A 115,343-nucleotide genomic window follows, 5' to 3' on the forward strand; every position below is an offset into this window, starting at 1 on the left:
TTGGGGCCAGTTCTGCTCTTTGAGAGCGGCACAACGCCGTCGCAGCAGTTCGTAGTCAGCAGGTGTGTAAGTTGCCATACCTAAAAAAGAAAGCATCTTTATGAACCTACTCACATCTCAATATTTACTATTCTGCGAATAAAACGTTACTATAAATATATGTCGAAAGAGTACAAATAATGATGTTTGAGCAAGTCATTGCTTTATTTAAAACTTCCTTCAAGTCATCCTCTCTTAATTTAAGTTTTTTTACTCCTATCGCTAGAATGAACTCTAATATTGCTTCTCCATCTTCAGTGTCATATTTGTCAATGATGCTTAATAAAAATTCTTTCATTTGTAAACTTAACTCTCTGTCAAGATCATAAGAGAAATATTCCGTCTTGCCACTTCTGAGTAGTGAAGCTTGAATTATTCCATCGTTGAACCTATGAAAATTTCGTGGGCTTAGCATATTTCTCACATAATTTGTCTGTTTGAGTGATGGGTGTGCATCTATTTGCTTGTTTTCAAGATTCGTAATGATAGTAGAAATTGTAAAATAAACTTCAGATTGGGATACTGTTTGATTTTCGTATGTAAAATTCCAAAAAGCAAAATTTTTCCTGAGCGTAAGGTCGTCTCCATTCGGCATTTTTAAGAATACATCATTACTAAAGCCTTTACGCCTTTTATTGTCTCGAATAATATCTAATCTCTTATCTACGTACGAATAAAACTCGCTACTTTCATCATCTATCGAACCAATTAATTTCTCGAAAAATAGCTTTTCAACTTCCCAAGATGTGTCAACTTGTTGAATAGAACAATATATAGTATCAACGGCAACAAAAGGCCTTTCGTCACTTTTATCTTTGCCCTTTTTTAAATCATTAATAAGATCAACAGAAAACCTTTCACTGACGGGTCTATAGATGCCTATAAAATAAACCAAATTTAAATTTTCTCGACTTCGCATAAGGCGACTTATTTGAAGTAATTTTTTGCCAGTGGTTATGCAAGATGCTACGATAACTATAGTGCCACTATTTTCAGTAATTTTATCAATAAAATTTCTGTCCAATTTTACCATTTCAGGTTGAATATTATCGGGTATTTTAGAAATAATATATTGAGCAAGATTTTCAGAACCAACATCGGGTAGATGTAAGAGATATTTAGTATTTGCTGGAATGTGCTTATCAATGGTTCTGTTAAGAGATTCATTAAACTTTGTGAAACAATGTATGTTATCTAATAGATAAACCATGTCAAAGTAAATTTCATAGTTTTCATCTGGAATATTGTCTTTATAATAAACCTTAATTACACCTTCATCCGAAGAATTACTTCTATAATTGCCTACAAAAGAACTAATATTTTTTGGCACATGTTCGGGCTTAGCTGTCAACAAATGTTTTTCAATTCTAGGTTGAATTGTGAGAAATACGTCACCTCTAATATGAATAGGTCTAGAATGATCCTTACAAAGCTTGCAAGTATCTGGACTACTGTAAGTTTTGAACTCATCCTCTCCAAGAGAGAATTGTTCGTCCTTGGTTAGATTACATATAATATTTGAATTGTGAATACGATACCTTTCCTCAGAGCCTAAGAAAAAGATTAACTGAATTTGCTCCTTCTGAGCTCGTTTTTCATCTAAGATTCTATCGATAATGTTACCTGAAGTGGAAGAGGAGACTAAGATTAACGAATCAGGCGGAAAACTATCTTTGCTGTTTTCGAAAACCTCATAAGATTCAAAGCTATGAATAACAGGACAGTCAAATTGTAAGCCGAAACGTCTTTTTAATTCAAAAACAGCGTATGGAAGAACATTTATTGATGACGTATCACAATAAATAATGTTCCTATCAGTAGTAGATCTTAGTAATTGAATCGCTAAAAAAAATATCTCTGCCTGATTTATAAGAACATTACCCGTTCTTATAAATTTCGAACAATGCTTCTTAGAAGGAAATACGAAATGATGATCAGGAGTTGATTCAACAAGGCCTCCATTATTTTTAAAAATATGTGTTGATCCGCTCCTTAGTAAATGTTTAATAAAAATCAATTCGTTATTAGGTCTATTGCCATATTTCAAACTAAAGTCACCGTTATGGTCGAATTGGTAAACCATTAAACATCTATCGAAGTAGTCAGCCGATTTACCTGGAACTCTAGCAAACGTTATTTCTCGTTTAGTTCTAAAGTACTCAAGAGACCTTTCTTCTAGATAACTAGGAATAATAACTACAAGCTTATCCGTGATACTATTTTCTTGGAAGAAAAGGTTCAATTCTTGGGCAAGTGCATTTTGAGATAGTACTTCAACTTGATGGATAAAAAGAACTGTTATTTTTAGTTTATTATCTGAAGAAACTACGTCTTCATACTTATATATAAAGTAGTCTCTCATCATTATTTGTAATCTAATGGGTAGAAAATAGAAAGTAATGTCCCCTCAACTGGAGAATATTTTGTAAAATTTGTAGTACTGTTTGTTTGCCAATCATTAAGCTGAATATCAGACGCATTGCTATGATGATAATATCTATTCGTCTTCATGTCACGAAAGAGATCTGTTCTACCTGTTTTGATACGAATAAAACCCTTACCATCGAGAGTTTGCAATACGCGATCAAGGCCTATGCCTTTGATTTCGCCTCGAAGTCCTTCAGCAGAAGTATTATGCCTATACAGACACTCCTTGATTATTTCGACCTCTTGATTAATATTCAGATTGTAATCACTTCTATTAGTGTAACGTTTTATCAATCCTGGACCGCTATCTAGTATTGAAATTTCAATAAGATATAAATTCCCTTGTTCGTTTACACTGAAATCTGATTTAAAGTACTGAACAAGTCCGGCAAAATCATGAAATTGTTCAATAAATTTTGTAATTGATTTCTGATGAAACTTTAACTGAATTGCCCGAATATTGGGATATAGATTATAGCCTAATTCGTTTGTTTTGGCGTGTTCATTTGTATTGCCAAATAACTCATGAATTATTGCTATAAATGAATCTAAATTATTTTTTAGGCTATTTCTAAATACAGATAAGTTTTGAGAGCTAATTTTTTGAAACGCGCTAAACAGATTGAAACCTAAAGTTCCTTCATCTACAAATTCCCTATTAGTACGGTAAAAATTCTTAGAAAGGCCTCTATTTGATTTATCATGATCAAAGCAGTAGATTGGTACGGAGTTGCCCTTCAAATCAAAAAAATCCATTTTTCTAAAGTACGACTTACTTGGATCTTTTAATATATATTTTATATTTTCACCACTATCATTAACAATTTCCTTTTCCCATGCCAAAACTATTGAAGGATAAACAAATTCATTATCATTTAAATATTGAATGGACTCACTAGTACTGCTTACTGGAAGGTATAATTTACCTGAGTTTTCTTTTCTGATCCACGTTGCAAGGAATTGTAAATAAGAAAATAATAAGCCAAAGTCTAATTTCTCAATTTTTTTTGGAAGTTGAATGTCAACAACTTTATCATCTAAAGATTGTAACTCCAAATAAAGATTCCGAATTTTAGAGATCGAGATATTACTTGCTATCTTTATCATTTTTGCCACTATTCATACTTTTGTTCAGAGAAAATTATTAATACATCATTTGCATTAAAAAAGTATTTTATTGACTTTCAGTTGTCACGTTGATATACACAGCGTTTAAAACTCTGATGGTCACCAGCACCTCTACTGCGAATAAAGCACATATAAGTTTTTAGAAAACCGAGGCATATATAGTTGAATACAAGTTACAAATTATATTCTGCTTCTGCAATCTTGCTTTGCAGAAGCAGAATATAATGAAAAATAACTACCCTACTCCACCACAACCCGCCCTGCGCCGTTGTAGCTGCGGAGTTCGGGGTTGTACATGGCGTCGGCGGCGGGGCCTACGATGAAGCGGCCCTTGGAGACGGCGCGGACCATGTAGTATACGGTTTTGGTTTCTGAGCCACCCACCGAGAGGTAGTAGTTGACCCGGTCGTCGCGGATGTCGAAGTAATCGACGGGCGAGGCGTTTGATTAGGCAGGTTGTAGGCCTCTGTCCGGCATAGTGAAATGCTGAATGAGCGCGCGGTTTACCTTCTTTTCGGCATGCCACAGCTCGTAGTTTTTCTGGAGATTTACCCAAAATTGGGCGGTATTGCCGAATGCCTCTGACAGTTTTACCGCCAGTTCAGGACTGATACCGGCCCGCTCGTTCACGACGGCGGATAGGTTCGCGCGGGCAATGCCGATGCCCTTTGCTACTTCGGTGACCGTTAAGCCGCGCTCTTTAATATAATCTTCCCGCAGGATTTCGCCGGGGTGTACAGGTGCCAGGTTGCGTTTCATAAGTTGTGTATGTTAATGATAATCAACGTAGTCTACATCATAGACATCACCGTTGTCAAATCGAAAAATTACCCGATAGTTTGGGGTGATGGTAACTGCCCAGAAGTCGGCTAAATCACCCGTCAGTTTATGAATGCCTGAACCCATCTGCTGAATATCGCTAATTGATGTTACGGCATCCAGTTGGTCAAGAATCCGGTTGATCTTTCGCAGGTATTGAGCGGGCAACTTAGCACCATTACCCTCCTCGTAATACTGCTGCAAGCCTTTATGACGGAACGTTACAAGCATGTCGGTGCGTATCGTGTAATACTACACATTACAGCTGAGAAAGGCAAGATTTGTGGTATGAAGTTCCTTGGCGTGTTATTAAGTCATGGCTCCGCGCTGTAGGCCCTTCGACCGCAGCGGCGGACCGTTCCGCTCAAGGTGACGGTCGAACTCAAGGTCGTTATCAATGTACCTGATTTTCGTGTCACCCTGAGCAGAACGGTCCGCCGCTGCGGTCGAAGGGCCTACAGCGCGAAGCTACATGTAATCAAGAATTCTACTCCACCACGACCTTCCCTGCGCCGTTGTAGCTGCGGAGTTCGGGGTTGTACATGGCGTCGGCGGCGGCGGGGCCTACGATGAAGCGACCTTTGGAGACGGCGCGGACCATGTAGTAGACGGTTTTGGTTTCTGAGCCGCCCACCGAGAGGTAGTAATTGACCCGGTCGTCGCGGATGTCGAAGTAATCGACGGGCGAGGCGTTTTTGATCCAGTCGAGGGTGCGCTGTTCGGCCGTGCCGTTCTGGGCGGTGGCGCCGCTGAGGCGTGGGTTCTCTACCTCGAAACCGGCGGGGAGCAGGTCGGTCAACACCACGTTCTTCACCGGTAAGCCCGATTGGCTGCTCAGGGTCAGCTTCACCACAATCAGGTCGTTTTGCTTAAAGCGCGTCTGCATGGCACCGTCGCGGCTCAGGTACGTCCGGCGTACAATCAGGCCACGGTCTTCGTCAGGGACAAGGCCGCTGGTCGGTACGCCTTCGCTTTGGCCGAAATAATACAGGCTTCCGCTGCCTTTGGCGGTCAGTGTCAACGGTTGGCCGGTGGGTAATCGGCGAAGGGTCACGTCGGTACCGGTAAACGTACCCAGGGCTTTGCCAGCGCCGGTCAGCGTGGCGGTGGCGGTGCTGCCTGCGTTCTGTTTGGCCAGCTTGCCGAGGGCCAGAAACGCGAAGGCGGCTTCCTGTGTGTTCAGGTAATCGGCCTGCTGCACCGCGCCAGCCAGTTGTCGGGCCAGCGTCGGAATCTGCAAATTATCGGGATCCGTGTCGACCAGGTTGCTCAGCACCAGCGCCACGTTGCGGATCGGCGAGGCGTAACTATCGCCGGTCTCGCGGCCCATTGTTCCGTCGGCAAACTGCTTCGGCAGGAGGGAGGCGCTGCTTGCCTGATCGCCAAGGCGGGCGTAGGTCGTCGCCAGCAGGTACCGTCCGTCGGTGGTGAGCAACGTACCTGCCGATTCTTTGTAGACGCTCATGGCGGCGCGGTTCGGTTTGTCGGCCAGCGCCAGCACGTACAGACCGTAGAGGTTCGTCCGGCTCGCTACGGTGCGGTCGGTGCGCGACCCGTCTTCGTTCATCACCGATACCGTTTCGGTGCGGTTGTTCCCTGTCAGCGTCGTCAGGCGGTCAATGAGTTTGCTCTTCACCGTGGCGTTGGCTTCAAAACCTGCTTTCTCGGCTTCGACCATAAAATGCAGCGCGTAGGCCGTGGCCCAGGGGTCTTCCACGTTGTAGCCTGGCCAGAGCGTCACGCCGCCGTTGAACAATTGCCGGTTTTCGATCTGCTGCAACGCCTGCTGAATGTTCGTCGCCGGGTTATAGTCCGACTCGCCATTGCGGACGAAATAAACCGTGCCCTGCCGGACCGTTTTGGTCAGGTCGGCGAAGTAGAGCTGCGGGAAGGCTTTCGAGATGGTCTGTTCCGTGCAGCCGTGCGGATACCCCAGCAGGTAGCTCAGCGTTTTGGCGTACTGCATCACCGGCGACCGGCTGATAGTGAGGCTGCTGCGCGTGGTGCCCGGCAGGAAATTGCCCGCCAGCGTCAGGGCCTGGGTACGTCCACCCGCCACCACGCCCGCTACCGTGGTTTTCTGCAACGGCGCGGCGGGACGAACGGTGATGTCGGTTTTCTCGACGTAGGTTTTGCCCATCGCAGTCACCGTCACCGTAATATCCCCCGGCCCCACGCCGCCCGTAGCCCGGATGCGGAAGGTCGTGCGGCTTTCGCGCCCCGGCTGCACGGTCAGCGACTGCGACACGCTACGGCCTGAGTCGGCCACCACCTGAAGCGGTCCGCTAACGGTGACTTTCGCCACCACCCCGGCGGCTTTGCTGGTGGTGTTGCTCAGGTTAACGGGCATGTTCAGTTCATCGCCGGGCGACAGGAAGCGCGGAATGCCGGGGCTGATCACGATCGGATCCGACACGGTTATGCCCTGCTCGCCCGACCCGAAGGCGTTGTCTTTGTAGGCCACCGCCATCACACGCAACGTACCTGAGAACTGCGGAATGTCGATGGTGTATTCGGCCTCGCCCGAGCCGTTGGCTTTCAGCACGCCGCTCCAGAGTGCCACCAGTTGTACGCGCTTGTTGCTCAGCGGATTCACGCGCCTTTCCAGATCGTAGCCGTCACCGCCACTGCTCGACCGGCTGCGGAGCGACAGTTCGGGATACAGCAAGGCGTAGCCATCGGACGGAATCACTTCCAGCGCCCGTTTCTGGAAAAAATAGCCGTGCGGATCGGGCGTTTTGAAGTTTTTCAATTGCAAAATCCCCTCGTCGACCACCGCCACCGTCACCGATGCATTGGCCTTCGTCTTCACGCGGATGGTCTGTTTCGTCTTGGAAAACGATTTCGCCACGGCCTCGATCGCTACCGGCAGTTTCGTGTCGGGGTCGGTCACGGCTACCGAGGCAAAGCCGTGGGCCACGGTCAGGGGCAGGTCGGTACCGTCCATGGCGCGGATGAGCGTGGCCGTGACATAGGCGTTGGGCAGGTGCGCTTCATCGACGGAGAATGTCCATTCGGCGGCTTTGTTTTCGGTCGTCAGCCAACTGTGGGTCAGTACGCCGCTTCGTTCAACGGTAACCAGGATTTTTCCCTCGAACGGTGCTTTGAACAGGACTTTTACTTTGTCGCCGGTTTCGTAGGTCGGCTTGTCGAATTCCATCAGCACCTCGCCTTCGGTGCTCACTTCAAAGGACGAAGCCGACGTGCTGCCGTACCCATAGGCGTAGAAATCAGCCGCCGTATACCCAACCGCCCGACCCGTCGGACCGTCCGGACGACGTACCCGCACTTCGTATTCGCCCGATACCGTGGGAACGTACCTGAATGGCGTGGGTTTAGCGCCGAGGGCCAGCGTGTTGGTGTACACGATCTTCTCGCGGCGTTTGCTGCTGTATTTGACCTGCCCGTCGGCCTGTTTTTCGGTCACGGTCTGGTAATCGAACCGTACTACGTCGACCTGCGCCTTCGCCGACTGCGGTTGACCGGCTGCGTTCAGGCCCACGACCTCAACGGCCAGCGGCGTGTTGGTGGTCAGGTACGTATCGGCCAGCCGGATGCCGTAGAACACGTCCTGCGTTTGCACGTCGAGGCGGCGGAGGCGGTTCACGGGCCGGCCATTTTCGTCGAATACGGTCACGAATAGCTTGGCTTCAAGCAGGCCGATATCGCGGTAATCGGCGGGGATGGGGAAGCTTTCGGTGGCTTGTCCGGCGGCGTTGGTTCGGCCCTGCCGCAACGTTTTCTCGAACGACGTGGGTACGCCCGTTGCCTCGGCAGGAATGCTGAACGTGTAGGCCCCGTAGCCTTTGGGCGAGAAGACACGGCGTTTTAGTTGTAGTTCAACCTCGTAAGCGCGGTCAGACGCGGGTGGCCCGAACAGGTTCTGCGCCGTAGCCGACAGCACGATCGTCTGCCCCGCCTTGTAGCTCTCCTGCGCCGTTTTTACGTCGACCTTAATGCGGTCGGGAATAAACTCTTCGATGCTGATGGCCTGCGAGGTCAGCAGCGTATTGCTGGCGTTCAGTACCTCCACGGTGTAGCTGCCCGTCACAGCGGCGGGGTCTACGGGTACGTCGACTGGCGCGGCTCCCTGCTCGTCGGTCACCTTGCGGAACACACGGTATTCGCTGCCGTTGGGCATCAGCACGCGCACCGTCAGCGGCACCTCGGCCACGGTTGTTTTGCTGCCCGCTTCGCTGCGGATAACGGTGTTCAGGTGGATGGTCTCGCCGGGGCGGTAAATGTTGCGGTCGCCATACACGAAGGCGTTCAGGCCCGTGGCGTTCGTGCGTTTGCCGTCCACCTCGAAGCGCGACGTTTCTACCTGCGTGTCGGCGAGGTGCAGGAAATTGAAGTCGTCGCCCGTGCGGGCCGTGAGCATGGCGATGGTGAAACCCGGCGCTTTTTCCTGAATCTTCTCAAAACGGACAAAGCCTTTTCCATCTGTCTTCAGCGTATAGACCGACTGGTTATTGCTGCTGATCAGCGAAATATCTACCCCATCGAGTGGCTCGGCGGTCTGGATCGAATTGGCCCAAACCAGCAGATCCGTATCCGTTTGCCGGGCAATCAGGCCAATATCCGAGATCGACACCAGCTGCGTCGCCGACACATACGCCTCGTCTTTCGACTGCACCGACACCAGGTATGCCCCGCGCAGGGGGCGCTCGCGGTCACCGCCGCCCTGCTCAGGAATGGCCAGGTTCAAGGCCGACACACCGCGCACTTTCGGCAAATCGCTCGTCTGCACCGTCTTGTCGACCAGCAGGCTGGTCAGATCGCCTTCCTCGTCGTTGCCGTAGGAATACGTACCTGACGGCCCCCAGGTGGCCTCTTCGCCGGTGCCTTGCTGCACGTAGTCTTCGTAGCGGTTATTTTTCAGGTAGTGGAGCAGGTTGTTTTCGTAGAGCCGCGCAATTTTCACCTGCACCTTGTCCACGTTCGTAATGCTCAGCCCCACATTCCGCGACCCTTTCGACGACAGATAGAGCGCGTTTCGGGTGGCGAACTGCAGACCGGCGGGCATTTTTCCGAAGAACACATCGCGCGAAACAGGCTCGCCGAGTTTGGTGTTCAGCACGCCGCGCATCTGGTCGGTGAAGGTGATGACATAGGTGTCGGTCTCGTTGAAATCACCTTTGATCAGCAGGCCATTGTCGGTTAGCTCGGCGGTGGTTTTAACGGCGGGCTGAATGGTGTAGTATAGCCCCAGATTCTGATTGGGCTGCAGCGTCTGCGTCGTCACTACGCGCACCGTGCCCTGCTGGTTGGTGAACCCCGATTGCACGTCCACCACCTCCAGCTTCGAGCGCGTCGGCAAGGTGGTTGTCTGGGTAATTGGTTCGTTGCTCGTATAGGCCGTGTTGGGTACTTTCACGCCTTTATCCACGGTGAAGGTCAGCGGCTGTTCATTGTCGGCATTGGGCGCATCGGTCAGCGTCACCACCAGACCACCACCCGAGAGCGCATCCCCCGGCGCCTGAATCGGCCCCGCCGTCACGGTTGCCTCTTCCGCCTTGATGCCCAGCCGCGGAGCCACCTCGGCAGCCGACACGGGATAGTTGAATCGAAGCCGCGTTTTCGCTACCGGCTGTCCCGACGTACCTGTGCCATTGCTGGCGGCGCGTGTCCACCAGGTTTCGGTGCCGACGAGTTGCAGGTAGGGCGTATGGAATTCGATCTCCTCGCCCGATACGCTCAGGCCTTTATCGGATGCGTTCCGAAGCAGTTCCTTCGACAATTCGGCGCGGTAATTCGTGGCGGGGTCGAAGGCCGTGGCGGGCGAAAACACCAATTCGCTCGGCGACGTCCATTTAAACTGCCCTTTCACGGCAGGCTTAAACGTGATATACGGCGTTGATTCCCAAACGTCGGCTTGTGCGCCGTCCCCATCCGGCCCGACGTTTTTGTTGAAGGAGAAAACCAGGTTTTGCGACTGCTGAATCTCGTCGTCAAAGTTCCGGCCAACGACCGAAACGGTATTCGATAAACGGGCGCAGTGCGACAGCGTCAGCACGACGGTCAGGAGTGCCAGCCACAGGCGGGCGGGGGCAGAGAAGAACATGAATGGCAAGGGTTTACGCCGCTAATAAACGCAGAATTCCAGTGCCTTTCGTACAGTTGAAGGGGAATGTATGTTGTACGGTAAATTGGTTGGACTCCGTTGTCGCTTGCCTGTGGCGAGTGACCTTTATCGATAGGGCCTCCGGCCCGCTGGTTGAATGATACTGTATGTTACCTGTCAGTTAGTTCACTAGCCGCCAACGGGCCGGAGCGGTGCGCCGTTGCGACCCTACGGATAATCGTCACTCGCCACAGGCAAGCGACAACGATCTGACACCAGCTCTCAATGATACGCCAGTACGCGTTCGGAGGCGTTCAGCAGGTTGTCGGCGATGCAGTCACCGGCGGTGGGTTCGGTGGGGGCGTGGGTGACGTGCACCGTTTTCACGCCCACGCGGCGACCGGCAATCATGTCGCGCAGGGCATCACCGATCATCCACGACTTGGTTACGTCGATGTTATATTTGGCAATGGCTTTTTCGAGCAACAGCGACTCCGGTTTGCGGGTGAGCGAACGAGTGGTATAGTCGGGATGATGCGGGCTATAATAAATATCATCGATCAGGTTGCCGCACTGTTCCTGGAGGTAGCTGTGGCAGCGCATCACATCATCGCGGGTGTAGAGCCCTTTGGCAATGCCCGCCTGGTTGGTGATCACGATCAACATATACCCTGCTTCTTTAAGCCGACGGAGACCTTCCACAACGCCGTCCGGGATAATAAAATCTTCGATCCGATACACGTAGTCGGTTCTGTCTACATTCAGTACGCCGTCGCGGTCGAGGAAGATGCACTTGTTCATGGTTGAGCAGGGCGTGTTTAGAATTGAGGGCAATATAGGTAAATAATTAAACTATTTTGCTAATGAATTGTAATTAATCAAGCAAAAACCTGGCCGAAGTTATCAAGTAGGGAAATTTATTCACTATCCGTCTTTCCAGTTATACATAACAGATAACGTACTCTATGGTCCGTTTAACACTTTTCAGTCTCCTTGTTCTTTCCATTTACCAGCAGGCGGTTGCCCAGACAACCGGTTTTTTATCGTACACCCAGGTAATTACGGGTAGCAACCAAACGTATCCGATGCAGGCCATTCCCGGCGGAACGTACCTGATGGGCAGTCCGGCAACCGAAAAAGGCCATAAACCAGACGAGGGACCCCAGCATAAGGTCACCGTCGAGCCGTTCTGGATGGGGAAATATGAGATCACCTGGGACATTTATGACCTATTTACCACCAAGAACATCGAGAAGGAAATGGCCACCCGTTATCCCGAAGGAGCTGATCTGAGCAAAACCGATGCCACCACCCGGCCCAGCCCGTCGTATGTCGATATGTCGTTTGGCATGGGGCGGTCGGGGTATCCGGCGATTAACATGACGCACTACGCGGCGGTCAAATTCTGTGCCTGGCTGTATGATAAAACGGGTATTTTCTACCGGCTGCCCACCGAGGCCGAATGGGAATATGCCTGCCGCGCCGGTACGACTACGCCCTTCTCCTTTGGCGCTGACCCGAAGTTGCTGGGTACGTATGCCGTATACAAAGACAACAGCGGCGGTGGTTACAAGAAGATCGGCACCAAAAAACCGAACGCCTTTGGCCTGTACGATATGCACGGCAACGTGATGGAATGGACGCAGGATCAGTACGTGGCCGATTACTATGCCCAGGTAGCCAAAGGAACGGTGCAGGAGCCGTATGCGCCCCGAAAGACACTGTATCCGAACAGTGTCCGGGGCGGTTCGTGGGACGATGACGCCACGGTGGCCCGTTCGGCTGCCCGCACGCCATCCGACCCGGCCTGGAAGGTCATTGACCCGCAAAGCCCCAAATCTGACTGGTGGATGACCTCGGCCTCCTTCTGCGGGTTCCGCATTGTGCGGCCGCAGAAAACGCCCCCCATCGAAGAAATCAGGGCGTATTACGACATTAAGCCGATCAAAGATTATTGAGCACAACCAGCGCCCCAGAGCGGGCGCTATTTTTATTTTCCGAAATACTATATAAAATTTATCGATCTGAAAGAGTGTTATGCAGTACGACCCCATTCGCACGTAAACAGGATTTGACGTATGATCTCAAAAAAAGCGAAATACGCCATCAAGGCGTTGAAGGCCCTTACCGAATTGTATGGGGAAGGCCCGGTTCTGATCTCCCAGCTAGCAGCGCGCGAATCGATCCCGCAGAAATTTCTGGAAGCCATTTTACTTGAACTGCGTAACCAGGGGATGCTGCAGAGCCAGAAAGGGAAGGGCGGTGGTTATTCGCTCCGGGTCGATCCCGAACGCATCACACTGGCGCAGGTGATCCGCATCATCGATGGCCCGATCGCGCCTACGCCCTGCGTGTCGCTCAACTTCTACGTCCGCTGCGATGATTGCGAAGACGAAGAAACCTGCACGATTCGCCCCATCATGCTTCAGGTACGTGACGCCAACCTGGCCGTTTACGAAACAACGACCATGCAGATGCTGGTAGACAGAGCCCAGCCAGCTCACCTTATCGACGTCATAAAATAACATTGCCCGGATCATGATTGGGAGCATGCCAAGCTAAAAGGGCTTACTAACTAAGCCCTTTTAAAATGCTAAATTCGCAAAAACGAATAAGCAATGGCAGCCATAATCACCGACTTGAGCCAGTTAGACCCTGATAGAACGTATTCGTATGCCGACTACCTGACATGGCAGTTTCAGGAACGGATTGAACTAATAAAAGGGCGTATCCTCAAAATGTCTCCTGCACCTAGTGTGCGGCATCAACGGCTGGTAGGTGCTCTCCATCTTCAACTGGCAACCCATTTCGGGAAGAAGCCATGTCAAGTGTTTTTCGCTCCATTCGATGTTCGGCTTTATAATCGGAAGAAGTCGATTAAAGCGAGCAAAGATATTTTCACCGTTGTTCAGCCTGACCTGTGTGTCATCTGCGACGATGCCAAACTTGATGAGCAAGGCTGCAATGGTTCGCCCGATTTAGTCGTGGAAGTTCTTTCGCCGGGTAACACCAAGCGCGAAATGAACGAAAAATTTGATCTTTACCGCGAAGCAGGCGTTCTGGAATACTGGCTTGTTGAGCCTGCCGATGAAATGGTACTTATTTACGTGCTGGAAGGGGATCAATACATTGGCCTGAAGCCCATGACCGATTCCCTCACCTCTCGCCTCTTCCCCGAACTGGCAATAGATTTGACGGAGTTGTTTAGCTGAAACACGAAAATAGTATTACGCAGCCTTCTGGAAGGGCACCACTACCTGAACATCATCCCAAGTTAGCAGCATATTGAGTCCGCCGGGTTGGGGTTCAAAGCTGATAAAAAATTGCTCGGCCGTTGGGCTGTATGGCCGGGTGCTTGCCGTAAAACGCAGTATATCGGCGGCTTCTTTGTAGCTCACACCCCACTGCCCCGTCCGGCGGTTGATAATCACGGTCCAGTCGGTTGGGGTGGGAATCGTGTATAGCGAATAACGCCCTTTAGCCAGCCGGTTGCCATTGAGGCGAACATCCTGCGATAGCTCAATGATGGTGGCGGCGTTGGCACCCGTGCGCCAGACCTTATCGTATTTCACCACGCCTCCGAAGATGGTACGGTCTTTCTTGCTGGGTTGGCAGTAGAGCACCTTCACCGTGATGCCGTTCTGCGTAGCCTGCGCTACGGCCTTCGGGCTTCGCTTCGCCGATGCACGGAGATAGATAACAACGCCAATGATGAAAAGGAGCAGGCCACCGATGATGAGCCAGGTAGAGGAGTCGATTGTTGAAAGAAATTCCATTGTCAGGTTGGTTGTCAATAGGTGGTCACCTGAAGCCGTAGGCCGATGACCGTAAAACAGGCGAAAGTTACTGGATTAAGCCGGAATCCGCTTGCACAAAAAAATGGTATGCATGCATACTACTTATCGAACTTATCGCCAACTTTGTGCGTAATTAGTATGCACGCATAACAATTCCTGACCAATGATTGCGACCGACAATAAAGCTTCGATTAAAGGCGGCGAGTTTTTGATTAAAGATACGGACGCCTCGCAGGTGTTCATCCCTGAAGAGTTCACCGAAGAGCAGCAAATGATTGCGGCTACCTGCCGTGAATTTCTGGCCAAAGAAATCTGGCCTCGTCTAGACGAGATCGACGCCGCCAAGTCGCCCGATCTGATGTCGTCACTGATGGACAAAGCGGGTGAACTGGGCTTGCTGGGTACGTCGGTTCCAGAAGAGTACGGCGGCTTTGGCATGAATTTCAATACGTCGATGCTGGTGGCCGAGGCTACCGGTGCCGGGCACTCATTTTCGGTGGCCCTGTCGGCGCATACGGGTATCGGTACGTTGCCGATCGTGTACTACGGCAACGACGATCAGAAAGCGAAATACCTGCCGAAACTGGCCACGGGCGAGTGGAAAGCCGCCTACTGCCTCACTGAGCCTGATTCTGGTTCAGATGCCAACTCGGGTAAAACCAAAGCAAAACTGACGGAAGACGGTAAGTTCTATACCATCACCGGTCAGAAGATGTGGATCACCAACGGTGGTTTCGCAGACCTATACATCGTCTTCGCCAAAATCGACGATGGCAGCGGCCAACCGGACAAAAATTTATCGGCTTTCATCGTTGAGCGTTCGTACGAAGGCATTACGATGAATGAGCCCGAGCATAAGCTGGGCATTAAAGGGTCAGACACGCGTCAGGTGTTCTTCACCGATGTGAAGGTGCCCGTTGAGAACCTGCTGTCGGAGCGGGGGAACGGTTTCAAAATCGCCGTGAACATCCTGAACATTGGTCGTATCAAACTGGGTATTGCCGTCGTAGGTGGTGCCAAACAGGCGATCAATGACGCGGTACGTTACTCGAATGAGCGCAAGCAGTTTGGTATCAACATCTCCCGGTTTGGCGCGATCAAGCACAAGCTCGGCGAAATGGCGATCAAAGTATATGCCTCTGAATCAGCCAGCTATCGGGCCGGTCAGAACATCGACGATGCCATCGAAGACCTGAAAGCAGGCGGCATGGACGATGCGACGGCCAAGCTGAAAGCGCTGGAGCAGTTCGCCATCGAATGTGCGATCATGAAAGTGCACGGCTCGGAGGCCCTCGACTACGTGGTTGACGAAGGCGTTCAGGTGTACGGTGGCATGGGCTATTCGGCCGACGCCCCCATGGAACGCGCCTACCGCGACGCCCGGATCAACCGGATCTTTGAAGGCACCAACGAGATCAACCGAATGCTGGTGGTCGATATGTTGCTGAAACGGGCCATGAAAGGTGAACTCGACCTGATGACCCCCGCTATGGCCATTGCCAAAGAGATCATGTCGATTCCTGATTTCAGTAGCGACGAAGACGAATCGATGTTTGCTGCCGAGAAGAAGGTGTTGAAAAACCTGAAAAAATCGGTGCTGATGATCGCCGGCGCGGCTGTTCAGAAGTTCATGGGTAAGCTCTCGCATGAGCAGGAGATCCTGATGAACCTGGCCGACATGGCGATTGAAGTGTACGTGGCCGAATCGGTGCTGTTGCGCGTTGAAAAGTCGATCGGCCTGAAAGGCGAGGCGGCACTGACGTTGCAGAAAGACATTGCGATGGCGTACCTGCACGAAGCCGTTGAGAAGATCAGCGCAGCGGGTCGGTCAGCCATCACTAGCTTTGCCGAGGGTGATGAACTCCGCGTGATGCTGATGGGCCTGAAACGCTTTACCAAAATTGAGCCGATCAATCTGAAAGACGCTCGCCGCCGCGTGGCCGACGCCATGATCGCCGAGAACAAATACATTTTCTAAGTGGCTGCACGTCGCTAATTACGCTTTTTTACAACAACTGAAGAATCAAAAAGCCGTTCCTGGTTCAGGAACGGCTTTTTTGTGCGACTTGCTGGCACGAGCACATATGCGCGCCAGCAAGTCGTTCTCTACCTCGCGAGGCCATCCTGACGGGCACGGTCACGGACACGTTTGGCGCGTTTGGCACTATCGGGGTGATCGGAGATGAATTCGGGGCCACCGCTTGAGCCTAGTTTAGCCAGTTTCTCGAACGAAGTGGCCAGCGCCAATACACTGTAGCCATTCTTCTTCAGGAACTGGTAGCTATAATCATCGGCTTCTGTTTCCTGTTGCCGACTGAATTTTGCACCGAGTAGATAATCGGCTGCGGCGCCAAACTGAGACCGGGCTACCTGGCCAACGGTGCCTGACCGTGATGCCAATCCAGTACGAACGGCCGACCGGCGCAGGGCGGCTTTCATACCATCGCGCGAGTCTTTATTGACAACGTGTCCCATCTCGTGGCCCATAACAGCCAGCACTTCCTGGTCGGTCATGATGTCCATCAGGCCTTTGAACACCCGAACGCTGCCATCGGCGGTAGCGAAGGCGTTGACGTCTTTAGTTAAATACACTTTGTAGTTGACCGGAATGCCGCTGATCGTATGATGACGGGCCACGATCCTGTTCAGGCGTGCTGTGTAGGGGTCTTTGGGGCCAGCCACCGGGTTCTGCGCGTCCATCTGCTGCACAGCCTGTTTCGATGCCTCAACGACCTGTGCGTCTGAGAGCGTTACAGAGCCGACAAGTTCAAGAAGAGCTTGTGGAAGACCACCCGTGTCCTGGGCTTGAGTTAGCGCCGAAGTCGATAAAAACAACCCCGATAATATGATTGCAAAACGATTCATGGTTGAGTCTATTTAGTGAATAGAGCCGCGATGTATTACGCAGACATATACCTATTGACAAACCATAGACCTTATGGTTTAGACAAAGAATCTTAACGAATGGATAAAAAGCAGTCTTTAGTTTACTGTTTACTATTTACAGTCTTCTGTTGCTCTGCTATACCAATGTCAGGTATGTTAGGCGGAGCAACAGAAGACTGTAAACAGTAAACAGTAAACTAAAGACGCCTTGGTCTGATCCAGTACGTTGCGCCACCCACCGCCACAAGGGCCAGCCCGATCAGACTTTCGCGGGGACGGTCGGTCAGGATGAAGCCCAGCACAAACAGGCTGAACGCGATGTAGGCCCATTGCAGCCACGGCCGCAGTGGGCTCGGAAAATCAGTGGGCTGGCGTGGGGTACGTAATAGACTGGCCACGGCCAACGTACCCATCAGTTGCAGTACAAACGAGGTGCAGAGCAAGACCTGTTCCAACGTACCTGAGAACAGCAGCAGTAGCGTGATGACCACCTGCAGCCAGATGGCCCGCACTGGAATTTGTTGCGCCGATTGCTTCCCGAAAAACTGCCAGAGCGGAAAATCCTGCGCCATGCGCTGCGTTACCCGTCCGCCTATCCAGACATACGAACTCATGGTAGCGATCAGCTGAAAGGCAATGCCTGCACTGATCCACCGTCCGCCCGACGTACCCAGCACATTCGCCAGCGAAATAACGGCTACGTCGACCTGACCCTGTAATTGGTTAACACGGGCAAATTGGAGCAACACCAGCTGTAAGCTGACATAAATAATCGCTACGCCTAACGTACCCAGCAACAGCGCACGCGGCAGGTTTCGGCGGGGGTCCCGAATTTCGGCCACGATGTACGCCGCCGCATTCCAGCCGGTGTAGGCGTAGGTAACGTAGAGCAGCGACACGGCGAAGGGCGACGTAAATACCTCGGTCTGGTAACTGGCATCCCACCGCAGTGCATTACCGGGAATGGCTGAAAGACCACACCAATAGCCAGAATAGCCGCGATAAACGCCATCTTTACCAGTGTAGTCGCGTTTTGAAATAAACTGCTATGGCGCAGACTAAATGAATGTAACAGCCCCATCAACAGCACCAGCACGACCGTAAATGCCCGCATGTTGGGAACGGTAAACGGAGCGAGGTACGACTCCATGGCTTTTCCGGCAATGGCAACTGGCGCCGCAAATCCGCCAACGAGCGACACCCAGGCCGACAGGTAGCCCAGGAAAGGATGCAACCCTTTGGTGATGAACACATAATCGCCCCCGTTTTCGTGGGCGTAGTGCGTACCCAGTTCAGCGAACGTAAAGGCACCAATCAGGGCCAGCAGGCCGCCGAGAACCCACAGCAGCACAATCGACCAGGTGTTTTGCACCACGGCCAGCTGAAAGCCCAGGCTGGTGAACACACCCGTACCCACCATATTCGAGATAACTAACGCACAGGCTGTTCGCCAGGAAATCTTCATCAGGATAAGGGACGGCGGTCCGACGTGTTGGCCTTACAAGAATACTAGTCTTTTGTTGTTATTGGTCGTCATCAGGTGGTCAGCACGCAGAACGGTCATAGAGTAGCCTCGCCTGATTAGTTTCTGATTCATCAGGCAAGGCTACTCTATGACCGTTCTGCGTGCTGTTCCTGCTTACAGTCCCGACTTTAAGGCACTCAGCACGGCCTGATAGGCTTTCTTTTTCGTACCGGCCGGATTGAAAAGAAGGGGGTAATCGGCTCCATTTCTGTACCGCCAGCTCTGGTCGTCCAACAGGCCCCAGATGGTTACGCCATAACGCTGCGCCTTGGGCACATTCCGCATGTACGACGTGATGACATAACTGTACATCTCTGCCTGCGTGGTTTCCAGGGCATCGGTAAGTGTTAAACTGGTTGCACTCGTCGTATTAACGCCTATATCCAGTTCAGAAACGTGAACCAGCAAGCCCGTAGCCGCCAGCTTCCTGAAATGCGTATCGATCTGATCTTTATTGGTGTTGATGCTGATATGCATCTGCGTACCAATGCCATCCACTTTGGCCCCCTTCCCTCTGATTTCTGCCACGTAAGCGATCAGGGAATCCAACTTGGCCGTCGACGATTCGAGGTTGTACTCGTTGATAAACAACTTAGCGGTTGGATCAGCCTGAGCCGCGTAGGTGAATGCTTTGACGCCAAAATCACGACCCAGGTACGCACTCCACACAAAGATGTCGTTGGCGGTAGCATTGGCCGTGTTCGTGTTGTTTCGGATAGCCCCGGCCGGCCCATCGGCGAACATTTCGTTGATGACATCCCAGCCCCGCACTTTCCCTTTGAAATGCCCGGCAATCTGTTGAATGTTGTTTTTAAGCAGGCTATCCACTTTTGCGTAATTGTTGGTGGGGCCGCCCGCCGTGACTAATTCGTTGACGCTTACATCATCGATGTAGTACGTATTGCTCGCACGGCCCATATCGAACACAATGCGGGTTTGCGCTTCATTGGCCGTGATCGGCCAGGTTACCTGCTGCCAGGCGGTGCCGATGGGCTGATCGGCCTGGTACAAGGCAGACGGCTGGGTAGAGAGCCGTATAGAACCGTTTGCGGCGGCGGCTTTCACCCAATAACTAACCTGATATTGTTTGCCTACCGTCAGCGGAATAGGGGCGGTAGTCACCTGCACGCGCCACTGCTCTGTTGCGTAAGCAGTAGGGTTCACCACTTTCATGGATCGGGTGCCGGTGCGCACCTCCGCCGTGCCTGAACCTACCGTTATGCTGGCCGTACCGGCCGGATTGCCCGAATTCAGCGTGGTGTAATTGGTAAAGCTGGTTGCATCGCCACTCTCGAAGCCGGGGTTCGGAGCCAGGTTGACGCTACTGGGAGTGGCCGCACTTAAAACGCTTCTATAATAGGTACCCTGTGCCTGTGAGTGCCAGGCTAACACGTGGCCGTGCACCTGAATGTTGGCCGCCTGTGCAGCAGCCACCATGGCATCGGCAGTGGTGAAGTTAAACCCGCCAGCGCTATTCACCAGGGAGCTGTTCTTCATCTCGTTTTCAAACGTGATGCCGTTAAACTCGTTCCTGATGACAGTAGACGAGGTGGCGTTGGTAATAAAAGCCCCATTACTACCCGCCACCGCGATAGGAAAGGTAGCCGCCGCTTTTAGCGTTACGGCTTCCGGCACAGGCGTGGGTGTGGTCCCCCCATCATCGGTCCCTTTTTTACAGGCCGCTGTAGTGGCTATCAGCACGACAAGGCCCCAAATACTTTTTTTCATAACGAAAGGTTTTAGTTTTACTAGTAGCAGTTTAACCGATTGAAAGCAGACTACTTTGATTTTTTATACGAATTAGCCGAATAATGTAATAAGTAGTTTAAAATGGTCACTTTGCTGTACTGGCGCTATCCGGGCGCGTTGGTAAGCGTGGCGATCCGTTACTGATCTCGAGGGGGCGGCCAGAAAAGATACCCGCATCTTCAGGCTGGTTGTTTTAACTTAAGTGCGTTTAATCGGCCTGTCAAAAACAGGGTTCCAACCATTTGTAACCGAACTGCATGTATCGCCACACCATCGGGCAACGTACCTACACCTTTGCTGACCTGAAAACGCTGCTGGCGCGGGCGTCGCCGCGGCGGTCGGGCGATGAACTGGCTGGCCTGGTAGCGGCATCGGCCGAAGAGCGGGTGGCGGCACAAATGACCCTGGCCGATCTGCCGCTGGCCCAATTCCTCAACGAAGCCGTGATTCCTTATGAACAGGATGAAGTAACCCGCCTGATTATCGACACCCACGATACCGACGCCTTTGTGCCGGTTAGTCACCTCACCGTCGGCGGGTTGCGCGATCACCTGCTGGCAGCGCAACCCGCCCAGCTGACGAGCCTGCACCGTGGCCTGACGCCCGAGATGGTAGCGGCCGTGTCGAAACTGATGCGGAACCAGGATCTGATCAGCGTAGCGCGAAACTGCCCTATCGTGACCCGGTTCCGAAATACGCTCGGCGGCCCCGGCCGCTTTCATACACGCCTGCAACCCAACCACCCCACCGACGATCTGCGCGGCATTACGGCCAGCCTCATCGACGGCCTCTGCTACGGATCGGGCGACGCGGTGATTGGCGTAAATCCGGCTACCGACAACGTACCTGCCACGATCAACTTGCTCCGTATGCTCGATCAGGTGCGTGAACGGCTGGCCATTCCTACCCAAACCTGCGTGCTGAGCCACCTGACCACCACCATCCGGGCCATTGAGCAGGGTGCTCCGGTCGATCTGGCGTTTCAGAGCATTGGCGGTACTGAAGCCGTAAACCGGTCGTTTGGCGTCGATCTGGCTCTGTTGCGCGAAGGCCATGAAGCCACGCTGGCATTGAGCCGGGGCACCGTGGGGCAAAACGTGATGTATTTTGAAACGGGGCAGGGTAGTGCCCTATCGGCCAATGCGCATCAGGGCATGGACCAGCAAACCTGCGAAGTGCGGGCCTACGCTGTAGCGCGGGCGTTTGATCCGCTGCTGGTCAACTCGGTAGTTGGGTTCATCGGTCCCGAATACCTCTATGATGGCAAACAGATCATTCGGGCGGGGCTGGAAGATCATTTCTGCGGCAAACTGCTTGGCCTGCCCATGGGCGTCGACGTTTGCTACACGAACCACGCCGAAGCCGACCAGGACGATATGGATACGCTCCTGACCCTGCTTGGCGTGGCTGGCGTCACCTTCGTCATGGGCCTTCCTGGTGCCGACGATGTGATGCTGCATTACCAGAGCACCAGCTTCCACGATGCGCAGTATGTTCGGCAGGTGCTGGGTGTGAAACCCGCCCCGGAATTTGAGGCGTGGCTCGAAAAAATGGGCTTGATCAACAAAAAAGGCCAGTTACTCCCCGTCCGTTCAGGAAATCCATTGCTGGATATGGCAGGGGTAGGGTAATTTCTTATGCTTCGCGAACCGGTCTAGTCGAAAGGACCGCACGCGAAGCAATACATTTCAGCGAAAAGCAATCCATAACACAACCACTAACCCATATGCAAACCGACCCCTGGGATTTTTTGCAAACCTATACCGCCGCCCGTATTGCGCGGGGTCGGGCCGGGCACAGCCTGCCAACCCGTGCGCTGCTCGCTTTTCAACTCGACCATGCCCGCGCGCGCGATGCGGTATATTCGACACTGGAAACAGGGCGGCTTCTGGCCGACATCGATCGCATTCAGCCCCGGCCGTTGTTGCTCCAAAGCCAGGCTACTGATCGACAAACGTACCTGCAACGCCCCGACCAGGGTCGCCGCCTCGACGCTGATTCGTGGCTTCGGCTAAAGACCCTGAACACACGACCCGCTGACCTGTCTATTGTGGTGGCCGATGGGCTGTCGGCCACGGCGATCAACACGCACGTGGTGCCTTTGCTGGCGCAACTGGTACCCGCGTTGGTGGCGCAGGGCTGGTCGCTGACACCCATTTGCCTGGTGCAGCAGGGCCGCGTAGCCATTGCCGATGAAGTGGCCCAGGCTCTGAAGGCAAGCGTCACCCTGATACTGATCGGTGAGCGCCCCGGCTTAACCTCCCCCGACAGTATGGGCGCGTACCTCACCTACGCGCCCCGACCCGGCCTGACAGATGAATCCCGCAACTGTGTCTCCAACATCCGCCCGGAAGGTATGCCTTACGAGTTTGCGACGCAAAAGCTACTGTACCTGCTCACCGAGATGAAAACCCGCAAACTCTCCGGCGTTCAGCTGAAAGATGAGATGGGTGGCCTTATCGAGAATTAAACACAGAAGAGAAGACATAACAGGGCTTTCTCATAAGATATAGCCAGTAAAATAGCTTCGCGCTACGTGCCCTTCGACCGCAGCGCGAAGCTATTTTACCGGCTATATCTTAACTGAGGGCAGGTCCGCTGCTACGGTGTGATGCAACGCGGTCGATGGTGCTACCACCCGACAGAGGCAAACCCATGAAGCTCGGGAAACAATACACCCGAAACGTACCGTTGTCGTTGATGGTCCAGCGTTCGCGGGTAGCGATACGAAACAGCCACGACGATACTTCAGATTGGCCCGCCCGGAAACCCCGGTCGCGGAGATATAGCTTAACGTTCAAGGTGGTGGTGCTTCCTTCGGCCAGCATCAATAGCGTAGCAGCCATGCGTACAGACTGCCGGTTCAGTGGTTTCAGTTTCATGATTCTCAGTGGTTTAGGTTGTTACAGTTTCACGCGGACCAGATACCGGATTGTGTTCTGATCCTGATTGTAGACAATGAATTCGTTCTTTAACAGGCTCTTACCGCGCTGGGCATACACGGAGTCGAGGGTCGGGTCGCGCTTAGCCAACACATCGCCCGTCAGGGTATAATGCCAGCCCGCATGTTCGCTCACCACAAACTGCTTGCCAACATGCACTTCGTAGATGGCCAAATACGCCTCGCGTTGCCGACCACCGGCCCAGACTGAGCCGCTTAGTGAGGTGTAGTTGAGCGATTTGCTGAACTGATCGGCGAAGTAGATGCCGTAGCCAAACATTTTTCCGGTGATCACCGCGTTGGTCGGACGAAGCACCAACCCACTTTTCAAAATAGAGAGCCAGTTCTCCGAGCGACTCCCGTGCCAGAGCAGTTGCGTCTTCGGGGTTTTAGCCGCCGCCACGTGTTTCGCGAAAGCAGCCTGTGTATGAGTCTGTTGCACGGCAAATGCGGCATCGAACTTGGCGGCATCATCGCCCATCATCCGCTTGATCAGCGTCAGTACCCGGTTGTCTGTAACGGGGTCTATGGTCAGACCCAGCGAGTCGAGCAGCGAAGGTGGGGCTTGCTCGGGACTGTTGGCATCAGGCGTTGGCTGGTTCAGCTCAACCTGACTCCGCATGACATCGAGTGTGTCCTGTTCAGCGGCGAGCCGGTCGCGGAGGGTCTGTAAGTCGCCGGATGTCTGTGGAGTTTGTGGGACAAGATGCTGGCTTACCTTCCCCATTTTTCGTGGAATTGTCTTGAACAGACTGAGTAACCTGTCATTATACCGGCTCACATCCAGACCCGTGTCGATCAGCGTAGCCAGTTCATTGAGCAATTGCTGTGCCGTGTCAACCTGCTGTTTGGTCACCTGCTGCGCCGATACCACGTAGTTCTGGAAGATCGATTGATTGGCGTACTCCATCAGTTTGGCCATCAGGGCGCGTACCTGGGCGTTCTCAATGGTGTCGGTGCTGGTCGTAGCGGGTTTGTCGGCGTACAAATGCGTCTGATCAACGTAGCCTTTCGCTACTTTCTCGCGAAATTTTTTGTCCCACTGATCCATTGGGTACGTTGCTGTACTGACCGAACCACCCACCCGGCCGTAGCTGACGGTGAACGTACCTGAGGCGGTTTCGTGCATTTCGTAATACTTGTTGTTGTTGGCCGCCGTCACCATGATCAGCTTTACCGTACGCAAAGCCGGTGCTGTTGAATCGGTTGTTGATAAGGGCGCGGGTGCGGCTGTCGACGTAGTCGTCAAAACAGGGGCCGTAACGGTTTGAAGCGCCGCCGCCGGATTGGCCGCGCGAGTGATATGTTGGATGAATTGGGAGAGCATAAAGAAGGGGTTTTACCCCACCCGGACGCGGGACCGCCCCGGCCCCTCCGCGATGGCGGACCACCCTTAAACAAGGGGAGGGGCTAGGGCGGTCCCGCGTCCGGGTGGGGTCTTTTCTAAATCATGGCCCGCCAGAACAGGGTCAGGCGTTCGCGCTGGGTGTAGCTGCCCGCGCTGGCGTTTTCACTTTCCGAGATACTGCCATACTGGCTCAGGCTATACATACGGGCCTGGGCAGGTAACGACGCATACTTGACCAGCGCCTGAAACCACGTAGCCCGGTCCTGATAGGGAGCCAGCAACGTGCGCCCACGACTCAATAGCCGGTGTTGCTTGGGCGACCAAACCGGCCGACGCAGGTAGATCAGTCCGTTGCCCGACAACAGATCGGGCAGGGCTTCAGGTGGTGCGTCGGGCAGGAGTTCGGTAAGCAGAAAAAGTCCTAATTCAATATTTAAAAGGCGATTAGCCGATTGGCCCGCCAGGTTGTACTGATGCTTCAGGCGCGTAGCCAGGGGTTCCTGCCAGCTGAAACGCGTACCCGGGGTGGGCAGCGAAGGCAGTGGGTTGGAAGCCAGAGTGGAAGCCGTCATGTTCATGTTCGTTGTTGTTGTTCGAGCAAGGAGCCTTACGCCAGTAATTGGCGAAGGGTAAAGACGCGGTTGCGGAAAAAACCAACCGACTTCTGGTGGAAGTGGCTGCGGTCGTTACTAATGTCGAAGGCCTGCATCTGGTCAGTCAGGCGGCTGTATCGGTCAAGCAGGTCGTTCCAGAGCGTGCTTTGCTGAAAGGGGCGCAGCATGGCGCGGCCCCGGTTCAGGCATCGGCGCTGTTTGGCGGTCCAGTTGGCGCCGTAAGCAACGGTGTTGTCGTTGAGCAGGGCTGGTAGATGGTCGGGAGAGGCCGTGGGCATGAGTTGACTCAGGAGCACGAGCCCCAGTTCAACATCAAACAGCTGACGGGCCGACAGCTGGCCGGATCGGCTGGCCCGTAGTCTGGGTGCGGCAACTGGCGAGCTGGCCAGGGCGGCGGGGTAAATTGCGTTCGGTTGCGGACGTTGCGTAAGGTTCATGGTTATCGTTTCTGTATGTCCGATACAAATATTTACCTGGCAAGACGTAATCTTTTTACGTTGATCTTTTTTTTTAGAATTATTTTTCTGGAGCTTTACCCCACCCGAACGCGGGACCGCCCCGGCCCCTCTCCTTGACCAAGGAGCCGCCGCTCCAGCGTAGCCTTGCTGCTTAGCGAAGCTGCTGTAGTGCTGCTCCCCCTCTCCTTGGTTTAAGGAGAGGGGGCCGGGGGGTGAGGTAAACCCCCAAATCCATATATGCCCATCACCCGCTCTGCTTTTCAACGCTACCGCCTGATCGACGAGGTCATTAGCCGGTATCCGCGCCAGTATTCCAAAGAACGCCTGTTCGAGTTATGTCAGGAGACCTGCGGTATCCGGTCAATCTCGTCGCTGGAAAAAGACATTCAGCGCCTGCGCGAAGACCATGACGCGCCCATCGCCTACGATAAGCGGGCGAACGGCTATTACTACACCAACCCGCAATTCAGGCTGCTAAAGCTGATGCTCACGCCCGACGATATGGAGGCGCTCGACTACGCCCGCGAGGTGCTGGCCGCCACCCAGGGTGCTTCCGTAGCCGATGAGCTGACCAGCGCGTTGCAGAAAGTGCGGCAGAGCCTCGATATCATCCGCGAGGTGAAGCCCGGCGACGGCCCCGAAGGTATTGGCAGGCGGGTTGTTTATGTGGAGGAAAAGATTCTGGGTGGAAACCGGCAGTACGTACCTGTGCTGATTCGGGCGGTGAACCAGAACCGGCAGATCATGTTCCGATACACCAAACACGAACCTACCGAGCCCGGAACCGTTCCTGTACTGCGCACACTGCACCCCATTCTACTCCGCGAAGTGTGGGATAGCTGGTACGTCATTGGCTATGATGAACGTACCCGGAAAGAGCGCACCTTCGCCCTCGACCGCATGAGTGACCTTTCCATTCTCGATGAGCCCTGCTACGTACCTGAGGAAATCCTGACCAACGTCAGCGAACTGTTCGAACATATCTACGGCATCACGGACAGCAGCGGACCCGTCGAAGAGATTCGGCTATCCTTCAGTCCGTTGTTTGGGCGGTATGTGAAAGCGAAACCCATTCACCAAACCCAGGAAGTCATTTCTGATACCGACACCGAATGCGTGGTAAAACTCAGGCTGGCCCCCAACCGCGACCTGCTCATGCACCTGCGCTCCTACGGCGAACACCTGCGCGTACTGGCCCCCACCAGTCTTGCCGACGCCATGGTGTCGTCACTGAAAGCCACGCTGGCCCAATACTGATGTGAGCGTAGTACCCCTAAATCCCCTGAAGGGGACTTTGCTTCGCTAACCCACCATTCGTTAATAAGCAGTGCAAAGTCCCCTTCAGGGGATTTAGGGGTAAATCTGAAGAAAGCAACTATCTCAACCCAATTCGTACCTTGCCTGTCTGACTTTCCAAACACCCTTTCAATGACGATTCAATTTATGGGGGCCGCCCGCACCGTGACGGGCAGTAAACACCTCATCACTACCGCCGACGGCTTCAAAATCCTTCTCGATTGCGGTCTCTTCCAGGGCATCAACACCGACGAACTCAATCAGGAGTTTCACTTCAACCCCGCCGACGTCGACGTACTGATTCTGTCGCACGCGCATATCGATCATACGGGACTGGTGCCACGCCTGGTTCGTCAAGGGTTCAAAGGGCCAATCCTCTGCACCCCTGCTACGCTCGATCTGTGCCAGATCATGCTCATGGATAGCGCCCGGATTCAGGTGAAAGACCTCGAGCGGGTGAACAAACGCCGCCGTAACCGGAACGAAGCGGAATTGGAGGTGCTGTATGAAGAAGACGATGTGAAGCAGGCCCTCAGCCAGATGCAGGCCGTCGAATACGGCAAACGAACGTACCTGAACCCGACCGCCAGTTTCCTTTACACCGACACCGGCCACCTGCTGGGCAGCGCAGCCATTAGCCTGACCCTGAGCGAAATGGGTGCCGATGGAAAGAAGGTCGATAAAAAACTGTTTTTCAGCGGTGATATCGGTCGCCCCGACGACAAGATCCTGCGTACGTTCGAGACCTTCCCCCAGGCCGATTATATCCTCTGCGAGTCGACCTACGGCGATAAAGTGCACGAAAATGAGCCTGACATGAAAGCGCACTTACTGCGCATCGTGGAGGAAACCTGCGTACAGAAAAAAGGTAAACTCCTGATCCCCGCCTTCGCCGTTGACCGCACCCAGGAGTTGATCTATGCCCTCGACCAACTGGCCAGCGAAGGCAAACTGCCCACTCTGCCCGTTTATATTGACTCACCGATGTCGGTGAGCGCTACCACCGTGATGCGCCACCACGAAGAGGATTTCAACCCGGAGATTCTGGCTTATATCAAAAAAGACGGCGATGCCTTCGACTTCCCAAACCTTCACTACATCTCCGACGTGGAGCAGTCGAAAGCCATCAATGACCGACCGGGGCCGTGCATCATCATCGCGCCGTCGGGCATGGCCGAAGCAGGACGGATCAAGCACCACATCAAGAACAACATCGAAGACCCCAGCACCACGATCCTGTTTGTGGGCTACGCGTCGCCCAACAGCCTGGGTGGGGTATTAAAGCGGGGCGATAAGCAGGTAAACATCTTCGGCGAACGCTACGACGTCAACGCTACGATCGAGATCATGGATTCGCTCTCGGCCCACGGCGATTCGGTGGAAATGCTCCAGTTTTTAAGTTGCCAGAACCCCGCTGCGGTAAAAACGCTGTTCCTCGTTCACGGCGACTACGACACGCAGCAAGTCTGGCGCGAAAAGCTCCTCGCCGCTGGTTTCCCCAACGTCGCCATCCCCGACATGTACGAGAAAGTGGAGTTGTAGCTGCGGGAGGGTTTAGATGCAAATTTGTTAACGCACAGCGGGCAGGCCATCGTGCCTGCCCGCTCTTGGACACACAGTAGCCGCCTATTACGCCATTCTGCCTTCAGTGCGAAAAAGGCCTGCGAGCCCCAGCCCCACTCTTTTTTTTGCAATAACGCTTGCAAAACGCACAGGTCGCCCCTTATCTTTGCAGTCCCAACAAGGGAAAGCGAACCTGTACCGGTTCAACCGCCGAAGTGGTGAAATTGGTAGACACGCACGTTTCAGGGGCGTGTGTCTTTACGGACATGCGAGTTCGAGTCTCGCCTTCGGCACCAGCCTGCAAATCATTGATTTGCAGGCTTTTTTATTTTGTTGACACCACCAGTTCAGTCACGACGGGGATGTTTGCCGTGTTCTTACCGCTTACGAATAGCTTTTGCCCATTCGAGAAGAGGTTACCGTAGGCGGGTAAACCAGTGAACGTAATAGGATTTGCCGCCCAAACATCATTGGCTATATCGTAGACGTAGACCGACTGGCCCTGTAGCAGATAGAGGTAATCACCCAAAACTGCTGAGAAAGCATTGCCATAATTACTGGATACCTCGACGGGAATGTCTTTCAGGGCTGTCCAGGCATTGGCTGACGTTGAGAAATAGGCCATCTTCTGCTTGGCCCCCTGGCCGCCCAGCACGTAGATTTTGTCTTTATAAACAGCCATTTCGCTGCTGGTGGTGGCATACAGGTAATTGGGCACCGTGAACCACCGATCCTGACCGATGGAATAATATTTAAACAGGGTGCTGGGTGTACGGCCACCCACGAAATACAGGTTACCACTGTAATAAACCACGCCCGCTTCACCAGCATTATCTCTTGCCGTAGTCGGGTACGTTATGGTTGCCCATGTATTCGTCGAAGCGGTGTACTTGGTGGCATCGTTGGCAATGTAGAAGATGTTGGTGCCATCGCTGACCAGATGGCTGCTGTACCCACACCCACATACGTTGGCCGATTTAGCCAACGCCGACGAGAACGCATTGGCCGTTAGATCATACCGGACAAAAAACTGGGCCTTTGCCGTGTTCGACCAGTTGCCGAAGTAAATGGCGTTTCCTACCAGAACCGATTGGATTGGGTAAGCGCCTGCGTCGTAGGTAGTTATAGGCACATTTAAGGCGTTGGCTGTTAACGTGACATCATTTACCGTTTTCAATGATGTATCCGTTTTTTTACAACTCGCAGCAAATACGAAGAACAGGCAGACCAGAACAGGTTTCATAATTGAGTCGATCGATAAGCGGTGTGTCTTAATCCATTGAGGATCAAATTTCCAGCTTTCGCTCAAGCAGAAGTAGCGTATAACTACTGAAAAGAGGCCGTGAAATCACGTAAACAGCTATTGGTCAAGCGGTTTGTTGTATTTCCAGGCTTGTTCTGGCACCACTGTCGGCGTGTTTACGTGGTGTTTTGTCTAGTATGCTGCTTCGCTAGTTAAACGTAGCTGTTCGTAGGTATTCAGCTACCAGCAAGCCACAGTATGTGCCGATGGCATTGCCCAGTGCTCCGGCCAGAATACCAGGCAGATGCAGATCGGGTCGATTCAGACTTTTGCTAAGTGCCAGACACGACGCCGACCCGCCAATATTCGCCTGGGAAGCAATGCCCAGTACATCCCAGTCCTGCTTGAGTAACCCCCCGAGGCCGAACTGAAACAGGGCATGAACTGGCACCGAAATGCTGACGAACGTGAGCATCGTTAAGGCCAATCGACCATCTTTAGCCAGTACGGCCAGATCGCAAAAAGCACCGATAACAGCTAGAAACAGGTAAATACAAAAAATACCGACCACACGAACGCCGCGCAGCTGCTGCACCTGGGGTAGTTGCGCCAGGATGAGCGCAAGGGTTGTCAGGACCAGAATTTTAGGCATGGCGGGAACGTACCCAGCTACGAGTTGGGAGGCATACAAGGCAAGCACGCCTAACCCAATGAGAATGGCCAGATCCTGCGGATTGATGGTTTCAACATCGCTGATCTGGTCGTTGGCTTCCTGTTCGTAGCGGAGCGTTTCGTCGGCAGTCAATGTAGTCGCCAGTCGGCGGGGAAAATAGCGGTTTAGTAGCGGCGGAAGCAGGAGGCAAACGCCCATCCAGAGCGCCGTAACGATATTGTCGGTAGCAATGGTGGCCGCATAGACGTTTCCCGCTTTGTTCACGCCGTAGTGCAGCGCGATGGCGTTAAGGTTACTGCTTCCGCCTGTATGGGTACCCGTAAACATGCCACCCACTGCATAAAAGAGTGGTCCAAACCCCTTTGGGCCACCAACTACGTGCATAGCCACGATAACACCGGCCATCGTGCCTGCCGCGCCAATCAGGAAGTTAATGACCATCGGTGCCCCCGCCCGCTTAAGTCCTTTTAAGTTGACGGTCAGCAAAAGATAAAAAATGGAAATGGGTGCCAGGTACGTGAAAATGCCGTCGTAAAGGGGTGGTGGATCGGTTGAGGCGGGAATTAACCCCAGGTTAGCCGTGATGGCCGTGATGATGATCACGATCAGCGATGTGCCCAGTGCCTTGAAATAAGGCCGTTTCGCGAGCTGCTCGGCCATGATAATGTTGAGCATCAATACGGCCAGAATAGCCAGTGGATCCTGTAGAACGGGCATACAGCAAAGCAGGTTAGCAGGCAATATGCGCTTTATTCGGAATACAACGGTATGCCCGGCCCATAAAATAGGTACGCTGGCGCAGGTGATAGGGTCAACTGGCCAAATTTTCTATTACGCCCGGTAATAGAAGCCGTATAAAATGGCGTACTTAGACGAGGATTCATCAACGAGCCCGGTGGCTCTTATTCACTCTATGTTCCGTACAACTTTACTGGCATTAAGTACAGTCCTGCTGCTAGGCATGTCGGTGCAGGCGCAGACCGTACCGACGCCGAAAGAGCATTTCGGCTTTACTATCGGCGACGACTACCAGCTCGCTACCTACACCCAAACTGAGGCGTATTTTAAGAAACTGGCCACTTCGCCCCGCACTAAACTGACCAGCATTGGTAAGACGGAGGAAGGACGCGATCAGTTTATGATGATCGTTACCTCGCCTGAAAACCACAAAAAATTAGCCCGTTTCCAGGAAATTTCGACCAAAATGGCGCGGGCCGAAGGCCTGACTGAGGAACAGGCGCGGGCTATGGCCGAAGAAGGCAAGGCGGTGGTCTGGATCGATGGCGGCCTGCACGCCACCGAAACCGTGGGCACGCACCAACTGATCGAAACGGCCTACCAGCTCGTGAGTCGCACCGACCCCGAAACGATGCGGATCCTCGATAACGTGGTCATTCTGCTGACTCATGCTAACCCCGACGGGCAGGAGATCGTCTCGAACTGGTACATGCGGAATCCGGTCCCCGAAAAACGGTCGCTGGATAACCTGCCCCGCCTGTATGAGAAATACGCGGGCCACGATAACAACCGCGATTTCTACATCATGAACCTGAAAGAGTCGCAGAACATCGGCCGCCAATTGTTCGTCGACTGGATTCCGCAGATCATGTATAACCACCACCAGCGCGGCCCGGCCGGGTCGGTGCTGGCTGGCCCGCCCTACCGCGACCCATTCAACTACGTGTTCGACCCGCTGATGGTAACGGGTATCGACGCGCTGGGGGCAGCCATGTACAACCGCCTGAATGCCGAGAACAAACCTGGTTTTACCCGGCTGGGCGGCTCGGTGTTCTCGACCTGGTACAATGGCGGCCTGCGCACTACGACGCACTTCCACAACATGATTGGTTTATTGACGGAAATCATTGGTGGACCAACGCCCGAGAACGTACCCCTGATTCCGTCGCGGTTGATTCCAAACGGGAACACGCCCAACCCGGTGACGCCGCAGCGGTGGCGATTCCGCCAGTCGATCGATTACTCGGTATCGCTCAACTACGCCGTGCTCGATTATGCCGCCCGTCAGCGCGACCAGTTGCTCTACAACATCTACAAGATGGGCAAAAACTCGATTGACCGGGGCAGCGACAATTACTGGACCCTCTCGCCAAAGCGGGTGGAGACCATCAATGAAATGTATCAGGCGGATCTGAAAAAGAATCCGCCCGCCAGCGCTACAACGGCCAGAGCTACAGCGCCTGGCAGCACCACCACGGGCCCCACCAGCGCCACGGCCCCCGGCAGCACTACCGCTTTGTCAGATGCAGGATCGGCTCTGCGTGGCGAAGGTATACCGGTGAAATACTTTACCGCCGTACTGAAAGACTCGCTCTTGCGCGATCCGCGCGGCTACATTATCCCATCGAGCCAAACCGACTGGCCCACGGCGGTGAAGTTTGTGAATGCGCTTATCAAAACGGGCATTCAGGTGCAGCAGGCTACGACCGACTTCAGCGTAGCGGGCAGGACGTACCCGGCGGGGTCATACATCGTGAAGCTCGATCAGGCGTTCCGGCCCCATATTCTGGATATGTTCGAGCCGCAGGATCATCCCAACGATTTCCAATATCCCGGTGGCCCGCCCGTTCGCCCCTATGATGCCGCTGGCTGGACGCTCGCCTACCAGATGAACGTGAAATTCGACCGCCTGCTCACTGCTTTCGACGGGCCGTTTAAGAAATTGCCTTACGGCGAATTGCAATCGCCCACGGCGAAAGTCAATGGGTCGGGTGCCGGGTACGTGCTGAACAGCCAGGTTAACAACGCTTTTCTGGCCGTCAATGATCTGATAAAAGCCGGTGTCGAGGTCTACCGGATGCCCGCAGGAAATGGCACGAGCGCGGCCGGTTCGTTCTACGTACCGGCGTCGGCCAAAGCAAAATCGATCCTCGACGCGTCGGGTATGACGGTGACCAGCATGGCTAAGCGGCCCACGGCCATAAAGAAAGTAACTCCCCTGCGCATTGGCCTGTGGGATACCTATGGCGGGTCGATGCCGTCGGGCTGGGTACGTTGGCTGATGGAGCAATACCACTACCCGATGCAGCTCGTTTACGCGCAGGACATCGACGCGGGCAATCTGAAGAGTAAATACGACGTAATTGTCTTTGTCACCCGCGCTATTCCAGCCGTAGGAAGTGGCAATGCGCCAGCGCGTGGCGAAGGGGAAACAGGCGGTTTTCGTGAGCCGAAAGTCGAAGAAACACCCGCCGAATACCGTCCGTCGATGGGGCGCATCACGGCCGACAAGTCAATTCCTCAGCTAAAAGCGTTTATGGAAGCAGGCGGGCAGGTGGTCACGATCGGCACCAGCACAAACCTGGCCTATCACCTCGGTTTGCCGGTGCGTAACGCGCTGGTCGAGATGGGGCCGAACGGACAGGAACGGCCGTTGAACAACGAGAAATACTTCATTCCCGGTAGTATTTTGCGCGTTTCCCTCGACTCAACCCAGCAGGCTACCTGGGGCATGCCCACGCAGGCGGACGTCTACTTCGATTCGAGCCCGGTCTTTAAACTGGCACCGGAAGCCATTGCCAACGGGACCGTTAAACCGCTGATGTGGTTCCCGAACGATAAACCACTCCGCAGCGGCTGGGCCTGGGGACAAGCGTACCTCCGCGATGGCGTAACGGCCTTCATGGCCCCTGTCGGAGCGGGTAAACTCTACGCGTTTGGCCCCGAGATCACGTTCCGGGCGCAGGCACAGGGAACGTTTAAACTCCTTTTCAATCAACTGTATGGACTGGCTGATTAGGTGATCGGTTGCTTAACAAAAATTGCTGACGCTGAGCCTGTTGGAGGGCCACGCATCAGCAATTTTTGTTAAAGGGTATTTACTTCCACAACCCTAGAACAACTTCTCCTGCGGTGGTTTGGCACCGGCTAATCGGATGTAGACAGTGGTTTGCCCCCGGTGGTGTGTCTGGTGCTCGAAGGCTTTAGCCAGCGCCATGCCCCGGCTCATGTCGAAGCGGCCGAATAGTTTTACCTGCTCGTTCATTTGGGCGGGGGTCAGTTTCTTGATGCCGGCGATCACGAAATCATAGCCTGCCAGCACGAGTTTAGTGATGTTGGCTTTCGACTTATCGGTCGTTGTTTTTTCCAACTCGCCCACGCCCGCCGGTAGTTTCTCACCAGTTGCGGCCGAGGCAAAGCCGTAGCTGCCATCGGTCAGGTGCAGCATCTGCTCGGCAAAGGAGCGCATTTCCGGCGTAGGTTTCAGCGCATAGCCCGACTCAGGCATGGCATCCAGGTATTCCCTGGTATAGGCTTTCGCCCGTTCCCATTCTTTCACTGTTTCATCGATAGAGGCTTGGGCCTGTGCAATCTGGCTGATCCCTAATACAAGGCACAGCGCTGCTAGTAGTGTACGTAGTTTCATCATTCAGCTTGGTTAAATGCTGTTACAAAGCTGGTAAGAATAGGCGTGTCTACAATAAATTGGTTTAGAAAACAGCCATAAATGACCTGCCGCCTGGAATTGGTAGCAGGTCATTATCCGGCAGAGCGGCCGCGTTGTCGGCATTAAGGCTTGTAGAACAGGAACTAATAGTTGTTCAGCTACTTCAGGGTTGGCAGATGATGGGTTCGCTCGGTTGCTGCCAGCCGGAGAAAAGCTAGCCTCTTTCCATTGATAACAGTTTACTGATCATGACAACTCAAGCGTTGAAAAAAGTGCTTATAGCTGGCGCCAGTATTGCGGGGCCTACGCTGGCTTTCTGGCTGGTCAAGTATGGGTTCGAGGTTACCATCATTGAACGATCCGACTCGCTGCGACTTGGTGGCCAAAATGTCGACGTCAACGGGCCGGCCGAGCAAATTGTCCGAAAGATGGGCATCGAATCCGCCATACGGGCTGCCAACACAAGCGAGGTCGGGCTGCAGTTCATTGGGCAGCACGGGCAGGTAGTTGCCGCCTTTCCCAAAGAAGGGGCCATCAGTGGCACCCGGGAGCTGGAGATTCTGCGGGGAGACCTGGTCAGCATTCTTTACGATTGTACGAAGCAGAATGTGGCCTACCGGTTTGGTGATTCGATCGTGGGGTTGGAGCAACATCCCGACACCGTCACCGTGACCTTTTCGAGCGGTAAAAAAGAAGCCTTCCAGCTGGTTATCTGTGCGGATGGCGTTCGATCAGGCACCCGGCGGCTGGTGTTTGGCAATGAGCCCACATTCAGGTATCTGGGTTTGTACACAGCGTACCTAACCATTCCCCGGCAGGATACCGATACGAACTGGTGGCGCTGGTACACGGCTACTGACCGCCGTGTACTTATGCTTCGTCCCGACAATCAGGGAACCATACGGGCGTCAGTTGCTTTCCTGGAACCCGATGAGGCGTATGAAAAGCTGTCGCCCGCTGCCCAGAAAGACGTGCTGAAAACCAAGCTGGCCGGTGCCGGTTGGGAGGCCGACCGGCTCATCGACGCTATTGATCGCACGGAGGATGTTTACTTCGACAAAATTGGCCAGATCATCGCCCCCAGATGGTCGGCTGGACGGGTCGCCATGATCGGTGATGCCGCCTACTGTCCCACGCCGTTGACCGGTAAGGGCGTCACCCTGGCGATGGTTGGCGCGTATATACTGGCTGGCGAATTAGCGAGCCACGAACGCCATCAGGACGCGTTTGCCGCCTACGAAAAACGCATGCGCCCCTACGTAGACGAGGTTCAGAAGTTGCCCCCCGGAGTGCCCTGGATCGTGTATCCGGCAACGAAGTGGGGGGTATCGGCCTTGAATACGATGGCGGGTATGTTCGCCAGTAAACCGATCCAGAAAGTAGTCAGTCTGTTCAGCGCAACGAAATCCGAAGAGGCTAAAGAAGACGGTTTCACGCTCCCCGAATACGAGTAATGGGTTCCTTCCTGGTCTACCCAAACGCGTTGTGGTAATTCATCAGGATTCCGTAAAGCCTGCAAAATCGTCGATATGACCGACTAGCTATAGAAAGAAAGCAGGACGTTGGCGGGCCATCGAAATTCGGAGCTAGCCATCAGTAGGTTGCGCTGCGGCGGTGGTTATGAGGTTGTTCCTGCCATCTGTCTTGCCACATGCCCTTACTCGTTACCCTCCTGGGAATCATCGCACTGGTGTTGCTGATCTCGTATGTTCGGCTGCATGCTTTTCTGGCTTTCTTACTGGTTTCGCTGGGGGTGGGGCTGGTGTTGGGCCTGTCGCCGGTAAGGCTTGTCGAGTCGATCCAAAAAGGAATCGGGGGTACGCTGGGCTCTATTTTAGGTATCATTGCGCTGGGGGCGATGCTGGGGAAACTAGTGGCGCAAAGTGGCGCGGCACAGCGGATCGCGACAAGCATGATTGGGCTCGCCGGGACAGGCAATATCCGGTGGGCGTTTATGCTGACAGGTTTCGTGGTGGGTCTGCCTCTATTTTATTCGGTCGGTTTTTTGCTGCTGGCTCCGCTGGTGATCACGGTGGCGCAGCGGTACCGGCTACCGGCGGTGTATGTGGGCATTCCCATGCTGGCGTCGCTGTCGGTTACACAGGGGTACTTGCCGCCGCACCCGGCCCCACTGGCGATCCTGAAACAGTTCAACGCCGATATGGGCCTGACGCTGTTCTACGGCATACTGGTTGCCATACCGGCTATTCTGGTGTCGGGTATTTTGTTTGGTTCAACGCTGAAGCGCTACACCACACTGCCAAACCAGGCCCTGCTTGCGCCGGAGTTAACCGATGAGTCAATGCCCTCGACGCTGGTGAGTTTCCTGACGGTGCTGCTCCCTATTTTCCTGATCAGTCTGGGTACGTTACTCAACCCGTTTCTGCCCGATGGATCATTTATCAAACAGGCGCTGCTCTTCCTGGGCGAACCCACCGTGAGTATGCTGGTTGCCGTGCTGGTGGCTATGTATACGCTTGGCATTCAGCGCGGTAAGTCGCTGGCTGCGGTCACCGGCTTGCTGGCTGATTCGGTGAAGGAAGTGGCCATGCTCTTTCTGATCTTTGGTGGTGCCGGCGCCCTGAAGCAGGTATTGACCGACGCGGGCGTGAGCCAGTCTATTGCCGATCTGATGCAGGGGTCGTCGTTACATCCGTACATCATTGGTTGGGGCATTGCCGCCATTATCCGGGTCTGTGTAGGCTCGTCTACCGTGTCGGGCATTACCACGGCGGGCATGATGCTGCCGCTGTTGAAATCATCAGGCGTGGAGCCCAACCTGATGGTGCTGAGTATCGGGGCAGGCAGTATGATGTTTTCGCACGTCAACGATACGGGTTTCTGGCTGTTCCGGGAATATTTTCACCTGTCGATGGCCGACACGCTCAAAACCTGGTCGGTCATGGAAACACTGGTATCGGTCTGCGGCCTGGCCGGGGTCATGGCGCTAAGCCTGTTCGTGCGGTGAATAGCACGCGCACTACCTACTATCCACCTATCAAACGTTTATCCGTGATTAACATCGGCCAGGCTGGTTGGTGTATTCACCTTTTTGATCTCGGGCTGGCGGTACAGTCGGTAGAGGCCCCACAACGTACCCAGACTTAGCAGGGTTACAATCACCAGGTTGTCGTGCTGCCTGATTTGTATGTAGAGCTGTTCGGCGGCATGGGCAACGCTGTTGCCAGCCAGCGCCACCACTACCGCCCAGATGATAGCGCTGATGGCGTTGAAGGCTAAAAAGCGGGGTCGTGAGTAGCCTGCCAGACCCAGCGACGCCGGAATAACGCCCCGTAAGCCGTACATGGCCCTATAGCCTAGTACCAACCCCGATCCATAGCGGTGCAACAGGGTTTGTACGCGGAGAAAGCGCTGCTGCCATTTCGGCCGTTCAGCAATGAAGGACGAACCGTATCGGTGCCCGATATAAAAGCAGAATTGAGCGATGGTAAACGACGAGAGGGCTGCTACGGCAATAACGATGGGCAGCGAAAAATAGCCCCGGTGGGCCAGATAGGCGGCTACGATCAGGAATGCTTCGCTCTCAAGCATCACGCCTAGAAAAAGGATCGGGTAGCCGTAGGTCAGCATTAATTCCTGAAAAGACATAGCCGGACGAGTTAGACATAACGTGTATGTCTGAACAGGCTGCACGGTTCACTGTTCAATTACCTACTAAATGGGATTTTGGGGTCATACTATAAAGTTGATAATTAGTACTTTGGGGCTTTGATTGCTTCGCGCTTGTGGCCCTTCGACTAGGCGTCCCCGACTAGGCCGGTTCGCCGCCGCGATCCCCGACAGGCTCAGGGCCTACAGCGCGAAGCAATCAAACCCCATCACCCGCCTCAGAACCAGTCGTTATGCATCTCCAGCGTAACGTGATTGGTCGATTGCAAACGTTGGGCGAGCGATAGCGTTTTGACCAGTTCGTACTCGTAGAAATAGCGGGCGGCCATGAGCTTCCCCTGGTAAAAGGCCAGGTCGTCGCCCTGAGCTGTGGGCAGCGCCGATTGCGCGACGGTGGCCTGCCGGAGCCACTGCCAGGCTACGGTGACAATGCCGAAAAATTCGAGGTAGAGCGTGGCGTCGGCCAGAAAGATAGTTGGGTCGGCGGCGAGGCCGAGCAGGTACGTGGTCACCTGCGTAAGGCGGCTGATCGCTTCGCCTAACTGGCTGGCCAGGTACGTTAGTTCCGGGTGCGTTGTGGCGTCGGCAATAGCTTGCTGCATATCGGCGATGAGTAACTGAACACCTTTCCCGCCGTGTAGGGTCACTTTTCGACCCAGCAGATCCAGCCCGTGGATGCCCGTGGTGCCCTCGTGAATGGGGTGGATGCGGGCTTCGCGGTAGAATTGCTCCACCGGAAAATCGGTCGTGTAACCCGCCCCGCCCAGAATCTGTACGGCCGCGCTGGTCGTCAGGCAACCCATTTCCGACGGGTACGATTTGGCAATGGGCGTCAGTAGATCGAGCAACAGGGCCGCGTTTTGGGCTTCTTCGCCGTCGCCCGCATGGGCCAGATCGGCGTAATAACTGCACTGCAACAGTAAACCCAGCGACCCCTCCAGCACGGCTTTTTGAAACAGCAGCATCCGGCGAACATCAGCGTGGTGAATGATGGGCACCTGGGGTCGAGCTGGATCTTTTTCGGCGATTGGCCGCCCCTGTGGCCGTTCGCGGGCGTATTCCAGCGAGGCATAATAGGCGGCGGTGCCGATGGATACGGCGTTCAGGCCTACGCCCACGCGGGCCTCGTTCATCATCTGGAACATATAACGCAGACCCTGGTGCGGTTCGCCCACGAGGTACCCAATGGCACCCTCGCCCGAGCCAACCATCAGGTGAGCAATGGGGGCGCCCTTGTAGCCCATCTTGTGGTAGACCCCCGCCGTTTGTACGTCGTTATCGACCAACGTACCTGATTCGGGACGTTTCTGAGGCACGGCAAATAACGAAATACCTTTTGCCCCGGCGGGGCCACCTTTGATCTTGGCCAGCATGAGGTGCACCACGTTTTCGCAGGCGTCATGGTCGCCCGCCGAAATGTATATTTTCTGGCCTCGAATCCGGTATTCGGCAAGGGGAGCCTGCCCCGCCTGGCCGGGGTCGGTGAGTTCGGCGGAGGTGGTGATATCAGACAGTGATGAACCGGCGTCGGGTTCGGTCAGGGCCATGGTGCCCTGCCAGCGACCGGCGTACATCATGGGCGTGAACCGGTCGACGAGTTCTTTCGAGCCAAACGACCGGAGTAAATTGGCTGCCCCGGTGGTCAGGAAGGGGAACACGCTCGACGAGTAGTTGGCCGCACCGAAGATGAATGTCGCCGCGTTCATGATCGTCGCCGGCAGCTGCTGACCGCCTTCATCGTAGGTAAAGGGCGCGTTGATCCAGCCATCGTCGCCGAAGCGTTTGATGATCGCCGCCATCTGCGGATGCACCCGAATCTTCCCGTCCACGAGTTGCGGCTCTTCGCGATCCATCACCGTCAGCAATGGTCGAAGCACCGTTTCGCCTATTTGCCCGGCGGCTTCCAGCACCATATCGAACGAGGTGCGATCGTGATCGGCGAAGGGGGGCAGTTGGGTCAGTTTCTCAGCCTGCATGACTTCATACAGGTGAAAACGCAGGTTGCGGGGAGAGAAGAACATGTTTACTGTTTGCTGTTTACCGTCTTCTGTTGCGCTGCTCAAGTAACAATACGGTTTGCTCGCTACGCAACAGAAGACGGTAAACAGCAAACAGTAAACTCTATAAATCCAGCTTTGCAATCCTGGCCAGGTGACGGCCTCCTTCGAAAGGGGTTTCGAGGAAAATATCGACGATGCGGAGGGCGAGGTCTTCGGAGATCTGACGGGCGCCCATCGAGAGCACGTTCGCGTCGTTATGCTGGCGGGTCAGGCGGGCGGTTTCTTCGCTCCAGCACAGGCCGCAACGGATGCCTTTGAGGCGGTTGGCGGTCATGGCCTCGCCGTTGCCCGAGCCACCAAAAACGATAGCACGTTCAGCTTCGCCGTCCAATACAGCCTGGGCCGCAGGGCGAATAAAATCAGGATAATCGACGGGGTCGGGCGAGAACGTGCCTTTGTCGATGACGGTGTGGCCAGCCTTCGTCAGGTGGTCTTTTACCAATTCTTTGTACGTGAAACCGGCGTGGTCGGTACCGAGCGCAATAATCATAACAAACTGCTTTTTACAGCCTGCAAGGTAGGGGAAAACCGTTTGCAGTTTGCTGTTTACTGTCTTCTGTTGCGCTGCTATATCGTAGTACTTGCTGATTAGCGAAGCAACAGAAGACAGTAAACAGCAGACTGCAAACGGTTTAAAGTGTTGGATCGGCCGGGGTGCTGGTGTTGTTGTCGCGTTCGGTGCGGGGGTAGGGGAAGTAATTCCGGTTGCGTTCGGCACCGGTTACGCCCGCAGCGGGACGGCCAAAACGGCGGCTATCTTCGAGGCGGAAACCCTGGAACGCCAGTTCGACAAGCCTATTCTTATAAATATCCAGCAGAATATCCGTTGCGGTATTCGCACCTGAATAAGCGGGCAACGCAGCGCCCAGCCCGAACACATCGGCCGTGGCCACTTTGGTACGTACCCGGTTCAACTGCGTCACGGCGTTGGTCAGGTCATTCTTCCGCGCATAGGCTTCGGCCTGAATCAGGATCACTTCGCCAGGTACGTAGACCGGAATGGCGGCGCTGTTGGCGGTGTAATAAGCCGTGGCTACCACCGGCGTTACGGCCGTGTTGCTGCTCGTTTTGGTCAGGAATGCCAGGCGTTTATCGGCTGGGTCTGGGGCTAACGTACCTGTGAGACCGAGGCTCGCGTTGGTGGGCTGAAACACGTTCAGGTTACCAAAGGTGTAATCGAACAGCGGGTTGCGGGTGTTGTCGTCGAAGGTAAAGACCGACCGTTTTGTTAGGTCAACCTTCGCAGCGGCAGCCAGGGCTTTGTCATAGTCGCCGGCAAACAGGGTATAGCGGGCAATCAACGCCTGAATGGTGTTCGGAATATCGATGCCCGGCACCACCTTACTCGTGAAATTGGCCGATACGGGCGTGGCAGTCACCTGCGTGGCGGCCGTTTCCAGCGTTTTAATGGCTTCCTGCAACACCTGCGCCCGAGCCACAAACGGGGCATTAGCGCCCGTTGTGATGGGTGACTGCTCGAAGAACTGCGCTAACGTACCCAGCGAGAGCGCCCGGAAAATGGATGCATAGCCGACGATACCGCTCCTGGTACCGGGGTCGTTGTCCACCACGGCGGTGTTGGCCAGAATCAATTCAGCGTTGGCCCTGACCAGGTGCGACTGCGTCCAGAGGTTCCGCACTACCGCATTGCCGTTGTTCACGGTGCCGCCCCCGGTGGCCAGGTTAGCCTCTTCGATATTCCCGACGTTCAGCACGCTCAGTTCGCGGGTGGTCAGTCCACCGCCAGCGGTTGCGTTATACAGAACACTCAATGCACCGCCGGTTGTGTAGCGGTATTGCAGCCCGTTAGCCAGTGTGATCAACCCATCGGCCGAGCTAACCGCCTGCGACTGGCTGATCGAGCTGGGGTTCAGGTATTCAGGCGATTTACAGCCCGTCTGCGACAGGGCCACCGCCAGTAGGGTGGAAAGGATGATGTATCGTTTCATGATTTGAGGAGTTTACTGTTTACCGTTTGCTGTTTACTGTTGCGCTGCTAACGTACCAGATTGTGGTTTAGCAGCGCAACAGTAAACAGCAAACGGTAAACAGTAAACATTTTTAAAATGATGCCGTCAGTTTGAGTTGGTAGGTACGTGGAATAGGTACGTTGCCGAAGTCGACGCCGCGGATCAGGTCATTGTTGCCGCCGGCGTTGGTTTCGGGGTCGAAGCCCGTGTATTTATCCCACGAATACAGGTTGCGGCCAATCAGGGCGACGTTCAGTGAGCGAATCGCTTTGGTGAAGGTCGGCAGTGAATAGCTCAGCGACAGCTCGCGCAGCTTGGTGTATGAACCGTCATCCACGCGGAACTCCTGGGTGTTGTAGATACCGAAGATATAGCCGCGTGGCAACGTACCCCGCAACTCCTGTTCGGCGTAGTCGCCCAGGCCAACGCCCTGCCGGGTACGTTTGTCGGCGTTGAATACATTCAGGCCCTGAACGGCGTCGAACAGTACGTGCAGCGTCAGTTTTTTGTACGACAGGTTCGTGCTGAATGAGCCTGTCCATTTCGGGTTCGGATTGCCGATGATCAGGTTGGCGAGCGGTTTCGAAACGTCGAACGAGCCATCGGAGTTGCGGGCGGGCGTGAAATCAACCGAGCCGGTAGCCTGCTGCGACGCACGTTCCGACTGCGGGAAGCCCGATGAGGTCAAAATCAGTGAACCGTCGGTGTTGCGCGCATAACCTGTGCCGAAGAAGACACCCACGGGCTGGTTCAATAGCAGCCGCACGGGGGCACCCGACACCACCTCAGCACCCACGTCGACCACGGTCAGGCCGCCGAGGTCGGTGACTTTGTTACGGTTCTGGTTGTAGAGGATGGTGAAATCCCAGTTGAAATCCCTGGTTTTGATGGGGTTCACGTCCAGCATGATCTCGAAGCCGGTATTCTGCATGGCGCCCACGTTGTTCACGATGCTGGTACCGCCCGTTGAGGGAGCGAGTGTGCGGTTCACGATCAGGTTGCTGATCTTCTGCTGGTAGGCCGTAACACCCAGATTGATCTTTCCGCCCAGAAGGCCCACGTCAATACCGCCTTCCAGCTCAGCCATGCGTTCGGGCTGCACTTCGGGGTTCGCTAGGATGGTGCCGGGCGTAACCGTGTTCTTGCCCAGGAACCCAACCGGGTTGAACTGGTAGAAGCGCGCGTAGGAGCCGATACCCGACAGGTTCCCCGCTTCGCCATAGCTGGCCCGCAGTTTCACGCTATTGACCGTTTGGCCAATGCCCGCGCTCTTCCAGAAATCCAGGTCCGACAGAATCAGTGAGCCGCTCACTTTTGGGTAGAACTGGTTGGTCTGCGTGGGCGAGAACTTGCTCGACTGGTCGCGGCGGATAGCACCCGTGATGAACGCCAGGTTCTTGTAGCCAACCGTTGCCTGCCCGAACAAGCCGCTCAGCGCGTAACGATCCAGGCCATAGTTCAGGCTATAGGTCGTGTTGCTGGCACCGCTAACCGTTTCGATGAAAGGCGACAGGTTCTGACCACTTTGGGCCGTGTAGTCCGACTGGTAGTATTGGTAGCTATACCCAGCTACGGCGTTCAGCTTGACGCTTTCACCGAAAAATGTCTGGTACGATACGTTCAGGTCATTGTTGAACTGCATGACCTGGTTCGTGGCGTTGGCGGCAAACCCCTGCGGATAGCGCGCGGCCGGCAAACCAGCCACTGCCTGGTAGGGGTAGGGCCGGATGTAGTTCTTGCCAAACTGCGAGTAGGCATCAACCCCGGCAATATAGTCGACGGCAAGGCCTTTGAACGGCGTCAGGTTCAGTTGGAAGCTGCCGATGGTGCGGCTCACCTGCTGCGAAAACTTCATGTCTTCGATCGTCGACAGGGGGTTGACGCGGGTAGGCTCAACAGCCAGCAGGTTCCCGGCGGCGTCGCGCTGGGTGATGTCGTAAATGTTGTTGGTGATGTTCACCGCGTTGATCGGGCTGTAGAACACGTTGCCGTTTGCTTTCTCGTTCGAGAGGCTATTGGCGTAGCTGAGGCCCACGGTCACTTTGGCCCAGTTGGTTAGCCGTTGATCGACGCGGGCGCGCAGGCTGTAGCGCGAAAAATCGGTGCCTTTGATGATGCCCTGATTTGTCAGATAACCCAGCGACACGTAGTACTGCGTGTTATCGGTGCCGCCGTTGACCGAAATGTTATTGTCGGTGCCCGTTCCCGTTCGGAAGATCTGGTCGAAGTAGTTGTAGCGCGTCACGTCGACCAGGTTCGTGGCCAGCGGCGTAAGCGTTCCGTCGCGGAAAATGTTGGTCGTTGTTGTGCCGGGGTTGGCGGCGATTTGCGCGGCTGAAATAGCACCAATCGGGTAAAGGCGCAGGGCCGCGAAACCGAACTGCTTGCCATAGGTGTTGACCGGCACCATTTTGCGCAATTCGTTTACGTTGAACGACGTAGAAAAGCTCACCTGAGGTTTGCCGCTTGCGCCGCGTTTGGTCGTGATGATTACCACGCCGTTGGCAGCCCGTGAACCATATTGAGCAGCGGCGGCGGCGCCGTTGATCACGTTCAGCGTAGCAATATCGTCGGGGTTGATGTCGGACAGGCGGTTTTGCCCTACGTTGGAGTTACCCACGTCGTTGGCCAGCGCCAGCTGGGATACGTTCGTGCTGGCATTGCTCACGATTACGCCATCCACGATGTACAGCGGGTCAGACGAGCCCGAGAGCGACTTGATGCCGCGCAGACGAATCGTGATGCCACCAGCCGGATCGCCCGAGTTTTGGGTGATCTGCGCGCCGGGTACTTTTCCCTGCAATGAATTGATGAGGTTGCCCGACCCCGACTGCACCAGGTCTGCCGCCCGAACAGTGCTGATCGCGTTACCCAGTTCACGTTTAGGGGCCGACAGCGTAGAGCCCGTTACCACCACTTCGTCGAGGTTGGTAGGGGCGGCTTTCACCGTGAGATTCAGCGTGATTTGCTCGGTGGAACCGAAGGTGATGGCTTGCCGAAGGGTCTCGTAACCGATTGCCGAGATGACCAGCGTGGCCGGACCAGGCTTCACCGTGGCTGCCAGCGTATAGTTCCCCTCGGCATCTGACGACGTACCTATGGTTGTGCCGGCAATCAGCAGCGTGGCGCCGGGAAGCGGCTGGCCGTTGTCTTCACTGATCCGGCCTTTAATCGTGTAGCGGGTTGCCGACTGGGCCAAGGCGTTGAGGCTAACCAACGAAAGGCACAACAACCCTAACAGACCCAGCCTGAAGGAAAGTCTGTAAGTTCTGTATAGTTTGTCCATTGAATAATGAAATATGAAGTAAGCACTGATACCAAAATACGATGAAAGAAAAAGCCAAACCAGTTAACTAAGGAAAATGGGATGGATGGTTGCTGCTCTGTACGAGATGTACGGAGTAATAATCGGCCTGCCCATCATAAGACGTCAAGTATATATACGGACACAAAAAGGCCAATGGCATAGAAGTTGGGGCTATTTGCAGACAGGCAGTTCATGTACGGCTCTTCATGCATAAGTATTTTTCTTCAATCTATGTTAATTTTCTGTATAAACTACTGATATTCAGTTGTTTAGTAGTAGTGTGTCCCTGCATCGCTCAGGCGCAGGCCGTTGAGGTCTGTAATAATGGCATAGATGATGATGGCGACAAACTGATTGATTGCCAGGACCCTGATTGCCCGGAGTGCGACCGCTTTCAAAGTTGTGTACAACCCAATACCTGCTATATGCCGCCCATCTGGGGTGTGCCTAATGGCGGGGGGGCCGATGTGTACGGATCGCAGGACCTGGTCTTATCAACGTCGGCTCCGTATACAACCGTGACCATTCGCAGCGCCGATGGGTCGTATACCAAAACGGTGGCCGTCACCTCAACCGGATCAACGATCGTTTCACTGCCTTTATCGGTCGTGATGTCAGATCAGGTCAATACGAAAGAGAGCAGTAAAGGCCTGATCATCACGTCGGGCGAACCCGTTCAGGTTACGTACCGGCTAACGCCCAATCTGAATCAGGATATTGTTCCGCTGAAATGCCGCGCCGCCCTCGGGTATGCCTTTTATGCGGGTAGTCAGACACGGCTGGGCGGCAATAACAATGCTTACGAACGGCATTTTGTGTCGGTCATGGCCACCCTGGATGGCACCACTGTTACGTTCCGTAGCCCGATCGATTTGGAGGGGCACCCCGCCAACACGCCTTTTAGCATTACCCTGAACGCCGGGCAGACCTACCTGGTCAGCTCGAAGGTGATCAACAACGGAGCCAATACGGAGAATAAGTCGGTGGCAGGTACGCTGGTCACGTCCGATCCCGATCACCCGATTGTGGTTAACTCGGGATCACAGCACACCGTTCAGCCCTATAGCGGCAACCGGGATGCGGGTATCGACCAGTTGGTGCCCGCCCGTACGGTGGGTACCGATTATATAGCCGTGCATAGTCTGAACACCGCCGCCAACGCTGATTATGTGTTTGTGGTAGCCGTCGAGAACAATACGACCGTGACCATCTCCGGTCCAACGACCGTGACAGGTACGTCGTCGGTGTTGTCGACAACGACCTTGCAGGCGGGACAGGTGTACACCTACAACCTGCCCAACAACGCGCAGAACCGGGCGTTCTACATCAAGACCACCAGGAAGGCTTACGTCTATCACGTGTCGTCGTATGCGCAGAATGAATTTGGCATGGGCCTGCTGCCAACCATCAATCCCTGTAACGGCAGCAAACGGATCGACTTTTACCGCACAACGGCGGCCTCCAATGACCAGGCGCTGGTTACCATTCCTACCTCGGGTACGTCGAGCCTGACGTTTCGGGGACAACCGTTTTCCGTTTATGGAACCGTCATTGATCAGATAACGATCAATGGCGTTCCGCATAGCATTATCAGTTTTCCGAACAGCTCCATTGCCGCCGTTGATAATGTCAATACGCTGACCTCGAACGCGCGGTTTCACGTAGGGGTCGTCTCGAATACGGGCGGTGCCTCAACGGGTAATTACGGCTATTATTCCAATTACGAAGCGCGCGTCGATGTGATCAATGCGCAATCGGGGCAGCCCGATGATTTCATCACCGTAGCGCAGGTGACCGTAGGCAGCCCCGTAGACTATTGCCTCACACTGACCAGCTGCGGTAATACGAACACCATTAAAAGCATCCTGCCGGGGAAATACACCAAGTCGGCGACGTTCAACAGTCAGCAATGCGTGACCTATACGATGAGCACCACCGCGCCAATCTGTGCGCGCGATACCATTCGGGTCATTGTGCAGAATGAACTGGGCCGCGAAGGGCAGGTCTGTCTGGAATACGTCAACAATAACAACGACCTCATTGTCTCGGTCCTGTCCAGTACGTCATTTATCTGTCAGCCAACGGGGGCGGTATCAATCACGGTTGTTCCGGTCAGTTCGGGCGGAAATTTTCAGTACGAATGGATCACACCCGATAAACAGGTACTGACCACGAAGATTATTCAGGCCACGGGGCCGGGACGCTATTTTGTCAGCGTCAGCGACGGGAACACCTGTATTGATACCACCTCGCTAGTCATAAAGGCCGACGTGCCCACGGTGAAGTTCACCGGTACGTCGGCCAGTAGTACGTCATTTTGTGTGGGCACGTCAGTGCCTTATACCCTGTCGGCTACCGCAGGTACGTATACCTGGAGCGCCACAAACGGGACCATTACGTCGGGTGGTACGCCCACCAGTCAGACGGCAACGGTGCGCTGGGGTTCGGCGGGAGCCGGCACATTACGGGCAGTAGTAACAAGTGCCAATGGGTGTACGGCAGCCGTAACGCAGACGGTAGCTATTCAGGCGGCGCCCGTCTTATCCTTTTCCGTGCAGAATGCCGCCTGTTTTGGGCAGGCAACCGGCCTGGTCAACCTGACACCCAGTGGCGGCACAACGCCGTATACCTATCGCTGGAGCAACGGAACAACCACCGAAGACCTGACCAACGTTGCCTCGGGACCTTACTCGGTCACGGTGACCGACCGGGGCGGCTGCGCCACATCGGGCAGTGCTGTCGTTGGTCAGTTTACAACAATCTCTATTGCATCGACTGTTACAAACGTAGGCTGCAACAGCCGGACCACCGGGGCCATTAGCCTGTCTGTTTCGGGTGGTGCGCCAGCTTATCGGTATTCATGGAGTACGGGCGGTAGCACACTGGCCACCACTACGCCCAGCCTAACCGGTCTTGCGGCAGGTACGTATGTGGCTACGGTCACCGATGCCAACAATTGCGTGGGGAGTCTGACGGTTGTGGTAACGCAGCCCCCGGCAATCACGCTAACGCTGGCGGCGCAAAACGTGGCCTGCACCGGTGCGGCAACGGGTACTGTCAACCTGACGTCGACGGGGGGTGCTGGCGCTTTTACGTATATATGGAATACCGGGGTCACAACAAAGGACTTGTCAGGGCTACTGGCCGGTGCTTACTCCGTTACCGTGACCGATGCCAATGGCTGTACGGCTACGGCGTCGACCACGATACAGCAACCCACGGCCCTGGGATTGACTACTAACCGGGTGAATCCGACCTGTAATGGAGCCAACACGGGCAGTATCGACCTAACCGTTTCGGGCGGGACTGCTGGGTACGTCTATAGTTGGCGTGGGCAGGGCGCAACCGGACAGACCACGCAGGATTTGACGGCTTTAATGGCGGGCACCTATTCGGTAACGGTCACGGATGCCAACGGCTGTACTGGAACCACATCGGTCACGCTAACGCAGCCTTCGGCATTGACCTCCTCCGCAACGGTGCAGCCGGTCAGCTGTTTCGGAGGAACAAACGGTAGCCTGAGCCTGTCGCCATCGGGTGCCACAGCGCCGTATACCTATCGGTGGGATGGTCCCGTGGCGAACGGGGCCACAACGCAAACGATAGCGGCGCTGGTGGCTGGCGCCTATTCAGTGACCCTGACCGATGCCAGCCAGTGCAGTTTGGTACAATCGTACTCGGTTACCCAGCCTGCCGCCCTGTCGCTGAGCGCCGTTCTGCAGGCCGTTGCCTGTAACGGAGCCAGTACCGGCGCTATCGATCTGACAGTTTCGGGTGGAAAGACGCCGTATAAGTATGCCTGGAGCGGCCCGACAAGTGGAGGTGCCACCACACAGGACCTGTCTTTGTTACAGGTTGGCAGCTATTCAGTCGTGGTAACGGATGCCAACAACTGCGTGGCTACGCAGACGTTTAGCCTGACGGAACCGGCCGCCCTGGTTCCTAACCTGACCAAACAGCACATTGCCTGTACCGAGGCTGCTACCGGAAGTATCAGTCTGGCTCCAACGGGCGGCACCGGCGCGTATACCTACCGCTGGAGTACCGGCGCTGGCACACAAAACCTGACTAGCCTGATTGCCGGGCTGTATTCGGTCACGATCACCGACGCCAACGGGTGTATGGCCCTGGCGTCGGCGGTCCTGACGCAGCCTGGCGCCCTTACGCTAACGGCAACGGGCCAGAACCCCACCTGTTTCGGGGCTAATGACGGCGCTGTGGACCTAACGGCTTCGGGCGGCACGGCTGGCTACACATACGCGTGGCGTGGAGGGCAGACCACGCCGGATCTGGTAGCCGTGGTGGCGGGTGCTTACTCCGTAACGGTCACCGACGCCAATCACTGCCAGGCTGTGCTGACTACCACGCTGACCAACCCACCCGCGCTGAGCGTTGTGCTATCGAGTCGGCCACCAGCCTGTTTCGGCTCGGCCACGGGTAGTATCAGCATAACCGCCACGGGGGGGACCACCGGCTATTCCTACCGCTGGACTACCGGAGGCACTACCGCCAATGTATCGGGCCTGATGGCGGGTACGTATTCCGTAACGGTCACCGATGCCAACGGCTGCTCGCTTAGTCGCAGTGTTACGTTGACTGACCCACCTGCACTTACGCTGACAGCCTCAACGCAACAGCCAGCCTGTTTCGGCGCGGCCACCGGCCGAATTGATCTCACGCCAACCGGTGGCACCGGCGCGTATACGTACCTGTGGACCGGGCCTGTGAGCAACGGGGCAACGACGCAGCATCTAAACAACATCTCGGCCGGTACGTATCAGGTCACGGTCACCGACGCCAACGGATGTAGCCAGACACTGGCCGCCACGCTAACCGACCCGCCCGCCCTGACGATCACGCTGGCACCCGCCGCCATTGCCTGCAACGGTGCTGCTACTGGTGTGGTCAGCCTGACGACTACCGGCGGCACGGGTGCCTACACCTATCGCTGGAGTAACGGCGCTACGAACCAGTCGCTGGCTTCCTTACCGGCTGGGGCTTATTCGGTAACCGTGACCGATGCCAACAGTTGTACGGCTAAAGCACAAGCCGCTCTGCAACAGCCTGCTTCGCTGACGGTTACGCTGCTGGTGCGGCCCGTTGCCTGTTTCGGCGGAACCGACGGGGCCGTTGGGCAACTGACTCAAGGCGGCACCGGCACGTATACGTATCGGTGGAGTAACGGCTCATCGACTTCGGCCCTGTCGGGCATCGTGGCGGGTGTCTATTCAATCACCGTTACGGATGCCAACGGTTGCGCGGCTAGTGCATCAACAACCGTAGCGCAGCCTGCCGCCCTCTCGTTAACTGCCACTACCCAGTCGATCGCCTGCTTTGGTGGACAAAATGGGGCCGTGAACGTAACGCCTTCGGGCGGCACTACACCCTATTCATTTCAATGGTCAGACGGCAGCACGACCGAAGATCTTGCCGGTGTGCTGGCAGCTACGTATTCAGTGACCGTTACTGACAGTAACGCCTGTACCCTGACCATCAGCCGGTCGCTGACCCAGCCCACTGGCCTATCGGCTACGCAAAGTCATACCAACGTGAGCTGTACCAACGGAGCCAATGGAGCCATTGACCTGGTGCCCGCCGGAGGCGTTGCGCCGTACACCTACCTGTGGAGCAACGGCGCTACAACTCAGGACATTTCGGGCCTGGCCTCAACAACGTACACTGTGACCATCACAGACGGCAACGGCTGTCAGCTCCAGGTGACGGTGCCCATTACGCAACCCATCCCGTTGACCATTCAGCCCGATCCGTCGCTGGTGTTGTGTAACGCGCAGCCAGCCAGTATTGTCACCGACACGCGCGGTGGCACGTCCCCGTATACCTACCTGTGGAGTTCGGGAGCAACTACAGCGTCGGTGTATGGGCTGGCCGCCGGGTTCTATTCCGTTGTTGTGACGGACGTGAACGGTTGCACAGCCACTACGTCGGCTACCATTGTTGAACCGCCGCCGTTTGGTATTGCCGCCAGCGTAACGGCTGTGGCCTGCACTAACCAGTCGACCGGCGTTATTTCGCTCAAAATTGAAGGAGCCACGCCGCCCTACGCCCTCACGATGACCAACGCCGCCAATACGGTGGTGAGCAACAGTACGCTGACAACGGGGCTACCGGCCGGTTCATACCTCATCAACGTCGTTGACAGCAACAGTTGCGTACAAAGCACGACCATTACGATTACTGAATCACCGGCCTTGACCCTGGCAACAGGCGCCACGAACCTGCTGTGTAATGGCGAGCCACAAGGCGTCATTAGCTTAACGGCGGCCGGTGGCCGGTCACCTTTTGCTTTTGCCTGGGCTGGGCCGACCAACAACGGGGCCACCACCCGGCAACTGACCAACCTGCTGGCCGGTACGTATTCGGTGACGGTGACCGACGCCAATGGCTGTACGGCCACGGCTACCCAAAGCCTTACCCAGCCGCCACTACTGACAATGGGGGCCAGCTATACCGACGTGACCTGCTTTGGCGGTAATAATGGGCAGATTGCCGTGTCGCCTGCTGGCGGTACATTGCCGTATTCCTATTCGTGGACCGGACCGGCCAGTACTGGAGCCACCACGGCTACGATTACCAACCTGGTGGCGGGTGTGTATAGCGTAACGGTCACGGATGCCAACGGTTGCTCGGATGAGTTACGGATCACCATTGACCAGCCTACGGCCTTGTCAGTGACCAGCAGCACGACCAACCTGACCTGTTTCCAGCAGGCATCGGGCCGCATCGATCTAGACGTAACCGGAGGTACGTTGCCATATGCCTATTCATGGACTGGGCCTGCGGGAACCGGCTTGCCTGTGGCCAGCCTGACTGGATTAGTGGCGGGCGTTTATTCCCTGACAGTCACCGACGGGCAGGCTTGTTCAGACGTCCGCTCGTTTACGCTGACCCAGCCAGACCCATTAACACTGACGAGCGTGCTACAACCTGTTGCCTGTTTTGGCAAGGCAACGGGCACCATCAGTCTGACCGTTTCGGGCGGCACCGGCCAGCCCGCCTTTGCCTGGAATGATGGAGGTACTACGAAAGACCGGACCGGCCTCGTTGCCGGGCTGTATTCGGTCACGATCACCGACGCCAACCAGTGCGTTCTTGTTCAGTCATTTACCATTACCCAACCCCCCGCCCTGACCTCGGCCGTGACCAGTCAGTCGATCGCCTGTTTTGCGGGAACAACAGGTAGCCTCAGTGTCACGGTGACGGGAGGAACCGCCCCCTATTCGTATAGTTGGACTGACGGCCCAACGGCAATAAGCAATCGAACAGGGCTGAGCGCAGGCCAATACCTCGTGGTGGTGACCGACGCCAACGGCTGCCAAACAGGCAATGGGGCTACACTCGACCAGCCTGCGCCACTCGTTGTGGCACTCACCCCCACGCCCGCCCGCTGTTTTGGCGCGGCAGACGGAACCGTACTGGCCAGTGTACAGGGCGGAACCCCGTCGTATAGCTATACCTGGGGAACAGGCGCCTCTACATCGGCGGTTTCGGCGCTGCCTGCCGGTGCGTATGCGCTAACTGTTACGGACGCCAATAGCTGTATGGCGCAGGCACAGGCCGCCGTAACACAGCCAACGGCGCTGACGGTCACCAGCACGAAAATCAACGTCCGCTGCTATGGAGGCACCAACGGGCAAATTAACCTGGCTGTATCCGGGGGGACATTACCTTACTCGTATGCGTGGAATACAGGCGCGGCAACGGCATCCCTCGACAACGTACCTGCGGGCATATACACCGTAACCGTGTCGGATGCGAACGGCTGTAATCAACTGGTTTCGTTTACACTGACACAACCATCAGCCATATCGGTAGCGGTGTCGGCTACCAACGTCAACTGTTTTGGAGGAACTAACGGCACCGCCAGCCTGACCGCTACAGGCGGCGTTGGCTCGTATACGTACCTGTGGAATACGGGCGCTATTGTCCCGTCGGTGGGGAGGCTTCGGGCGGGCGTTTATGCGCTGACGGTGACCGATGCGAACCAATGTTCAGCACAACAAAGCCTGACAATAACGCAACCCCCCGCCCTGACCGGCAGCATTAGTGGTACCAGTGTCAGTTGCTTGGGGGGGGGCGACGGACGGATTGCTACGACGATCGGTGGGGGAACCAGTCCCTACAGCTACGACTGGACGGATAGTGTGTTGAACAGTCCCAGCCGAACCGCTTTACCCGTTGGCACTTATTCGGTGAACGTTACCGACGCGCAGGGCTGCCTCATTACGCTGGTAGAATCGCTGACGCAGCCGATGGGCGTGGTGCTGATGATGTTCGTTGCCCCACCACTTTGCAACGGCCTTGCCGACGGGGTGGTATCGGCCACCGCCCTTGGCGGAACGCCACTCACAACTACCGCCGCTTACCGGTATCGTTGGGATACGGGTATAGAAGCGCAGCAGCTAACGGCGTTGCAGGCCGGGACGTACTCGGTGACAGCCGTTGATGCCAATGGCTGTATGGCTAATTCATCGGCGCTGGTCGAGCAGCCAACGGGGCTGAGTCTAACTGCCGCAACAATCGATATCCTGTGTTTCGGTGGATCAAACGGACAGATCAGCATCGAGGCGTCTGGGGGCACACCGGGGACGCCCGAACACCCCTACACCTACGTGTGGAGCACGGGCGCTACAACACCATCTATTCGGAACGTACCTGCGGGCGTATACTCCGTAACCGTGTCGGATGCCAACAACTGTACGGTAGTCGAGTCATTCACGCTGACCCAGCCATCCGCCTTATCGGTAAGTACCAGTACGACAAACATCGCCTGCTTTGGCGGCAATACCGGCAGTGCCAGCCTCACCGTGACGGGCGGCACCCCGGGAACGGGCACCGTCGGTTACACTATTGTCTGGACTACCGGTTCGCGCCTGGCGGAGTTAGTAAACCAGCCAGCCGGGGTGTATTCGGTGACGGTGACCGACGCAAAGCAGTGTGCCGTTGCCTCCAGCGTAACACTGACCCAGCCACCGGCGTTAGCCATCAGCGCTACACCAACAAACATTACCTGCTTTGATGGATCGAACGGTGCTATCAGTCTGACCGTCGCCGGAGGAACACAGCCGTTTAGCTATAGCTGGACCGACGGGGCCACGCTCTCTGACCGAACCAGCCTGACTGCCGGTGTGTATCAGGTAGCGGTGACGGATGCGAATGGTTGTCAGATTGCCCTCACGCGTACGCTGACGCAGCCCACTTCGCTCCGTCTGCAAATCAGCGTAGCCGATGTCAGTTGCTTCGGCGGGTCAGACGGCGCTCTGTCGGTTCTTGCGGTAGGGGGCACGCCGCTCCTGACGGGTGATTCTTACACGTACCTGTGGCATACGGGTGCATCGACCTCTGCCGTGACGGGCCTGGTGGCGGGTACGTATTCAGTAACCGTGACCGATGGGAATCAGTGTAGTCAGTTTATGAGTGCCAGCGTTAGTCAGCCCACGGCCCTGTCGGTCGCCGGGCTGACGGTGGCCGCTTCCTGCGCGGGGGGACACGATGGAGCCATTAGCCTGACCGCAACGGGGGGCACGCCGCTGTATCAATATGGCTGGAACAACGGCGTGACCACGCCCAATCAAACCGGTTTACTGGCTGGTGTGTACTCCGTGACGACCACGGATAAAAACGGCTGTTCGGCGCTGTTGTCGTTGGCTGTTACGGAACCGCCACAACTGACGGTCACCATTGCGCAGCAGAACAACCTGTGCGAAGGTGACCGGACCGGCTGGGCAGAAGCCAGCGTAGCAGGTGGCACCGGTCCCTACAGTTATACCTGGACCGATAGCGGATCGACCACCCTGCTCAGTACGACCAATCGGCTCGACAACGTGTCGGCAGGAACCTACACGCTCATCGTCGCCGATGCCCACGCCTGCCGGGATACCCTCACCGTAAGGTTGACCCAGCCGTTGCGGCTTGCCGCAGAAATCAATGTCATTCCAGTGAGTTGCTTTGGACATGCCAATGGAGCCATCAGCACAACCCTGGCGGGAGGCACCGGCCCCTACAGCTATACCTGGACCGACGGCTATACGCACCAACTGCCCAATTCGCTGACACAGACAGGGTTGTATGCGGGTGCCTATGTGCTTACACTTGGGGATGCCAACAACTGCTCTGTCGAATTGGTGATTAGTGTCAGTCAGCCCGAAGCGTTGAGCCTGATGCACCAGATTAGCGATGTTCGTTGTTTCGGTGGTGCCGATGGCGTTATAAGTTTAACCGGCCTGGGCGGCGTTGGCCCCTACAGCTATACCTGGAGCAGTGGACAGGCTACGTCAGCCGCCAGCGGATTAACGGCTAAAGCATACGATGTTATTCTGACGGATGACAAGGGTTGTTCCCTCATTCGCTCATATAGCGTAGGACAGCCCACTGCCCTACGTCTGGCGGAGCTAACCACCGCCGTTTCCTGTTTTTCGGGCACCGACGGAACGCTGAGTCTATCTGTAACAGGTGGCACCGCCAATAGGCCAGGCCAACCCTATTCATATAGCTGGAGCAACGGCCAGTCCACATCGTTACTGGGGGGGCTATCGGCGGGTGTTTATTCCGTGACGGTGACCGATGCCGTTACCTGCACAAGCACCAGTTCGTTCACCATTGGCCAGCCCGACCCGCTAACGATCGGTAGTGCCGTTACGCCCGTTCGCTGTGTCGGTGGTGCCGACGGAGCGGTGAGTCTGACAGTAACGGGCGGCACCCTGCCTTATACTTTTGCGTGGAACAACGGGGCCTCGTCGGCGGCGGTTAGTGGTCTGCTTGCTGGTGTCTACGCGGTAACCACGACAGATGGCCAGGGCTGTTCGCGCCAGGATTCGTTCAGCGTTGCCCAACCCACGGCCCTGAGTCTTACTGCCGTGGTAACGCCTGTTTCCTGCCACGATGGTCTGGATGGGGCCGTGAGCCTGACCATGGCGGGAGGTACCCCCAGCCTGTCGGGTCAGGCCTACGTATATGCCTGGAGCAACGGCACCTCTGGTTCGGCCATCGGTGGTTTACTGGCAGGGGCCTATTCAGTTACCGTCGCCGATGGAACGGGCTGCACACGTACCGATTCGTTTACCGTGGCTGAGCCCACCGCCCTTAGTGTGGCTGTTGCCATAACGGATGTGCGCTGCTTTGCGGGCCACGACGGGCTGGCCAGCCTGACAGCAAGCGGAGGTACATGGCCCTACAGCTATACCTGGAGCAATGGCCAGTCGACGTCGCTGATTTCGGGCCTGACGGCCGGGGTCTATAGCGTTACAATCGTAGATGCCAACGGTTGCTCGGCCAGGCTATCAGTAACGATAAATCAGCCATCGGCCCTATCCCTGATCAGCGATCAAACAAACGTAAACTGCGCTGGTGGCACCAACGGAGCCATCAGTCTGACCGCTACGGGTGGTATTGACGCCTCAGGTACGTTCCCATACAGCTACAGCTGGACCAGCGATAACACGATCTTCACTGCATCATCCTCAATGGTGTCTGGCTTGTTGGCGGGCGGCTATTCGGTCACGGTGACCGACGGGAATAGCTGTTTGGCGACCGGTCGATTTGTGGTTGAACAACCCAACCCACTGGCGGTTTCGGTTTTGCCCACGTCAGTTTCCTGCACAGGACAGGCAGGCACCGTCACCACCGAAATACGGGGTGGGACGCCTGCCACGTCTGGACCAGCTTATCAGTATTTGTGGAGCAACGGGCAAACCAACGCCACGGTTGCCAGCTTCCCCGCAGGTACATACTCGCTCACCGTGACCGACGCGAACGGGTGCTCGGCTACTACGGTCGTAACCGTATCACAACCGCCCCCATTTATGCTGAACGCGGTAGTGAAACCGATACGCTGTTATGGAGCAGCGACGGGTAGTATCGATGTACATGTTGAAGGCGCTACGCCCGGATCGCCGGTAAACCCATATAGCTTCACGTGGAGCACCGGTGCAACAACCGAAGAGTTGACCGATCTGGGTGCCGGCATCTACTCACTGACGGTGGCCGACGCCAACGGATGCCACGAAGTGACCAGCTTCACGTTAACGCAAGCCGATGACCTGACCCTGGCAGGACAGGCTATTTCGTCAAACTGCACAGGCCCGTTACCCCGGCAGGATGGTCAGTTGATGCTGACCACGTTTGACCCCACCTGGCGGTATGCCATCTCGGAAGGGACCAGTTTCACTACCGTTATTGCCGACCTGGGTACGTTGCCGGTGGTGCCGGCTAATGGCGTACTTCGAACCGACCTGCCTAACCCCAACAATGACGCCGGGCAGCCCTATACAATCCGTCTTGTCACGTCGGCCGGTTGTACAAAAGACCTTACACTGACCTTATTACCAGTTAATTGCCTCTGTAAGCCCGACGTTTGCGCGCCGGTTCGTGTTCGGCAGACGAAGGGCCGGAGATAGACAAAAAAAGTCCCTGCCTGGCAGGGACTTTTTGATATTACGGGCAAGTTTAAGTCGGATCATAGGGAAATGAGGACTTCGCGGTCGGTAACTATAGCCTCCTACAGGGCGAAGCTCACCTGTTAGTCCTTCGGGAGCAGAACAAACCGGATCAGGTTGTCGCCGAGGTACCGATTGGCGGCAGCTTTGGTGCTCTCAACCGTTACCTGTTTCATCAGCTCCGGTTCGCGGAGGAGTTCTGTTAGATCATCTCCATTGTAATACTGGTTCGAGAGGTAGCTGAGCCAGAAACTGTTGTCTTTGCGTTGCACTTCCTGCTCCCGTTGGGTTTCGGCTTTAAACTTGGCAATATCGGTTAGGTCGGCACCGCTGGTTTTTAGCCTGGCAATTTCTTTATGAACCAGCGCTATCAGCTTGTCTACATTGTCCGGGGCACAGCCAAAATTGATGCGGAAGGTATAGCGAGGCACCGGGTAACGCCCGTACACGCCGCTAGCCGAGACGCCATACACACCACTTTCGGCTTCGCGCAGCTGCTCGACCAGCTTGATTTCCAATACTTCGGCCAGTGCATCTACCTGCGTGGCATTCTCGGGCGACCAGTCGAAATTGCCGCTATAAACCAGTTGCACACTGGCCTTCGGATCAACGCCCCGCCGAACGGTTTTACTCAGCTGCCCCTGTGGTGCCCGAATGCCCAGATCGCGGAAGGTTTCGTTGCCATTTTTCGTAGGCAGGCTGCCCAGGTACGTTTCCAGCAACGGCCGAATCTTCGCTACATCGAAATTGCCGACAAAAACGAAGGTAAAATTACTGGCGTCGGCAAATCGATCTTTGTAGATCTGGATGGCCCGGTCCAGGTTCACCCGGTCGAGGTCGGCAGGGGTGAGGGGCTGGCGGCGTGGATTATGGTTGCCCAACGTGACCGAGATGGTGTCCTGAAATACCTTTTGCGGCGTTGGCGTAGCCAGCTGGTTTGCCAGCGCACTCTTCTGATTCGAGAGGAAACCGGCCACCACGTCGGGGTCGCGGCGGGGCTGGGTGAAGTAGCTGTTCAGGAGCTGAAGCGCCGTTTCCAGGTCTTTCGGCGCCGCGCTGCCACTGATGCCTTCGCCCAGTTCCGAAATGTAGGGCGATACATTCAAGGCTTTACCGGCCAGAAACTTACCGAGCTGAATCTGGCTGTAGTCGCCGGTACCGCCCAACGCAACCAGTGTGGAGGCGAAGCGGGCCGTCTGGTAATCGGGCAGGTCATACAGCGACGTGCCCCCGAGGCTATTGCCGCTAAACAGCACCTGATCGTTCTTGAACGTCGTGGGCTTCAGCACAACCCGCACGCCGTTCTTCAGCCGTAGTTCTGTCACGCCAATCTTGTCGATCTTCGTTTCGCTGACTACGGGGCCGGGTGTGGGCGGTGTGGCCAGCAAGGGCTTGTCGAGCACTTTATCGTCGTAGGCGGTCAGGTCTTTGCCGGCGGCATCGATGTAGCTGATCACCGTGGCAACGCTGGGCAGCTTGGCTTTGTCTGCCTCGGGCGCCATAATAACCACCGCCCGGTTTTCAGCACGAATAAACTGATCGACCAGTCCGTTGATCTCGGGTAGCGCGATACTGGCAAGATTTTGCCGGACAAAATTATAGTAGTAGTCGACGCTGACTACGGGCTCCTGGTCCGTGAAATTCCCCACGTATTGGCCTACGTAGTTAGCCGAGCGTGTTTTATTGCGTTCGGCATAGGCCTGCTCGGCACCCCGCAACAGTTCTGTTTTGGCGCGGGCCATTTCAGTGGCCGTAAAGCCGAACTGCTTCACCCGTGAGGTCTCGTTCAACAGGGCCTGAATCGACCGCTGGATATTGCCTTCCTTGGCCACGGCAAAGGCTGTGAAGGCATCCAGATTGCCCAGGAACGACCCGTAGTTGCTGGCTCCGTACAGAAAAGGCGGATCGGCCTGCTGCGTCAGCTCCTGGATGCGGTTGCCCAGCATGGCATTAAACAGCTCACGCGTAATGTCGGCTTTCAGATCGCCCAGCGTACGGTCCTTTAACTCGGGGCGTTTGTAAATAAGCTGGATGACCGTGTTTGGCTGTTCGTTATCCGTCACAATGACCACCTTCGTGTCTTTGTGCGCATCGATCAGGTACGTTGGGCGCGGAATAGGAGACGTGGCTTTCGGGATCCGACCGAACTTCTGCCGGATCATGGCTTCCACCTTGCTCACGTCGAAATCGCCCACGGCGATCACGGCCATCAGATCGGGCCGGTACCAGGTTTTGTAGAACGACCGCAATACCTCGGGCCGGAACGTGCGGATGATGCTGTCTTTACCGATAGGCAGGCGGTTGGCGTAGCGCGAGTTATTGAGGATGTATGGAAAGTATTTGTCGCGCATCCGTTGCTGGGCGCCCCGGCCAAGTCGCCATTCTTCCAGCACTACGCCACGTTCTTTGTTGATCTCGGTCGTGTCGAGGGTCACGTTATGCGCCCAGTCTTCCAGAATCTGCATCGACCGCTCAAAGACCTTCGCCGAATCGGTCGGAACGGGCAGTTCGTAAACCGTTTCGTCGAAACTGGTGTAGGCGTTCAGGTCGGCCCCGAACCGGATACCCGACGATTGCAGGAAATTGACCAGCTCGTTCTTCGGAAAGTTTTTGGTGCCGTTGAAGGCCATATGCTCCATGAAGTGAGCCAGACCCTGCTGCGCATCGTTTTCCAGCACCGAGCCAGCCCGCACAACCAGCCGGAGTTCGGCGCGGTTGGCCGGTTCGGCATTTTTGCGGATGTAATAAGTGAGGCCGTTGGGCAGTTTTCCCACCTTCACGTCCTTGTCGAACGGAATCGGTGCGGCGGGGTTGAAGCGAACAACAACGGGTGAAGCGGCCTTTTTCGACTGCGCCAGAACGGGCATCGACAAGCCAAGCGCGACCGTCAGCATCAACGGCCAGTTACGCAAAGAAATCATAGGGTAGGCAAAACAAGTTTGTATAAAGGTGTAACAAACTGTTCTATAAAACAGATTCGTTTGCCCTGAAATTGTCTTGCCCACAGCGGGGTACGGTACGTTTCTTTCGCGCGGACCCTGCGATCGTCGGGAACGGCTGGTCGAAGGGCCCGTGCGAAAGAAGTATATGGCCTGACGCGCCTACACGCCCTCCAGCTGCCGGTACGAACCGGGTTTGTCGGGGTCGGCGATGAACCAGGCAGGGTTGCCCTGTTGGTCGCGGCCCAGGCGGGCACCAGGAACAGGCGGCGAATCAGCCGACCATACGCCAGGTACGTTGTTGGTGTCGGTGACGCCCGGCGTCAGGAAACCCGCCGCAATCAGGGCGTCGATGCTGGTGAGGCAGGCTTCGCGGATTCTGGTCAGGTCGGCGTCGGTGTGGGCTTCGGTGATGAAACAGGGGAAGCCGTCCCAGATATGAATGCCTTTTTCGCGCATCATCGTGAACAGCAATTCGCCATACGGCACATCCTCTGTCCATTTCAGTCGCCAGAGTGAGCCAAACTGTGTGGCCACGATGGGTAGCTGCTGCCGGTCGAAGCGGGCGTTGAGCGCCGTGGCCAGTTGTTCGGCGTGGCGGGTCAATCGTTTTTGTAGCGATGGGCTTTCGGCCTGTAGATGCAGCAGCGACGCTTTGGCCGAGGCCAGCGCCAACGGATGCCGCACGAATGTACCCGCGAAATACGTGACGCCCACTTCGGGGAACGAATCGTCGCCATACTGCCAGAAACCGCCGTCGAGCGCATCCATGAAGGCTTTTTTGCCCGCAATTACCCCGATGGGCAGCCCGCCACCAATCACTTTCCCGTACGACGCCAGATCGGCTTTAATGCCGAACAACGCCTGTGCGCCGCCAAGGTGCATGCGGAAGCCGGTGATCACTTCATCGAAGATCAGGGCGGTGCCCGAGGCTTCGGTGATGGCCCGTACTTCTTTCAGGAATTCGATGGGCCTGAATTCGGGCCGACGGCTTTGCACGGGTTCAACCAGCACGGCGGCCAGTTCATGGGCTCGCTCACGAATAATGCGGAGGCTCTCATCGGTGCCGTAATCGAGGATCAGCATATTCTGCACCGACTCAGGCATGATACCCGCCGCCGCCGGGAACGACTTCAGCTTTTTGGTGCCACGAACCAGCACTTCGTCGACAATGCCGTGGTAGGAGCCAGTAAAAGCAACGATCAGGGAGCGCCCTGTGATAGTCCGGGCTATACGCATGGTTCCCAACACCGCTTCAGAGCCGGTGCTGCACAACGCGGCCCGGTCGAACCTGGTGAACTCGCAGACCAACTGGCAAACTTCGCCCGCCAGTTCGTGTTGCGGCCCCACTTCGTAGCCATTTTCAACCTGCTCGTGGAGCGCCTCTTTGATGAAGTCGGGCTGGTGACCAAACATTGTGGCGCCAAAACCATTCAGCGAGTCGATGTATTCGTTGCCGTCGAGGTCCCAAAGGCGGCTTCCTTTCGACTTGTTAATCACCAGCGGGTATACGATCTCCTTTGTCAGCGGCCGGAAACCCGACACCACGCGTGGGTCTGCCATCTGGGCGCGGTGATGCTGCGTGTATTCTTTGCTTTTTGCCGTTTTCCTGGTGTATCGGGCGGTCAGGTCAGCCAAAAACTGCTCCTGTTTCGGGCTGAGGCCGGTCACCTGCCGGTCAATGCGGGCCGTGGCGCCAAACGGTTTTTTCAGTTCGGCCGCTTCCTCGGGCGTAATGTCCGGGTTGGGAACAGACACCGATAGCTTCGGGGCCGCATTCGCCACCGGTACGTGGGCGGGCTGAGGCGCAGGAGGGGCGACGGGTGGCGGCGCAGGTACGTTAGGCACAGCCGCCATTGGCGCTCCCTGCATCAGGGCTACCTGTTTTGCCAAAATCTGTAATTGCTGAGCGATCAGCCCCAGCGCCGAATCACCCGGATGCGGGGCCACTCCAACCTGACCAGCAGTTGGCTGGTAAGCAACAGGCTGCGGTGCATAGGCTGGCTGAGCCGGTGCCGACACGGTAGCCGCAATAGGCGCTGGCTGGTGAGCATCAGCGGGGAGTTGCGCGTCCAGGTACGTTGCCAGTTTCTGGGGGGTATCGAACTCGCCGCTTAGTTGCCGGAAGGTGATCGGAACGCCAAACGTACGCCGCAGGCTGATGGATACCTGCGTAAGCAGCAACGAGTCGAGGCCAATTTCGAGGAACGACGTGGTGGGCGACGTTCCCGACATATCAATACCCGACGCGTCTTCGAGTAGCGTATTTAACTGATTGAGAAGATGTTCACTGCGCATAAGTACGGCTGGTGTTGAGTAACTAGTCGTTTCCTGTGAAAAAGTACGTTGATGATCGGTTAAATGGTCCCCACTTTCTTTAGGCTGCTCGAAGAACGGTGGTAGAGCCGCCGCCTGAGTCGTATTCCCCTGGCTGCCCTGCGTGGGAATCAGGGGAATGGCTCCGGCAGGCGGGTCTACCCAACAGCGTTTTTTATCAAAGGCATAGGTCGGTAGTGGCACTATACGCTGGGCGTGATTGGCATAGAAAGCCCCCCAGTCGGGGTCGAGGCCCTGTAGCCAGACGCTACCCAGCGCCGTCAGCAGAGCCTGATAGTCGGTCTGTTCGTCGGGGCGGTGCAGGCTGGCCACTGCCGTCATGGGCCGCTGACCTGCCACCCCACGGCTTGCCTGCTGCCGGGCGAGTGTGGTGCTGCTGGTGCCGGGGCCCACTTCGAGCAAAAGCGGGTTCCGCAGGCCCAGAATCGTATCCAAAGCATCGGCAAACCGGACGGTCTGACGCAGGTGGGCCGCCCAATAATGCGGGTCGGTGGCTTGCTGATCGGTAAGCCAGGTGCCACTGACCGTTGACACGATCGGTTTTTTGGGCCGTGACAGCGCAATCTGCTGAACCGTTTCAGTAAACGCTGCCACCACCGGGTCCATCATGGTTGAATGAAAAGCGTGGCTGGTTTCGAGTACGCGGTTCGGAATACTCTTCTGATCCAGCCGTTGCGCAAAGGCCGCCACATCTTCGTCAGTACCCGCCACCACACACAGGCTATGGCTGTTGATGGCCGCTATCGACAACGTATCGGGGAGTATTGCCTGAACATCTGCCACCGACCGCCGAACCGACAGCATACTGCCGCGCAGGCAGGAGCCAACCAGCTGGCCCCGGCGGGCAATCAGCTGAAGGGCATCGGGCAGCGAAAAGACGCCTGCCAGATGAGCCGCGACAAATTCGCCCAGGCTATGGCCGCACAGAATGGTTGGTTCGATGCCCCAGCTTTGCCATAGTTTGGCCAGCGCATAGTTGGTCACAAACAAAGCTGGTTGCGTGTAACGGGTATTCTTGAGCAACTCTTTCGCCGCCAGTCCAGCCTTTTTGGGGTACATGACCGACCGGATATCCACATCGAGGTAAGGGGTCAACAGGTCAGCGCAGGTGTCTACCGCGTCGCGGTAAACGGGTTCGTGCTGGTAAAAGTCGTGACCCATGCCAAGATATTGAGCGCCCTGACCGGGGAACATAAACACCACTTCGCCCGGTCGCCCGTTGAGCGTATGCGTATTGGTATCCTTTTCCAGCAGGGCGTCGCCCGCTTGTGTGGCGTTGGCTGCCACAACGAACCGCCGTTGCCCCATAGCTGGACGGGTGGTTTGCAATGTATAGGCAACATCGGCCAGCGGCGCAGCGTCGGGCGCTTGTAGGTACGTACCCAGGCGTGTCCCGTAAGCCTCGCGGCTAGGTGCCGATCGGGCCGACCAGGTTAGCAGCTGATACGGTCGGTTCGTGGCTGGAGAGGCGTCGGCTGGTGCTGCCACCGGGGTAGGGGCTTCTTCCAGCACCACATGAACATTGGTGCCTCCTACGCCAAATGAACTAACACCAGCCCGCCGTGGCAGCGCCTCGATTGGCCAGTCGCGGAGGGTTGTGTTGACGAAAAATGGACTGGTTGAAAAGTCAATAGCGGGGTTAGGGCGCTCAAAATGCAGCGACGCCGGTATTTTTTGATGATGCAGCGCCAGCACCGTTTTAATGAGTGCTGCCACGCCTGCCGCCTGAGTAAGGTGGCCCATGTTGCTCTTGATGGAGCCAAGGGCACAAAACTGCTTGTCAGCCTGTGGGCCAAAAGCCATTGTCAGTCCATCAAATTCGATGGGGTCGCCCAGAGGGGTGGCCGTGCCGTGCGCTTCTATATACTGAATCGTGGCCGGGGCAACCTGTGCGTCGGCCAGCGCCTGCATAATGGCTGCGGCTTGGCCTTCGGCATTAGGCGCGGTGAAGCTACCTTTTCCGCCTCCGTCGTTGTTGACCCCTACGCCTTTGATGACGGCGAAAATAAGGTCACCATCACGTTGGGCTGCCTCCAGCGGTTTCAGGAGTACTACGCCAGCCCCATCGCTGAAGACCGTGCCACTCGCATCAGCATCAAACGATCGGCATTGCCCCGTTCGGCTCAGCATCGCGCCTTCTTCATAGAAATGCCCGCTGTGAACGGGCGATGTAATGGCCGCGCCACCCGCCAGCGCTACCGTACACTGTCCACTGCGTAAACTCTCAACCGCCTGCGTGATGGCCAGCAGCGACGTAGAGCAGGCCGAATAGACACTTACGGCAGGGCCCTTCAGGTTTAGCTGGTAGGCCGTGCGCGAAGCAATGTAGTCTTTTTCATTTACCGTCATGGCCTGAAAAGCACCTACCCGTTCCATTGCTGCCGGATTGGGCAATACATTATTCAGGAAGTACGTATTGTTGCCGCAGCCGGCCCAGACGCCAACCAGCTCATCACGTACCGATCCGGCTAGCTGAGGCAGATAACCCGTTTGTTCCAGCACTTCATAGGCAATCTCCAGAAAGATGCGCTGTTGCGGATCCATGAGGTTGGCCAGCGCTGGCGTTAGCCCAAAAAAGGCCGGATCGAACTGATCGGCCTGGTCAATAATGCCCCGCGCCCGTACATAAGCCGGGTTGGCACGTACCTGAGCCGGAATGGATGGGTCGAGCTCGTCGGGCGAGAAAAAGCGGGTGGTCTCCCGACCTTCGGTCAACACCTGCCATAGTTCATCAATTGTGTTGGCCCCCGGAAACCTGCCGCCCATACCGATCACCGCAACATCGCCCGATGTCTCGCGCTGTCTGACTGGCGCAACGCGAAGCGGAGCCGCGTTGGGCGGGCCCCCTGGCTCAAAAAACGCCGCCAGCCCTGCTACCGTCGGATATTGATACAGTTTAGTAATTGGTAACGCTTGGCCGATGGTGGCCATGAAAGCTACCGTTTTTTGGGCCAGCAGCGAATTGCCCCCTAAATCAAAGAAATTATCATCGACACCAACTGGCGAAATCTCCAGAAGATCGGCCCAGAAATCGACTATCTGGCGCTCCAGCGACGTGGCGGGTTCCCGATACAGGGTAGGCAGGGCGGGCCGGGTCGGTTCGGGCTTCGGCAAGGCCAGCTTATCGACTTTACCGCTCGTGGTACGCGGAAACGACTCAACAAGAAGGACCTGCGCCGGAAGCATGAAGTCGGGTAAGGTGCTGGCCAGTTGCTGCCGAAGTGTTGACCCGTCGCTGGTGACGTCGGGAGCGAGGATAACGTAGGCAAGCAACGTCTTTTGGCCCGACTGACTTTCATTCGCCACCGCTACAGCCTGAAGCACACCCGGCAAATGAGCCAGTGCTACTTCAATTTCACCTAGTTCAACCCGGTTTCCCCGAATTTTCACCTGGTCATCGCCGCGCCCTAAAAAGTCGAGCGTGCCGTTTGGTTGACCGTTCCCCGTTGGGTCAGTAACGTACCTGGCTAAATCACCAGTTCGGTAAAGCACCATGTCCCCTTTTTCAGGGTGTTTCCAGCGAAGAAATCGTTCAGCCGTCAGGTCGGGCCGATTCAGGTAGCCAAGGGCCACACAAGGACCACCAATGTATAGTTCCCCTACCTGACCAGGCTCAACCTCGGCCAGCTCGTCAGACAGGATAAGCACTTGCGCGCGGGCTATCGGTGCGCCAATGGGTGGTAACGCTGGCCAATCCTCGGCGTTGCCCCTGAGTTTGTGCTCGGTGACCCAAACGCTGGCTTCGGTAGGGCCATACACGTTCATGAATGTGCAGTCGGGCAGTTCGGTGAAGAACCGCCGTATCTGGGGCGTGATCCGTAGCCGTTCGCCACCGGTGATAACTTCCTGAAGCGTAGCGGGAAACAGCTTACTTGTTTCGGCAGCTTCAGCCAGGTATTGCACAACCACATAAGGCAGGAACACGCGGTTGATGCTGTTATCAGCAATAAAGCGCAATAGTCGGGCAGCATCGAGCCGATACGAATCATCGATCAGGTAAACAGTGCCGCCGGTTGCCAGCGGAACGAAAATTTCCTGAAAAGAGGCATCGAAGCTCAGGTGGCAAAATTGCAATGTTCGCGTACCGGGCTGCGCCGTACCGTGTTGTGCTTGCCACTGTATCAGATCGACAAGCCCAGTGTGCCCCAGACAAACACCTTTGGGTATACCAGTCGACCCGGACGTATATAATACACAGGCACTAGCTGTCGATTGCTCTGGGGCTGTTACAGGCAACGTACCTGTAGATTGGGTTGGCACAGTCAGGCCCATCGCTTCGAAAGCAGCCTGCTCATCATCATCAGCCAGGCAATAGGTCAGGTGCGCACTACTGATAATCTGTTGCAGGCGAGCCGCCGGGTACGTCAAATCAAGAGGGAGGTACGCCTTGCCTGCTTTCAGAATGCCCAGGAGCTGACTAACCAGGCTAAGGCGACGGGTAGTGCTGACACCAATGAGCTGCGCCTCAGGCGCCGTCTGACGCAGCCGTTGCGCAATACGATCGGCTTCCGCGTTCAGTTCTGCATACGTCTGCGAATAACCACCCGAAACTACTGCTATTGAAGACCCTAGTTGCTGAACTGTACTTTCTACAAGACTATGTATAGCATTCGTCGGGCCGTTGGATGAATGGGTAACTGACAACGGGTCAATAGGCATAATAGCGAGTCGTTTTCTAATCCTGATAGAAGACTTTCTAAGATTAATACAAATTAAATGTCTTTTGAACAGGACTCTTTTATGCACCAGACATCTAATTAATTATTTAGACTCTGGGGGGGGCATCTCGCCACAGACCGCCTACTAAATATATGTGCGTTCTGCCGCCTGATTTCTGCCACGTAACGAGTAGGGTGAACAGCGTAACTATTTGTTACCGGATAAGCTATATATGTAGCTGTCAAACAGCTGGTTAAGGGCATGAACGTTTATAACTGAATACGCACTTTTATGGCTCTGATTATGTGTATTAACCAGTTTACAATCAGCAAGATGAATAGAAAATAAACAGCGATTACTTACTATTATATCAGAGATAAGTGCTACGTTAGGAGGGAGCGTATTAGTTGTTTTCAGCTTAATTATGGATAACCAGCTAAAAAGTAAGCAGGCTGTTGACCGGAGCACGGGTAGAGGCAAATCATGCACTATATAGCGTGATTAATGAGCCTGCTAATCGTAAAAATAGGGTGATGACAAGGTCAAAAAATGCCTTTTATTGTAAAATGTAAAACATGGAATAATTAAAACGTGATTATTCCTGTGACTACCAGTATAGTTGTATAGTCTAAAGCATTAAATCCGGCAGAGGCATACAAATAGCTCAAACAGGTAACCTCAATTAGGCCCTTTTGAACATTGTGTATAGCACACCTGTCGGAAAAAAAGATTCAACCAGATTGCTGCCTGAATCTATCTGAAATTAAACAATAACCGTGCCATCATCGAACTTAACCAGATCCATTCCAGAATCAACCATGAAAAAAGTGAACCGCCAGCTGCTTATTGTTGAAGAAAACCCGCACATCGTAACGGTCTTAACACAAACATTACGCTCGGATTATACAATTACTGTTGCCACAAATAGCCGCGATGCTGTTCGTTTGTTAGTACAAGGCCGCCAATTTGATTGCATAATAACCGAGCTAAATCTGCCCTTTTTTGATGGACTAGAGCTGGTCAAGTTGGTGAGAATGAATAAATTGTCTCAAAAAACGCCAGTCCTGATTTTATCAGAGGCCGCTGACAGCGACACACGCATTGCTTGCCTGGAAGCTGGCGCTGATGCCCATATTGCCAAGCCATTTAATCCAGTAGAGGTGAATGTGACATTGCGTTCGCTAACAAATCGGTATGTGGTCGTAAATGAGCACGATGAAACGCCCGTGATTCCTATGCATTCGTCTTTATTAAAACGATTCTGGTCGCCTAGCTCACTGAATTTATAACAAAATTTGTTGGTCAGTCTGCCCATCAAAATCTGTGCCACTTTGTTTTTTGCGCGCTGTCACTACCAATAGTTACCTACGTCAACGTTAAAGCTAGTCTCCTCGCCCTATGATACGAGCGGAAATAAACCGGCAAACGGCCACCTGCCTGGTGTTGGTTGAAAAAGAAGAAGCCGTATTCAGTCAGATATCTGCTTTAATTGATTCGTCTTATTTAATCCGGTGGTATCAGCGCATTGATGATGCTATTGCCTGGATGCGGGACAGACAATCTGCAGCGCTGATTATTGTTAACGAGAACCAGAGCACAGTCGAGTCGCTGGCCGCTTTGCGGGCTACCACACTACATAATAGTGTGCCCATCCTGATGCTCTGTAAAAAGTCGTCTGACGAAGCTACACAACTAGCCATCCAGGCTGGCGTTACTGATCTGCTAACCCTGTCGGACGAAACGCAGCTTGAAAAACGCATTCAGTTTTTTCTGACACTCATGCGTCGGGTATCTGCCCAGCCCGATACGCAGGTGCAGCAGACCAATTTTCATTTCACGCTACCCACCTGGAAACGGGCAATAGACATTGCCGCTTCATTGCAGGCAATCATCGTGTTCAGCCCACTGATGCTGCTGGTAGCCCTCCTGATCAAACTAGACTCAAAAGGACCTGTTTTTTACAAATCGAAGCGGGTAGGGGCCAATTACCGGGTATTTGATATGATCAAGTTTCGGACTATGCGCGTTGAAGCAGACCGAATGCTTAAGCAGATGGCCTCGGAAAATAATATGTATAACCAACGTTCAGAAGAGGCCGATGACGACTCGTATGAACATGGTTTATGTGAAGAATGCGCCCTGATGGCGTCGTCATGCCAGCGGAAACTGTTTGATCAGGACCGGTTCGTCTGCGAGCGCACGTATCTAAGGCGCGGTGAAAAAGGCGCCGCCTTTGTGAAGTTTCGTAACGATCCACGCATTACCCGGCTGGGTAACTTCTTGCGTAACAGCAGTATAGATGAGTTGCCTCAGCTGATAAACATACTGCTTGGCGATATGTCAATTGTAGGCAACCGGCCGTTGCCGGTCTACGAAGCCGAAAAACTAACTACTGATCAGGCTGTTAAGCGATTTGCCGGCCCCTCTGGCTTGACTGGCCTTTGGCAGGTCGAAAAGCGGGCCCGGGGCGAAAACCGCATGGATGAGCAGGAACGTATCGATCTGGATATCCAGTATGTCGAAACCTTCTCGTTCATGAAGGATATGCAGATCATCTATAAAACATTTTTCAGCTTGTGGCAGCAGGAGAATGTATAACAGCGAGCCCGCTTTGTCTATGTTTTTAGTCCTGTTCTTCTGGCTGCTAATGGCCCTCGTTGTGTATACATACGTGGGGTATGGGCTGGTACTTTACACGCTGGTGAAGGTGCGCCGCCTACTCGGAATTGGCCAACATATAGTACCGCCAGCGGGTGACCCTGTGCAGGTTACCGTGGTTGTCCCTGCGTATAATGAGCTCGATTGCCTGCCCGCCAAGCTGGCCAACTGCCTGGCTCAGCATTATCCGGCAGATCGGTTACATCTGCTTTTCGTTGTCGAAGGATCAACAGATGGGTCGGCAGAATGGCTGGCTGCGCAACAACAGAACGTACCCAACCTGTCGGTGCTTTCGGGCAAGCAGCGTTTAGGCAAGATCGAGGCCATGAATAATGCGATGCGGCAGGTACGTACCCCGCTGGTCATCTTTACAGACGCCAATACAACGCTGAACCTGGACGCGGTTAGTCGGTTGGTCAGAAAGTTTGACGGGCCGGGTGTTGGCGCTGTTACTGGCGAGAAACGTATTCAATTGGAATCGGCTGAAGCCGCAACAGGTAGTGGCGAGGGGCTCTACTGGCGCTATGAATCGTTGTTGAAACGTTTTGATGCGGAGCTACACACGATCGTAGGGGCGGCTGGCGAGCTTTTTGCGATTCGTACAGAGCTGTATGAACCCGTTGAGGCAGATACGCTGCTCGACGATTTCATGATTTCTCTCCGTATTGCCGCCCGTGGATTTCGGGTTGAGTATGAACCGGAAGCGTATGCGCTGGAACGCCCGTCGCCATCGATACGGGAAGAGCAGAAGCGCAAAGTGCGCATTGCCACGGGCGGGTTTCAGTCAATGCAACGATTAACGAGCCTGTTGAATATATTTCGGTATGGCTGGTTGAGTTTCCAGTACGTATCTCACCGGGTATTGCGCTGGGCTGTTACGCCATTTTGCCTGCCTCTCCTTTTTGTACTCAACCTGCTAATACTGGTCCTGCACACGCTATCAGGTACGTCGTCGCTGGGTGCGGTTGCTTTCTGGGGGATCTTGCTGGCCGGCCAGGTGCTCTTCTATGGCCTTGCCTACCTCGGTTACCGGAACGAAGACCGGCAAACTCGTTGGAAACCGGCCTTCGTACCCTTCTATTTTGTATTTATGAACACATGTGTATTACTTGGTTTGGTACGCTTTTGGCGGGGAGGAATCTCGGGTATCTGGGAGAAAGCCGCCCGGACTGCTCAGACCACCGATACACTTTCGGCTGCGTCGACAACACAGATCGGCTAATTATGTAAGCAGTACCAGTAGTTTGTAAACGCCCTACGCGGGTGCGTCCGACGTGAGGATGCCCCGACGACGAGCCTCACAGGGCATCACGTGACATACACTGTCAATTCCAGTCAAAAGGAAACTCATGTAAGTGAAGCAACTGCCCGGTTGGTTGCGTAACTTTAGTGATACGTTCACGCGTCTCATCGTTCAATCGCCTGTATAAACTTGTGGTTCTTTCTCGTATAGTACGTTTATTCGTTGTCGGTGCAGGCCTGTTTCAGACACTGTCAGCAACTGCTCAGAATACCGGAGCGCGTGGTATGGTTGCCTTTGGCCGATCGGCAGGGTTGCCTGGTGATACCTTATATCTGGATGTGAATCAGGATGTCGCTGTTCAACTATTGCCCTTCGATCAGTTGTTGAAAGTGGCTATGGCCTATTCGCCCCTGGTTAAATATCAACAGGCGCTGGTCAATGTGGCGGAGTCAGGCACAAATATTGCTAAAACGCAGATTTTCCAAAACCTGAATGGGTTTGCCAACTATTCATGGGGGAATCAGTCGTTGGTCACTACAGGTATACCCGACCAGACCAATTCATTAGGGCAGATCGCCAACGGCTACCGGGTCGGCATCGATGCCCGAATTTCATTGTATGATCTGTTTGGTCGGAAACATCAGATCAACCAGGCTAAATCGAACCAGCGCGCGGCTGAATTGCAACGCGACGTACTTGAGCTGCAATTGAAACAGCAGCTGATCACGATCTATCAGGATATGATTACGGCACAACAAATGCTTAAAATCAGACTGATTGATGAGCAGGCTTCACTGACTGCGTACCGCCTGGCTGAACTGGATTTACAGAAAGGCCGTATTAACGCTACCACCATGGCAAGTATCACCACGCAGTATGTGCAGACCCGGGCCATATCAGAACAGGTGAAAGGTGATTTTCTTAAAAATGTTCATTTTTTTGAAGCCCTGATGGGCGTACCCATTCAGCGATTGAAACGCATTTAACGACACCGAATGAAGCTTGACGTTTTTCTGCGCCTTCTGAAACAGCATGTCATCTGGTTTGTGCTGATTCCGCTTGTTACGGCAGCCACGGCCTATTACCTGACCCGTAACGAGCCTAAAACATATAAATCAGAAGCTACGCTGTACACGGGTCTGGCATCGGGCTATAACCTGCTGACGGATAAACTGTCGGCGTCGATGGACCGGTCGACGAGTGCCTTCGACAATCTGCTATCGACACTCGGATCGAAAGAGACCATGTTGCAGGTAAGTGTCAGCTTACTGACTGATCACCTATTGCTTGAGCAGCCAGACAGCCTTGTGCTGGGAGCAGACGGGTTCCAGAAGCTACAAATGGCTGTTCCTAATCAAGTCAGGGAGCAATTGCCCATCATGGCTGGTGATTCAGTGCTGCGTCTGGCGTTGGATAGCCTCGCTAAATTGCCTACGGCCAACCCGATAAAAAGTTTATTGCTCAATTCGGACAGCTATTACTCCATCTCGAAAATCGGCGAAAAACTGAAGGCGTCGCCCCGGAAAAACACGAACGACGTGTTAATGATGGAGTATGAGACCAATGATCCGGCGGTGGCTCAACGCACGTTAGTCTATGCTATCGACGCATTGAACAAGCGGAATACGTACTTTAAAACGTCGGAAACGAAGACGGTAGTTGGCTTCTACGAGAAAAAATTAAAGGAGTCTAAACTGCGCCTCGATAACGCAGAAGGAGCGCTTCGGGCATTTAGTACGACCCATCGTGTGCTGGACTATGACGAGGAAGCCCGCAACGTGGCGGCGTCACGCGAGGCATTGATCAGCGAGTACAATCAGGAAAAAATGCGGCGAAACGGAGCGAAGGCAGCCTTGGATGCCCTTAGCAAACGGTCTGGCGCACAGAGTGGCGTACAATTGGCTAGTGCTGAACTGAATGCGAAACAGCGGAAACTAAGCGAAGCCGAAAACCAGTTGGCCAATGCCCGCGCTTATAACCAGCCCAAAGCCGCTATTGCCCGGTTGCAGGCGACCGTTAATCAGGCAACGGAAGAATTGAAAGCCAGCGCTCAGAAATACGATGCTATCAGCGATAACTCCGATGCGCTGCCCCAGCAAACGCTGGCAGCCGACCGCCTGGCCAAATCGCTGGAATATGAAGAATCATCAGCCAAGCTGGAGCTATACGAAAATCGGATTCAGGAGTATCAGGCTAAAACGAACGAATACAGCCCACTAGGCTCTCAGCTCCGGCAGTTGAACCGTAACCTGGCACTGGCTGAGAAAGAGTACACGGATCTGCTCGATCAGGTCGATCAATCGCGGGTCCGGCAGCAGGATGTATCGGTAGGCGGAACGCTGGAAGTGCTCGATGCCCCTAACTTTCCTCCGTCCCCCCTCGCCTCTAAACGGAAACAACTGGTCATAGTGGGTATCGGCGTAGGGGTGTTCATTGCCCTGCTGCTGATGGCGCTCCGGTTCTGGCTCGACAAGCGGATCAAATCGCCTGAACAGGCCGAAGAGCTGATTGGCCGGCCGGTGGCAGCCATGTTCCCGACGGTAAAAAACCCACTCGCTTTCTCCAAAACGACTCGAGCGGCCCGGAGTATGTTTGAGCAGTTGTTGAATGCGATCAATATCGAACTGGCTCAGGTAACCAATAAACCGTTTCCCCCCATTATAACCTTGTTCAGCGTTCGGCCGGAACAGGGTAAAAACTGGGTGACCAACGGGTTGCTTCGGCTCTATGCCGAAGCAGATTTGCGCGTTGCCTGCTGTTATCCTCGCGAAACGGGTAATGAACAACGGGAAGATAAACTCGGGGTAACGTACCTACCCTACACGGTCAGGCCCGACTTTATGAACGTGACCAGTATAGAGTATCTGCTCGATCATGACATGGCGTTCGACGCCACCCAGTTCGACCGTATACTCCTTGAGTTACCTTCGCTCATCAATCACCAGATTCCGGTGTATATGATGAAACAGAGCGCGTTATCGCTGCTAGTCATTGACGCCAACGCTGCCTGGGGCCGAACCGAAAAGCAACTCCTGGGCCTATATGAGCGGGTAACCCAACAACCTATTCTGACCGTACTAAACAGGGTTGGCGGCGATTACCTGGAGAAAACCAGTAAGGCCGATATGGCCGAGCTACCAAGTCAGCCCAGGCATAAACTGCAACGCACCAACCGCTAACTGGCTGGTACCGGTTAAAGCAATTCGGTCAGGTAGCGCTCAATCTCGGGTATCGATACGGTAATGTCTTCTTCCAAGGCGTCAATTACCCCCCGACTACGGGCCGGTTTGCCATTGGTGTAAGCCGTATAGCGAAGGTCCAGCAGACTGGCCATGTGCTGAAAGAAGTTGGGCGTATAATTAGGAGAAAATAGTTCGAGCAACTGCGTTCCAGGTTCACTCCAGATGATATTGCTAAACGAAGCACCGTGAGGCCCTATGATAAATGAGGCACGTTTATAGATCGCAATCTGTTCGATAACCGACCGTGGCTTATCCTCGATAACCACAAAATCAAACCGTTTCAACAACTGAATCAGGTCCGCTTCATTGGTAACCCGGCGACGACCCGACCGGCTGATGTACAGGCGCTGTGCCGGTAAGGCCGGGAGATTTATTTTTTCGCTGATTTGCTTCTTCAGCGTGAAAATATCAGCCGGGTTGGGGTAAAACCAATGGCCACTATTGCCCAGTATACAGCGGGCAGGGGTAACGGCGTGGGTGCGACTATCGACTACCTGATTAGCCTGTAAACCAAGTAGTTCCAGATACTCTTTTTCATAAGATGTGTTAAAGAGTGGATAGGCAACCGTAGCGATGGAAAAGTCAGTGGCTGGTATAGCTTCTTTCACCCGGGCCAGTTTAGCCGCTACCAATAAGACAAAATCATAGTAACCGCCAAACCTGGCGCCGTCTAAATACTGACTCCATGGGGCAATGAGCAGGTCTGCTGGCCGAATTGTCTGGCCTGGGCGATCGAAAAAGTCTTTATAGTACCCATCTGTGTCATAATCGGTACAGAGTACGTCATTACCTAGTTTAATGCCTCCATACGGGAGAAGGGTTATAGCGCCTGCCTGTTGGTCTACTGACCAGACAAACGAAGGGTTCGTGAACGTGTCGGTGGGTGGAAGAATGATAGTATCGGGAGACGTCAGCTTATGTACCGCAGGCAGTTTAACCTGCGTGGCGGGCAACACCAGTTGTTTATACGAGCGCAACAGCGCTATCGTTTGCTCTTTTGTCAGCAGGCGAATGCCTGTTTGGGTCAAGTGCCGATCGACCTGCCTGTTTCGAATGGATGATACAATTGATAATGACCTTCTAAGTAACTTTTTAATCATGGATGTGGCTTACAAGTGAAAAGATGATCAGTTTAACGTCTTTAACTGGTAGTTCAGGTAAGCTAAGGGAGAAATTGATTAGTCGGCAGCAACGAGTAGTAAATTTCTTCTAAAATGGCCTGCCTTAACGCCACAATTTTAGCCGATGTGTGTATTGGCGGGCGTTCAACTACACTTCTTTTCAACCTAACTGCTTATCTTTACTAACCACACGTGGTGTACAAGACCTGGGGCCTCAGGGTTTTGTATGGCCCCGGTGGTCTGATTTTTGTGGCAGAAAGGCCGCCTGGTAATCAGCTATTGCTCAATGCAAACAGAGAAAAAATGCGCGAAACTACTACCTCGTCTCATCTAACGGCCCCGGATTTCGACCCATTTGCTGGCCCGCAATTGGCCAGGGTAGTACCCACTACTCAACCTCAAATCGAAATTTGGACTGCCTGCCAGTTGGGTGGAGACGAAGCCAGCCGTGCTTATAACGAATCTATCTCACTTCGGTTAACAGGCCCTCTAAAAACGGATGCTTTTATCGAAGCCTGGGGCGGCTTGGTGCGCCGCCACGAGGCCTTACGTACTACATTTAGTGCTAATGGCCTGCAGATGTGCGTGTCTGACGAGCTGACGATCAATCTCATTATTCGTGACGTAGCTGACCAAAGCGCAGGCATACAGGTTGAAACAGTAGCCGAATGCGTTGAACAGGATGCACAATACCTATTTGATCTACAGGCTGGACCGCTTGCCAAAGCGACCCTGATAAAACTGTCGGAGACAGACTGGCATTTTACCCTGACTGCCCACCACATCATCTGTGATGGCTGGTCAACGGGTATTCTGCTACAGGATGTAGGTAAACTCTACACGGCTTACGCGCAGGGCTTTTCGCCGATGCTGCCCGCCGCGCCCCAGTTAAGCCAGTACGCTATTGATCAGCAGGCCTTTCTAAAGAGCGAGACCTACCGGCAAAGCGAAGCCTATTGGCTGGGTCAGTTCGAGGGAACGATCCCAACCCTGACCGTACCGACCGACGTGCCCCGCCCTGTGCCGCGCACGTTTGCCAGCCGCCGGGCCGATTTTGTGGTTGACGAAGCGCTCGCCAGCGCCCTGAAAAAAGTAGGTGTTCGGGCGGGCAGTAGTTTCGTAGGTACGTTGATGGCGGCGTTTGAAGTATGGCTCCATCAGCTGACTCAGCAGGATGATCTGGTGTTGGGGTTACCGGCAGCAGGTCAACTGGTGGCGGATCGATACGGGTTGGTTGGGCACTGTGTCAGTTTGCTTCCACTGCGTAGCCAGTATACGGCCAGTCAGTCGTTTACAACGTACCTGAAAAAGCGGCGCGTTGAGCTGATGGATGCCTATGAACACCAGCAGCTGACATTTGGTAGCTTACTTCGGAAATTGCCCATTACCCGTGATCCGTCGCGTATTGCCCTGGTGCCCGTTGTATTCAACCTCGATATGGGGCTCGACGAAGGCGTTGACTTTCTGGATCTACACCACCAGCTGATCAGTAACCCGCGCGCCTACGAAAACTTCGAGCTGTCGCTCAACGCCACCGGGTCAGAACAGTCGCTGGTACTGGAGTGGTCATACAATAAACACTTGTTCAAGCCCGAAACGATCGAGGGTTTCAACCAGTCGTTTGTGGAGCTGTTGCAGGCGGTTACCCGGCAGCCAGAGGTTCCGTTCGCCGAAGTAAACCGCGTTGAAACGGACCCGATCAGCGTACCTGAGCCGACAAAAGCGCCGAACGTCTGGCCGTATCCCCGCGAAAAAGCCCTGACAACGCTCATTGCCGAAACGGCCGATCAGTTTCCGGACAAGGTCGCCATTCGGTTCAAAGAGCAGGCGTTAACGTACCGTGAACTGGATAGGCAGGCCAATCAGGTAGCACATGCACTACGGGCACAGGGCGTACGGCCCGGCGACCGCGTGGGGCTGGCCGTTGATCGGTCGCTGGCCATGGTGGTGGGTATGCTGGGTATTATGAAAGCGGGGGGCACCTATGTACCTGTTGATCCGCAACACCCCGCCGACCGGCTGACATACATTCTGACAGATGCCGGTTGTACGGTATTGCTCACCTCGCAGGCGCACCAGGGGCGTTTGAGCCTGCCGAATGTGCATGAACTGCTGGTGGAAACGCTCTGGCCAACCCTGGATCAGTATCCACAGACAGCCCCTGACCAGCAACCGACTGGTCAGGATATTGCCTACATCCTTTACACGTCGGGAACGACCGGGCGACCTAAGGGTGCCCTTATCCGGCATCATAGTGTTTCCAATGCGCTGTTCAGTGTGGCGCGGGAGCCAGGATTAACGGCGGCCGATAAAACCATTGCCTTGGCCACCATCGCCTTCGATCTGGCGGTTGTAGAGATCTATACCCCATTGATCGTGGGGGCCGAACTGTTGCTGATCGACCCGGCTACGGCGCGTAATGGCGAAGTGCTGGCTCGGGTATTAAGCGACAGATCCATCACGTTTATTCAAACTACGCCGGCTACTTTCCGGCTGTTGATGGAGGCGGGCTGGCACGGGCACAACAACCTGCGAGTCATTTCGTGTGCCGAGGCGCTGCCAATGGACCTGGCCAAAACGCTGATGAGTACCTGCCGCGAACTCTGGAACTACTACGGCCCCACTGAAACAACGATCTACGCCACGGGTAAGCAAATTTTGCCGACCGATGAGCGCATTACCATTGGCCGGGCCATTGCCAATACCCGCATCTATATTGTCGACGAAACTGGTAAACAGGCGGCCGATGGGCAGCCGGGCGAAATTTGCATTGCGGGAGAGGGGGTATCGGGCGTTTACCTGAACCAGCCTGAACTAACGGCTGAGAAATTCATTGACAATCCGTTTTCGGCTACACCCGAAAAGCTTTACCGGACGGGCGACCTGGGTCGTTACCTGAACGGGGGAACCCCCGAAACCGCCGATATTCTGTACATGGGTCGTATCGATCAGCAAGTGAAAATCCGGGGTTTTCGGATCGAGCTGGGCGAAATCGAACACACACTGGTTAAGGTCGCCGGTATCAAGGAAGCCATTGTGCTGGCCCGCGAAGAGCAATCGGGCGACCGGCGGCTGGTAGCTTACGTGGTGCCTGAAAAGGAACCCGCTGGCGGTTTTGCCGTCAAAGGAGCTGCTACGGTGGCTAGCGAACCCGTTCGGACGTGGCGGAAGCAGGCGGCTGAGTCGCTCCCCGATTATATGGTGCCGAGCGAATTTGTGCTGCTTCCCCGTTTCCCGGTTACGGCCAACGGTAAGATTGATCGGAATGCCTTACCTGCCCCGTCGACTAACCGGGCGGAACTGGTAAAGGAAACACCGCCTGAACAGAGCAACCGACCTGCCACACCCGAAGAAGAGCAGTTGATAAGGCTTTGGGAAGCTGTGCTGGGGATAGATACTATCGGCCTCGACGATAATTTCTTTGAACTGGGTGGCCACTCGCTCATTGCCGTCCAGGTGATGGCACGACTGGAGAAACAGACGGGTCGCCGGTTACCGCTGGCTACGTTGTTTGAATACCCCACTGTTCGGGCGCTGGCCGAACTGATTCGCGAACAGGATAAACCTGTCTCGTGGGAGTCGCTGGTTCCGATCAAGCCTACCGGCACACGTCAACCGCTGTATATCGTTCATGGGGCGGGTTTGAATGTGCTGTTGTTCAACGCCGTAGCGCAAAATCTTCATCCCGACCAACCGGTTTATGGCCTACAGGCGCGGGGCTTGAATGGAATTGATGAGCCTTTCCGGAGCATCAGAGAAATGGCGGCGTACTATGTGGAAGAAATTGTAAAGCATAATCCGAAGGGCCCTTATTCACTGAGTGGCTTCTCCTTTGGGGGGATCGTAGCTTTCGAAATGGCCCGGCAACTGGTTGAACAGGGGCGTGAGGTCGGCCTGGTCGCGTTATTTGATGCCTATGCGTATGATGCTGGTCACAATAACCCATGGTGGCAACGGAAGAAACAGCAGATGCAGCTGTTTACCAATAAAGTAACGCACACGATGTCGTTGCTGGAAAAACATCGCTGGCAGGGTGTTTCGTACAAAATGCAGTCGATCGACCGGCGGCTGATCAAGAAATACTGGTGGTTAAAATCGAGTTTTCGCCCCGACCATGTGGTGTTACGGATGGCCATTCGGGCGTACTGGCAGTTGAAGTTCGGGCAGGCGCAACAGCAGGAGGCTATTCTGGACACAACGTTCAAAATCGAGGCGATCAATGACGTAGCGCTGGATCAATTTCAGCTGCAACCGGCCAACGTGGCGGTGCATCTGTTTCGGGCTACTATCCAGACGTTCTATATGGACGACTACGATTATTATGGCTGGCGTGATTTTGCGCTGAAAGGCGTGCATGTCCACGACGTACCTGGTGAGCATAGTTACATCTTCGCCCCGCCAAACGACAAGGAGTTTGCTGAAAAACTACAGGCTGTGCTCGATGCGCGAAAGCCGTAGACAAACTTTGTTTGACCCTACCTGTGCGTGACTCACCGCGACCGCTTTTCTGACCATCGTCGCCTTGTTGCTTACGTGCAGCGCCATCGCTGGCCGAAACTGCTGCTAGGGACGTTGCTGCTGCTTTTCGTGCTCGACCGGCTGTTTCCGCCGCCAACGCGCGTCGCCTATTCCACGCTGGTCACGGCTGCCGATGGCACTACACTCCATGCGTTCCTGAACCGGAATGACAAATGGCGGATGTACGCCACACTCGATGAGATTACGCCCCGGCTTCGGCAAGCTATCATCCAGAAAGAAGACCGCTGGTTTTACTGGCATCCCGGCCTGAATCCTGTGGCGATGGGGCGGGCGATGGGCAACAATCTGCTGTCGGGACGCCGGACCTCGGGCGCATCGACGATCACCATGCAGGTGGTTCGACTGCTCGAGCCGCGCCCACGAACGTACCTGAGCAAACTGATCGAAGTGGGGCGGGCAGTACAACTGGAAGCGCATCTGAGCAAAAGCGAGATTCTGCAACTGTACCTGAACCTGATTCCCTACGGCGGCAATGTTGAAGGCATCAAATCGGCGTCGCTGATCTTCTTTGGAAAACCGCCGCAACTGCTCAGCCTGGCCGAAATGACCACGCTGGCTATCATTCCTAACCGGCCATCGAGTTTACGGTTGGGCGACAACAACGCCGCTATTGTACAGGCGCGAAATGCCTGGCTACGCCGGTTCGCCAAGTCGGGTACGTTCGACGGAAAAGCCGTGCAGGATGCCCTGAACGAACCCCTCGACGCCCGACGTCGGCCCGCTCCCAACCAGGCTCCACACCTGAGCCTGCGCCTGCGAACGGAACAACCCGACGCGCCCATCATCGTCAGCACGATACAGCCTGGCGTACAGGCGGCAACCGAACGGCTGGTGCGCCAATACGTTGACCGGGTGCGGGCACAGAACATTCACAATGCAGCCGTGCTGGTGATTAACAACCAAACCGGGGCGGTTGAAGCCTACGTCGGTTCGGCTGATTTTGCCAATACGTTCGATGGTGGGCAGGTCGACGGGGTGCAGGCGGTCCGGTCGCCGGGCAGTGCATTGAAACCATTGCTCTATGCCCTGGCATTTGATCGGGGACTGATTACGCCCAAAGCCAGACTGAACGACGTACCCACGAATTTTGGCGGTTATGAACCCGACAACTATGACCGGCATTTCAACGGCCCTGTCACGGCTGAGTTCGCGCTGGCCAATTCGCTGAACATCCCCGCCGTAAAACTCCTGCGCGATGTGTCGACCCCCGGTTTTGTCGGTACGCTGCGCCAGGCCGGATTCCGAACGGTACAGAAAAAGGCCGATGACCTTGGTCTGTCTATGATTCTGGGCGGTTGTGGCGTCACGCTGGAAGAGCTGACACAAGCCTATACTGCCTTTGCCAACGGCGGTGCAATTCGACCCGTAAGATTTGTTTCTGTAGACCCGTCTGCCGAACGCAGCGTTTCTCCCTCTCGTCTTTCGTCCCTCATTTTTTCTCCCGAAGCCGCCTTTCTGGTAACCAACACGCTGACCCAGATCACCCGACCCGACCTGCCCAATAATTTCGACAACAGCTACCGGCTACCACGCATTGCCTGGAAAACGGGTACATCGTATGGGCGGCGCGATGCCTGGAGCATTGGCTACAATCGGCATTATACGGTAGGTGTGTGGGTCGGTAATTTCTCGGGCGTTGGCGTGCCGGACCTGAGCGGCGCCAATACAGCCACGCCGCTACTGTTTCAGGTGTTCAATGCCATCGATTACAACACGCCGACGGGCTGGTTCAGGCCACCAGTGGGCGGGAAGCTGGCCTCGCGACAGGTTTGCCCCGAAAGCGGAGAGGTCCCCGAACGTACCTGCGAAGGCCGATCGGTCGATTATTACATCATGGGCGTATCGCGGGCCAGCCGGTGTCAGCATCAAACCGTGGTCTGGACAAACCCCGCCCAAACGTTGTCGTACTGTGCGCATTGCCGACCCACAGCTACCGATAGCCTATCGCGCCCGGTGGCCCGGCTCTATCCGAACCTGGCCCCGGAGGTGGTGGCCTGGTATGCGGCCAGTCATCGGCCCTACGCGGCTATTCCGCCCCATAACCCGGCTTGCGAGCGTGTGTTTGGCACCGGTGTGGCTCCCTTGATCACCAGCCTGAATCAGCACAGCGAGTACTTCATCAACCCCAAAGAACCGGCCGATCTGGCGCTGACTTGTCAGGCAGCAAATGATGTGCAGCGGGTATACTGGTACCTGAACGATAAACTGTATCGTGCGGCTAAACCGACCGAAACGATCTTTTTCACCCCCACACCCGGCGCACTGACGGTGGCCTGCGCCGATGATAAAGGCCGCGTGAGTCGGGTGCGGGTACTCGTAAAGCGGGAGTAAGCTTGATAAGTAGTGTATTGCTTCGCTAGGTAGGCCCTGAGCCTGTCGGGGATCGCGGCGGCAAACCGGCCTGGTCGAAGGGCCCGCACGCGAAGCAATACACTAAATTCACGTCCATCCAAAAACTCGCCCGCTCGACTGTAACCATAGCGGCCAAAAAGGCGTTAGTGACTAAGTGCTGTTGATGGCCGCACAGTAACGGTCTGTTGCTCATCAGCGCAACTTACTCCTGTATGTTCTCTATGCTCCGTAATTTGTCAAGCGTTTTAGTCGTTGCGCTTTTTTTACTGATCGATGTGTATGTCTATCAGGCGTTTAAGTTCTTTACCCGACATTCTCCCGAGGCTACGCAGCGCACGGTTGCCTGGTGTTACTGGGGGTTCACCCTCCTCTCGCTGGGTACGTATATCGCCCTGCAACTGATTCCCGCCGACTCGATTGGCCGTGTAACCCGCACCATGCTGACGATTGCGGTCTTTATCGCTTACTTCTCGAAGTTTATTACGGTCATTTTCCTGTTCATCGACGACATCGTGCGTTTCTTCCAGTGGATCTGGTCGCTGGTTGCCGGCAAATCGTCTGCTTCAGTCAACAACGTACCCGGCACCGAGGTACCCCCTGCTGACACTACCATTACGCGCCATGATTTCCTGGTGAAAACGGCCGTGGTGGCCGGGGCCATTCCATTGGTGGCGTTTTCGTACGGTATCATTTCGGGAGCCCATGACTACCGGATTCGCCGCGTAACGCTCCCGCTGAAAAACCTGCCCCGCAGTTTCGACGGCATGACCATCGCCCAACTGTCGGATATTCATTCGGGCAGCTTTTTTAACAAAACGGCGGTGAAAGGCGGCGTAGATATGCTCCTTCGTGAGAAACCCGATCTGGTGTTCTTCACCGGCGACCTCGTGAACAGCCGCGCCGATGAGGTGAATGATTACATCGACATTTTCAATAAGGTGAAAGCACCACTAGGTGTTTTCTCGACGCTTGGTAACCACGATTACGGCGCGTATGTCAAATGGCCTAGTGCCGAAGCGCAGCGCCAGAACGTGCTCGACGTGGTGAAAGCGCATAAACTGATGGGCTGGAATCCGCTGATGGACGAAAACCACATTCTGACGCAGGGCGGCGATAAACTGGCCATCATTGGCGTACAAAATCTAGGCTTTGGGCCGGCGGCGCTGAAAGCCGGTAACCTGGCCAAGGCATACAGGGGGGCGGAAGAGTATCCGGTCAAGCTGCTGCTGTCGCACGATCCTACGCACTGGGATGCCGAGGTGCGGCCAAACTACCCGGACATCGACGTGACCTTTAGTGGCCACACGCACGGGGCGCAGTTTGGCGTTGAGTTTGGCGAGTACAAATGGAGTCCGGTGAAGTATTTCTACCGGCAATGGGCTGGTTTATATCGGGAGGCAACAACCACCGGAAATCCGCAAACGCTGTACGTGAACCGAGGCTATGGCTACATCGGTTACCCTGGCCGAGTGGGTATTTTGCCCGAAATCACGATGTTTACCCTGAAGCAGGCGTGAGGTAGAAAAACCACCCTGCCGCTTTTCTGGTTTAGTTAAATGTACCAACACATAATTGATGTATTCATGAAGCTTTCCTTTATTTCCATCATTTCGTTTGTGCTGACGCTCTGGTCGTCGTACCACAAGCCCGAAACAACGGCTACTATTCCCCTGTGCGGGGTTGCCGGCATGCAACAACTCGCTGGTGATCCAGCTTTCCAGGCCCTTCATGCCAGCCCGATTCCGTTTCATTACGAGTCGAAGGCGGGTGAAATGATGACCTTCAGCACGCCCGACGGCAAAACAGCGAACGGTTTCCTGCTCAAATCGAAGAAACCATCAGACAAGTGGCTACTGGTGTATCAGGAGTGGTGGGGGTTGAACGACAACATCAAGATGCAGGCCGAAACGTTCTACAACGACCTGAAAAACGTGAACGTACTGGCCGTTGACATGTACGACGGTAAAGTGGCTACCGTTCCTGCCGAAGCAGGTAAGCTGATGCAGGGCGCTGATAAAGCCCGTCTGGCGTCGATCATGAAAGGGGCCATTGCCTATGCTGGTCCGAAAGCCGAGATCGCCAGTGTGGGCTGGTGTTTTGGGGGCAGCCTGTCGCTGCAATCGGCCATGCTGGAAGGTAAACAGGCAAAAGGCTGCGTCATGTATTACGGTTTCCCCGAGCAGGATACGGAGAAACTGAAAACGCTGGATACCGACGTGCTGGGAATCTTTGGTAATAAAGACCAAAACATCAATCCGCAGGTAGTCAACACGTTTGAAGAAAACATGAAGAAAGCTGGTGAAAAAATCGAAGTGGTCCGCTACGACGCTGGCCACGGGTTTGCGAACCCAAGCAACCCCGTTTTCGATAAGACGGCCTCTGCCGACGCCTACAAACGCGCGTTGAGCTACCTGAAAGACCGGCTGAAAGCGTAAAAGATCAGTTTACAGTTTGCTGTTTACAGTTTTCAGTTGTGCTGCTAATTCAGCCATGCGAACCTAGGCAGCGCAACTGAAAACTGTAAACAGCAAACTGTAGACTGATTTCATGCAATTAAAAATCTCCGCCGATAACCCGCTTGAGTGGGTCGCTTTACGGGCCAATCTGGTGCCCGTGCCGTTGCTGCACGCCCAGATAATGCCTGTCATTAGTAAAGCGGTGCTCGAAGCGGCTGATAAGGGCGTTTTCGACGCGGTGGCCGATGGAAACGATACTACCGACGATATTGCCCTGGCCTGCGGGCTAAACCCGAAAGCTACCGGCGAACTGATGGGCCTGCTCACCGCGCTGGGCTACTTCACCTATCTGTCAGGTACGTTCACGCTAACGAAGATGGCCCGCAAGTGGACCCTCAAACACGAGCCTGAGTCGGTATACGGTATGCTGGTGTTCAACAATCGGGTTATGTGGCCCTGGCTCGATAAGCTGGGTACGTACCTGCAAACCGGCGAAGGCATTCATTACCACGACCACCTCGACGCCCAGCAATGGAACTACTACCAGCAGGCTATGGTGGCTGCCTCCGGTAGCGAAGCGAAGGAATTTGGCCGCCGTACTCCCGTACCAAAAGCCGTTAAAGCCGGCGAACCGGCCCGTATGCTCGACATTGGCGGGTCGCATGGTCAGCATTCCGTGGCCCTCTGCAAGCGTTATGCTGGTCTGTCGTCAACGATCATTGATTTACCCGCTGCCATTGAGCAGGCTGCGCCATTGCTGGCCCGCCTCGGCATGGGCGACCGGGTGAAACATCAACCCGGCAACGCCCTTACCGACGATTTTGGCGAAGCACAATACGACATTGTTCTGATGTCGAGCCTGGCGCACCATTTCACGCCCGACCAGAACCGTGATGTGGCCAAACGGGTAGTCCGCGCCCTGAAACCGGGTGGCATCTACATTGTCAACGAGTTTATCCGCCCCGAAACGGGGGCCGCGCCCGAGCTTGTCGGTAGCTCAACCGATCTGTTTTATGGCCTCACCAGCACCGCCGGTAATTATTCCATTGCCGAAATCCAGGGCTGGCAACAACAAGCGGGCCTCCATAAAGGCCGCGTTATTACGTATCGCACCCTGCCCGGTCGTGCCATGGTGGTTGGCATCAGATAACCCGGCCCAAATCGTAGGGGCAACCCTCGCGGTTGCCCGCTCTCGGGCGCCATAACGACCGCCCATGATACGACAGTCCTTCCCAAAGGAACGTTGCAGTTTGGGCCGTTTTTGTGCTCGCTCTACGGGCGGTCGCTGTTGCGCCCGAAAGTGGGCAACCGCGAGGGTTGCCCCTACTGCTCTCCCGCATCCACGGCTTTGATGAACTTCACCAAGCCGGGGAAATAGTGCGGCTGATCGTCCCACATGCTGCAGTGGCTGCCGTCGGGACAAATCAGGCTGGTGCCTTTGGGTAGCTGCGTGGCCATCCAGGCCATGTGCTTCGGGTCCATCGTGTCGTGGTTGCCGCCGATGGTGAGCGTGGGTACGTTGATGTTCTTCAGATCGGCGCGGCGATCCCATTTGGCAAGGCGGCCGGCAATGCCAAATTCGGAAGGCCCCTGCATCAAGGTATATACCGTGTTATTTATACCTGAAAGCGCTCTGTCGAATGCGTTCGGAAAGGGCTTTAAACGGCAAAAGTGTTCAGCGTAGAAGTTGGGTAGCAGTAATTCCATGTAGCGCGGATTCCCGAAGTCTTTCCTGGCTTCGATCGCTTTAATTTCGGCCAGCACCTTTGGGTCCATTTGCTTGGCCAGCACCTCGTCAGCATATTTTCCGTATTCAGGGCAACTGCTCATCATGTTGCTGATGATAAGTCCTTTCAGGTTTTGCTGGTATTTCAACGCGTATTCCGTGGCCAGAATACCGCCCCAGCTATGGCCCAGCAGGTAAAAATTGTCTTTGGTCAACCCCAGCGCCTGACGTACCTGCTCCACTTCTTCCACAAAACGCGGCGTAGTCCAGAGCGTGCTGTCGGTGGGGTGATCGCTGTTGAGTGAGCCCAGTTGATCGTAATAATAGAATTCAATGTCTTCGGCGGGAAAGTAGCTCTCGAACGGTTCAAACAGTACATGGTTGCCGCCGGGGCCACCGTGCAACAGCAGCACCTTCATGCGCGGATTGTTGCCCACGCGCTTCGTCCAGACAGTAAACGTACCTGACGGCGTTTTTACCGGAATCATGCGGACACCACCCGTGCGAACACCCGTTTCCGGCGACTGATTATACGTAACGGCCTCGCTACCTGAAGGGGCTTTGTTACAGGCGATTGCCACAACCAGCAGCAACGCAAAAAGGGCAAGGCGGGTAAAGAAAAGGTGTATCATGGTCTTGAAGGCGTTTAGGAATAGGCTGGCTAAGTTAGGCAAATGGGAATCGCCTGCTGTATCAAATAGTCATTGGCTCTATGGTTATTTTCCAGATGCAATCTCCGCAAACCAGGTGGTGACCAGGGGTGCTTACCCGCCACAACGTACCTGAATCGGGATCAGGCATCGTCGCGGTGCATGATCCGGTTGCGGATCCGGCTGAGGCTTACGGGCGTGATGCCGAGGTAATTGGCAATATAATGCTGCGGAATACGGTCCAGAATTTTCTTTTTGTTGCTGGTCAATAAATCAAGATACCGTTCTTCCGGGCTCTGCGTGAGCAGCCCAACCATCCGATCTTCCAAACCAATGGCGATGTATTCAGCAATGAGCCGCCCGAACTTTTGCCAGGTGATACTTTGCTCGAAGAGCGTCACTAAGGCCGTGTACGGAAAAACAACGTACCTGGCCGGGGTGAGGGCTTCGATGGTCATACGCGAAGGGAGTTTGGTAAGGCAACTCATGTAGGCGCTCATAAAATGGTTTTCGAAATAAAAATAGGTCGTTTTTTCCTCGCCATCAGTAGTATAAAACTGCCTGAATGACCCTTCTAGCACCAACGCTACCGCATTGGCCAGCTTTCCCTCCTCAGCAAAAAGCTGCTGTTTCTGGATCGTTTCAACCCGCAGGTGAGGCGTTAACATCGTCCATTCTTCCTCGCTAAGTGGCGTGAACCGTTCAATCTGCTGACGTAAGAGTAGGGAAGCTTCGGTAGTCATCGCTGGTGCGTTGTGTATAATTGTGGCCTAATTTATTTCTGAATTGCCCAGAATAGGTCAAAATAGTATATTATGTTGCAATGATATAAAAGAGAGATTCTGTAGTGAATTGTGTTTAGAAGGCAGGCAACCTGCTGCCAACTTATTATTTACGTTTTTATGTCTCAAACTACTCTGACGCTCGGCGACAAAACATATTTCCCGTTCGTTTCTGCTCCGATTGCCTACGAAGGTCGCGAATCCGATAATCCGCTGGCATTTAAATTCTACGATGCCAACCGCACCATCCTGGGTACGCCCATGAAAGACCTGTTCCGGTTTGCGGTGGCCTACTGGCACACCTTCTGCGGCACCGGTGCTGATCCTTTCGGGCCGGGCGTGAAGCATTTTCCGTGGGATGCCAGCGCCGGCAATGACCCGCTGGGCGCGGCTTTCAATAAAGCCGATGCGGCGTTTGAATTTATCACCAAAATCGGCATGGAATACTATTGTTTCCATGACGTCGACGTATCGCCGGAAGGTAATTCAAACCACGAGTTTGAGGCCAACTTCCGCAAGGTGGTCGACTACCTGAAGCAGAAGCAGGATGCCAGCGGCGTGAAATTACTGTGGGGAACGGCCAATCTGTTCTCGCACGAGCGCTACATGAACGGCGCCAGCACCAACCCTGATTTCCATGTGCTGACACACGGCGCCTGGCAGGTGAAAAACGCCATTGACGCCACGATCGAGCTGGGCGGGCGGGGCTACACCTTCTGGGGTGGTCGTGAAGGCTACATGTCGCTGCTGAACACAAACATGAAGCGCGAGCAGGAGCACCTGGGCCGTTTCCTGCAAGTTAGCCGTGATTATGCCCGTAAGCAGGGGTTCACCGGTGCGTTCTACATTGAGCCAAAGCCGATGGAACCAACCAAACACCAGTACGATTTTGATGCCGCTACGGTTGTTGGCTTCCTGAACCGCTTCGGCTTGCAGGATGATTTCGAGTTGAACATCGAAACCAACCACGCTACGCTGGCCAGCCACACCTTTGCCCACGAACTACAGGTGGCTGCCGACAATAACATGCTCGGCAGCATCGACGCGAACCGGGGCGACTACCAGAACGGCTGGGATACCGACCAGTTCCCCGTCGATGTGTATGAGCTGACCGAGGCCATGCTGGTGATTCTGGAAGCGGGCGGTATCAAATCAGGTGGCGTGAACTTCGACGCTAAAACGCGCCGGAACTCAACCGACCTGGAAGATATCTTCATCGCTCACATCGGCGGTATGGACACGTTTGCCCGTGCGGCCATTGCGGCAGAAGCCATTCTTGGCAAATCGAAATACAAGCAACTTCGTACCGAGCGGTACGCCAGTTACGATAGCGGTGCCGGTGCCGATTTCGAAGCGGGTAAACTGACCCTCGAAGACCTGCGTGCGTACGCGATGACCAACGGTGAACCGAAGCAGGTTAGCGGCAAGCAGGAGTTGTACGAAATGATTGTCAATCAGTATATTTAGTAAAGTTTCAGGTTTCGTGTCTCAAGTTTCAAGTGGCGCTGCCTTTTATCGGGGCAGTTGCCTGAGCAGCGCTACTTGAAACTTGAGACACGAAACCTGAAACTTCATAATGAAAACGCTTCTGCTTCTCCTTTTTCTCCCGTTGGCCAGCTTTGCGCAGACGATGGAAACCACGCCACAGGAAGATGTGGCGATCATGCAGGCCGTCGATGATTTATTCGAAGGCATGAAAAAGGCCGATTCTGTTGCCGTGAAGGCTGCCTTTGCCTCGGGGGCTACCCTGCAGACGGTTACCAATACGGCTGGCTTTGTGAGCGTGAAGACTGAATCAATTGATGGATTTGCTTCGTCGGTGGGTAAGGCCAAACCGGGCGATCTGAACGAAATCATCCAGCCTTATCAGATCCAGATCGATGGCGATCTGGCCACGGCCTTTATTCCCTACAGCTTCAGCTACAAAGGCAAAACGGTTCACTGCGGGGCCAACGCCTTCACCCTCGTCCGTTTCAACGGCGTCTGGAAAATCCACGCGATCATTGATACGCGACGGAAGTGTCTGTAGAAGTCAGGCCCGATCCTGCATACAAACCGGATACACTTAAAACACTACATTATCGATCAACCGTACCTTACCCAGTTGGGCGGCGATGCAGAGGGCGGTTTGGCCGGGCGGCTGCAATTCGGCTACGGGTTGAAGGGTATCGGTATGGACAACCTCGATATAGTCCAGCGTGAAGGCGGGCCGGTGCGCCAGGTAATCACGTACGGCAGCCTGAGCCTGCTCGGGTGAGTACTCATCCAGAAGCCTGTTTTTCGCCAGCGTTAAGGCCTCGAATAGCCCGGGTGCCTGGGTACGTTCCTCAGATGACAAGAGGCGATTGCGCGACGACATGGCTAATCCATCTGCTTCCCGAACGGTATCACAACGGACCAGTTCGAGCGGAAAAGTCAAGTCACGTACCAGCCGCCGGACAACGGCAACCTGCTGCAGGTCTTTCTGGCCGAAATAGGCTTTATCGGGCTGAACCATGTGGAACAACTTACTGACAACCAGGCCAACACCATTGAAATGGCCAGGCCTGGAGGCGCCTTCCATAACGGTTTCCAATTCCCCAAAGTTGAACCGTAGCGTGGCTGGTTCGGGATACATTTCGGTTACCGACGGCGAAAAGATCACGTCTGTTCCAACCCTTTCGAGCAACGCCGAGTCTTCAGCAAGCGTACGGGGGTAGCGGGCCAGATCATCGGGATTGTTAAACTGAGTGGGATTGACAAACAGGCTGCAAACCACAACGTCGCACTCCGATTTAGCCTGTTCAACCAGAGTCAGGTGGCCCTTGTGCAATGCACCCATTGTTGGGACGAAACCAATAGTCTGTCCCCTTTGGCGAACAGCAGTTAAATGATGCCGAAGGGCGTCGACGGTGTTGAAATGATGCATATAGAACAGAAAATAAGTAGGAATTGCGGGGTAGGTAAATTGTAATTTTTTGCGACGAATTGTATTGAAATACGGGGTTTTTTTGCTTAATTTTGCAGGTTTTTAAGGTGAAGCCGTCCAAAATAATTCCCTCTTGCATTTATGAGCAAACTTCGCATTTTGTACGTAGCCAGTGAAATTACGCCCTTCCTCAAAACCTCTGACGTGGCCGATTTCGTGCGAAAGTTACCGCAGGATATGCAGGAACGCGGCATGGAGATCCGAATTCTGGTTCCTCGGTTTGGGCTCATCAATGAACGTAAAAACCGGCTTCATGAAGTGGTCCGGCTATCGGGGATCAATATCTCGGTGGGTGATGAAGAGAAGCCGTTGATTATTAAAGTTGCCTCGATTCCGACCGCGAAATTGCAGGTCTATTTTATCGATAACGAAGACTATTTCCATCGGAAGTATGTCTTCCACGATAAAGAAGACAAGTTCTACGACGACAACGATGAGCGGGCTATCTTCTTCTGCAAGGGCGTACTGGAAACGGTGAAAAAATTAGGCTGGTCGCCCGATATCGTTCACTGTAATGACTGGATGACGGCGCTGATTCCGTTGTATCTGAAGACGACGTACAAGAACGACCCCATGTTCAAAGACACCAAGTCGGTCTTTACCGTGTACAATAACTCGTTTGAACATCGTTTCAATGCCAGCGACCTGGTTGAAAAGGCCAAGATGATGGACATTGATGATGCGATGCTCAGCCACCTCGAAACCGGTGATTTCACCGGGTTTATAAAAATCGGTTGTGCCTACGCCGACGCCGTTGTCAACGCAGGAAAAACCGAACACGATAGTCTGAATACTATTCTGAATGAAATTGCCGAACACAAACTTGACCTCGACGAGGCAGAAACAAACGTTAGCGAGCGTTATTTCAACATCTATACGCAACTGGCCAGCTAAACTGGTCTTCGTTGCCGCTGTATTGCTAACGGCAATTGCCTGCGAAGCACCCAAGGAGATCGGCCTGGCACCGTCTACCCCCGTAGATGTGCTTTATACTGATACAATGACCATTACCCGTACCACAATCCAGCTGGATTCGGTACGGAGCAATGACCAAAGTTCGGCACTGATAGGCCGGTACGCTGATCCGATTTTCGGGCAAATAGAAAGTAAGGCGTTCATTCAGCTACGACCATCCGGTAGTTTGGTCGTTACCGATTCAGGTACGTCCAACGTAACATCAGCCGACCGGATCATCGTTGACTCGACCAAACTGCGCTTTCCGATAAACAGCATCTGGTATGGCGACACAACCGCGACGCACGAGGTCATTTTGTCTGAACTGACTGATAGCCTTCGGAGTATCAATTATGATATCTCAAGCCCTGGTCCTGCGGTAAGTAAAGTCATTGCCCGTCGCACGTTTAAGCCAAGGCCATCGGTGGTAGATACGGCGGGGTACCTTTATCCGACTGCCATCGCCAACACGATTGGTAGCACGATTCTATCGATGGCGAATACCAATGCGCTGCTTTTTTCGACAACAACGGGAGCCTGGGTTGACCCGGTTGCCTTTCGGCAGAAAATTCCTCACGATTATGTGCTCACCTCCAACAGTGTGCCGCAGGCATCGATCCTGGGCATGACCCCATCGGAAGGAGCCGTGATCACCTATTTCCACGTAAAAGGCGAGACGTTTGCACGGGCCTATACGCTGCCCTTTATTGGCAAACGGTTCAACCAGATTACGGCCAATAGAGGGGGAACTGCCCTGGCTAGTCTACGCCCTGGTCAGAGCTTGCCAACAACCGTAACGGGACGTAGCTACGTGCAGCCTGCCACCGGCGTAACCACGAAGCTGCAGTTTCCAAGCCTGCTGGGTCTGCTGAGTTCGGGGCGAATCGCCATCAACCGGGCCGATCTGATCGTCACGCCCAACGTGGCTGAAGATGGAAAGCGGCCGCTGCCGCCCTACCTGGTCTTGTCGGAAGTGAATGCGCAGAATAGGCTGGCTCGATCGGTAACCACTACCGGGATAGAATCCATTCTGTTCACCGTACAGACATACGGCCCGTCGGACCGTTTGCCGGCCAGCTTCAGTGGTACGCAAACGGCTATTCTCGATCCACGCACGAATAGTTACACCTTCCAACTGGCTGGCTATCTGCAATCGGTGGCCTCAAAGGTGAGCCCGAACAACGGACTAGCTATACTGACGCCCAGTAGCCAGTTGTTTGTTCAGAACGCTCAAACCGGTGGCCTGACAGACCAAACGCAGGCGGTGCTCAGTAACCGGGTCTGGCGAATGGTGCTCGATGGGAAGGCCAGTGTGAAACTGGTTCTGTTTTACACAAAATCTAACTAACTTTCCTGAACCCCGCCTTATCTGGCGGGGTTCACTGCTTTTACCTGTGGCCTCCCGGCCTATCAGGTACGTTGAGCCTACCTATTTACCCACCAATTAATAACTGCTTACTGTTAACTCGTCACAATTATGTGTGGTATTGTCGCCTACGTGGGGCACCGGGAAGCCTGCCCCCTCGTCATCAAAGGACTCAAACGGCTCGAATATCGGGGCTACGATAGCGCGGGCGTGGCGCTGCTGAATGGTGATGGACTGAAGGTTTACAAGAAGAAGGGGAAAGTTACAGCCCTGGAACAGGAACTCGAGGGGAAGGCATTGTCGTCGACCATTGGCATGGGTCACACCCGTTGGGCTACCCACGGCGAGCCCAACGACGTAAACGCACACCCACACTACTCCTTCCACAAGAAACTGGCGATTATCCATAACGGGATTATCGAAAACTACGCCACCATCAAAGAAACACTGCTGCGGAAAGGGCATACCTTCACCAGTCAGACCGATACGGAGGTGCTGGGTCAGTTTATTGAAGACATTTGGGAAAACGCCGGTGGGACGCTGGAAGAAGCCGTACGGTCTGCCTTGCAAGAGGTTGTTGGTGCCTATGCCATCGTGGTCATGAATGCCGCCGACCCCACGCAACTGGTGGCGGCCCGTAAAGGAAGCCCGCTGGTAATTGGCGTTGGCGACGGCGAATATTTCTTCGCTTCCGATGCCTCACCGATCATCGAATACACAAAGGATGTCGTTTACCTGAACGAATACGAGATTGCGACGGTAAAAGACGGCAAACTGACGATCGTTACCCTCGATAACACCAAGACGACGCCTTACGTGCAGAAGATTGAAATGGAGCTTGAAGCCATTGAAAAAGGCGGCTTCGACCATTTCATGCTGAAAGAGATCTTCGAGCAGCCACGCTCTATCGCCGATTCGATGCGCGGCCGCGTTAACGCCGACGAAGGAATGCTACAACTCGGTGGCCTCCGCGACTACATGGACAAACTCGCCAAGTCGAAGCGGATCATCATCGTTGGCTGCGGCACGTCGTGGCATGCCGGGCTGGTGGCCGAATACATTTTTGAAGAGCTGGCCCGGATTCCCGTCGAGGTCGAGTACGCCTCGGAATTCCGGTACCGTAACCCGATCATTAAAGAAGGTGATATTGTGATCGCCATCTCGCAGTCGGGTGAAACGGCCGATACACTGGCTGCCATCGAACTGGCCAAATCGAAAGGGGCTACCATTTTTGGCGTTTGTAACGTGGTGGGTTCATCGATTGCCCGCGCTACCCATGCGGGGGCCTACACCCATGCCGGCCCAGAGATTGGGGTAGCCAGTACAAAGGCGTTTACCGCGCAGGTAACCGTGCTGACACTGATGGCAATAGCGGCTGCCAAACGAAAAGGCACCATTTCGGATACGCTGTTCCGGCAGTTGCTGGCCGAACTGGAAGCCGTTCCGGCCAAAGTGGAGCGGGTACTGCAAAGCGCCGAGAAGATCAAGGAGATAGCGTACATCTTCACCTACGCCCGTAACTTCATTTATCTGGGTCGCGGTCTGAATTTTCCGGTTGCGCTGGAAGGGGCGCTGAAGCTGAAAGAAATCAGCTACATCCACGCCGAAGGCTACCCGGCCGCTGAAATGAAGCACGGTCCAATTGCATTGATCGACGAAGACATGCCGATGGTGGTCGTTGCCACACAAGACAGTTCGTACGAAAAAGTGGTATCAAATATTCAGGAGGTAAAAGCCCGGAAAGGCCGCGTAATTGCTGTAACAACAGAAGGCGATACGCACTTGCCCACGATGGTCGATTTTGTGATCGAAATTCCGAAAGTGCATGATATACTGATGCCGCTGATTTCGGTTATTCCTATGCAACTACTGGCCTACGATATCGCCGTGATGCGCGGCCGCAACGTAGACCAACCCCGTAACCTGGCCAAGTCGGTAACGGTGGAGTAAGTAGTCAAAAAGTAGCCAGGAAAGCGCGGCGGGGCAACCTGTCGCGCTTTTGTCTGTTAAAGAAGTTGGGCGGCGTAGTAAACCGCCCGACCGTGAAGCGGGTTAGGTACTCGAACTGGACGTGACGATGTATGCAATTTTGGGGGAATGAGCAGGCGGAATTTTTTGAAACAATCCTGTTTCAGCACCTGGGTGAGCCAGTGGAAGTGCTCGATACACAGTTTCTGAATGGAGGCGACATCAACACGGCGGCGCGGGTATTTACCTCGCTGGGTACGTTCTTCGTGAAGTGGAATCAGGCTGATCTGAGTGGAACCGGCCGCCAGCGGATCAATGAACAAATGCCCGATGGCGACGAACTCTTTGCCGTGGAGGCCGCCGGATTAGCGATTCTGCGCCACGCAAACGTCATTCGGGTGCCCGCCGAAGTTGGTTACGGCCGACAAGGCGACCAGGCGTACCTTATTCTGGACTACCTGGAATCGGCTACGGGTGGGTTGCCGGGTGCCCCACCCGCTTTCTGGACAAAGCTTGGGCGGCAGCTAGCGGAATTACACGCCCACACACAGCCGCAGTTCGGGCTTGATCACGACAATTTCATAGGTACGTTGTCGCAACGTAATACACTGACCGCCAGCGGGTATGACTTCTTTTTCGATTGCCGTTTATTGCCGCAGGCAGGCCAGGCGTTATACAACGGTCTGCTGACCAAAGCGCATTATGATGCGCTCTTCCGGCTTCGCGAGCGTCTCCCCGACTTGCTGCCCGCCGACCGCCCCGCGCTGCTTCACGGTGACCTCTGGACCGGCAATGTGCTCATTACCGAAGCCGGTGAACCGGCCGTGGTAGACCCGGCTGTGTATTATGGCCTGCGCGAGGCGGAGCTGGCGTTTACTCATCTCTTCGGGGGCTTCGATACCCGCTTTTACGACGCCTACACCGAGCTGTTTCCGCTCGAACCTGGCTTCGCTGAGCGCATACCGATCTACAACCTATATCCGTTGTTAGTGCATGTAAACCTGTTCGGGTCGGGGTATGTATCGGGCGTTGACCGGGTACTAAGCCGTTTTTAGGGAGGAGTTTACAGGTTGCTGTTTACCGCCTTCCGTTGCGTTGCGGAGGGCCTATATTGGTGAATTAGCAGCGCAACAGAAGACGGTAAACAGCAAACAGTAAACAGGGAATTTTCGGGGTAAATGGTGTAATTTTGGTTGTACCACTTCGATCAGCACTATGTACGAAAAAAATATAGGCACTAAACAGAAAGCGTTGCGTCTAAACCTTGATCGTCGGATATACGGCTCTTTTGCCGAAATCGGCGCGGGGCAGGAAACGGCAGCGATCTTTTTTAAGGCGGGTGGTGCATCAGGGACCGTAGCCAAGACGATGTCTGCCTATGACATGACCTTCAGCGACGCGATTTATGGTACCGAAGTGAGTGGCAGGTACGTTGTTGAATCGCGGCTGATGAAAATGCTCAACAAAGAGTATAGCCTTCTTGAAAAACGGCTGTCGGAGAAACGAGGTGCCGACACGACCTTCTTTGCATTTGCCAATACCGTCGTTGCCCTGAACTATCAGAAGACGAACGAGGGCCACGGCTGGCTGGGCTGTCGTTTCCAGAGTGATCCGCTGGCGCCGCCCAATGATGTGGTTATTCACGTTCGACTGCTCGATAATGAAAACCTGCTGCAACAGCAGACCCTGGGCATTATCGGCGTGAATTTGATCTACGCCTGTTTCTACTACGCCAAAGCCCCCGAGACGCTGGTGCTGTCGCTGATGGACGATCTCTCGCCCGAGCGCATCCAGATTGACACTATCCGGTGTAGCGGACCTGATTTTGCACAGGTTGATAACCGGCTGATGAGCCTGTATCTGGTGAAGAACGGCTTCACCGATGCGGCCCTGTTTGGCCCCGACGGGCAGGTACTTCAGCCAAAAGAAGCGCTCTACAAGAAAAATGTGGTGGTGATGCGCGGGCGGCTCCGGCCGGTAACCAACGTGCAGCTCGATATGATCGATAACGGGCTGAAGCAGTTTCTGGAGGAGCCTGATGTTGATGCCAGCCGGGTTATGATGCTGTCGGAGCTGACGTTGCACAACCTGAAAGCCAATGAACAGGGTATCGACGAGAAAGACTTTCTGGATCGGGTCGATATTCTGTGTGGACTGGGCCAGACGGTGATGATCTCGAATTACCACGAGTATTACCGGCTCGTGGCTTACCTGTCGCGCCTGACCCGGCTGAAAATAGGGTTGATCATGGGCATTCCGAACCTGGAATACATCTTCGAGGAAGACCATTATAACTTCCTGCCGGGTGGTATTCTGGAATCGTTTGCCACCCTCTTCAGCCGGAAGGTGAAGCTGTTTGTATATCCCACCTTCCGGAACGGTCAGATTTATACCTGCGCCCAGTTTCAGTTGCCCCCGCATCTGGAGCCGTTGTTTCAATACCTTAAAAGCAACGACAAAATCGAGGATATCACCGACTATAACGAGCAGAACCTGCATATCTCGACCGATCATGTGCTTGAAATGATTCAGGCGGGTGAAGATGGCTGGGAAGTAATGGTACCGGCCAAAGTCGTTGATCAGATCAAGGCCAACTGCCTGTTCGGCTATCCATGTGAGGTAGAATATACCCCGATCAGTGTGCAGATCCAGCAGGCGGTTGAGCAGGGCGAGCTACGCCCTGAACCGGTTAACGGGCAACCGAACCCGCTTCCTTCGCCCGTTGCGACAATTGTTGCAGCACAATAAGGAGAATGCCCAACACGATTGGGAAGAAACCAGTGATGCCCAATGAGTCGATGAGGCCAATTGGCCGGAGCAGCAGGTTGAAGGCCAGATACCCCGACGTTAGCACGCTCAGAAAGTGAACGAGCTTGGCGGCAAACGAGGCGCCACCCTGCATCAAGGCAAGATACATAGCCTGTACTGCCTGCAGAAACGCGTAGAAAACGGCCCAAAAGCCCAGCATGTCAATGAATGATTTGAGGCCACTGCCGGCAACAAACAGGAAGACGACGCCAAAAGCCAGATCGTTCAGGCCATGCAGGAGACTCCATAAACTGTTGGAGTCGGCCTGGCGGTTGGTGAAGCCGTAGCCAAAGCCCGCCAGGCCCGCCAGTAACGTAATGATTCCGATTATCCGCCCCGAAGCGGGCGTGAACGTATTGGCGTAGAGAAATAAAGCGCCGCCCATAAGGATGTAGCAAACACCACGGGTAGAGAGCATCCACCCATTTCGGAGTTGTTGAGGGTTATTCATCGTAGTAGGTTGTTTACAAGTCAAGAACCTACGGCTACCGTCTTTGTTTGTTAATAGTAAGCCTACCGGCCTGATCTGTTCGGCGGTCGAAACAGGCAGCGCACAACAAGGGCGAAACGCGGCTCTATCATGTGCCAATCGGCCACAAAGTGGTGTGAGGTTGGCCAGGTGGCCGTGGCCGTCCAGTATCTGTTTATGGAGCCGTTCCAGCCACTAGGAACAACTAAGAAACAGTCTGTTTTCTGTCGATATAGATTAGGTACGTAGTAACTTGTTCATAGACACCCATCAGCCTAGATTACGCTAATGATTGACAAAAACAGGCTTGATCTGTTCTTGAGCCGAGGCTATTTCAGGATGCAGCAGCAGGTTTTTACCTGCCGCTACGTATATTTTAATGAGGTACGTTATCCCGTACACTGGCTGCGCATTGTGTTGGCCGATGTCAGGTTCGGGCCGAAGCAGAATCGGTTACTTCGTATCAACAGTCAGTATACCACGATTGTGAAACCACTTCAGCTGACCGATGAACTGGAAGAGCTGTACGATCACTACTGGAACAACCTTGATTTCGACGCACCCTACTCCGTAGAATCATGCCTGCTCGACGGTAATCCGCGCACCATATTCGACACATACGTTGTTGAAGTGCGGGACCAGGGCCGGCTGATTGCCGCCGGTATATTCGATCAGGGGCAGCGGAGTATTGCCGGCATCATGAATTTTTACCACCCAGCCTACCATAAACAAAGCCTGGGCAAGTACCTGATGTTGCAGAAGATGCTATACGCTCAACAACAGCAGAAAGTCTACTACTACCCTGGCTATCTGGTTGGACATTACCCTAAATTCGATTACAAATTGTTTGCCTGCCAGGCCGCCACAGAGGTGTATGATGCCCAGACGGGCGATTGGCTGCCTTTCTCCTGGGAAACGACAAGGGCGCTTGAAGCCACCTTCCCCGACGCTGATTGAGGCGCGGCGACTAGCATCAACGTACCTGACCTGCTGTTCCAGGTCTTCCATGATTTCGCGGACAGCCGTTAGGTTTTCGTCTTCGTGGCGAATGGCCGATACCTTCTTCAGGGGTCGTTCGTCGTGAATGAAGAACGTTTTAGCGGCCCGCGCTGCCGCAGGCGACCGGCGTCCCAATAGCGTTAGCGCATCAATGCCGACGCCTAGGCTGGTGTCGAGCGGTTCCCGGTAGATGGGCAGCATCCCGGCGTTCATGAGCTCGCAGGCGTCGCAGCGATTGGCGGCGCCTGAAGCCCATCCGTCGGGGCCAGGTGGCCTTGTCGCTGTCGACGTCGAGTATGGTGGTGCCTATGTTGTTGGCTTGTAAAAAGCGTCCTGTTGTGTTACCAAAGTGACCGTAACCGGCAATGATAACCGGGTTGTCTCTGGCAATAAGGTCGCTTTCGCGCTCTTCTTCCGGTTTCACGCCTCGTGGATAGTGAAAAATGCTGAAGGAGTGAGCGCTGGCAGCTGTTTATCAGGTAGTCGGATGCTTTTGCAGTCGCTGGTCTAATCGGCTCATGACCGGCGTTGCCAGTATGCCGTGCAGAAACACCGATACAACAATAATCCATCCTGTGAGTGCCCATATACGCCCCGGATCAGCGAAAGGGGCCTTTTGTAACCCGTAAGCAATGTAAAACATAGAGCCAATGCCTCGAATGCCAAAACTGGCAATGATCCAGCGTTTCAACCCCCGGGCGTTGGTTTTCCACAGGGTCAGCCAGCCAATTAGTGGTCGAATCAGGAAGAGCAGCGTAAGGCCTAGCCAGGCGTCCTGTAAGGTCAGGGCTTGTAGCAGCCCCTTGGCCAGTGCACCACCAAACAGCAACAATAGCAGGGCAACCAGCAGTCGTTCCATCTGGTCAGAGAAGTCATGCATATAGGTGTGGTACTCGTGGGTACGTTCATGGTTCCGGATAGTAATCGCCGCGACAAAAACGGCCAGAAAACCGTAGCCGTGCATCAATTCCGTAACGCCATAGCTGGTCAGTGTAACGGCTAGTGCCACGAATCCGTAGGCCGTTGTCTTGATACTGATTCGCTGCGGCAGTTCAAAGATCAGGTACGCCAGCAAGCGGCCAGACAACCAGCCCGCCAGCAACCCAACGCCCACCCGGTACAACAGGTCATATAGCAGCCAGTGTACCAGTGAGTCCGATGAGGGCACCGTTGTCAGCGCCAGACTAATGGCCAGGTAAACGAACGGGAAAGCCATGCCGTCGTTCAGGCCGGCTTCTGCCGTCAGGGCAAAGCGCACCGTATCTTCGCCGCCTTCGTTTGGATCGCCCACCTGCACATCGCCCGCCAGCACCGGATCAGTGGGCGCCAGACTGGCTGCCAGAAACAGAGCGGTCGCCAGTGGCCAGCCAACCCATTGCCACGCCAGAAAGGCAAAGACCCCAATGGTGACCATCATGGTCAACCAGATAAGCCGAAGCGGAATTCGCCAGCCCCGCCAGCTAAACTTCCGGTCGATCTTAAGGCCCGTTCCGGTCAGCGCGATAATGACGCAGAGCTCCGTCAGATGGGTAGTTAGCGCCGGGCTGTTCATCGGCAACGGATTGGGCAGGTCCAACGGTAGCTTATAAAGCAGCCAGCCGCTCATAACAAATAGAATGGGGTATGAGAGCGGATGATCAGCCAGCAGCGAAGGTAGCCAGGCCACGGCTAGGATAGCCAGCGCTACAATGACTAGCCACAAATCATAACTGAATGAATCCATAGGAAGCGACTACTTTATGGGTGAACGGCCAGTAGGCTGATCAGACGTGATCGGCCACTGGTGTCTAATAATGAACGGGGTAGCTGTTGATAAGTTTGCCTGCGTTGCCAGGCGAAGGCCGTGACAGGCGACGAATGGCCTTCGACACCCACCACATACCTGGCTACTCGGCTATACGGATCAATGCAATGGTCGGCCTTTTATCATTCCCCCCTTGGCATCGTCGATACCATGGTTGATCACGAACGCATGTTCATCGATCCGGCTGATACTGTCTTTCAGGCGGGTGAGTTCCAGGCGGGTAACCACGGCATACAAAATGCTGGTATCTGCCTGCTGGTGACCGCGTTTGCCATAGCCTTTTTCGCCTTTGAAGACGGTAACTCCGCGCCCCAGTTTTTCGGTGATCATGCTGCGCATGGCCTGATGATGATCAGAGACGATAATGACAGCCGTGTATTCTTCGATGCCATGAATCAGGAAGTCAACGGTTTTAGAGGCTGCCAGGTACGTTAGCATGGCGTAAAGGGCCGTTTCGATCGTCAATAAAATGGCTGCTGCACCAAACACCAGCACGTTGATGACCATAATGACGTCACCTACAGTTAAAGCTGACCGACGACTGACCCAGATCGCGAGTACCTCGGTGCCATCGAGCACGCCGCCACCCCGAATTGCCAGCCCAATGCCAGCACCCAGAAAAAAACCGCCAAATACAGAGATCAACAGCTTATCGGTAGTAACCACGGGATAAGGGACCGCAACCAGACATACTGCCAGCAGGCTAATGGCCAATGTTGTTCGAATGGCAAAGCCACGGGAAATCTGTCGATAGCCCAGCCAGATAAATGGTAGATTAACCAGGACAACCAGCAGGGCTAGTTCGGCGCCAGTCGTAATTTCCAGCAACAGCGAAATGCCCATGGCACCGCCGTCGATAAAATCGTTGGGTAACAAAAAGCCTTTCAGGCCCATACCGGCACAAAGCACACCGGTTATCAAAAAAACGCCATCTTTCAGGCGACTGCTATACGTTCGGGAAGCGGTAATCAGAGTGGGTTGCGCTAGCATAGGGTTGAGAGATTAACGGGGTGTGATACACTAGTACGAGCACACGCCTGCCTGTAGAGCTACAGAGGTAGCCGGGGCTATTGGGAAGCGTCGATAGCCAGCCAGCTCACCGGGAAAGACAGGCTACAACAGAGCTGCTTCTGACTGGTTAGCCGGAAGAAACGGACGACGGACGATAGGGGTAGAATGGCCGGGACGGGGGCGTCAGGGCGCGTTGATCGCAATCTGGTGCTCGAAGATGAGCCGCAGAAACCGGAACGAATAACAGGAGTACTGTGACTGGCCTGCTACCTGACTGTCGACGCCCCAGCTTAAAGCAGGGAGCAGGTATGGAAACCACCCTACAGTTGGGCCGAATGAGTGCCCAGGCCTGGCACCGATTCGGGCGGCAGGTGCGTGATTACAAACGGCCGACGCTACGTCTGGTTTACCTGCTGACTGCCGGGGCACGTCATACGAAATGTAATGCTGGCGGGCTGTAACGGGCTGATGGTGAACGTTTCCAGCAGACAACAACAGTACTAGCCAGGCAGCCAGTAAGCTACCGGCCCGGTTCAGCCATTGCCAGGTTGTTTGGTTCGTTCTACCCATGCACCTCAAACTACGCTTTTGTGGCGGAAAATGCAACCTACGGGTTATCGACTGACCTGGATAACGGACCAACGTACCTGGCCGAAGCAGACGGGGCGGCTACCCTGGCAGGCGGCAATGGCATGTCGGCAAATCGATACCTGAAACAAAAGCGGTGATTTCGGGGATTAGTAAACGTACCCGACGCAGCCTTTCTGCCGGGATAATCAACGTTTCAGACCGATACAAACTATGGATTCCCTGTCGACCCAACCATTTACCGAATTACAGGCCATGCTCAAATATGCCCTCGAACAGCAGGATATAGCCGATGAGGCTGGTCAGTCGGGCCTGGGTCTCAACTGGCATACCATTGTTGAGAAACTACGGCAGGCCATTGCCGATAAATTCGAGGCGATCTAAACGCATTGGCTAAAATAGATTCAGGCGGCTGTAGGCAAAACGAATGGCCAGATAGGTATAACCAGCCAGAACAACTGTTTCGAGCATAGCTTCCAGGTAGTTGTGTAGATAGGTTCCGTTCATAACGTCCTGCACCCAATCTATCCACATGGTGCAGTATATAAAAAAACTGATCAGGCTGGCTGTAAGCACAAGGAATAACCGGAGGTTCTGATTCATTACTGATGTTATCGTTGAGTAGGCGTATACTGCTGCCGGATACGTTGATTCACTGTATTGGTAGACTGGCAACCGCGCAGAAAGTTTAACACAATCAGCCACTTCTTTGATTGAATAGTTGATTGATAGATTAAATAGTGATCAAAAAGCAAGCCAGGTTTAGCTTATACGAACGCAGGTACGTCCTGTAACTGGATACTTTACGCGTATCCAGTTACAGGACGTACCTGCCCATTGCAATACAGCGATGCATCGACGCATCTACCCACTATTGCCGCTAGTATGCTGCACGTTAGAGGATTTCCGACTGCTCTCTTAAACGCAGTGTATCCCGGTAGCAAAGTTTGACCGCCTCGACTACCCGGTGTACTCCACCCGACCTGGTTGGTTTGACCATATACAGATGAATGCCCTGCTCATAGGCTTGCTGCTTAAGCTGTTCATTCATGGTTGCCGCCAGCACAACTACAGGTATATACGGTAGGTTTCGCATATCACCCAACAAACGCACCGTCTCCAGGCCCGTCATCGCAGGCATATGAATATCCAGTAAGATGATGGTCACAAAGGAGTTATCGGGTGGCACATGCTGCGCATTCAGGCTGCGCTGGTGGGCCAGCCAATCGATTAATTCCTGACCAGTAGTCATTTCGTCAATTTGTATCGGTTGAATAGCGGAGGCCAGCGCCCAATGAATCAATTCGCGGTCTGCCGCGTCATCATCGACCAGTATTATTCGCAAAGACAACGTATCCATAGCAAGGGAGCAATTAAGCATGGGTTATGTTATCTGTACAATAAAATACCAGGATTGTTCTATTAAATGCGCTTGCAATGCATTAACTGAGTTTCCGGCTTGGAAAGCTGAAAACAAAAAGTCGCTCACCATTTCTGATAAGCGACTTAATCTATGAGCGGGAAATGGGGTTCGAACCCACGGCCTGCAGCTTGGGAAGCTGCCGCTCTACCAACTGAGCTACTCCCGCCTGAAGGTGTAACAAAGATAGTAGTTTCTCAAATTAGCACAAGCACTTCCCACGCAAGCGGGAGTAAGTTGTTTTTGTCATCCCAACGACGGAGAGATCTTAAGTGTCACGAATGAAGCGGATTACGTAAAACTCAAGATCCCTCCGTCGTCGGGATGACAAAAAGTCGCGAAATCCTGTACATCCTGTTGGTCCGAATCGTCAGACCGCTGCCAAAAACAGACAACGTACCTCGGCGAAGCAACGGCAAACTGTAAACAGCAAACTATAAACAAGCTACCGCAGGAGCAATACCGACCCCCGTTTTACTACCGCCGGTCGCTCCGGGAAATACTGGCTTCGGTAGGTGATCACATACGGGTACACCATCGTCTGGGCCGGCTCGCCCCGGTAAGTGCCATCCCAGGCCGGTGTTTCGGGCGTGCTGGCAAAGATGACCTCACCCCAGCGATTGTAGATCCGTAATTCCAGGTCTGCGGTGTAGGCGTTGAGGGGTATGAACGTGTCGTTGGTGCCATCCCCGTTGGGTGAAAAAGCGGTTGGCGTAAACACACGTGGCTCACAAAGGTCCACAACCCGGGCGGCGTCGCGCGCAATACAGCCGTTGGTGCCTGTAACCACGACCGAATACGTACCTACCTGACTAACCAGCAAAGTGGTAGACGTTACGTTGGTTGGTGACCAAACCACAACCTGCCCGGTTTCCTGCGGCACCACGCGCAGCTGGGTCTGCTGGTTATCACCCACGCAAATGGCGGCTTCGCGGGTGAGCGCGAACCGAGGAGCTGGCTTCACGATTACATCAACGGCGTCTGACTGTTCGCAACCGTCGACATTAACGGTAACCGTATAACGGCCTGTTTGCTGCGGGCGTAGTTGCGATCCCTGCGTACCGTCGCTCCAGCGGAACAAGGAACCCGGCGAACCGCTTGCCTGCAACACCTGGCCAGTGCCTTCGCAGAACTCAGCGTCGGGACCGGCATTGACCTGAGGCGTTTGCTTTAGCGCGATCTGTCGGGGTGCCGAATTGGCGCATCCGTTAATGGTAACCGAATAGGTCAGCGTTACTACCTGACCAATAGCCGAGGCAGGTGGGGTAAATTGCCCACCCAGATTGACGCTTGGACCGCTCCAGGTTCCACCAACTGGCGTATTGCCTGTCAGCTGTAACGACGTGAGCGACTGAGGTGCACCCAGACAAAGCGACAAGTTGGCACCAGCCGATACTGTGGGTTTCTGCACAAACTGCACCTGTACGCTGGCATTCCCGATACAGCCGTTCAGAGCATTGGTAGTGGTCAGCGAGTAGGTGCCAGCAGTGTTCACCGCGAGGGTACGGGTTGTGGTACCGTTGCTCCAGCGGTAGGTAACGCTGGCCGCTGCTCCGCCATCCTGAGGAACCAACAAAACGGTATCGCCAATACATTTACTGCGGTCGGGACCAAGCGTAAGGGCCGATCGAGGGTCTAACCCAATGGTTACAGCCGATAATGACGCTACGCAACCAATGTTATTCACTACAGAAACACTGTATGTCCCCGCCGCTACACCGGTCAGCGACGGGCTGGTACTGACAATGGCCCCGGTACTGTTTCGCCATTCATAAATAGTAGGCGTACCGCCGATGACCCCCAGCGTTGCCGACCCGCTCCTGGGGGCATCACATTGCTGCAAGCCGGGCCGGGCGGTCAATAGCATGGGTGGAACCGTAGACCGCAGTTCGAATGATGCATCGGTGACACAGGCATTTTCGTCGGTAACACTGATTGTGTAAGCCCCTTGCGCCAGGGCCGAGGCGGAACTGCCTGTGGTCGAAATCGGCGTACCACTGATGGTTGTCCAGGAATAGGTAAACGAATTCGTTGGCGATGCTGTACCCGAAACAACCTGTGTGGGGGCGGGAGACACCGTGATGACGCCATCCAGCGTGGTACAGCCTGCCGGGTTGGTGATGGTTGTGGTGAGCAACGGATTCTTCACCGGAATAAGCTGGATATCGTCGCTGGCTTCACAAACAACATTGTCGAGTGTGGTGAACTTGCCCGTTACCGAATACGTACCTGGCTGCGTAACGTCTATTGTCCGTGTAGTAGCGCCTGTATTCCACAGGTACTCCTGGTATCCCTGCACAGCCGGTACGGCTAAGGTACGGGTACCGTTTTCGCAAAGAGTCTGGTCTGGCCCCAGGTTGAGCCTGGGCGGTATTCGTATGTTGATGTCAATGACGTCCGACTCAAAACACTCGCCGCCATTCCCAATAAAGGCCGTATACGAGCCTGGAATGGTCGTTGTCAACACCTTGGATCGACTGACTACCCGCCGGTTAAATACCCAGGCGTACTCCTCTGCTTCCGCGTTGATAGTGACCGAAACAGGCTTATTCGTGCAGACATTAATATCGGGGCCCAGATCGAACGGCTTGGGCTGTTCAATAACGGTCAACGATGTTTCGGCGGTAGCGGTGGTACAGGTGGCGCCCGTCGAGGTGATGACCCGTACGTCGAGGGTAGCCGAATAGGTATCGGGCGTACTGAGTTGCACTGTCTGCGATGTCTGCGTGAAGGAGAGGACCTGAGCGACAACGGCACCCGAACTGTTCCTGACCGTGAGGTTGTACGTCTCCTTCAGCTTGGGGCAGAAAGGCGTGATTTGGAAGGTGACCGGATCGCCTTCGCAGACGTTACTGGCCGACAGGCCCGCACTGCTCGACGGTTCGGTGAAGTTTACGACCTGGTTGGGCAACCCTAACTGACTAACCTTGCCGCCCAGGTCCTGGCCCGACACGGTAAATACAGGTGGTTTGGCGAAAGGATTGGTTGTGATGGCGCCGCTTCCATTGGCATTATCGATCACGCCCAGCGAAGGCTGGTTTTGCACGGCTACATAGATCTTGCCATCGGGCCCGACCTGGAGCGAACCATACTGCCGGGTGGTGCTTTCGTCGATCAGGGCGCTGGTACTCACGGGGTCATCGACGGTGATATCAAACTGAATAATGCGCGATGGTCCCGTCTGCGTCTGCACGCCACTGACGCTGGTGACTTCGCCCAGTAAACTGACGTATACTTTGGACCCATCGGGTGAGAATTCAACCCCGTAGGCCGTGGGCGGAGCCGGGCCAAGGTCTATTTTTTTGGTCGGCCCGGATAAAACACCGGTCTCTGTATTGAAGGAAAATAGCTCGACGTAGCTTTTCTGTCGGGCGGGATCAGTACTATTGGGATCTCCGGGTATGACTACCGCTACAGGTCTGACCGCCGTGTTGCTGTTACCTGCCGTGGCTGTGCCCGACACAAGTGTTCCTGAACTAACTGTTCCTGACGTGCCGGTGGTCGTCACGGGCGGGGTGGGAGCGGGGCCGATCTTGATCTGCCCTTCGCCCCGAGCCGGCGAATCATGGGCGGTACCCAGGCAATATTGTTGCTGCGTCGATGTGGTAGCAGTAGTCAGGTGGTCGACCCGGAAACAGTTGCTTCCGTAATCATGGGTCAGCACCCAATATGTCGTGTCTTTGTCGTTTCTGACGGCCGCCGATCGTTCGGTACTGCTGGCCGATGTAGAGGAGGTGACCACCGGAAGGTTCTGTTGCACCACCGCGCCACTGCCGCTGTTCCGGCGCATATCAACAACGCTATACGTGATCTGGCGTGTTCCGTTGATCTCGGCAGTAGTGTACACGTAGTAGAGGTAATCGCAACCCCGGCAAACGGGCTTGGGCACAATAATTGCCGACTGGGTTGATCGCTGATTACCGCCCAACACGGCCGAACTGCTTGTCAGCGACCCACTGATTGGATCGTAGACTTGCATAGGCTTGCCGTCTTTATCGTATACGGTGATGCCGTCGCTGTAAAACAGAATGTTGCCTTTGGTGTCTGTAATCGAAGCCGACCCTTCAATGGTCGATAGTTTGCCGTCGGTTAACGGCTGCGGGCTGTCACCCGAAAAGTCGAGGCCTGCGTTGTTGCCGAAATACCATTTCGATCCCGGCGATCCGCTTTCTTCCGGGCACAGGCTCACCTTGATGCGATCCTGGTAAGAGCAGCCTGCCTCATTGGTCACCTCCACCGAATAACAACCCGAGGCGGTAGTACTGATCGACTGGGTGGTTTCGCCTTTGGGAAACCACAGGTACGTTAAACTGGTGCTTGAAGGCGACGAAGGGGCACCATTCGGATACGGATCAATGGTGAGTACGGTTCCTTTACAAATGGTCGTATCCGGCCGCCAATTCTGGAACGGAGAAGGCGGCGTACCTACCGACACCGTGAAGGAAGTAGCTGGTAATACAGTGGAGCTAACAACCGATGTGGAGGCAGCTGTGGTGCTGATTGTACGGGTAATTGTCACGGTCTTTACACCGGGCGACGTAAATGAAGCGCTGGCTACCACACCTATCTGCGGGCTGCCCCCATCAATAACCCACCGGGTCTTGGTCTTATCAACGCTGGGGTCTACATCGTAAAAATTGACGGGGTCGTTGCCGCAACTGGCATTACCCGTTGCCGAAACGGGGGTACATAAACTGCCAACAATCTTAATTTTGTTTTCCTGCTCCGTTTGTTGAATAATTGACGCTGAACTGGGCGATGATTGTGCCCGGCCGACGTGACTAGTCGCCAAGAGCCAGACCATCGCCCAAACGATAGTATAAAGACCGTATCTAACCTGGAATATCATTTGTTGAGAGAGAACGAAAGTCTGGTCATCATATAACAGAGAAGAGACCCGTTACGTTATACTAAACGAATCCGGCCCCGTAAAATTTTACCGGTAAACCGCTGACTTATGCCACCTTTTCTGACAAATCAGCGTATTCTTAATCACCCACCCATTGCCATTTACTACTACTCTACCTTGACCACTTATCTTGTTTGGCAATGAATTTGCGTTGCTTATCCAGCATGGTTATACGATATACGATTCTTTGTCTCCTGGCGTTGCTGTGGACCCCATTCTGTTATGCACAGGACCCTCAGTTTACGCAGTTTTATGCGGCCCCTCAATACCTCAACCCGGCCTTTGCCGGATCGGCACTGGCACCGCGCGCAACCATTAATTACCGCAATCAGTGGCCGGCCATTACCAACTACGTAACCACGGTGGTCGGGCTGGATTATTTTGCCCCCAAACTGAACAGCGGCTTTGGGTTGATGCTCGTTAGCGATAATCAGGGACAGGGGGCTGTACAATCGACAGAGATAGCCGGGCAATATGCGTACCAGTTCCAGGTGAGCGAATCGTCGTTTGTCCGGCTGGGGGTGCAGGCGAGCTACGTGAACCGGAATGTTAACTATTTTGGTCTCACTTTCGGCGACCAGTTTTCGTCGCAGGGGCTGATCAGCAATACCACCAGCGATGCCCTGATTGCTGCCCTGACCAACGCACCTAATAACCGCTATGCCGATTTCTCGACGGGTGGCCTGTTCTACTCCGACTGGTTCTGGGTTGGGGCGTCGGCCCATCATATCAGCCGACCCGATCAGAGTTTCTTTACCCCCAATAGCAGCCGCCTGCCCATCAAAGGCAGTTTCCAGGCCGGCTTACGAATTCCGTTGAATGGTATTACCGGCTACGGCGACGAGATGGACCGCGAAATTAGTTTTTCGCCGGTTGTCAACTACAAGTTCCAGGGTAAATATGACCAGCTCGACCTGGGCGCGTACCTGACCTATTCACCCATAACCGTTGGGGCGTATTACCGGGGTATTCCCTTCAAGAAGTACGACCAGCGGATCAACAACCACGATGCTGTGGCCGGTCTGATTGGCTACCGCGCCGACCGGTTCTCGATTGGCTATAGCTACGACGCCACGATCTCAACGCTTGGCTTCGCCAGTGGGGGCTCCCACGAAATCTCGATCTCCTACATTTTCGATCGCCCGGAAAGCAACAAATCACGCTATAAGCCGAAGAAAGGCATGTTGTCGTGTCCGAAATTTTAGGAATAGTGCCAGATTTCAAGTTTCAGGTTTCAAGCTTCAGGTTTCAAGTTTCAGGTTTCAAGTGCTTCGCTTATTATCATATCGTTGATAAGCGAAGCACTTGAAACCTGAAACTTGAAACCTGAATCTTAAAACCTAGAAAGGCTAACTTTCATCCCTTACCACCAACTGGACCGTACTGCGGCTTTTCTGTTCCAGCAGTAGCTTTTTATTCACCAGTACCCGGTCAATGGTGCTTTGGTCGTAATGCCGAATGGTAATCAACTCCAGGGCTTCGTTGTAGGTGACGCGAAAATGAGCGCGCAGCTGTTCGAGCAGATCAGGAATCCGGTCGGGTTTACTATCGACCACCACAGAGAAGCTAAGGGCCGTATTCTGCATCAGGTTGATCTTCACCCCGGCCGTGGCAAACAAGCCAAAGATCTGGCTCAGGTTATCTTCTGCGATAAACGAAAAATCGGTTGGGTGCAGCGAGATCAGTAACTGGTTGACCTTGAAAATAAACGAAGGAGCCGGTTTCTCAATAGCTGCCGCCCCCACCAGTGTACCTGGCCGATCGGGTTTAAGAAACGATTTTACGTACAACGGAATCCCCTTGTTTTGCAGCGGTTTGATTGTTTTGGGGTGAATTACCGTAGCGCCATAATAGGCCAGTTCGGTCGCGTCCTGATAAGTGAGCGATGGCAGCAATACCGTTTCGTCGAAATAGCGCGGATCGGCATTGAGCACGCCAGGTACGTCCTTCCAGATCGTAATGTCTTCGGCGCCCAGGCAATAGCCAACAATGGCGGCCGAATAATCGGACCCTTCACGGCCCAGCGTGGTTGTTTTTCCGTCGCTGGTGCCGCCTATGAACCCCTGCGTGACGACCAGCCCTACCCGATCGCCTATAAAATCCTGAAGCAGCGATTGGGTTGCGTGCCAGTCTACTTTACCCTCCCGGAAGGTATCGTCGGTGCGAATCAGCTGGCGAGCGTCGCCCCAACGGACAGAAAGGCCGGTGTCGGTAAGATAAGCAGCCAATATACGACTCGAGATCAGTTCGCCCATGGGCACAATCTGGTCATAAACGGCATCGTAGTTGATCTGGCTGGAAGCCGAAGGGGGCGTGGCCAGTTTTCCGGCGACCGATGAGAAAATATTACGGATGGGGGCTAGCAGATCATCTGGAAGCTCAAACTCGGCCATAATCAATTCATGCGCGATGACCACGTTTTGCCAGCGCAACTGGGCCTCATCGGTCCGGCCCGCCATATGGCTCACCACAATGTCTTCAAGCGCATTGGTGGTTTTGCCCATAGCCGACACCACCACGATAAGGTCATGACCTGCTTCGCGCAGAATGATTGAACCAACGTTGCGGATACCGGCAGCATCACGCACCGAGGCACCACCGAATTTATAAACCTTCATGTTCAATGAATAATGGCCAGTGCTAACGGAGCATTGGCCATTGATTAGTTGTCGACCTTAAGAGGAATAGTGTAGAGCATAGCAACTGCCTCGCCGCCCAGTTGAGCCGGAATCCAGTGGGGCATTTTTTCAATGGCCCGAATAATACTGATGCGGTATTCATCCATACCCTTTTCCGCTTCAGGAATAAGCACTGGCTGCGAATCAACGGTGATGTCGTATAACGTTCCGTCGGGAGCAACAATGAAGCGTACCTTGATGGGCCCGGTCTTGTAATGAATCCGATCCAGTGAATTCGGGAATTGAATGTTTTGTGCTAAAAACTGGAGCATGGCTTTCTGCCCGCCTGGAAATTGAGCCAGCTTTTCAACCGATGTGTAGAAACGGCCTGGGTACGTTCGGGCGGGCCGCTTTTGCGCCAGCACGGCTGATCCGGTTACGCTGATGAGTAGCGCCCAAAAAACGGCCCGGAAAAGGCCGGAAGAAAGAGGTAGAGAAAAGAAACGCATGTACAAAGAGAGTGCTTACTTGGGCGCTGAAGGCGCAACATACATCAGGCCTGAAAATCCTGAATAGGTTTCGTATTAAACGAAGAAACTGCCCCGGCAATTTCGGGCAGAAGATCTGGATTCTGTTCAATGCCGTTGCCAACAACAATCAGATCGGCGCCTGCCTGTAGGGCTTCGTAGGCTTTTTCGCCCGTGTTGATGCCGCCTCCCACGACAATCGGTGTATCAACTGCTTCCCGAACGGCTGAAATAAGCGCTGCCGGCACCGGTCGGCGGGCCCCGCTGCCTGCATCCAGGTACGTTAGCTGTAGCCCCAGTAGTTCACCGGCCATGGCCGTACAGGCAGCTACACCGGGTTTATCGTGCGGTAAGGGCACCGTATTGCTGATATAGGAAACGGTGGTCTGCGCCCCGCCGTCGACAAGCATATAGGCCGTGGAGACAATATCGAGGCCACTTCGTTTGAGGAGTGGCGCAGCGATAACGTGTTGCCCGATCAATAGGTCGGGATTTCGGCCGGAGATTAACGAAAGCAGTAGGAGCGAGTCGGCAGAAGGGTCAATATGCAGTGAATTACCAGGAAAAATGACAACAGGCGTGTCGGTCAGTTGCCGAATGCTGGCAATCATGTCGCGTTGTATGTAATCAGTAATCAGACTCCCGCCGACGAAAAAAAAGTCAGCCTGATGCGCGACGGCCAGACTGACAGTTTCGGTAAAATCGTATTGCCCGACCTTATCTGGGTCGAGCAACACAGCAAACGATTTCCGCCCCGATGCCTTGTGGCTATTCAGTATAGCTGACAGGCTGATTCGGGGCTTTTTCGTGGTAATTGGTATCAGCGGTTTGCGCTGTGGGGTTGATTGCATTATTTGTCCGGATTCGGGTCAGTAGACCGCTTATCTGCTCACGAGCGATGTTGGTTAATACCGACGTCAGTAAACCGCCAATTAAACCCGTTGCCGCCGCCGACTTTTGGGTTTCCTTAGCCTGCTGGCGAATGGCTTTGTGCGGTCTCGACCGATAGACCTCTTCGTCGTCGTCATCGTCATCATCCTCCTCTGCATAATCCCTGTCAGCTGGTTCGCCATACTTTTCAGCGTAGCGATATGCATCCGACTTAGGCAGTATCAGGTTCGCCAACAAAAATACACCTAAAGCTACACCTGCCACCAACGCTGTCGTTTTTCCAACTTCGGAAGCATCCGTTTTGAGTGAATCGACACTGTCCTGGATCGAGGATTTGAACCGTTCGGTAGCCTCCATTAACTGAGCACGGCGTGCAGTAGTATCGGCAAAAGGTATTTTAGGGTCTTCCATGAGTTTAATAGGCTAAAAATAAACGAAAAAAGTTGAGTATACTGATTTTTAGGTTAGATAGCCACCGAACGGGTCATTGCAAGTACTGACCGCTTTCATTCAGTGATTTTGAGGTTTGTGCCATCAGGTCCTGAACTGCCTGCGACTTGTCGGACGCTTTTTTCTCCTGGCTTTCTTTTAAAGACTTGTAGGCAATTTTACGGATGATACCGATCATTGAGGGCTTCGAAATGGCCCAGATGATGGTCAGCACCAGGAACAAGGCGGCTACGATCAGAAAACCAACATACCGGCTGTCTGTCGCTTCGTTGATCCAGGCAGCCAACAGAATGAATAAAAAGATGGTGGTGATTGTGGCCAAAAAGCCTAAAATCACTCCGTGAACTGCCGTCACGGCTCCTTCTTCTACCTTGCCTCTGGTTTCGAGCGTAAACAACTCGATACGGGCTTCGATGTAGCGAAATATATTTTCGCGAATTTCTTCCAGACGTTCTAACATGACATGGGGTGTTCTTAGTCTATATACCTGTTAGT

75 protein-coding genes, 2 tRNA genes and 2 pseudogenes are annotated in these 115,343 nt (G+C 54.4%); 34 read left to right on the plus strand and 45 right to left on the minus strand.

Annotation, left to right across the window (positions count from 1 at the left end; genetic code table 11):
• Nucleotides 1-127: 127 nt before the first annotated feature.
• The 7 genes and pseudogenes from ACAW75_RS21040 to ACAW75_RS21070 all read right to left on the minus strand — a co-directional run bounded on the left by ACAW75_RS21040 (nt 128) and on the right by ACAW75_RS21070 (nt 11,278).
• Nucleotides 128-2,404 (minus strand): hypothetical protein, encoded by a 2,277-nt coding sequence (locus ACAW75_RS21040; RefSeq protein ID WP_370730728.1) that lies wholly within the window; start codon nt 2,402-2,404, stop codon nt 128-130.
• Nucleotides 2,404-3,522 carry a hypothetical protein gene (locus tag ACAW75_RS21045; RefSeq protein ID WP_370730729.1) on the minus strand — a complete coding sequence of 373 codons (1,119 nt, stop codon included), beginning with the start codon at nt 3,520-3,522 and terminating at the stop codon, nt 2,404-2,406. Before ACAW75_RS21045 ends, ACAW75_RS21040 begins: the two co-directional genes overlap by 1 nt.
• Before the next feature lie 312 nt (nt 3,523-3,834).
• A pseudogene (locus ACAW75_RS21050) lies at nt 3,835-4,023 on the minus strand (alpha-2-macroglobulin family protein); the annotation flags it as partial.
• An 18-nt stretch (nt 4,024-4,041) separates the two neighbouring features.
• A complete protein-coding gene (locus tag ACAW75_RS21055) occupies nt 4,042-4,353 on the minus strand; it encodes a HigA family addiction module antitoxin (protein ID WP_207330100.1) in 312 nt (103 codons plus the stop codon).
• 12 nt (nt 4,354-4,365) lie between these two features.
• A complete protein-coding gene (locus tag ACAW75_RS21060; protein WP_370730730.1) occupies nt 4,366-4,644 on the minus strand; it encodes a type II toxin-antitoxin system RelE/ParE family toxin in 279 nt (92 codons plus the stop codon).
• Between the two features lie 256 nt (nt 4,645-4,900).
• Complete coding sequence (locus ACAW75_RS21065) at nt 4,901-10,477, minus strand: alpha-2-macroglobulin family protein (RefSeq protein ID WP_370730731.1); 5,577 nt, start codon at nt 10,475-10,477, stop codon at nt 4,901-4,903.
• A gap of 282 nt (nt 10,478-10,759) precedes the next feature.
• Nucleotides 10,760-11,278 (minus strand): D-glycero-alpha-D-manno-heptose-1,7-bisphosphate 7-phosphatase, encoded by a 519-nt coding sequence (locus tag ACAW75_RS21070; RefSeq protein WP_370730732.1) that lies wholly within the window; start codon nt 11,276-11,278, stop codon nt 10,760-10,762.
• A gap of 164 nt (nt 11,279-11,442) precedes the next feature.
• On the opposite strand from ACAW75_RS21070, the gene ACAW75_RS21075 reads away from it, so the two are divergent.
• The 3 genes from ACAW75_RS21075 to ACAW75_RS21085 all read left to right on the plus strand — a co-directional run bounded on the left by ACAW75_RS21075 (nt 11,443) and on the right by ACAW75_RS21085 (nt 13,689).
• Nucleotides 11,443-12,435 (plus strand): formylglycine-generating enzyme family protein, encoded by a 993-nt coding sequence (locus tag ACAW75_RS21075; RefSeq protein ID WP_370730733.1) that lies wholly within the window; start codon nt 11,443-11,445, stop codon nt 12,433-12,435.
• Between the two features lie 120 nt (nt 12,436-12,555).
• Nucleotides 12,556-13,002: an RrF2 family transcriptional regulator gene (locus tag ACAW75_RS21080; RefSeq protein ID WP_370730734.1), complete on the plus strand. Its 447-nt coding sequence runs from the start codon at nt 12,556-12,558 to the stop codon at nt 13,000-13,002.
• Between the two features lie 93 nt (nt 13,003-13,095).
• Entirely contained in the window at nt 13,096-13,689 is a 594-nt protein-coding gene (locus ACAW75_RS21085) for a Uma2 family endonuclease (protein WP_370730735.1), read from the plus strand.
• A gap of 15 nt (nt 13,690-13,704) precedes the next feature.
• On the opposite strand, the gene ACAW75_RS21090 is transcribed toward ACAW75_RS21085, so the two are convergent.
• Nucleotides 13,705-14,253 carry a DUF2911 domain-containing protein gene (locus ACAW75_RS21090; protein ID WP_370730736.1) on the minus strand — a complete coding sequence of 183 codons (549 nt, stop codon included), beginning with the start codon at nt 14,251-14,253 and terminating at the stop codon, nt 13,705-13,707.
• A gap of 184 nt (nt 14,254-14,437) precedes the next feature.
• Between ACAW75_RS21090 and ACAW75_RS21095 the strand changes: the two genes are divergently transcribed.
• Nucleotides 14,438-16,252, plus strand: a complete 1,815-nt coding sequence (locus ACAW75_RS21095) for an acyl-CoA dehydrogenase FadE (RefSeq protein WP_370730737.1) — start codon at nt 14,438-14,440, stop codon at nt 16,250-16,252.
• Nucleotides 16,253-16,380: 128 nt separating this feature from the next.
• Here ACAW75_RS21095 and ACAW75_RS21100 read toward each other — a convergent pair whose 3' ends face one another.
• From ACAW75_RS21100 to ACAW75_RS21115, 4 genes are all read right to left on the minus strand, one after another.
• The gene (locus tag ACAW75_RS21100) at nt 16,381-17,139 is read right to left on the minus strand and encodes a M48 family metallopeptidase (RefSeq protein ID WP_370730738.1); all 759 of its coding nucleotides are present in this window, start codon (nt 17,137-17,139) and stop codon (nt 16,381-16,383) included.
• A 218-nt stretch (nt 17,140-17,357) separates the two neighbouring features.
• Nucleotides 17,358-18,059 carry an APC family permease gene (locus ACAW75_RS21105; protein ID WP_370730739.1) on the minus strand — a complete coding sequence of 234 codons (702 nt, stop codon included), beginning with the start codon at nt 18,057-18,059 and terminating at the stop codon, nt 17,358-17,360.
• Nucleotides 17,942-18,625, minus strand: a complete 684-nt coding sequence (locus tag ACAW75_RS21110) for an amino acid permease (RefSeq protein WP_370730740.1) — start codon at nt 18,623-18,625, stop codon at nt 17,942-17,944. The genes ACAW75_RS21105 and ACAW75_RS21110 overlap by 118 nt, the downstream gene beginning before the upstream one ends.
• A gap of 174 nt (nt 18,626-18,799) precedes the next feature.
• Nucleotides 18,800-20,413, minus strand: coding sequence for an endo-1,4-beta-xylanase (locus tag ACAW75_RS21115; RefSeq protein WP_370730741.1), 1,614 nt, complete (start codon nt 20,411-20,413; stop codon nt 18,800-18,802).
• 278 nt (nt 20,414-20,691) lie between these two features.
• Here ACAW75_RS21115 and ACAW75_RS21120 point away from each other — a divergent pair, with 278 nt between their 5' ends.
• Complete coding sequence (locus ACAW75_RS21120) at nt 20,692-22,065, plus strand: ethanolamine ammonia-lyase subunit EutB (protein ID WP_370730742.1); 1,374 nt, start codon at nt 20,692-20,694, stop codon at nt 22,063-22,065.
• A gap of 95 nt (nt 22,066-22,160) precedes the next feature.
• Nucleotides 22,161-22,904, plus strand: a complete 744-nt coding sequence (gene eutC / locus ACAW75_RS21125) for an ethanolamine ammonia-lyase subunit EutC (protein ID WP_370730743.1) — start codon at nt 22,161-22,163, stop codon at nt 22,902-22,904.
• A gap of 109 nt (nt 22,905-23,013) precedes the next feature.
• On the opposite strand, the gene ACAW75_RS21130 is transcribed toward eutC, so the two are convergent.
• The 4 genes from ACAW75_RS21130 to ACAW75_RS21145 all read right to left on the minus strand — a co-directional run bounded on the left by ACAW75_RS21130 (nt 23,014) and on the right by ACAW75_RS21145 (nt 25,774).
• The gene (locus ACAW75_RS21130) at nt 23,014-23,316 is read right to left on the minus strand and encodes a hypothetical protein (protein ID WP_370730744.1); all 303 of its coding nucleotides are present in this window, start codon (nt 23,314-23,316) and stop codon (nt 23,014-23,016) included.
• Nucleotides 23,317-23,337: 21 nt separating this feature from the next.
• Nucleotides 23,338-24,702 (minus strand): WGR domain-containing protein, encoded by a 1,365-nt coding sequence (locus tag ACAW75_RS21135; RefSeq protein WP_370730745.1) that lies wholly within the window; start codon nt 24,700-24,702, stop codon nt 23,338-23,340.
• Between the two features lie 116 nt (nt 24,703-24,818).
• Entirely contained in the window at nt 24,819-25,295 is a 477-nt protein-coding gene (locus tag ACAW75_RS21140; RefSeq protein ID WP_370730746.1) for a pPIWI_RE_Z domain-containing protein, read from the minus strand.
• Nucleotides 25,296-25,330: 35 nt separating this feature from the next.
• Nucleotides 25,331-25,774 carry a pPIWI_RE_Z domain-containing protein gene (locus ACAW75_RS21145; protein ID WP_370730747.1) on the minus strand — a complete coding sequence of 148 codons (444 nt, stop codon included), beginning with the start codon at nt 25,772-25,774 and terminating at the stop codon, nt 25,331-25,333.
• A 258-nt stretch (nt 25,775-26,032) separates the two neighbouring features.
• Here ACAW75_RS21145 and ACAW75_RS21150 point away from each other — a divergent pair, with 258 nt between their 5' ends.
• The 3 genes from ACAW75_RS21150 (at nt 26,033) to ACAW75_RS21160 (ending at nt 28,950) form a co-directional block, all read left to right on the plus strand.
• Nucleotides 26,033-27,052, plus strand: coding sequence for a helix-turn-helix transcriptional regulator (locus ACAW75_RS21150; RefSeq protein WP_370730748.1), 1,020 nt, complete (start codon nt 26,033-26,035; stop codon nt 27,050-27,052).
• A 171-nt stretch (nt 27,053-27,223) separates the two neighbouring features.
• On the plus strand, nt 27,224-28,633 hold the full coding sequence (locus ACAW75_RS21155; protein ID WP_370730749.1) for an MBL fold metallo-hydrolase: 1,410 nt from the start codon (nt 27,224-27,226) through the stop codon (nt 28,631-28,633).
• 230 nt (nt 28,634-28,863) lie between these two features.
• Nucleotides 28,864-28,950: transfer RNA gene (locus ACAW75_RS21160), tRNA-Leu, on the plus strand.
• Between the two features lie 29 nt (nt 28,951-28,979).
• Here ACAW75_RS21160 and ACAW75_RS21165 read toward each other — a convergent pair.
• Together ACAW75_RS21165 and ACAW75_RS21170 are read right to left on the minus strand one after the other, a co-directional pair.
• Nucleotides 28,980-29,897: a Kelch repeat-containing protein gene (locus ACAW75_RS21165; RefSeq protein ID WP_370730750.1), complete on the minus strand. Its 918-nt coding sequence runs from the start codon at nt 29,895-29,897 to the stop codon at nt 28,980-28,982.
• Nucleotides 29,898-30,105: 208 nt separating this feature from the next.
• Nucleotides 30,106-31,287 (minus strand): DUF819 family protein, encoded by a 1,182-nt coding sequence (locus ACAW75_RS21170; protein WP_370730751.1) that lies wholly within the window; start codon nt 31,285-31,287, stop codon nt 30,106-30,108.
• A gap of 196 nt (nt 31,288-31,483) precedes the next feature.
• Between ACAW75_RS21170 and ACAW75_RS21175 the strand changes: the two genes are divergently transcribed.
• Nucleotides 31,484-34,327 carry a M14 family metallopeptidase gene (locus tag ACAW75_RS21175; protein ID WP_370730752.1) on the plus strand — a complete coding sequence of 948 codons (2,844 nt, stop codon included), beginning with the start codon at nt 31,484-31,486 and terminating at the stop codon, nt 34,325-34,327.
• A 93-nt stretch (nt 34,328-34,420) separates the two neighbouring features.
• Here ACAW75_RS21175 and ACAW75_RS21180 read toward each other — a convergent pair whose 3' ends face one another.
• Nucleotides 34,421-34,957: a DinB family protein gene (locus ACAW75_RS21180; protein ID WP_370730753.1), complete on the minus strand. Its 537-nt coding sequence runs from the start codon at nt 34,955-34,957 to the stop codon at nt 34,421-34,423.
• 266 nt (nt 34,958-35,223) lie between these two features.
• On the opposite strand from ACAW75_RS21180, the gene ACAW75_RS21185 reads away from it, so the two are divergent.
• Nucleotides 35,224-36,429: an FAD-dependent monooxygenase gene (locus ACAW75_RS21185; RefSeq protein WP_370730754.1), complete on the plus strand. Its 1,206-nt coding sequence runs from the start codon at nt 35,224-35,226 to the stop codon at nt 36,427-36,429.
• A gap of 197 nt (nt 36,430-36,626) precedes the next feature.
• Entirely contained in the window at nt 36,627-37,943 is a 1,317-nt protein-coding gene (locus ACAW75_RS21190; RefSeq protein ID WP_370730755.1) for a gluconate:H+ symporter, read from the plus strand.
• Between the two features lie 38 nt (nt 37,944-37,981).
• Here ACAW75_RS21190 and ACAW75_RS21195 read toward each other — a convergent pair whose 3' ends face one another.
• The 6 genes from ACAW75_RS21195 to ACAW75_RS21220 all read right to left on the minus strand — a co-directional run bounded on the left by ACAW75_RS21195 (nt 37,982) and on the right by ACAW75_RS21220 (nt 46,340).
• Complete coding sequence (locus tag ACAW75_RS21195; protein WP_370730756.1) at nt 37,982-38,584, minus strand: DedA family protein; 603 nt, start codon at nt 38,582-38,584, stop codon at nt 37,982-37,984.
• 239 nt (nt 38,585-38,823) lie between these two features.
• Complete coding sequence (locus tag ACAW75_RS21200; RefSeq protein WP_370730757.1) at nt 38,824-40,626, minus strand: acyl-CoA dehydrogenase; 1,803 nt, start codon at nt 40,624-40,626, stop codon at nt 38,824-38,826.
• A 100-nt stretch (nt 40,627-40,726) separates the two neighbouring features.
• Nucleotides 40,727-41,155, minus strand: a complete 429-nt coding sequence (gene rpiB, locus ACAW75_RS21205; RefSeq protein WP_370730758.1) for a ribose 5-phosphate isomerase B — start codon at nt 41,153-41,155, stop codon at nt 40,727-40,729.
• A gap of 142 nt (nt 41,156-41,297) precedes the next feature.
• On the minus strand, nt 41,298-42,614 hold the full coding sequence (locus ACAW75_RS21210) for a RagB/SusD family nutrient uptake outer membrane protein (protein ID WP_370730759.1): 1,317 nt from the start codon (nt 42,612-42,614) through the stop codon (nt 41,298-41,300).
• 112 nt (nt 42,615-42,726) lie between these two features.
• Complete coding sequence (locus tag ACAW75_RS21215; RefSeq protein ID WP_370730760.1) at nt 42,727-45,921, minus strand: SusC/RagA family TonB-linked outer membrane protein; 3,195 nt, start codon at nt 45,919-45,921, stop codon at nt 42,727-42,729.
• A 290-nt stretch (nt 45,922-46,211) separates the two neighbouring features.
• A complete protein-coding gene (locus tag ACAW75_RS21220; protein WP_370730761.1) occupies nt 46,212-46,340 on the minus strand; it encodes a hypothetical protein in 129 nt (42 codons plus the stop codon).
• A 27-nt stretch (nt 46,341-46,367) separates the two neighbouring features.
• On the opposite strand from ACAW75_RS21220, the gene ACAW75_RS21225 reads away from it, so the two are divergent.
• Entirely contained in the window at nt 46,368-58,355 is an 11,988-nt protein-coding gene (locus tag ACAW75_RS21225) for a hypothetical protein (protein ID WP_370730762.1), read from the plus strand.
• 122 nt (nt 58,356-58,477) lie between these two features.
• On the opposite strand, the gene ACAW75_RS21230 is transcribed toward ACAW75_RS21225, so the two are convergent.
• Entirely contained in the window at nt 58,478-61,315 is a 2,838-nt protein-coding gene (locus ACAW75_RS21230; RefSeq protein WP_370730763.1) for a M16 family metallopeptidase, read from the minus strand.
• A gap of 180 nt (nt 61,316-61,495) precedes the next feature.
• The gene (locus ACAW75_RS21235; protein WP_370730764.1) at nt 61,496-68,329 is read right to left on the minus strand and encodes an amino acid adenylation domain-containing protein; all 6,834 of its coding nucleotides are present in this window, start codon (nt 68,327-68,329) and stop codon (nt 61,496-61,498) included.
• Nucleotides 68,330-69,147: 818 nt separating this feature from the next.
• On the opposite strand from ACAW75_RS21235, the gene ACAW75_RS21240 reads away from it, so the two are divergent.
• The 5 genes from ACAW75_RS21240 to ACAW75_RS21260 all read left to right on the plus strand — a co-directional run bounded on the left by ACAW75_RS21240 (nt 69,148) and on the right by ACAW75_RS21260 (nt 75,409).
• Nucleotides 69,148-69,618, plus strand: a complete 471-nt coding sequence (locus ACAW75_RS21240) for a response regulator (RefSeq protein ID WP_370730765.1) — start codon at nt 69,148-69,150, stop codon at nt 69,616-69,618.
• A 109-nt stretch (nt 69,619-69,727) separates the two neighbouring features.
• The gene (locus ACAW75_RS21245) at nt 69,728-70,927 is read left to right on the plus strand and encodes a sugar transferase (protein ID WP_370730766.1); all 1,200 of its coding nucleotides are present in this window, start codon (nt 69,728-69,730) and stop codon (nt 70,925-70,927) included.
• Between the two features lie 19 nt (nt 70,928-70,946).
• Nucleotides 70,947-72,209, plus strand: a complete 1,263-nt coding sequence (locus tag ACAW75_RS21250) for a glycosyltransferase family 2 protein (protein WP_370730767.1) — start codon at nt 70,947-70,949, stop codon at nt 72,207-72,209.
• 212 nt (nt 72,210-72,421) lie between these two features.
• On the plus strand, nt 72,422-73,216 hold the full coding sequence (locus ACAW75_RS21255) for a TolC family protein (RefSeq protein WP_370730768.1): 795 nt from the start codon (nt 72,422-72,424) through the stop codon (nt 73,214-73,216).
• A 9-nt stretch (nt 73,217-73,225) separates the two neighbouring features.
• On the plus strand, nt 73,226-75,409 hold the full coding sequence (locus ACAW75_RS21260; RefSeq protein WP_370730769.1) for a GumC family protein: 2,184 nt from the start codon (nt 73,226-73,228) through the stop codon (nt 75,407-75,409).
• Between the two features lie 14 nt (nt 75,410-75,423).
• Here ACAW75_RS21260 and ACAW75_RS21265 read toward each other — a convergent pair whose 3' ends face one another.
• A complete protein-coding gene (locus tag ACAW75_RS21265; protein ID WP_370730770.1) occupies nt 75,424-76,572 on the minus strand; it encodes a glycosyltransferase family 61 protein in 1,149 nt (382 codons plus the stop codon).
• Nucleotides 76,573-76,896: 324 nt separating this feature from the next.
• On the opposite strand from ACAW75_RS21265, the gene ACAW75_RS21270 reads away from it, so the two are divergent.
• The 5 genes from ACAW75_RS21270 (at nt 76,897) to ACAW75_RS21290 (ending at nt 87,090) form a co-directional block, all read left to right on the plus strand.
• Nucleotides 76,897-81,051, plus strand: a complete 4,155-nt coding sequence (locus ACAW75_RS21270; protein WP_370730771.1) for a non-ribosomal peptide synthetase — start codon at nt 76,897-76,899, stop codon at nt 81,049-81,051.
• Nucleotides 81,052-81,078: 27 nt separating this feature from the next.
• Entirely contained in the window at nt 81,079-83,463 is a 2,385-nt protein-coding gene (gene pbpC / locus ACAW75_RS21275) for a penicillin-binding protein 1C (RefSeq protein ID WP_370730772.1), read from the plus strand.
• 242 nt (nt 83,464-83,705) lie between these two features.
• Complete coding sequence (locus tag ACAW75_RS21280; protein WP_370730773.1) at nt 83,706-85,001, plus strand: metallophosphoesterase; 1,296 nt, start codon at nt 83,706-83,708, stop codon at nt 84,999-85,001.
• Nucleotides 85,002-85,067: 66 nt separating this feature from the next.
• A complete protein-coding gene (locus tag ACAW75_RS21285) occupies nt 85,068-85,919 on the plus strand; it encodes a dienelactone hydrolase family protein (RefSeq protein ID WP_370730774.1) in 852 nt (283 codons plus the stop codon).
• Between the two features lie 112 nt (nt 85,920-86,031).
• Entirely contained in the window at nt 86,032-87,090 is a 1,059-nt protein-coding gene (locus tag ACAW75_RS21290) for a methyltransferase (protein ID WP_370730775.1), read from the plus strand.
• Nucleotides 87,091-87,263: 173 nt separating this feature from the next.
• On the opposite strand, the gene ACAW75_RS21295 is transcribed toward ACAW75_RS21290, so the two are convergent.
• Both ACAW75_RS21295 and ACAW75_RS21300 read right to left on the minus strand, forming a co-directional pair.
• Nucleotides 87,264-88,298 (minus strand): proline iminopeptidase-family hydrolase, encoded by a 1,035-nt coding sequence (locus ACAW75_RS21295; protein ID WP_370730776.1) that lies wholly within the window; start codon nt 88,296-88,298, stop codon nt 87,264-87,266.
• A gap of 161 nt (nt 88,299-88,459) precedes the next feature.
• Nucleotides 88,460-89,059 (minus strand): Crp/Fnr family transcriptional regulator, encoded by a 600-nt coding sequence (locus ACAW75_RS21300; protein WP_370730777.1) that lies wholly within the window; start codon nt 89,057-89,059, stop codon nt 88,460-88,462.
• A 159-nt stretch (nt 89,060-89,218) separates the two neighbouring features.
• On the opposite strand from ACAW75_RS21300, the gene xylA reads away from it, so the two are divergent.
• Together xylA and ACAW75_RS21310 are read left to right on the plus strand one after the other, a co-directional pair.
• Nucleotides 89,219-90,565 (plus strand): xylose isomerase, encoded by a 1,347-nt coding sequence (xylA, locus tag ACAW75_RS21305; RefSeq protein WP_370730778.1) that lies wholly within the window; start codon nt 89,219-89,221, stop codon nt 90,563-90,565.
• A 109-nt stretch (nt 90,566-90,674) separates the two neighbouring features.
• Nucleotides 90,675-91,127, plus strand: a complete 453-nt coding sequence (locus ACAW75_RS21310) for a nuclear transport factor 2 family protein (protein ID WP_370730779.1) — start codon at nt 90,675-90,677, stop codon at nt 91,125-91,127.
• A gap of 36 nt (nt 91,128-91,163) precedes the next feature.
• On the opposite strand, the gene panC is transcribed toward ACAW75_RS21310, so the two are convergent.
• Nucleotides 91,164-92,006, minus strand: coding sequence for a pantoate--beta-alanine ligase (gene panC, locus ACAW75_RS21315; RefSeq protein WP_370730780.1), 843 nt, complete (start codon nt 92,004-92,006; stop codon nt 91,164-91,166).
• Nucleotides 92,007-92,147: 141 nt separating this feature from the next.
• Here panC and ACAW75_RS21320 point away from each other — a divergent pair, with 141 nt between their 5' ends.
• From ACAW75_RS21320 to ACAW75_RS21340, 5 genes are all read left to right on the plus strand, one after another.
• Nucleotides 92,148-92,960, plus strand: a complete 813-nt coding sequence (locus ACAW75_RS21320) for a glycogen/starch synthase (protein ID WP_085411710.1) — start codon at nt 92,148-92,150, stop codon at nt 92,958-92,960.
• Nucleotides 92,869-94,368: a DUF4270 family protein gene (locus ACAW75_RS21325; RefSeq protein WP_370730781.1), complete on the plus strand. Its 1,500-nt coding sequence runs from the start codon at nt 92,869-92,871 to the stop codon at nt 94,366-94,368. The genes ACAW75_RS21320 and ACAW75_RS21325 overlap by 92 nt, the downstream gene beginning before the upstream one ends.
• A 129-nt stretch (nt 94,369-94,497) precedes the next feature.
• On the plus strand, nt 94,498-96,336 hold the full coding sequence (gene glmS / locus ACAW75_RS21330; protein ID WP_370730782.1) for a glutamine--fructose-6-phosphate transaminase (isomerizing): 1,839 nt from the start codon (nt 94,498-94,500) through the stop codon (nt 96,334-96,336).
• A 131-nt stretch (nt 96,337-96,467) separates the two neighbouring features.
• On the plus strand, nt 96,468-97,409 hold the full coding sequence (locus ACAW75_RS21335; RefSeq protein WP_370730783.1) for a fructosamine kinase family protein: 942 nt from the start codon (nt 96,468-96,470) through the stop codon (nt 97,407-97,409).
• Between the two features lie 160 nt (nt 97,410-97,569).
• Nucleotides 97,570-99,102, plus strand: coding sequence for a TonB-dependent receptor (locus tag ACAW75_RS21340; RefSeq protein ID WP_370730784.1), 1,533 nt, complete (start codon nt 97,570-97,572; stop codon nt 99,100-99,102).
• Here the strand turns inward: ACAW75_RS21340 and ACAW75_RS21345 are convergent.
• Nucleotides 99,044-99,613, minus strand: coding sequence for a DUF308 domain-containing protein (locus ACAW75_RS21345; RefSeq protein ID WP_370730785.1), 570 nt, complete (start codon nt 99,611-99,613; stop codon nt 99,044-99,046). The two genes, ACAW75_RS21340 and ACAW75_RS21345, sit on opposite strands and share 59 nt — an antisense overlap.
• Nucleotides 99,614-99,919: 306 nt before the next feature.
• Between ACAW75_RS21345 and ACAW75_RS21350 the strand changes: the two genes are divergently transcribed.
• Nucleotides 99,920-100,588, plus strand: coding sequence for an arginine-tRNA-protein transferase (locus ACAW75_RS21350; RefSeq protein ID WP_370730786.1), 669 nt, complete (start codon nt 99,920-99,922; stop codon nt 100,586-100,588).
• 84 nt (nt 100,589-100,672) lie between these two features.
• Here the strand turns inward: ACAW75_RS21350 and ACAW75_RS26110 are convergent.
• From ACAW75_RS26110 to ACAW75_RS21365, 4 genes and pseudogenes are all read right to left on the minus strand, one after another.
• Nucleotides 100,673-100,843 (minus strand): annotated as a pseudogene (locus ACAW75_RS26110) (hypothetical protein); the annotation flags it as partial.
• Nucleotides 100,844-101,105: 262 nt separating this feature from the next.
• A complete protein-coding gene (locus tag ACAW75_RS21355) occupies nt 101,106-102,353 on the minus strand; it encodes a cation:proton antiporter (protein ID WP_370730787.1) in 1,248 nt (415 codons plus the stop codon).
• 180 nt (nt 102,354-102,533) lie between these two features.
• Complete coding sequence (locus ACAW75_RS21360; protein ID WP_370730788.1) at nt 102,534-103,424, minus strand: YitT family protein; 891 nt, start codon at nt 103,422-103,424, stop codon at nt 102,534-102,536.
• A gap of 204 nt (nt 103,425-103,628) precedes the next feature.
• Nucleotides 103,629-104,015: a hypothetical protein gene (locus ACAW75_RS21365; protein ID WP_370730789.1), complete on the minus strand. Its 387-nt coding sequence runs from the start codon at nt 104,013-104,015 to the stop codon at nt 103,629-103,631.
• Nucleotides 104,016-104,035: 20 nt separating this feature from the next.
• On the opposite strand from ACAW75_RS21365, the gene ACAW75_RS21370 reads away from it, so the two are divergent.
• Complete coding sequence (locus tag ACAW75_RS21370; RefSeq protein WP_370730790.1) at nt 104,036-104,173, plus strand: hypothetical protein; 138 nt, start codon at nt 104,036-104,038, stop codon at nt 104,171-104,173.
• Nucleotides 104,174-104,246: 73 nt separating this feature from the next.
• A complete protein-coding gene (locus ACAW75_RS21375) occupies nt 104,247-104,417 on the plus strand; it encodes a hypothetical protein (RefSeq protein ID WP_370730791.1) in 171 nt (56 codons plus the stop codon).
• Nucleotides 104,418-104,426: 9 nt separating this feature from the next.
• Here the strand turns inward: ACAW75_RS21375 and ACAW75_RS21380 are convergent, their stop codons facing one another.
• The 4 genes from ACAW75_RS21380 to ACAW75_RS21395 form a co-directional block, all read right to left on the minus strand.
• On the minus strand, nt 104,427-104,636 hold the full coding sequence (locus tag ACAW75_RS21380) for a hypothetical protein (RefSeq protein ID WP_370730792.1): 210 nt from the start codon (nt 104,634-104,636) through the stop codon (nt 104,427-104,429).
• 292 nt (nt 104,637-104,928) lie between these two features.
• Nucleotides 104,929-105,393 carry a response regulator gene (locus ACAW75_RS21385; RefSeq protein WP_370730793.1) on the minus strand — a complete coding sequence of 155 codons (465 nt, stop codon included), beginning with the start codon at nt 105,391-105,393 and terminating at the stop codon, nt 104,929-104,931.
• A 156-nt stretch (nt 105,394-105,549) separates the two neighbouring features.
• Nucleotides 105,550-105,622 (minus strand) — tRNA-Gly (locus tag ACAW75_RS21390).
• Nucleotides 105,623-105,898: 276 nt separating this feature from the next.
• Nucleotides 105,899-110,257, minus strand: a complete 4,359-nt coding sequence (locus tag ACAW75_RS21395) for a T9SS type B sorting domain-containing protein (RefSeq protein WP_370730794.1) — start codon at nt 110,255-110,257, stop codon at nt 105,899-105,901.
• 269 nt (nt 110,258-110,526) lie between these two features.
• Here ACAW75_RS21395 and ACAW75_RS21400 point away from each other — a divergent pair, with 269 nt between their 5' ends.
• On the plus strand, nt 110,527-111,567 hold the full coding sequence (locus ACAW75_RS21400; RefSeq protein ID WP_370730795.1) for a PorP/SprF family type IX secretion system membrane protein: 1,041 nt from the start codon (nt 110,527-110,529) through the stop codon (nt 111,565-111,567).
• Nucleotides 111,568-111,711: 144 nt separating this feature from the next.
• Here the strand turns inward: ACAW75_RS21400 and ACAW75_RS21405 are convergent, their stop codons facing one another.
• The 5 genes from ACAW75_RS21405 to ACAW75_RS21425 all read right to left on the minus strand — a co-directional run bounded on the left by ACAW75_RS21405 (nt 111,712) and on the right by ACAW75_RS21425 (nt 115,308).
• Complete coding sequence (locus ACAW75_RS21405; protein WP_370730796.1) at nt 111,712-112,980, minus strand: aspartate kinase; 1,269 nt, start codon at nt 112,978-112,980, stop codon at nt 111,712-111,714.
• Between the two features lie 44 nt (nt 112,981-113,024).
• Nucleotides 113,025-113,489: an energy transducer TonB gene (locus tag ACAW75_RS21410; protein ID WP_370730797.1), complete on the minus strand. Its 465-nt coding sequence runs from the start codon at nt 113,487-113,489 to the stop codon at nt 113,025-113,027.
• Between the two features lie 44 nt (nt 113,490-113,533).
• On the minus strand, nt 113,534-114,358 hold the full coding sequence (locus ACAW75_RS21415) for a geranylgeranylglyceryl/heptaprenylglyceryl phosphate synthase (RefSeq protein WP_370730798.1): 825 nt from the start codon (nt 114,356-114,358) through the stop codon (nt 113,534-113,536).
• Complete coding sequence (locus ACAW75_RS21420) at nt 114,276-114,809, minus strand: hypothetical protein (protein ID WP_370730799.1); 534 nt, start codon at nt 114,807-114,809, stop codon at nt 114,276-114,278. Before ACAW75_RS21420 ends, ACAW75_RS21415 begins: the two co-directional genes overlap by 83 nt.
• A gap of 73 nt (nt 114,810-114,882) precedes the next feature.
• The gene (locus tag ACAW75_RS21425; protein WP_370730800.1) at nt 114,883-115,308 is read right to left on the minus strand and encodes a phage holin family protein; all 426 of its coding nucleotides are present in this window, start codon (nt 115,306-115,308) and stop codon (nt 114,883-114,885) included.
• Nucleotides 115,309-115,343 lie beyond the last annotated feature (35 nt).

The sequence above is a fragment of the Fibrella arboris genome (assembly GCF_041321095.1).
Classification (GTDB): Bacteria; Bacteroidota; Bacteroidia; order Cytophagales; family Spirosomataceae; genus Fibrella; species Fibrella arboris.

Coding starts and splice junctions, on each gene's coding strand:
- ACAW75_RS21040 (WP_370730728.1), bottom strand. CDS start 2,404: ATGATGAGAGACTACTTTATATATAAGTATGAAGACGTAGTTTCTTCA.
- ACAW75_RS21055 (WP_207330100.1), bottom strand. CDS start 4,353: ATGAAACGCAACCTGGCACCTGTACACCCCGGCGAAATCCTGCGGGAA.
- ACAW75_RS21060 (WP_370730730.1), bottom strand. CDS start 4,644: ATGCTTGTAACGTTCCGTCATAAAGGCTTGCAGCAGTATTACGAGGAG.
- ACAW75_RS21065 (WP_370730731.1), bottom strand. CDS start 10,477: ATGTTCTTCTCTGCCCCCGCCCGCCTGTGGCTGGCACTCCTGACCGTC.
- ACAW75_RS21070 (WP_370730732.1), bottom strand. CDS start 11,278: ATGAACAAGTGCATCTTCCTCGACCGCGACGGCGTACTGAATGTAGAC.
- ACAW75_RS21075 (WP_370730733.1), top strand. CDS start 11,443: ATGGTCCGTTTAACACTTTTCAGTCTCCTTGTTCTTTCCATTTACCAG.
- ACAW75_RS21080 (WP_370730734.1), top strand. CDS start 12,556: ATGATCTCAAAAAAAGCGAAATACGCCATCAAGGCGTTGAAGGCCCTT.
- ACAW75_RS21085 (WP_370730735.1), top strand. CDS start 13,096: ATGGCAGCCATAATCACCGACTTGAGCCAGTTAGACCCTGATAGAACG.
- ACAW75_RS21090 (WP_370730736.1), bottom strand. CDS start 14,253: ATGGAATTTCTTTCAACAATCGACTCCTCTACCTGGCTCATCATCGGT.
- ACAW75_RS21095 (WP_370730737.1), top strand. CDS start 14,438: ATGATTGCGACCGACAATAAAGCTTCGATTAAAGGCGGCGAGTTTTTG.
- ACAW75_RS21100 (WP_370730738.1), bottom strand. CDS start 17,139: ATGAATCGTTTTGCAATCATATTATCGGGGTTGTTTTTATCGACTTCG.
- ACAW75_RS21110 (WP_370730740.1), bottom strand. CDS start 18,625: ATGAAGATTTCCTGGCGAACAGCCTGTGCGTTAGTTATCTCGAATATG.
- ACAW75_RS21115 (WP_370730741.1), bottom strand. CDS start 20,413: ATGAAAAAAAGTATTTGGGGCCTTGTCGTGCTGATAGCCACTACAGCG.
- ACAW75_RS21120 (WP_370730742.1), top strand. CDS start 20,692: ATGTATCGCCACACCATCGGGCAACGTACCTACACCTTTGCTGACCTG.
- eutC (WP_370730743.1), top strand. CDS start 22,161: ATGCAAACCGACCCCTGGGATTTTTTGCAAACCTATACCGCCGCCCGT.
- ACAW75_RS21130 (WP_370730744.1), bottom strand. CDS start 23,316: ATGAAACTGAAACCACTGAACCGGCAGTCTGTACGCATGGCTGCTACG.
- ACAW75_RS21135 (WP_370730745.1), bottom strand. CDS start 24,702: ATGCTCTCCCAATTCATCCAACATATCACTCGCGCGGCCAATCCGGCG.
- ACAW75_RS21140 (WP_370730746.1), bottom strand. CDS start 25,295: ATGACGGCTTCCACTCTGGCTTCCAACCCACTGCCTTCGCTGCCCACC.
- ACAW75_RS21145 (WP_370730747.1), bottom strand. CDS start 25,774: ATGAACCTTACGCAACGTCCGCAACCGAACGCAATTTACCCCGCCGCC.
- ACAW75_RS21150 (WP_370730748.1), top strand. CDS start 26,033: ATGCCCATCACCCGCTCTGCTTTTCAACGCTACCGCCTGATCGACGAG.
- ACAW75_RS21155 (WP_370730749.1), top strand. CDS start 27,224: ATGACGATTCAATTTATGGGGGCCGCCCGCACCGTGACGGGCAGTAAA.
- ACAW75_RS21165 (WP_370730750.1), bottom strand. CDS start 29,897: ATGAAACCTGTTCTGGTCTGCCTGTTCTTCGTATTTGCTGCGAGTTGT.
- ACAW75_RS21170 (WP_370730751.1), bottom strand. CDS start 31,287: ATGCCCGTTCTACAGGATCCACTGGCTATTCTGGCCGTATTGATGCTC.
- ACAW75_RS21175 (WP_370730752.1), top strand. CDS start 31,484: ATGTTCCGTACAACTTTACTGGCATTAAGTACAGTCCTGCTGCTAGGC.
- ACAW75_RS21180 (WP_370730753.1), bottom strand. CDS start 34,957: ATGATGAAACTACGTACACTACTAGCAGCGCTGTGCCTTGTATTAGGG.
- ACAW75_RS21185 (WP_370730754.1), top strand. CDS start 35,224: ATGACAACTCAAGCGTTGAAAAAAGTGCTTATAGCTGGCGCCAGTATT.
- ACAW75_RS21190 (WP_370730755.1), top strand. CDS start 36,627: ATGCCCTTACTCGTTACCCTCCTGGGAATCATCGCACTGGTGTTGCTG.
- ACAW75_RS21195 (WP_370730756.1), bottom strand. CDS start 38,584: ATGTCTTTTCAGGAATTAATGCTGACCTACGGCTACCCGATCCTTTTT.
- ACAW75_RS21200 (WP_370730757.1), bottom strand. CDS start 40,626: ATGTTCTTCTCTCCCCGCAACCTGCGTTTTCACCTGTATGAAGTCATG.
- rpiB (WP_370730758.1), bottom strand. CDS start 41,155: ATGATTATTGCGCTCGGTACCGACCACGCCGGTTTCACGTACAAAGAA.
- ACAW75_RS21210 (WP_370730759.1), bottom strand. CDS start 42,614: ATGAAACGATACATCATCCTTTCCACCCTACTGGCGGTGGCCCTGTCG.
- ACAW75_RS21215 (WP_370730760.1), bottom strand. CDS start 45,921: ATGGACAAACTATACAGAACTTACAGACTTTCCTTCAGGCTGGGTCTG.
- ACAW75_RS21225 (WP_370730762.1), top strand. CDS start 46,368: ATGCCGCCCATCTGGGGTGTGCCTAATGGCGGGGGGGCCGATGTGTAC.
- ACAW75_RS21230 (WP_370730763.1), bottom strand. CDS start 61,315: ATGATTTCTTTGCGTAACTGGCCGTTGATGCTGACGGTCGCGCTTGGC.
- ACAW75_RS21235 (WP_370730764.1), bottom strand. CDS start 68,329: ATGCCTATTGACCCGTTGTCAGTTACCCATTCATCCAACGGCCCGACG.
- ACAW75_RS21240 (WP_370730765.1), top strand. CDS start 69,148: ATGAAAAAAGTGAACCGCCAGCTGCTTATTGTTGAAGAAAACCCGCAC.
- ACAW75_RS21245 (WP_370730766.1), top strand. CDS start 69,728: ATGATACGAGCGGAAATAAACCGGCAAACGGCCACCTGCCTGGTGTTG.
- ACAW75_RS21250 (WP_370730767.1), top strand. CDS start 70,947: ATGTTTTTAGTCCTGTTCTTCTGGCTGCTAATGGCCCTCGTTGTGTAT.
- ACAW75_RS21260 (WP_370730769.1), top strand. CDS start 73,226: ATGAAGCTTGACGTTTTTCTGCGCCTTCTGAAACAGCATGTCATCTGG.
- ACAW75_RS21265 (WP_370730770.1), bottom strand. CDS start 76,572: ATGATTAAAAAGTTACTTAGAAGGTCATTATCAATTGTATCATCCATT.
- ACAW75_RS21270 (WP_370730771.1), top strand. CDS start 76,897: ATGCGCGAAACTACTACCTCGTCTCATCTAACGGCCCCGGATTTCGAC.
- ACAW75_RS21280 (WP_370730773.1), top strand. CDS start 83,706: ATGCTCCGTAATTTGTCAAGCGTTTTAGTCGTTGCGCTTTTTTTACTG.
- ACAW75_RS21285 (WP_370730774.1), top strand. CDS start 85,068: ATGAAGCTTTCCTTTATTTCCATCATTTCGTTTGTGCTGACGCTCTGG.
- ACAW75_RS21290 (WP_370730775.1), top strand. CDS start 86,032: ATGCAATTAAAAATCTCCGCCGATAACCCGCTTGAGTGGGTCGCTTTA.
- ACAW75_RS21295 (WP_370730776.1), bottom strand. CDS start 88,298: ATGATACACCTTTTCTTTACCCGCCTTGCCCTTTTTGCGTTGCTGCTG.
- ACAW75_RS21300 (WP_370730777.1), bottom strand. CDS start 89,059: ATGACTACCGAAGCTTCCCTACTCTTACGTCAGCAGATTGAACGGTTC.
- xylA (WP_370730778.1), top strand. CDS start 89,219: ATGTCTCAAACTACTCTGACGCTCGGCGACAAAACATATTTCCCGTTC.
- ACAW75_RS21310 (WP_370730779.1), top strand. CDS start 90,675: ATGAAAACGCTTCTGCTTCTCCTTTTTCTCCCGTTGGCCAGCTTTGCG.
- panC (WP_370730780.1), bottom strand. CDS start 92,006: ATGCATCATTTCAACACCGTCGACGCCCTTCGGCATCATTTAACTGCT.
- ACAW75_RS21320 (WP_085411710.1), top strand. CDS start 92,148: ATGAGCAAACTTCGCATTTTGTACGTAGCCAGTGAAATTACGCCCTTC.
- ACAW75_RS21325 (WP_370730781.1), top strand. CDS start 92,869: ATGAAATTGCCGAACACAAACTTGACCTCGACGAGGCAGAAACAAACG.
- glmS (WP_370730782.1), top strand. CDS start 94,498: ATGTGTGGTATTGTCGCCTACGTGGGGCACCGGGAAGCCTGCCCCCTC.
- ACAW75_RS21335 (WP_370730783.1), top strand. CDS start 96,468: ATGCAATTTTGGGGGAATGAGCAGGCGGAATTTTTTGAAACAATCCTG.
- ACAW75_RS21340 (WP_370730784.1), top strand. CDS start 97,570: ATGTACGAAAAAAATATAGGCACTAAACAGAAAGCGTTGCGTCTAAAC.
- ACAW75_RS21345 (WP_370730785.1), bottom strand. CDS start 99,613: ATGAATAACCCTCAACAACTCCGAAATGGGTGGATGCTCTCTACCCGT.
- ACAW75_RS21350 (WP_370730786.1), top strand. CDS start 99,920: ATGATTGACAAAAACAGGCTTGATCTGTTCTTGAGCCGAGGCTATTTC.
- ACAW75_RS21355 (WP_370730787.1), bottom strand. CDS start 102,353: ATGGATTCATTCAGTTATGATTTGTGGCTAGTCATTGTAGCGCTGGCT.
- ACAW75_RS21360 (WP_370730788.1), bottom strand. CDS start 103,424: ATGCTAGCGCAACCCACTCTGATTACCGCTTCCCGAACGTATAGCAGT.
- ACAW75_RS21365 (WP_370730789.1), bottom strand. CDS start 104,015: ATGGGTAGAACGAACCAAACAACCTGGCAATGGCTGAACCGGGCCGGT.
- ACAW75_RS21375 (WP_370730791.1), top strand. CDS start 104,247: ATGGATTCCCTGTCGACCCAACCATTTACCGAATTACAGGCCATGCTC.
- ACAW75_RS21380 (WP_370730792.1), bottom strand. CDS start 104,636: ATGAATCAGAACCTCCGGTTATTCCTTGTGCTTACAGCCAGCCTGATC.
- ACAW75_RS21385 (WP_370730793.1), bottom strand. CDS start 105,393: ATGGATACGTTGTCTTTGCGAATAATACTGGTCGATGATGACGCGGCA.
- ACAW75_RS21395 (WP_370730794.1), bottom strand. CDS start 110,257: ATGGTCTGGCTCTTGGCGACTAGTCACGTCGGCCGGGCACAATCATCG.
- ACAW75_RS21400 (WP_370730795.1), top strand. CDS start 110,527: ATGGTTATACGATATACGATTCTTTGTCTCCTGGCGTTGCTGTGGACC.
- ACAW75_RS21405 (WP_370730796.1), bottom strand. CDS start 112,980: ATGAAGGTTTATAAATTCGGTGGTGCCTCGGTGCGTGATGCTGCCGGT.
- ACAW75_RS21410 (WP_370730797.1), bottom strand. CDS start 113,489: ATGCGTTTCTTTTCTCTACCTCTTTCTTCCGGCCTTTTCCGGGCCGTT.
- ACAW75_RS21415 (WP_370730798.1), bottom strand. CDS start 114,358: ATGCAATCAACCCCACAGCGCAAACCGCTGATACCAATTACCACGAAA.
- ACAW75_RS21420 (WP_370730799.1), bottom strand. CDS start 114,809: ATGGAAGACCCTAAAATACCTTTTGCCGATACTACTGCACGCCGTGCT.
- ACAW75_RS21425 (WP_370730800.1), bottom strand. CDS start 115,308: ATGTTAGAACGTCTGGAAGAAATTCGCGAAAATATATTTCGCTACATC.